The organism is Pseudomonas sp. SGAir0191 (genome assembly GCF_002812565.2).
GTDB lineage: Bacteria > Pseudomonadota > Gammaproteobacteria > Pseudomonadales > Pseudomonadaceae > Aquipseudomonas > Aquipseudomonas parafulva_B.
On the sequence record NZ_CP025035.2, the window covers coordinates 3,973,991 to 4,087,085 of the forward strand.

Below are 113,095 nucleotides of genomic sequence, written 5' to 3' on the forward strand. Positions count from 1 at the left end.
AGAAAGTCACTTTCGAAGCCGTACAAGGCCAGAAAGGTATGCAGGCTGACAAGGTTCAGGTTGCTGAATAAGCCTTGTTACCCCCCAAAAAGCCCCTGCTCAGTGCAGGGGCTTTTTTTTGCCCGTAGAATGGCGGCTTTGCGTGATGGAGCTGTTCTGCATGTCCAAGCCTGTACTGCTTCCCCAAGGTGATTTCCCTCCGGTCGGCCTCGGCAGGCGCCTGGCGGCGGTGTTCTATGATTTTTTGCTGTGCACGGCCCTGCTGATCGTCACCGCAGGCCTCTACAAGATGATCCAGATGGCGATCATCGGCCAGCAGCGTATGCGCGAACTCACCGAAGCAGGCGCGCTCGACGGCGACCCTTTGCTGTCCACGGTGCTGCTGTTCGTGCTATTCGGTTTCTTCGCCAAGTTCTGGACCCATGGCGGGCAGACACTGGGCATGCAGGTCTGGGGCGTGCGTGTGCAGAACGCCGATGGCTCGCCCATCACGCTCTGGCAGGCGCTGTTGCGGTTTGTCGTTTCCATCGCCTCGTGGCTATGCCTGGGGCTGGGTTTCTTCTGGGCCCTGGTCGACAAGCGCAAACGCAGCTGGCACGACATCTACTCCGAGAGCCAACTGGTTCGAGTCCCCAAGCCGAAGAAATGAGCGTTCTACTCAAGCGGCAGCGGCCCTGAAACACAAGGGGCCGCTATAGCGGCCCCTAGGGTCAAGCACGCAGCCATGCGGCTGCGCAGCAGGTTTATCCAGCGCGGCGCAACAACCACAAGCCTGCCACGGCGCAGATGCCGGCTGGCAGCACCACCGCAAGCAACGGCGGGAAGCCGAACACCTGGCTGGAGGGGCCCAGCAGGTCCTGGGCGATACGGAACACGAAGCCCACCAGCACACCGGTGAAGACACGCTGGCCAAGCGTCACCGATCGCAGCGGTCCGAAAATGAACGAAATGGCCATGAGTACCAGGGCTGCCGTAATGGCCGGTTGCAGGACCTTGGTCCAGAAGGCCAGCCAGTAGCGGGCGTTGTTCAGCCCTTGGTCGGACAGGTAGTGGATGTAGTCCCACAGGCCGGTGATCGACAGCGATTCAGGCGCCAGCACCACCGTGTTGAGCAACTGCGGCGTGACCGACACATCCCACTGTTCTTCAGGGTTTTGCACGACTTCGGTACGGTCGCCATGGAACAGGGTGGTGCGCACATCGGTCAGCAGCCAGTGGTCGTTTTCGTAACGCGCCCGGCGCGCGAAGCTGGAGCTGATGATATTGCGCTGGTCGTCGAACCGGTAGCGGGTCACACCCAGCAGAAGGCCGTTGGGCTGCACGGAGTTGATGTGCACGAACTCCTCGCCCTGCCGGTGCCACATGCCACGCTTGGAGCTTTGCGCTTCACCGCCACCCTGGGCCAGGGAGCGATCGGCCTGGGCTTTGTTTTCGGTGACCGGTGCCACGTATTCGCCGATCAGCAGGCCAACCAGCATCAGCACCAGCATCGGTTTCATCACCGCCCAGACGATGCGACCGATCGACACCCCAGCGGCGCGCATGATGGTCAGCTCACTGCTGCTAGCCAGCGTACCCAGGCCGATCAGGCAGCCGATCAGCGCCGCCATCGGCAGCATGTCGTACAGCCGCCGCGGCGCGGTAAGTAGCACATACTTGCCTGCTTCGAGCACCGTGTAGGTATCGCTCAGGTCGCCCATTTCGTCGATGAAGGCAAACAGCGAGGCCAGCCCCAGGATGATGCCCAGGACAGCCAGGATAGCCACCAGCACGCTCTGGCCGATATAACGATCGAGCTTAGCCACGGGCCACCTCCGCACGACGGGCTGCGCGCTTGAGGCGAAGGGGTTCCCAGTACATCAGGCCCAAGCCGATGAGCAGGAACAGCCCATGCACCCACCACATGCCAAGGGCGATGGGCAACTTGCCCTTCTCGAGTGCACCGCGCACGGAAATCAGCATTGTCAGGTACGCCATGTACAGGAGGATGGCCGGCAGCAGCTTGAGGAACCGCCCCTGCCGGGGGTTGGCCCGCGACAGCGGCACGGCAAGCAGGGTCACGATGAACACCAGGATCGGCAGGGACAGGCGCCATTGAAGTTCGGCGCGCTCTCGCAAATCCTGGGCACCGAACAGGTCGGTGGTGGGGATCGCCTCGCGCTCGGTGACCTCCTCGCTGACTTCAGGCTTGGGCAACAACACGCCATAGGTGTCGTACTTGATGGCGCGGTAGTCGGCCTGGCCTGGGTTGCCGTCGTAGCGGTAGCCGTTTTCGAGCACCAGGTAACGGTTGCCGTCAGCCTGGATTTCCTGGTGTCCGCGCTCGGCCACCAGCACCGACGGGGCGCGGTCCTTGGTCTTGTCCTGGTTGAAGCGTTTTTCCGAGATGAACACGCCGCCCAGGTTTACCCGGTCATCGGAAAGCTGCTCGGTGTAGGTCACCCGCGAACCATCGCGCAGGGTCTGGAAGCGGCCCGGCACCAAAGTGTCGAATTCGGTCAGGGCATCCTGCTGGCTGATGATCTTCTGTACCTGGGCCACGCCCAGGGGTGCCAGGCTCAGGCTCAGCCAGGCCACCAGCAGCGCCACCAGTGCCGCAGGCGCCATGGTCATGGCGAGCAGGCGCTGCTGGCTCATGCCGGTGGCCGACAGCACGGTCATTTCGCTTTCCAGGTACAGCCGGCCATAGGCCAGCAGAATACCCAGAAACAACCCCAGCGGCAGGATCAGTTGCAGGAAGCCCGGCAGGCGGAACCCCATGATCAGGAACAGGACGCCAGGGTCGAGCACCCCCTGTGCAGCCTGGGCCAGGTATTTGATGAAGCGCCCGCTCATGATGATCACCAGCAGCACGGCGCTGACGGCGCTCAAGGTCACCAGGACCTCGCGGGATAGATAACGAAAGACGATCAAACCAGACACTCCTGGGTTGTCAGCACGGACTGCCAATCGATGGCACCAGACGATGACTTAGTACATCCAAGGCCAATGCTGGTTCGCCCAAGGCGAACCTCCATATAAAGTGCGCGCATTATCCTGTGATTGACCGCGCCTGTCACTTGGCCGCGCATCGCACAGCACGCCGGGGTTGTCAGCACGCCGGCCGCAGGCTCAAACTGGCAGCTTTTCCACTGGCCTGCCACCGCGCAGCCAGTCGCGTTCCAAGCGCCGGCCAGCACGGCGCCACACGTATCGATCATTCGGGGACCCTGAGATGGAACTGGTTGTAAAAAGCGTAGCCGCTGCATCGGTCAAGACCGCAACGCTGGTCATCCCAGTCGGTGAAAAACGTGCCTTGGGCACCGTGGCCCAGGCCGTGGACCTGGCAAGCGAGGGCGCCATCAGCGCTGCGCTCAAGCGTGGCGACCTGGTCGGCAAGCCTGGCCAGACGCTGCTGCTGCACGCTGTTGCGGGCCTGAAGGCCGAGCGTGTGCTGCTGGTGGGTAGTGGCAAGGACGAGGCGCTGGGTGATCGCACCTGGCGCAAGCTGGTGGCCAGCGTTGCCGGTGTGCTCAAGGGCCTCAACGGCGCCGACGCCGTTCTGGCACTCGATGACATTGCGCTGAGCAACCGCGATACAGGCTACGGCAAATATCGCCTGCTGGGCGAAACCCTACTCGATGGCGAGTACGTATTCGATCGTTTCAAAAGCCAGAAGGCCGAGCCTCGGGCGCTGAAGAAAGTCACCCTGCTCACCACCAAACTCAACCAGACCGACGTGGAGCGCGCCGTGCGCCACGCCAGTGCCATTGCCACCGGCATGGCCTATACCCGTGACCTGGGCAACCTGCCTCCCAACCTGTGCCATCCAAGCTACCTGGCCGAGCAGGCCAAGGAGCTGGGCAAGGCGCACAAGGGCCTGAAAGTCGATGTGCTGGACGAGAAGAAGATCAAGGACCTGGGCATGGGCGCGTTCTACGCCGTCGGCCAGGGCAGCGATCAACCTCCGCGTCTGATCGTGCTCAACTACCAAGGCGGCAAGAAAGGCGACAAGCCCTTCGTGCTGGTAGGCAAGGGCATCACCTTCGACACCGGCGGCATCAGCCTCAAGCCCGGTGCCGGCATGGACGAGATGAAATACGACATGTGCGGCGCAGCCAGCGTGTTCGGTACCCTGCGTGCGGTGCTGGAACTGCAACTGCCCATCAACCTGGTGTGCCTGCTCGCCTGTGCCGAGAACATGCCCAGCGGCGGCGCCACTCGCCCTGGTGATATTGTCACCACCATGAGCGGCCAGACCGTGGAGATTCTCAACACCGACGCCGAAGGTCGCCTGGTGCTGTGCGATACCCTCACCTACGCCGAGCGTTTCAAGCCCCAGGCGGTGATCGATATCGCCACGCTCACCGGCGCCTGCATCGTCGCCCTGGGCAGCCACACCAGCGGCCTGATGGGCAACAACGACGAGCTGGTCAGCCAACTGCTCGAGGCAGGCAAGCGCGCCGATGACCGCGCCTGGCAATTGCCGCTGTTCGATGAGTACCAGGAACAACTGGACAGCCCGTTCGCCGACATGGGCAACATTGGCGGGCCGAAAGCCGGCACCATCACCGCCGGTTGCTTCCTGTCGCGGTTCGCCAAGGCCTATGACTGGGCGCACCTGGATATTGCCGGTACCGCCTGGATCAGCGGCGGCAAGGACAAGGGTGCCTCCGGTCGCCCGGTGCCCCTGTTGACCCAGTACCTGCTGGACCGTGCCGGCGCCTGACGGCGAGCGCCGGCAGTGCCTCGGGCACTGCCGGCCAACGGAACCCACATGAGCAAAGTCGACTTCTACATACTGCCCACCGATTCGCTGGAGGCGCGCCTGGATTTCGCCTGCAAGCTGTGCGACAAAGCCTGGCGGCTGGGCCATCGCGTCTACCTGCATTGCCAGGATGACGATCAGCGTGCCGCCTTGGATAAGCGTTTGTGGGCATTCAGGGGCGAAGCCTTCGTGCCCCATGACCTGGCCGAAGACCACGCCGATGCGCGCGTGGCGCTTGGTGTCGGGGATCATGCACAGGGGCACCAGGACTTGTTGATCAACCTGGGCGCCAATGTTCCCGGTTTTGTCAGCCAGTTCGAGCGGGTTGCCGAGATCGTGGTTGAAGAGGCCGCCATCCGCCAATCGGCGCGTGAGCGATTCCGTTTCTACCGTGAACAAGGCTATGCTCTGCAAGACCACCGCTTACAGCGATTTTGATAACGATGGACAAGCACGCTCCCCTGCCCGGCTCCACCCACCTGCTCGACGACCTCGAGTCGATTCGCCAACTGCTTGGCGATGCCGACCTGCAACCGCCTTTGCTCACCGACACGGTGGAACAGGCGCCTGCGCCCGTTGACAGCGCTGCCGACCCGGCTGCCAGCGACAACCCCCTTGATGACCCGCAAGCACGTCGCCAGGACACCCTGCTGCACCTTGAAAGCGAACTGCGCGCTGCAGCGCAGATGATCATGCAGGATGTGATCAACGACTTTACCCCGCACATCGAAAACGAGATCAAGCGTCGCCTCGATGCGCGCATCGAGCGGTTGATCAAGCGTTCGGAGTGAAGGGGCTGCTGAGCACCTGGCCTTTAAACCCCTGCAAGCTACGCCCCTCTGGTAGGAGCGGCCTCGTGCCGCGATGGGCCGCGCAGCGGCCCCATTTTATATGTTGTGATTCAAATACTGGGGCCGCTTCGCGGCCCATCGCGGCACGAGGCCGCTCTTACGCGCCAATCGCTAACGCCAACTGCGATGAAGACCGCTTGCCCACCCAGCAGCCGCTTGTCGCCTGCGCCCTTCGGCTTGGTTATACTTCCCGGCTTTCCCGAATAAATGCACAGGGTCCCGCCGCGCATGGATAAGACCTACCAGCCGCACGCCATCGAAACTTCCTGGTACAACACCTGGGAAGCCGAGAACTATTTCGCCCCACAAGGTGCAGGCGAGTCCTACACCATCATGATCCCGCCACCGAACGTGACCGGCAGCCTGCACATGGGTCATGGCTTCAACAACGCGATCATGGACGCCCTGATCCGCTTCCGTCGCATGCAGGGTCGCGACACCCTCTGGCAGCCGGGTACCGACCACGCGGGCATCGCCACGCAGATGCTGGTCGAGCGTCAGCTCGAAGCCAAGGGCCTGAACCGTCATGACCTGGGCCGCGAACAGTTCCTGGAAAAAATCTGGGAGTGGAAGGACCAGTCGGGCGGCAACATCAGCCGGCAGATTCGTCGCCTTGGCTCCTCCGTGGACTGGAGCCGCGAGCGCTTCACCATGGACGATGGCCTGTCCGAAGCGGTCAAGGAAGCGTTCGTGCGCCTGCACGAAGACGGCCTGATCTACCGGGGCAAGCGCCTGGTCAACTGGGACACCAAGCTGCACACCGCCATTTCCGACCTGGAAGTGGAAAGCCACGACGAGAAAGGCCACCTGTGGAACCTGCGCTACCCGCTGGCCGACGGTGCCACCACCGCCGAGGGGCTGGATTACCTGGTGGTCGCCACCACGCGTCCGGAAACCTTGCTGGGTGACGCTGCCGTCGCGGTTAACCCCACCGACGAACGCTACCAGGCCCTGATCGGCAAGTTCGTCGAGTTGCCGCTGGTTGGCCGTCGCATCCCCATCGTCGCCGATGACTACTGCGACCCTGAGTTCGGCACCGGTTGCGTCAAGATCACCCCGGCCCACGACTTCAACGACTATGAAGTCGGCAAGCGTCACAACCTGCCGCTGCTGAACATTTTCGACAAGAATGCCGTGGTGCTGCCAGCGGTCCAGGCGTTCAACCTCGATGGTTCGCTCAATGACCAGGTAGACACCGCCCTGCCGTCCCAGTACGCCGGCCTGGATCGCTTCGTTGCACGCAAGCAGATCGTTGCCGACCTGGAAGCCCAGGGCCTGCTGGTCGGCATCGACGACCATGCCTTGAAAGTGCCCAAGGGTGACCGCTCGGGCACCATCATCGAACCGTGGCTGACCGACCAGTGGTACGTTTCCACCAAGCCATTGGCCGAGCCTGCCATCGCTGCGGTCGAAGATGGTCGTATCCAGTTCGTGCCCAAACAGTACGAGAACATGTACTTCTCCTGGATGCGCGACATCCAGGACTGGTGCATCAGCCGTCAGCTTTGGTGGGGCCATCGCATCCCGGCCTGGTACGACGAGGCGGGCCGGGTCTACGTCGGGCGCAACGAAGAGGAAGTGCGCAGCAAGCACGGCCTCGGCGCGGACGTGAACCTGCGCCAGGATGACGACGTACTCGATACCTGGTTCAGCTCGGGCCTGTGGACCTTCTCGACCCTGGGCTGGCCGGAGCAAACCGAGTTCCTCAAGAAATTCCACTCCACCGATGTACTGGTGACCGGGTTCGACATCATCTTCTTCTGGGTTGCGCGCATGATCATGTTGACCATGCACCTGATCAAGAACGAGGACGGCACGCCCCAGGTTCCGTTCAAGACCGTGTACGTGCACGGCCTGGTGCGTGACGGCCAGGGCCAGAAGATGTCCAAGTCCAAGGGCAACGTGCTGGACCCGCTGGACATCGTCGACGGCATCACCCTCGATGCCCTGCTGGAAAAACGCACCAGCGGCATGATGCAGCCCAAGCTGGCCGAGAAGATCGCCAAGCAGACCAAGGCCGAGTTCCCCGAGGGCATTGCCAGCTACGGCACCGACGCCCTGCGCTTCACGTTCTGCTCCTTGGCCTCGACCGGTCGCGACATCAAGTTCGACATGGGCCGCGTCGAAGGCTACCGCAACTTCTGCAACAAGATCTGGAACGCCGCCCGCTACGTGCTGGACAAGGGTGAGGACTGCGGCCAGAACGGCGAAGCCTACGAGCTGTCGCTGGCCGACCGCTGGATCATCTCGCAGCTGCAGCGCACCGAAGCCGAAGTGACCCGTCAGCTTGAGCAGTTCCGCTTCGACCTGGCCAGCCAGGCGCTGTACGAATTCATCTGGAACCAGTACTGCGACTGGTACCTGGAGCTTTCCAAGCCGGTGTTGTGGGACGAGCAGGCCCCTGTGGAGCGCGCCCGTGGCACGCGCCGTACCTTGGTTCGCGTGCTGGAAGTGGCATTGCGCCTGGCCCACCCGTTCATGCCGTTCATCACTGAAGAGATCTGGCAGCGCATCGCGCCCCTGGCGGGCGTCGAAGGCAAGACCATCATGCTGCAGCCCTGGCCCCAGGCCAATGATGCACGCATCGACGTGGCTGCCGAAGGCGACATCGAGTGGCTCAAGGAGCTGATGGTCGGCTTGCGCAACATTCGCGCCGAAATGAACATCGGCCCTGGCAAGCCACTGCCGCTGTTCCTGAAGAACGCCAGCGCCGACGACCAGCGTCGCCTGCAGGAAAACGAAGCCTTGCTCAAGAAATTGGCCAAGGTCGAATCGTTTACCGTGCTGGGCGACAACGACGAGGCGCCATTGTCCGCCACGGCGTTGGTGGGCGACCTGCAGGTGCTGGTACCGATGGCCGGGCTGATCGACAAAAATGCCGAACTGGCCCGCCTGAACAAGGAAATCCAGCGCCTGCAAGGCGAAGTGGCGCGCGTGGGCGGCAAGCTGTCCAACGCCGCATTCGTCGACAAGGCACCGCCTGCCGTCATCGAGAAGGAACGTGCCAAGCTGGCCGAGTCCGAGCAGGCGTTGGCGAACTTCACCGAGCAGCATGCGCGGATTGCAGCGCTGTAACCTGACAATGCTGACCTGACCAGCGAGGGCTTCGCCCTCGTTTCGCGGCACAAGGCCGCTCCCACAGGAACGGCGCTGCCTTCAAGGAGCCCCACTATCCTGTGGGAGCGGCCTTGTGCCGCGAATGGGCCGCACAGCGGCCCCCTGGCCAGCACATGCAGCACCGGACCCGAGCATGACTCAAAATAAACCCACCCTGCACCCGCGCAACCGCCACCAGGGCCGCTACGACTTCCCGAGCCTGATCAAGGCCCACCCTGACCTGGCGCGCTTCACCATCACCAACCCTCACGGCAAACCCAGCATCGATTTCGCCAACCCCGAAGCCGTGCGAGTGTTCAACCGTGCCCTGCTCAAAGCCCAGTACGGGATCCAGCACTGGGACATCCCGGCCAACTACCTGTGCCCGCCGATCCCCGGTCGCGCCGACTACATTCATGTGGCCGCCGACCTGCTGGCTGCCGACAACGCAGGCCAGCCCCCCAAAGGCGCCCAGGTGCGCGTGCTCGACATCGGCGTAGGTGCCAACTGCATCTACCCGCTGCTGGGCCATAGCGATTACCGCTGGCGCTTTCTGGGCTCGGACATCGATCCCGTAGCATTGGCGTCGGCCAGGACGATCATTCAGGCCAATGGCCTGGACAAGGTCATCAACCTGCGCCAGCAGAGCAACCCTGCGCATATCCTCAGCGGCCTGCTCAAGGACGATGAGCGCTTCGATCTGACCCTGTGCAACCCGCCCTTCCATGCCTCACGCGAGGAAGCCACCCGTGGCAGCCAGCGCAAATGGAAGAACCTGGGCAAGCAGGACCCCAGGCGCAAACTGCCCGTGCTGAACTTCGGTGGCCAGAACAACGAACTGTGGTGCGAAGGCGGTGAGATCCGCTTCGTTACCCAACTGATCAACGAGAGCGTGCCCTACGCCAGCCAGACATTGTGGTTCACCAGCCTGGTATCGAAGGCCAGTAACCTGCCGGCGCTGGAGGCCGTCTTGAAAAAGACCGGCGCCGCGGCGGTGCGCGTTGTCGAAATGGGCCAAGGGCAGAAACAAAGCCGCATGCTCGCCTGGAGCTTCCATGACGATGCTGCACGCAAGGCATGGCGCGCCAAGCACATTTCACAGGCATGAAAAAACCGCGCTCGGGCAACCCGAGTGCGGTTAGGTCACCGCATCGACAATTACTTGTTGATGGCGTCGGTCAGCACTTTGGCCGGTACGAACTTGACGACTTTCTTGGCAGCGATTTCGATGGCGGCGCCAGTCGAAGGGTTGCGGCCGGTACGGGCAGGACGCTCGGAGACTTTCAGCTTGCCGATGCCTGGCAGGGTGATTTCAGCGCCGTTTTCCAGTTGGTCGGCAACGATCTGGCCCAGTTGCTCCAGAGCGTTCTTGGCGGTGGCTTTAGGCGCTGCGATCGATTCGGCGATGTCGGCAATCAGTTGGTCTTTGGTCAATGCCATGGTGGTGTTCCTTCCCTATCAAATTCGATGGTTATGCAGCGAACGACGACGTTATCGGGCCAGCCCCGACGAGATTGGAGGGCCGCGCCAATTGGGTATGTAGATACGCAAATCAGCGTTTGGTTCGACACGCCGAGCGCGTACTGCAGCAATGCGCCACAACAGGGGCGCAAGACCGCGCAAAACTACCACAGCAGCGGATAAATATCCGCTTCCGCCCCTGATTTAATGCAGGTTTTCAGGCCCTACTGATGAAAACACCGCGAATTTGAGCAAAAAACCGCCAACCTTCATTTCTGCTACGATCCGGCCACTGAATCACCGAGCGTCTGAGGTAAACTTCAGCGCTTTTGCAGCTGGCCGAGAACCCCATGCCAATCCGACATTGCATCGTTCACCTGATCGACAAAAAGCCCGATGGCAGCCCTGCCGTGCTGCACGCACGCGACGCCGAGCTGGCAGCGTCCGACGCCATCGAAAACCTGCTCGCTGACCTCAATGACAGCTACAACGCCAAGCAGGGCAAGGCCTGGGGGTTCTTTCACAGCGAGTCCGGTGCCTACCCGCTCAGTGGCTGGTTGAAGCAGTACCTGGACCAGGAGCAGGATTTCACCGCCTTCAGCCGGCTGGCCGTGGAGCACCTGCAAAAGCTGATGGAAGAATCCAATCTGTCCACCGGCGGGCACGTGCTCTTTGCGCACTACCAGCAAGGCATGACCGAGTACCTGGCCATCGCACTGCTGCACCACAGCGAAGGCGTTGCCGTGAACGCCGAACTCGATGTCATGCCCTCGCGGCACCTGGACCTGGGTCAGTTGCACTTGGCGGCGCGCATCAACCTTTCGGAATGGAAGAACAACCAGAACTCCAAGCAGTACATCTCGTTCATCAAGGGCAAGAATGGCAAGAAAGTCTCGGATTACTTCCGTGACTTCATCGGGTGTCAGGAAGGTGTAGACGGGCCGGGCGAGACGCGCACGTTGCTCAAGGCGTTCAGTGACTTCGTGGAAAGCGAGGACCTGCCCGAGGCCTCTGCCCGTGAAAAAACCCAGACGCTGGTGGACTACGCCACCACGCAGACCAAGCTGGGCGAGCCTGTGACGCTCGAAGAACTGTCCAGCCTCATCGATGAAGATCGGCCCAAGGCGTTTTACGACCATATCCGCAACAAGGACTATGGGCTGTCACCGGAGATTCCTGCCGATAAGCGCACCCTCAACCAATTCCGCCGCTTCACCGGCCGTGCCGAAGGGCTGTCGATCAGTTTCGAGGCCCATTTGCTGGGCGACAAGGTGGAGTACGACGAAGCGGCTGGCACCTTGATCATCAAGGGTCTGCCCACAACGCTCGTGGATCAGCTCAAGCGTCGCAAGGACTGACTGCACCGCATGCAGGTTCGGCGTTGTAGGAGGACACCAGTGCCTCTTTCGCCGACTTGCGCAGGCGCTTGACCAGCCTTTCCTGGCGCAAGGCTTCGCCTTTGTCCGGCCACCGCTCCACGTAGACCAGGGCCTGGGCAGGGCTGGTCTTGAAAAAGCGTGCACCCTGGCCTTTGCAGTGCGCCTCGAAGCGCCGCCGCGGGTCATCGCTGATGCCACAGTAAAGCGCGCCATTGGCCGCCCTGACCAGGTACACATACCAAGGTTTCATTACCTGATCCGGCACGTTTTCACTCACCACAACGGCTGTATCCATCATTAACTTCATGAGCCCACTCGACGAGGGCTCATCATGCTCCATTTACAGATTCGTTCACTGCTGGCCACTGCGGTACTCGCTGCAACCGCCAGCGCACAGGCTTCGACTGGCGCCCAGACCGCCGCCCGCATGCAGGAAAACTATAACGCCATCCCCACCCAGTGCGAGGGCAATGCCGTGCCGGCCCATGCCTGCTCTGGCGTCTTGCTGAGGTCCACGCGTCCATCCCCGCACTATCACACCTGGCATCATAGCCAGAACAGCAAGGACAAAGGTGGTGTTTCGTTTTCCTACCTGCGCAGTGACTTGCCGACCACTGGCCTGGCCGCCGATGGTCGCAGTGGCTTCACCTTGTATCCGCTGTTGCAGCGACCCGCCGGCTCCCTGCGCTATGAAATGCTCTGCGCATGGCCCACCGATGGCGACACATGGGAACGAGACAACCGGGGATGCGGCGACAATCGACAGACACCCGAACGTGAAGCGGCCTGCCATGAACAAGGCGTGCATACGGCCGAAGACTGGATCGCACGCTTCAGGCTGACCGGCGACTATAAGCGCCAATGCGCCTTCGACATACGCCGGGCGCGCGTACCGGAACGTGCACAAGCCTTCCACCAGACCCTGCGCGCGCAACGACTGTTTGCTGACGAGCTGCCCTTTGTCTGGAACGAGATAGTGATCGGCGCTTGGGATGAAGCCCGCGCGAGCGAGCTGCCCATCCAGTCATTCTTCTACATCGACGGGGAGTACGGTGCCCTGGAGCAAGCTCAAGCTGATCAAAAAGACTGGCACCGCACCCATGGCGGCTTCATACCCGTGATCAAGATACGGCTACCCTGGCAGGCCGGCGAGCGTGCCACGTTCACCTATCACGAGCCTGATCAGGCGGTCGCCGCCCCTTGAGCGTGCTGGTACGCCCGCAAGCCCTTGAATGCCTGGTGGCGTACTTTCGCTTGCAGCCAGGGTGTCCAGCCCAGCAGCAGCCCTGGCGCACCCAAGGCCTGGCGGGACCAGGCCCACAGGTCGAAGTTGTCTTCATGCCGGTGTATCAGCCCATCGCGGATTTCAAAACGTGCCTGGATGGTATTGACCACGCCTCGTCCGGTCTGGGCGAAGACGTAAGTGGCAATCCATTGCGCCGAACCACCGCGCTCATCGGCACGCACGTTTTCGTAGCGCAGGGAGAAATCCTTGGCGCGCTGGGTCAGCATCCGCCACATGTCGCCGGCGTCCTTGCCACGCAGCGTGCCGAAGACCGGATCACTGAACACCACGTCATCGCTGTAACAGGCGACCATGGCCTGGGCATCAAGCCGTTGGAAAGCCTGGTAGAAACGGGTGATCAACTCGCGGTTGGCATCGCTCATCAAATGGGCTTCCTGAGGGTGAAAACCGCACGATAATCTGCCTCGCCGGGTTCCGCCAGTACCACGGCGAAGCTATCAGACCTTCTCGCTGGTAACCTGCACATGCAACGCGCGCCCGGCCCCCAGGCCGAACACGATGGCCCCTGCACCGAGCACGGCAAACACCCAACCCAAAGCATTCCAGCCTCCGGTCAGGTCATGCACCAGGCCCACGGCGAACGGGCCCATCGACGCCAGCGTGTAGCCAACGCCCTGAGCCATGCTGGAGAGGTTCGCCGCCACATGCGCATCCCTTGAGCGCAGCACGATCAAGGTCAGTGCCAGGGCAAACGTGCCGCCTTGGCCCAGGCCCAGCAGCACTGCCCAGCCCCACAGCCCCGACAAGGGTGCGTAAAGGCAGCCGAACAGCCCGCACAGGGTCACCAGCATGACCACCACGATCGCCAGGCGCTGATCACGCCCACGGGTGGCCAGCCAAGGTGCTGCAAGCGAGCTGACCAGTTGCATGATCACCGACCCCGACAGCACCAGGCCCGCCTGGGTTGGGCTAAGGCCGCGGCCAATCAGAATCGAGGGCAGCCAGCCGAAGACAATGTAGGCGAGCGAGGACTGCAGCCCCATGTACAGGGTGACCTGCCATGCCAGCGGGTCACGCCAAAGGCCACGCACGCGATAGGCGACCTTGTGCACGCCATGACCGTTGCGCGCCTGAGGCAGCCATACCAGCATGGCCAGCACGGCCGGTAGCATCCAGAACCCCAGTGCCGGGGCCCAGTTGTCGCCCAACGCGTGCGCCAACGGCACGGTCGCCCCCGCCGCCATCGCCGCCCCCAGGCACAGCGCCATGGTATAGACGCCGGTCAGCGTGCCGGCATGCTGTGGAAAGTCGCGCTTGACGATACCCGGCAGCAGTACACCGATGATGCCGATACTGGCACCGGCCACCAGGCTGCCCAGAAACAGACCTGTCGTGCCCAGGACACTGCGCAGTACGATGCCCAGCGCCAAGGTCGCCAGAATGCCCAGCACCACCCGTTCGCTGCCCAGACGGCGCGCCAGCATGGGCGCGAGCGGCGCGAACAAGCCCAGGCACAGCACCGGCAATGTCGTCAGCAGGCCTGCCTGCGCTGCGCTGAGCCCCAGCCCGTCGGAAACCTGCCCCAGCACCGGCGCCATGCTCGACAACGCAGGGCGCAGGTTCAAGGCCACCAGTACCAGGCCGAGCAACAGCAGCCAGGGCTTGTGCCTGACCGGCGGCTGGCGCTGTACCTGCTCGTCGTCCGCCTCGGCGTCGATGAGCAACGGGTCGCGGTCAGGATCCACTGCGGGGGTTTTGGGCGTTCTAGGTTCAGGCATTGGTAACTCGTGTCAGAAGGCGAGCAAGATCAGGTGCGTCGCCTGGTCCGCACTCGTGGTTCGATAACCTTGAAAAAGACATTCGCCATGACCCTTGCGGGACATGGCGAACGCAACGGCGTCAGACCAGGGCGTCGAGCAACGCCTGATTCATTTCAGAAGTGCCAATGGTGATGCGCAGGAACTGATCGATCCGCGCCTGCTTGAAGTGACGCACGATCACCCCTTGCTCGCGTAGCCGGGCCGCGAGGGCGGCGGCATCGTGTTGGGGATGGCGGGCGAAGACGAAGTTGGCTGCCGATGGCAGCACCTCGAAGCCACGCGCTTGCAACTCGCCCACCAGCGCTTCGCGACTGTCGATCACTTTCTGGCAGGTCTGCTGGAAATAAGCGCGATCGGCGAATGCCGCTGCCGCACCGACGATGGCGGCGCGGTCCAGCGGGTAGGAGTTGAAACTGTTCTTGATCCGCTCCAGCGCCTCGATCAGGTCCGGATGACCTACCGCCAGGCCCACCCGCAGGCCGGCCAGGGAGCGCGATTTCGACAGGGTCTGGGTGACCAGCAAATTGTCGTAACGGCCTACCAGGCTGATCGCCGTCTGACCGCCGAAATCGATATAGGCCTCATCGACGACCACCACCGAATCCGGGTTCTGCTGCAACAGTTGCTCGATGGCCTGCAACGGCATCAGGCAGCCAGTCGGCGCATTGGGATTGGGGAAAATGATGCCGGCATTGGGCTTGCGGTAATCCTCGACGCGAATCTGGAACTGCTCGTCCAGAGGCACCTGCTCGTAGGCAATACCGTACAGCCCGCAATACACAGGATAGAAGCTGTAGCTGATGTCTGGGAACAGCAGAGGTGCATCGTGCTGGAACAGGCCATGGAAGATGTGCGCCAGCACCTCGTCCGAGCCGTTGCCGACAAACACCTGGGCAGCGGTGATGCCGTAGTAGTCCGCTACCGCCTGCTTCAGGTGATCGCCATTGGGATCAGGGTAAAGGCGCAGGCTGTCGTTGATTTCACCGCGCATGGCTTCGAGCGCCTTGGGCGACGGGCCATAGGGGTTCTCGTTGGTGTTCAGCTTGACCAGGCGGGCAAGCTTGGGTTGCTCACCAGGGACATAGGGCACCAGCGCCTTGACGAAAGGGCTCCAGAATCGACTCATGTTCAGTTCCCCTTCTCGGTAGTCAGAATGCGGTATTCGGCGCTGCGCGCGTGGGCGGTCAGCGACTCGCCGCGGGCCAGCACGGAGGCCGTGCGCCCCAGTTCGGAAGCGCCCTGCTCCGAACAGAAGATGATCGATGAACGTTTCTGGAAGTCATAGACCCCCAGCGGCGACGAGAAGCGTGCAGTCCCGGAGGTGGGCAATACATGGTTCGGGCCCGCGCAGTAGTCACCCAGCGCCTCGCTGGTGTGACGCCCCATGAAGATGGCGCCGGCATGACGGATGTGCGGCAGCCACGCCTGTGGATCTGCCACTGACAACTCGAGGTGCTCAGGCGCGATACGGTTGGCCACCTCGATGGCCTGCTGCATGTCGCGCACCTGGATCAATGCACCCCGCCCATTGACCGACTTCTCGATGATGTCGGCCCGCTCCATGGTCGGCAGCAGCTTGTCGATGCTCGCCGCGACGCGGTCGAGGAAAGCGGCGTCCGGGCTTACCAGGATGGCCTGGGCGTCCTCGTCGTGCTCGGCCTGGGAGAACAGGTCCATGGCGATCCAGTCAGGATCGGTCTGGCCGTCACACACTACCAGGATCTCGGAGGGGCCGGCGATCATGTCGATCCCGACCTGCCCGAACACATGACGCTTGGCCGTGGCGACATAGATGTTGCCCGGGCCGACGATCTTGTCGACCTTGGGTACGTTGGCAGTGCCATAGGCCAGGGCAGCCACCGCCTGGGCGCCACCGACGGTGAACACGCGATCGACACCGGCGATACAGGCCGCGGCCAGCACCAGTTCGTTGACCTCGCCACGCGGTGTGGGCACCACCATGACCACCTCGCCCACACCCGCCACCTTGGCTGGAATGGCGTTCATCAGCACGGATGAGGGGTAGGACGCCTTGCCGCCAGGTACGTACAACCCGGCGCGATCCAGCGGGGTAACCTTCTGGCCCAGCACCGTTCCATCGGCTTCGGTGTACTGCCAGGAGTCCTGTTTTTGCCGCTCGTGGTAAAGACGCACGCGCTGGGCGGCTTTTTCAAGGGCCGCACGCTGGGTGTCGGTGATGCGGGTCAGTGCGAGCTCAAGCCGCTGACGATCGAGGATCAAGTCCTGGATGGAGTCGGCTTGCAGGCCATCGAAGCGCTGGGTGAACTCTACCAGGGCGGCGTCGCCGCGCTCGCGCACAGCCTTGATGATGTCGAGCACGCGCTGGTTGACCGCCTCATCGGACACACTCTCCCAGCTCAGCAGGTGATCCAGATGTCGGGCGAAGTCCGGGTCAGCAGCGTTGAGACGGGCAATTGCAGTGGACACGGTCATGGCGAGGGCCTCGGTTGATAGCGAATGCTCAGGCGCCCTAGGCTACCAGTCCATCCGCGCGGGCACCTGAGAAAAGTGGCTATGACGCGGATAGACGGGCGCGACAGCGAAGGTCGCGCGCAGAAGTCAGCCGCGGTGTCGCGATTCGACCGCTTTGCGCAGGGTGTCGATCAGGCTTTGGATGCGGGCGTGCTGCATTTTCATGGAGGCCTTGTTGACCACCAGGCGGGAACTGATGTCGGCGATCATCTCCTGGGGTTCCAGGCCGTTGGCGCGCAAGGTGTTACCGGTATCGACCACGTCGATGATCTTGTCGGCCAGGTTGATCAGCGGCGCCAGCTCCATGGAACCGTACAGCTTGATGATGTCGACTTGGCGGCCTTGCTCGGCATAGTAACGTTTGGCCACGTTGACGAACTTGGTGGCCACCCGCAGACGCCCCTTGGGCTCTGGCGCACCGACCACCCCGGCCGTCATCAGCTTGCAGCGGGCAATCTGCAGGTCCAGCGGTTCGTAGAGACCTTGGCCGCCGTACTCCATCAGCACGTCCTTGCCAGCCACGCCCAGGTCGGCGGCGCCATGCTCGACATAGGTCGGCACGTCGGTGGCACGCACGATCAGCAAGCGCACGTCGTCCTGCGTGGTGGGAATGATCAGCTTGCGGCTCTTGTCCGGGTTCTCGGTGGGTGCGATACCGGCTTCGGCCAGCAACGGCAGGGTATCGTCGAGAATTCGGCCTTTGGAAAGCGCGATGGTCAGCATTGGAACGTCAGTCCTTAAGCGGCTACTGCTGGCAGGTCAACGACCTGGCGGCATTCAATTCATGAGGCGCAGGCAGGGCAAGCGAGGCTGCAAGCCTTCCTACACTGCGCCAACGGGCTCCTAGCCCGGAACGCGACGGATCTTCGCGCCCAGCATCTGCAGTTTTTCCTCGATGCACTCGTAACCACGGTCGATGTGGTAGATGCGATCGATCAGGGTGTCGCCCTCGGCAACCAGGGCCGACAGTACCAGACTGGCCGATGCGCGCAAGTCGGTGGCCATGACCGGGGCGCCCTTGAGCGCATTGACGCCAGTGACGATGGCCGTGTTGCCCTCGACCTGGATCTGCGCGCCCATACGGTGCATTTCATACACGTGCATGAAGCGGTTTTCGAAGATCGTCTCGATGACAGCGCCAGTGCCTTCGGCGATGGCGTTGAGCGAGATGAACTGCGCCTGCATGTCGGTCGGGAACGCAGGATAGGGCGCGGTGCGCAGGTTGACAGCCTTGGGCCGCTTGCCGTGCATGTCCAGCTCGATCCAGTCCGCGCCGGTGTTGATATCGGCACCGGCTTCCTTGAGTTTTTCCAGTACGGCTTCAAGGATGGTTGGATCGGTGTCCTTGACCTTGACGCGGCCACCGGTCACGGCAGCGGCGACCAGGTAGGTACCGGTCTCGATACGGTCGGGCATGACCCTGTAGTTGGCCGAACCCAAACGCTCCACGCCATCGATGGTGATGGTGTCGGTGCCCGCGCCCTGCACGTTACCGCCCATGGCATTGATGAAGTTGGCCAAGTCGACCACTTCAGGCTCGCGCGCCGCGTTCTGCAACACGCTGCGGCCTTTGGCCAGGGCTGCGGCCATCATGATGTTCTCGGTACCGGTCACGCTGACGGTATCGAAGAAGAAGTGCGCGCCGCGCAGCCCGCCTTCAGGCGCCTTGGCCTTGATGTAGCCGGCCTCGACTTCGATGGTTGCGCCCATGGCTTCCAGGCCGCGGATGTGCAGGTCGACCGGGCGTGAGCCAATGGCGCAACCGCCGGGCAAGGCCACTTCGGCTTCACCGAAGCGGGCGACCATGGGGCCGAGCACCAGGATCGAGGCACGCATGGTCTTGACCAGTTCATACGGCGCGACCAGGGTCTTGATGCTGCGCGGGTCGATTTCCACAGCCAGCTTTTCGTCGATCACAGGCTCGATGCCCATGCGCCCGAACAGCTCGATCATGGTAGTGATGTCGTGCAGGTGCGGCAGGTTGCCTACGGTGACCGGGCCATCGGCCAGCAAGGTGGCGGCCAGGATCGGCAGGGCGGCGTTTTTCGCACCCGAAATGCGGATCTCGCCGTCAAGACGAGCGCCACCAGTGATAATCAGTTTGTCCATTTGGAATCTCGCCGCCTTGTGGCTCAGGTGCGCTCAGCCCAAGCTGCGCTGCTGAAAAATTTCATGGTTACCGCATGAATGCTGCCATTGGCGATCCATGGATTGAGGTGGGCGTAGATCGCCTGCTGACGCTTGACCGGGCTAAGGCCAGCCAGCTCGTCGCTGATCACGTTCAACTGGAAGTTGCAGCCTTCGCCTTCAACTTCGACCCGGGAACCCGGCAATTTTTCTTCAAGGAAGCTTTTAACTTCTAGGGCCTGCATGCTCAACCTCAATCGGCGCCCGATGCGCACGGGTCGGCCATCATACAAAAAAGCCCCTCGCCTGCGAAGCCCAACGAAGGGGTTCACTGACCGAGGGGCGATTCTACCGCTAGCGCTTCAGCTCGCCAGCACCTCGTCGAGGTCATAAACCTGGGCGATGTCGCGCATGTCATCAGGCATGCCACGCACCTGGCAACGCTTGCCAGCGGCCTGGGCGTCGCGCAGGAAAGCCAGCAACAGCGACAGGCCCACGCTCGTGGAGTGCTCGACAGCCGTGCAATCGATGATCAGCTGCGCGTCACCGCTGGCCTTGATCAGCGCCTGGCCCTGCTTGCGCAGTGCAGGGCCACTGCGGTAGTCCAGCACGCCGGCCAGGCGCAGTACGCCAGGCTCGGCCATGCTTGCGGTGGCGGCCTGGCTCATTTGACAGCCTTTTCCGGCGAGCTGTCGGCGCTCTGCTTGGCCTTGGCCACTTCGCCGGCCCAGCCGTCGATGGTCTTGTCCAGGTCGTTGCCGTTGCGCTGCATGGCATCGGCGAACTGGTCACGGAACAGCTTGCCGATGTTGATGCCGTTGACAATCACATTGCGGACCTTCCACTCGCCAGCGATGTTCTGCAACGTGTACTGCACCGGGTATACCGCGCCGTTGTTGCCGGTGACCTTCATGCCAACGCTGGCACGCTTGCCATCATCGGCCTTGGCCGGGTCGACCACGATTCCTTCGTTGTTGTATTCGAGCAGGGCATTGCCGTAGAACTGCAGCAGGCTGCGCTTGAAGTTTTCCTGGAAACGCTGCATCTGCTCAGGCGTGGCCTTGCGCGAATACTTGACGGTCATGATGCTCCTGGAGATACCGTCGGCATCGACCACCGGACCGAGAATCCGATTGAGCGACTCGTAGAACGCATTGGGGTTGGCCTTGTACTGCTGCTTGTTGGCCTTCAGATCACTCAACAGCTCGTTGGTGGTGCTCTGGATTACATCGTGGGGCGATTGTGCCGCCACGGCCAGCAAGGGGAAAGCCGCCAGCAGAACCAGCAGGCCACGTCGCAGAATCGATATCATGGAAACTCCTCAGTTGTCCGGTTGCGCGTCTCTGGGTTCCTTGCCAACGGAGTTGAGCAGGAACTTGCCAATCAGGTCTTCGAGTACCAGCGACGACTGGGTGTCGTGAATGGTCGCACCCTCCTTGAGTACGTCTTCCTCACCGCCCACGCTGATACCGATGTATTTCTCGCCAAGCAGCCCGGCCGTCAGGATCGACGCCGTGGAGTCGGTCGGCAGGTTATCCACCGACTTGTCCAGTTGCAGCGTCACCCGACCGGTGTACGAATCACGGTCCAGGTCGATGGCGGTGACCTTGCCGATGGTAACCCCGGCCATGGTCACCTTGGCTCTGACAGTCAAACCGGCGATATTGTCGAAGTAGGCATAAACTTTGTACGTATCGGTGGCCGGGCTGGCCGATAGGCCACTGACACGCAGGGCCAGCATCAGCAACGCCAGAATGCCGGCCAGGAGGAACAGGCCGACACCGATTTCCAGGGTGCGGTTTTGCATCAGAAATCTCCAAACATCAAAGCGGTCAGAATAAAGTCCAGACCCAGTACAGCCAGCGAGGCATAGACCACGGTCTTGGTAGTGGCACGGCTGATCCCTTCGGACGTGGGCTCGCAGTCGTACCCTTGGAACACGGCAATCCAGGTGGTAACGAAGGCGAACACCAGGCTCTTGATCAGCCCGTTGAGCACATCGTCGGTGAAGGAGACACTGTTCTGCATGTTGGCCCAGAAAGACCCCTCGTAGACGCCCAGCCAGTCGACCGCCACCCACGAGCCACCCCAGATACCGACCACGCTGAAGATCAGCGCCAGCAACGGCAGCGAGATGAACCCTGCCCATAGGCGCGGCGCAACAATGTATTTGAGGGGGTCGACGCCGATCATCTCGAGGCTGGAAAGCTGCTCGGTTGACTTCATGTTGCCGATCTCGGCCGTCAGGGCAGAACCGGCCCGGCCTGCGAACAGCAAGGCGGTGACGACCGGGCCCAGTTCGCGCAGCAGGGTCAGGGCGACCATCTGCCCTACCGCCTGCTCGGAGCCGTACTTGGTAAGGATGCTGTAGCCCTGCAGGGCCAGCACCATGCCGATGAACATGCCCGAGACCACCACGATGGCCAAGGACAGCACACCCACCGAATACAGTTGGCGAGTGAGCAACTGAAAGCCGCCGCCGATGCCGCCGCGCCCGACCAGCGCATGGAACAGAAACAGGCAGGACCGCCCCAGCACCGCCAGCACGTCAATGGCCGAGCGCCCCAGCAGGCGCACACGTTCAAGAATGGATTTCTGACGCATCAGCGCGCCCCCAGCAGGTCGGCGCGGTAATCGGGCGCAGGGAAATGGAACGGCACGGGGCCATCGGGATCGCCTTTCATGAACTGGCGAATGCGCGGGTTATCCGAACCCATCAATTCGTCCGGGGTACCTTGCCCCAGCACCTGGCCATCGCCCACTACATAGATGTAGTCGGCGATGCTGGCAGTTTCTGCCAGGTCATGGGACACCACGATGCTGGTAATGCCCAGAGCATCGTTGAGCAGGCGGATCAGGCGCACCAGCACGCCCATGGCGATCGGGTCCTGGCCCACGAAGGGCTCGTCGTACATGAGGATCTGCGGGTCCAGTGCGATGGCCCGGGCCAGGGCCACGCGCCGCTTCATGCCGCCGGACAGTTCGTCCGGCATCAGGTCGATGGCGCCGCGCAAGCCCACTGCCTGCAGTTTCATCAGCACGATGTCGCGAATCATCTCGTCTGGCAGTTGGGTGTGCACGCGCAGGGGGAACGCCACGTTCTCGAAGACATCGAGGTCGGTGAACAGGGCGCCGCTCTGGAACAGCACGCCCATCTGCTTGCGTGCATCGAACAGGTCACTGCGTGAAAGCGCCGGCAGGTTCTGCCCGGCCACCCACACTTCCCCGCTTGCAGGGCGCAGTTGCGCACCCATCAGACGAAGCAACGTGGTCTTGCCGCAACCCGATGGCCCCATGATGCCGGTGACCTTGCCGCGTGGGATACGGATGTCGACATTGTTGAAAATGCTGCGTGAACCGCGTTTGAAGGTAACCCCCTTCAACTCGACCGCGCAGGCGCTATCCACACTCATCTAGACTCCTTGCTAGTGCAGCCCTGTCCTAGTGGACGTCAGCCTTCATCGGGAAGGCACACGCCCCGGGCCAGGCCGAATAGCCGCGAACTATAACACCGCTCTGAACGCCGCCCCAAGGCCGTACCGCCCGCTGTTCAGCTAGTCGACAGCGTTTGGGGATATTGCCTACGACAATCGAAAGCGTGAGGGTTTCAATCATTACCGCTATAATCGCCGCCTTTTTATCAGACACTGCTTTTTCGACATGAGCCAATCCAGCGAGCTGATCCAATCCGCCCAGCGTACCCTGCGCCTGGAACTCGAGGCCGTCACGGCCCTGATCGAGCGTATCGGCGACGACTTCGTCAAGGCCTGCGAGCTGATCCTGGCCAGCAAGGGCCGGGTCGTGGTGGTCGGCATGGGCAAGTCCGGGCATATCGGCAACAAGATCGCCGCCACCCTGGCCAGCACCGGCACGCCAGCCTTCTTCGTGCACCCGGCCGAAGCCAGCCACGGCGACATGGGCATGATCACCCGCGACGACGTGATTCTCGCGCTGTCGAACTCCGGCAGCACTGCCGAAATCATCACCTTGCTACCACTGATCAAGCGCCTGGGTATCAAGCTGGTGAGCCTGACCGGCAACCCGTCCTCATCCCTGGCCCAGGCTGCCGACGTCAACCTTGACGCCAGCGTCGCCCAGGAAGCCTGCCCACTGAACCTGGCACCCACATCCTCCACCACCGCCTCGCTGGTTTTGGGGGATGCCCTTGCCATCGCCCTGCTCGAAGCACGCGGGTTCACGGCCGAAGACTTTGCGTTCTCGCACCCCGGCGGTGCGCTGGGACGCAGGCTGCTGCTAAAGGTCGAGAACGTGATGCATGCCGGCGACGACCTGCCCAGGGTCACGCGCGGCACGCTGCTCAAGGACGCCCTGCTTGAAATGTCCCGCAAAGGCCTGGGCATGACCGTGATCATCGAAAACGATGGCACCCTGGCCGGCGTCTTTACCGACGGCGACCTGCGCCGCAGCCTGGACCGCAACATCGACGTGCGCACCGCCTTGATCGAGGAGGTGATGACGGTACACGGCAAGACTGCGCGGGCTGAAATGCTGGCTGCCGAGGCACTGAAAATCATGGAAGACAACAAAATTGGCGCATTGGTGGTGGTGGACGCCCACGACCGCCCCACCGGCGCCCTGAACATGCACGATCTGCTGCGCGCTGGCGTACTGTGAGGAGCTCCACGATGAATCAGGATCTGATGCAACGCGCCAAGGCCATCAAGCTGGCGGTCTTCGACGTCGATGGCGTGCTCACCGACGGGCGCCTCTATTTTCTTGAGGACGGCAGCGAGTTCAAGACCTTCAATACCCTCGACGGGCATGGCATCAAGATGCTGATGGCGTCAGGCGTCACGACCGCGATCATCAGCGGACGCAAGACACCGGTCGTCGAGCGCAGGGCGAAGAACCTGGGTATCGCGCATCTGTATCAGGGGCGCGAGGATAAACTCGTGGTGCTCGACGGCCTGCTCGCCGAGCTGGGCCTGAGCTATGATCAGGTGGCCTACCTTGGCGACGACCTGCCGGACTTGCCAGTCATTCGTCGGGTAGCACTGGGCATGGCCGTGGCCAATGCGGCGCCGTTCGTGCGCGAACACGCCCACGGTGTGACCCAGGCCCGCGGGGGCGAAGGTGCCGCGCGCGAATTCTGCGAACTCATCATGCAGGCCCAGGGCACCCTGGATGCTGCCAACGCCAATTACCTGTAGGTTGCCCATGTTCAGCAAGAAAGCCAGAAACATCGTGCTGCTCGGGGCCATTGCGGCCCTGCTGGTGGCCGTCGGCTACTGGAACGTCAGCCCGGAGAGTTTCCTGGAGAAGCCAGTCGCCCAGGTCGACGAAAGCGCCATCGACTACTACGCCATTAACGCCCACAGCGTTCAGTTTCTGCCCGATGGCAGGCTCCAGTACGAAATGACCGCCGACAAAGTCGAACATCTCAAGGCCAGCGAGGTCACGATGTTGACCACGCCGGACTTGCACCTGTACCGCGGCACGGCGTTCCCGTGGCATGTACAAAGCACCCGCGCCGAGGTCAACCCCGACGGCAGCGAGGTCGAGTTGATCGACAATGTGCGGGTTGCCCGCACTGACGAACAGAAGCGTGAGACCATCATCACCAGCTCGCGCATGACCGTGTTCCCGCAGAAGCAATATGCGCAGACCGAGCAAGCCGTTAGAATCGACGGCGCCGGTGGGACGACCACGGGCAAAGGAATGAAAGCGTACCTGAAAGAAGGCAGGATGGACCTGCTCTCTAACGTAAGAGGACAGTATGAGGCTCGTTAAAACCCTCCCCCTTTTGCTCAGCCTGAGCGCAGCACTGGGAAGCGCGAGCGCCCTCGCCCTGCCGAATGACCGTGACCAGCCGATTCGCATCCAGGCCGACAATGCGCACCTGGACGACAAGAAAGGCGTGGCCACCTACACCGGTGACGTGATCATCACCCAGGGCTCGATGATGATCAAAGGCAACACCGTGACCATCACTCGCACGAACGGTGGCGATATCGACGTGGTCACCTCGGTGGGCAACCTGGCCTATTTCGAGCAGCAACAAAGCGCGTCCAAGGCGGACAAGATGAAAGGCTGGGGCGTTACCATCCAGTACCAGGCCCAGAAAGACCTGGTGGTACTTACCGACCGAGCCAAGGTGGAGAACGAAGGCAATACCACCGAAGGCGAGAAAATCGTCTACAACACCCAGACACAAGTGGCCACTGCCGGTCGGGGTGGCAACGTAACCACGCCGCGTCAGCGCATCGACATGGTGATCCAGCCCAAGAAGAAGGCCGAGTAAATGGCAACCCTCAAAGCCCAGCACCTGGCCAAGAGCTACAAGGGTCGCCAGGTTGTGCGAGACGTCAGCCTGTCGATCGACAGCGGTCAGATCGTCGGCCTGCTCGGCCCCAACGGCGCCGGCAAGACCACGTGCTTCTACATGATCGTCGGCCTGGTTCAGGCCGATCAGGGACGCGTGCTGATCGACAGCCTCGATGTCAGCCACCAGCCCATGCACGGTCGCGCCCAGGCCGGTATCGGCTATCTTCCGCAGGAAGCGTCGATCTTTCGCAAGCTGACTGTGGCCGACAACATCAAGGCGATCCTGGAAACCCGCAAGGACCTCGACCGCGAGGGCCAGCGCCAGGCGCTCGAAAGTCTGCTACAGGAATTCCACATCACCCACATTCGCGACAACCTGGGCATGAGCCTGTCCGGTGGTGAGCGCCGACGGGTCGAGATTGCGCGGGCATTGGCAACCGCGCCAAAATTCATTCTGCTCGACGAGCCCTTCGCAGGCGTAGACCCGATTTCGGTCGGCGATATCAAGCAGATCATTCATCACCTCAAGGCCAAGGGCATCGGTGTGCTGATCACGGATCACAACGTGCGTGAAACGCTCGATATCTGTGAAACGGCCTACATCGTCAACGACGGTCGCCTGATCGCCGAGGGCGATGCCCAGACCATCCTGGCCAATGACCTGGTGAAAGAAGTTTACCTGGGGCACGAGTTCAGGCTTTGATCAAGACGCGCGCCTTGGGCACGGACAAAGACGCCCACAAGTTGGGCCAAGTTGTTACAGTGCTCTAGGCAAACGCTACAATTTAAGGCATAAATCTTGCTTGAAATGGCGCCCCGGCGCCCTCGTGTAGTGGAAGGCGCATGTGCGCCGGCGAACAAGGTACAAAGCATCTGCCATGAAACCATCGCTCGTCCTAAAAATGGGCCAGCAACTGACGATGACACCGCAGTTGCAACAGGCCATCCGCCTGCTCCAGCTTTCCACCCTGGACCTTCAGCAGGAAATCCAGGAAGCCCTGGAGTCCAATCCGATGCTCGAGCGCCAGGAAGACGGCGACGACTTCGACAACACCGACCCCATGGCGGATAACGCCGAGAACAAACCCACCATCGACGTTCAGGACAACAGCTTCCAGGAAACCACTGCCAGCGCCGAGAACCTCGAAGACGGCGAGTGGAACGAACGCATTCCCAACGAGCTTCCCGTCGACACCGCCTGGGAAGACATCTACCAGACAAGCGCCAGCAGCCTGCCGAGCAATGACGACGACGAGTGGGATTTCACTACCCGCACGTCGGCTGGGGAGAGCTTGCAAAGCCACCTGCTGTGGCAGTTGAACCTGGCCCCGATGTCCGACACCGACCGGCTCATTGCAGTCACCTTGATCGACAGCATCAACAACCAGGGCTACCTGGAAGACAGCCTGGACGAGATTTGTGCAGGGTTTGACCCCGAGCTCGACATCGAGCTGGACGAAGTCGAGGCAGTGCTGCACCGTATTCAGCAATTCGAACCTGCCGGTGTGGGCGCCCGTACGCTGGGCGAATGCCTGTTGCTGCAACTGCGCCAGCTGCCGGCCAGCACCCCGTGGATGACCGAGGCCATGCGCCTGGTCAGCGACTTCATCGATCTGCTGGGAAGCCGCGACTACAGCCAGCTCATGCGCCGCATGAAACTCAAGGAAGACGAGCTGCGCCAGGTCATCGAACTGGTGCAGAGCCTCAACCCTCGCCCAGGGTCGCAAATCGAGTCCAGCGAACCCGAGTATGTTGTCCCTGATGTGATCGTGCGCAAGGACAGCGAGCGGTGGCTGGTGGAACTGAACCAGGAGGCGGTGCCACGCCTGCGTGTGAACGCGCAATACGCCGGATTCGTACGCCGCGCCGACACCAGTGCCGACAATACCTTCATGCGTAACCAGCTGCAGGAAGCCCGCTGGTTCATCAAGAGCCTGCAAAGTCGCAACGAAACCTTGATGAAGGTGGCTACGCAGATCGTCGAGCACCAGCGCGGCTTCCTGGACCACGGCGACGAGGCGATGAAGCCGCTGGTGCTGCACGACATCGCAGAAGCCGTTGGCATGCATGAATCGACCATTTCCCGGGTCACCACCCAGAAGTACATGCACACCCCCCGTGGCATCTACGAGCTGAAATACTTTTTCTCGAGCCACGTCAGCACCTCCGAGGGCGGTGAATGCTCGTCCACGGCGATCCGCGCGATCATCAAGAAACTGGTTGCGGCGGAAAATCAGAAAAAGCCATTGAGTGACAGCAAGATCGCTGGTTTACTGGAGGCACAAGGCATCCAGGTCGCCCGTCGCACCGTCGCCAAGTACCGCGAGTCCCTGGGTATCGCACCCTCGAGCGAGCGCAAGCGATTGATGTAGCCCCTGAGATGTGCCACCGCGTTTGTGTGGCAGGTGCAACACCTGCCTCTTTGATGCACGGGCAACAAAAGGAGAAGCTGTATGCAAGTCAATATCAGTGGACAGCATGTAGAAGTCACCCAGCCAATGCGCGATTACGTGCTCGAAAAGCTCGCCCGCGTGGAGAGTCACTTCGACAAGATCACTAACGTGCAGGTCATCATGAAAGTCGAGAAGCTGCAGCAGAAGGTCGAAGCGACCTTGCAGATTCCTGGCGGTGAAGTGGTAGCCAACGCCGAACACGAAGACATGTATGCAGCGATCGACGCCTTGGCCGACAAGCTCGACCGCCAACTGAAAAAACACAAGGAAAAACAGCAAAGCCTGCTGCAAGGTGCAGCAGCCCGCTGATCCCCCTCATCCATGATCCGACTTGAAACCATCCTGACCCCCGGCCGTTCCCTCGTGAACGTGCCGGGCGGCAGCAAGAAGCGCGCCCTTGAAAAGGTCGCCACCCTGATTGCCGATCAAGTGCCTGAACTTGAAATGCAAGACGTCTTCGAAAAACTGGTGGCCCGCGAAAAGCTGGGCTCTACCGGTTTCGGTAATGGCATCGCCATTCCCCATTGCCGCCTTGAAGGGTGCTCCTCACCGGTCAGCGCCCTTCTGCACCTCGACGCGCCTATTGATTATGACGCGATCGATGGCGCGCCCGTGGACCTGCTTTTCGTTCTGCTGGTTCCGGTTGCGGCCACCGACGCCCATCTTGAACTGCTGCGCCAGATAGCCAGCATGCTCGATCGCAAGGACGTTCGTGATCGCTTGCGTGCAGCCCAGAGCAGCGAGGCCTTGTTCCAGGTCGTCCTGGACGTGCAGAACGAGCATTGAACATGCGCTTGATCATCGTCAGTGGCCGGTCCGGCTCCGGTAAGAGCACGGCCCTCGATGTCCTTGAAGACAACGGGTTCTACTGCATCGACAACCTGCCCGCCGGGCTGCTGCCGCAGTTGGCGGAAAGCGCGCTGCTCAACACCGAGTTGCCGCAGCCCAAGGTTGCCGTATCGATTGACGCGCGTAACCTGCCAAGCCACTTGTCGCGTTTTCCCGAACTGCTCGAACAGGCGCGTGCCCGTCACATCCAGTGCGATGTGCTGTACCTCGATGCCGACGAAGACACGTTGCTCAAGCGCTTCTCCGAAACCCGCCGGCGCCACCCGTTGACCAATGCCGATCGCTCACTGGCCGAGGCGATTCGCGTCGAACGGGATTTGCTGGGGCCGATCGCCGATCTGGCCGACCTCAAGATCGATACCACCCGCCTGAATCTCTATCAGTTGCGCGACTCGATCAAGCTACGCCTGTTGGACAAGCCAGAGCCGGGTACGGCGTTTCTGGTGGAATCATTCGGCTTCAAGCGGGGTATGCCGGTCGATGCCGACCTGGTGTTCGACGTGCGTTGCCTGCCCAACCCCTACTGGAAGCCAGAGCTGCGCGAGCACTCCGGCCTTGAACAGCCCGTGATTGATTACCTCGCCGCCCAGCCGGACGTCGAAGAGATGTTCACCGACATTTCCAGCTACCTGCTCAAGTGGCTGCCGCGGTTCGCCGCCAGCAACCGTGCCTATGTCACCATCGCCATCGGATGCACTGGCGGCCATCATCGCTCGGTGTACCTCACCGAACGGCTGGGCCAGTTGCTCCAGCAATCTTTGAAAAACGTCCAGGTTCGCCACCGCGACCTCTAGCCCAAGGATCCGCCAGCTCATGCCCGCCCGCGAAATCACCATCATCAACAAACTGGGTCTGCATGCCCGGGCGGCAGCCAAATTCGTCGGGGTTGCCGGTCGCTTTCCCTGCCAGGTCAGGGTGGGTCGTGCACCGGACAAGCTGGTCGATGGCAAGAGCATCATGGGGGTCATGATGCTGGCGGCGGGCAAAGGCACTCAGGTCTACCTGCATACCGAAGGCGAGCAGGACAGTGAAGCCATGGAGGCACTGGTCGAGTTGATCAACAACTATTTCGACGAGGGGGAGTGAACCCTCGGCACGGCCAGCAAGCGTTTCCATCGGCCGTCGCCAAGTGCGCCACCCTCCTCCTTGCGCCCGCAGTCTCACGGGCGCTTCAGGAAAGCGCGGTATCCATCACCATCATCAGGCAGAAACCGAGGCACAGCCCCAGGCTGGCCAGGCGATGGTTACCGTGGCTGCGTGATTCGGGGATGATTTCCTGGGTCACGACCAGCAGCATCGCCCCTGCAGCGCAGGCGAGGCCCAGCGGCAAGAGCAGTTGCGCCACATTCACAAGCCAGGCGCAGATAACGGCCGCCACTGGCTCCACCAGACCGGAGGCGGCGCCGATGAGAAAGGCCTTGAAGCGTGACATGCCTGCGCCGGCAAGTACCAGCGCAATGACCAGCCCCTCCGGTACATCCTGCAAGGCGATGCCCATTGCCAGGCTATCGGCGTCTGCCATGCCCCCGCCCGCTGATACGCCTATGGCCATGCCCTCTGGAATGTTGTGGGCGATGATGGCGAACACGAACAGCCACACGCGCGAGGCGATGACCGGTTCGCCAGAGGTCAGCCCTGAGGGTGAGCCTGCCGAGAGTTTCAAGTCCACCAGATAAAGGCACAGCGCGCCTGTCAGCAGGCCTGCGCTGATGAGGGCGCCGGCTCCCCATGCACCAAAGCCGATTGCCTGAGCGGCCTCCAGCCCAGGCACCAGCAGCGAGAAGGCCGTGGCCGCCAGCATCACGCCAGCACCAAAGCCCAACAGGGTGTCCGCCAGCGCCACGGGCATAGTGCGAATTACCAGTACGGGGACCGCACCCAGGGCCGTCCCCAATGCGCATAGCGCGCCGCCCTCCAACGCCCGCAACATACGTGGGTCCAGGTCGAGCCAGGCAAGTGCGCGCGCCACCAGCAACGCGGTGCCGGCCAGCAGCAACAGGGTGCCAAGCGCCAGCCTGAACAAGCGCACGCTGTTGACGGACATCACTTCGGCGCGCATACCTGCCTGGCTCATTTCATGGCATCGAGGTAGCGGCGGTTCACTTGCGCCCAGTCGATGACGTTGTAGAAAGCGCCAATGTACTCAGGCCGACGGTTCTGATACTTCAGGTAGTACGCGTGCTCCCAGACGTCCAGGCCGAGAATCGGCGTATGGCCGTGCATCAACGGGCTGTCCTGGTTGCCGCTGCTCTCGACCACAAGGGTCTGCTGCGGTGTAACGCTGAGCCAGGCCCAGCCACTGCCGAAGCGGGTCAGAGCGGCCTTGGTGAAGGCTTCCTTGAATGCCTCGAAGCCACCCAATTGTGTCTCGATGGCACGGGCTACCTCGCCCTGGGGTTCACCTCCACCACGGGGGGACATCACCGTCCAGAACAGACTGTGGTTGGCATGTCCGCCGCCATGGTTGATCACGGCGCCTTGCATCTTTTCAGGTAACTGCTCGACCGCCGCCACCAGTTTTTCCACAGGCCAGTCGGCCCATTCGCTGTTCTCGACCGCTGCGTTGAGGCCATTGACGTACGTCTGGTGATGCTTGGTGTGATGGATTTCCATGGTCTGCGCGTCGATGTGCGGTTCCAGCGCATCGTAGGCATAGGGCAGTGCAGGCAATGCATGGGGCATGTCAATGGACTCCGTGGGCAGGTTGAAGTGAACAGGCGCTGTGCCGATTGAGCAGGTGCTCGGTGCGCGGGTACTGGCCATGTTCGGCGATGAAACTCAACAACTCGGTATAGGTGCGGGCGCTGTGGCGCAGTGCTGCATCACGCAGCGCCCGTGGCAGGCACACGTCCTGACTGGCCTGTAATAGCCGTTGGTGCACGGCGCACAGGTAATCGGCGCTTTCATGGGGCTGCTGCAGGCGCAGGTGCAAGTCGGCCAGGTTGTGATGCGCAATCACCAATGAGGCCACGGCTTCATCGGCATCCTGCCAGCGCGTGAACAGCACCTGGGCCAATGCCAGGGCCTGGAGGTAGTGTTCGCGAGCGTCCACCAGCTCACCTTGCGAGAACAGGTGATTGGCGATTTGCGTGATGCGTTTCCAGTGCTGCATGACGAGCCTCCAGGGCCATTTCACCCATCAGATACCACCGGCGGTCAGCTTTTCCGGGTTCAGCAAGGCCTGCAACCGATCACGGGAAAGGTCGGTGTGTTCGAGCGCCACATCAATGATGGGGCGCCCTTGCGCGTAAGCGGCCTTGGCGATTTCGGCTGCCTTGAGGTAACCAATGATCGGGTTCAGCGCCGTGACCAGGATCGGGTTGCGCGCCAGCGCCTCGTTGAGTTTGTGTTCATTGACCTTGAATGTGGCAATGGCCTTGTCTGCCAGTAACCGGCTGGCATTGGCCATCAGTTCGATGCTTTCGAGCAGGTTACGGGCAATGACCGGCAACATGACGTTGAGCTCGAAGTTGCCGGACTGCCCCGCTACCGCGATCGTTGCGTCATTGCCGATAACCTGGGCGGCGACCATGGCGGTGGCTTCAGGAATCACCGGGTTGACCTTTCCAGGCATGATCGAAGAGCCGGGTTGCAAGCCCTGCAGCTCGATTTCACCCAGGCCCGCCAATGGCCCTGAGTTCATCCAGCGCAGGTCGTTGGCGATCTTCATCAGCGCCACCGCCGTGGTCTTGAGCTGGCCGGACAGTGCAACGGCCGTGTCCTGGGAGCCGATTACCGCAAACAGGTTCTGGGCAGGGCGAAACGCTAAGCCAGTCAGCGCGCTGAGGTGACGGGCGAAGCCGGCGGCGAAATCAGGGTGGGCATTGATGCCGGTGCCTACGGCCGTGCCCCCTTGGGCCAAGGCCTGCAGGCTGGGCAAGGTGGCCTCGATATGCGCCTTGGCCCCGGTGACCTGCGCCGCCCAACCATCGAGCACTTGGCTCATGCGCACAGGCATGGCGTCCATCAAGTGCGTGCGGCCTGTCTTGATATACGGACGAACCTGGACCGACTTGGCTTCGATCACCTGCACGAGGTGGCTTAGCGCTGGCAGCAGTTGCTCGTGAAGCGCCAGGGCGGCGCTGACATGAATGGTGGTCGGAATGATGTCATTGCTGCTCTGCCCGCAATTGACGTGATCATTGGGATTGATCGCCTCGCTTGAGCCCCGGCTGGCCAGCGTTGCGATCACTTCGTTGGCGTTCATGTTGGAACTGGTCCCGGAACCGGTCTGGAACACATCGACCGGGAAATGCACGCTGAAGTCTTCTGCCAGCAGTTGCTGTACCGCCGTGACGATCGCCTGGCCTTGCTGCGCGGACAACTGCTCCAGTTCGACGTTGGCGTTGGCCGCCGCTGCCTTGGCCAGCAGCAGCGCGCGTATGAACTGGGCAGGCATGCGCTGGCCACTGATGGGGAAGTTGTCGACCGCACGCTGGGTCTGCGCGCCGTACAGCGCGTCTGCCGGCACGTGCAACTCGCCCATGCTGTCACGCTCGATACGGGTATTGGTCATCATCGGATCCTTGCATCAATTCATCGGGGGAAATCGAGGGCAGCAAACGGCAATTGGCCAGTTGCAGGGCATAGGGCTGCCAGCGTTGGTTCTGCTCCTGCCGGTCGAGGTTGCGCAGGATCAACAGTGGCCGCCAGGCTTGATCCAGGCACTGGCAGCGCCAATGCCAAGGCAGCATGCGGTCGCAGGCGGTATCGAGCAGCAGGCGAAAGGACGTCAATGCCACGGTCCAGGGGGACGTTTGGGTGCAGCACACCAGGTAACGCCTTCCGCCAGGTAATGTTCGATCAGGCGCGGCTCATCGGGCTCGAGGGCACAGCGGATCCGGCGACTGAGCCAGCGCCAGTTTTCGAGATAGGGCAGTTCGCGGAGGGCGGTAGTCATGAACATCATCATCGTGTAGCTGTGAAATGATATTCATTATTAATTGATAAATAGAATCAGTTCAACCGGTAGATGGTATTGAGTATCTGCTGATTGATTTTTTGCCGTTAATAGATAGGACCGCCGCGATGGGCCGCACAGCGGCCCCACGGTCTCAAATGAAAAGGATCAACTGCCAGCAACCATCATCCGCTCGATCAGCACCGAGCCTGTGTGAATGTTGCTACGAGTCTCCAAGTCGCTGCCAATGGCCACGATCTGCTGGAACATGTCCTTCATGTTGCCCGCGATGGTGACTTCCTGGACAGCGTGCTGAATCTCCCCATTCTCGATCCAGAAACCAGCCGCGCCCCGGGAATAGTCCCCTGTCACCATGTTCAGGCCATGCCCCATCAATTCGGTAACCAGCAGGCCGCGCCCCATGCGCCGGATCAATGCCGCCTGGTCGTCGCTGCCATGGGTGACGAACAGGTTGTGCACGCCGCCTGAGTTGGCGGTGCTGGGCAGGCCCAGTTTGCGGCCTGAATAGGTACCGAGCAGGTAGGACACTAATTGGCCCTTGTCCACGAACGGTTTGGCATAGGTCGCCAGGCCATCACCATCGAAGGCTGCGCTGCCCAATGCGCGCGGGATGTGAGGGCGCTCGTCCAAGGTCAGCCAGGCTGGAAACAACTGTTGGCCGAGGGCGCCCTCCAGGAAGGAGGACTTGCGGTACAGGTTCCCACCGGAAACCGCCGACAGGAAGCTGCCGAACAGCCCGCCTGCCAATTCGGCCGAGAACAGTACCGGCACCTCACAGGTCGGCACCGGCCGTGCGCCCAGGCGACTGGCAGCGCGTTGGGCGGCACGGATGCCGATTCTGCGCGGGTCAGCCAGCAGGTGGCCTTGGCGATTGACGTCGTACCAGTAGTCACGCTGCATCTGCCCATCGCCCTCGGCGATCATCACGCAGCTCAGGCTGTGACGCGTGGAGGCGTAGCCACCGACAAAGCCGTTGCTGTTGCCATACACCCTGCACCCCTGGTGGGTGTTGAGCGAGGTGCCATCGGCATTGAGAATCCGAGGATCAGCGTCGAAGGCCGCAGCTTCGCATGCCAAGGCCATTTCAATGGCCTTCTCCGGCTCCAGGTTCCAGTCGTGATAAAGGTCGAGGTCCGGGATATCGCGGGCCATCAGGGCGGCGTCGGCAAGCCCGGCGCATTCGTCCTCGGAGGTGTGCTTGGCAATGGCCAGCGCGGCTGCAACGGTTTCGCGAATGGCATCCGGACCACTGGCCGAGGTGCTGGCCGAGCCTTTGCGCTGCCCCACGTACAGGGTGATGCCAAAGCCCTGGTCACGGTTGAATTCTACCGTCTCGACCTCGCGCTGGCGAACCGTGGTGGACAGGCCCTGCTCCAGCGACACCGCCACCTCGCAGGCGCTGGCGCCCTGGCGGCGGGCCTCGGCAATGATCGCTTCGACCTGCTCTTGCAAGGCTGGCAGATCGTTCGGGCCGATACTCTGGACTGCACTCATGGTTTTCTCCACTCAGAATTCTGCGTTCGGCAAGGGCCATTCAACGGCCGGGCCGGACAAGCGGCCCCCGACTGGTTATCATGGCGGCGATCTTTAGCGGACTGCCACCATGGTTGATTCAAACGACGACGCCTTCGACGGCGAAAAAAGCAAAACCCAGATCAAGCGCGAACTGCATGCGCTGGTCGAACTCGGCGAGCGGCTCACCACCCTCAAGGCCGATACCCTGGCGCGCCTGCCCTTGACCGATGAACTGCGCAAGGCATTGGCCGAAGCCAGCAAGCACACCGCACATGGGGCTCGCAAACGCCACATGTCGTTCGTCGGCAAGCTGATGCGTGTCCAGGACCTGGACGCCATTCATGCTCTGCTGGAACAGATGGACAGCTCCACTCGCCAGTACAACGAGCGTTTCCACGGTCTTGAACGCTGGCGTGATCGGTTGATCGACGGCAACGACGAGGACCTCGAACGGTTCGTCAACGAATACCCGGAGACCGACCGCCAGCAGTTGCGCTCGCTGGTGCGCCATGCCCAGCACGAGAAGGCCAGGAACAAACCCCCTGCCGCTTCGCGCAAGGTGTTCAAGTACATTCGCGATCTGGACGAGCTGCAGCGCGGGCTGCGCTGATCGCGGCGGGGCCGCCATGCGGCCCCAGCCGACCCTCACGCCCCGGTACCGCCCACCGTGATCGCATCGAGTTTCAAGGTCGGTTGGCCTACTCCGACCGGCACGGACTGCCCGTCCTTGCCACATGTGCCTACCCCACTGTCGAGCGACAGGTCGTTGCCGACCATCGACACACGGCTCATCGCCTCCGGGCCATTGCCAATCAAGGTCGCGCCTTTGACCGGTGCGGTGATCTTGCCATCCTCGATCAGGTAGGCCTCGCTGGTCGAGAACACGAACTTGCCGCTGGTGATGTCCACCTGCCCGCCACCTAAATTCGCGCAGTAGATGCCCTTCTTCACCGAAGCGATGATTTCCTGTGGGTCACTCTCACCGGCTCGCATGTAGGTGTTGGTCATGCGCGGCATCGGCAAGTGGGCATAGGATTCCCGCCGACCGTTGCCCGTCACCGCCATGCCCATCAGGCGCGCGTTGAGCTTGTCCTGCATGTACCCCTTGAGCACGCCGTTTTCGATCAGGGTGGTGCACTCGGTCGGCGTCCCCTCGTCGTCCACGCTCAAGGACCCACGGCGCCCTTCCAGGGTGCCATCATCGACGATGGTGCAGAGGCTGGACGCGACCTTCTGGCCTATCCGGCCGCTGAATGCCGAACTGCCCTTGCGGTTGAAATCGCCTTCCAGGCCATGGCCGACCGCCTCGTGCAGCAGCACGCCGGACCAGCCAGGCCCCAACACCACGGGCAAGGTGCCGGCAGGCGCGGCAACGGCTTCCAGGTTCACCAACGCCTGGCGCAGTGCTTCGCGGGCATAGCCCATTACTCGCTCCTCAGTGAAGAAGCGATAGTCGGTGCGCCCGCCGCCGCCCTGCCCGCCGCGTTCGCGACGGCCGTTCTGCTCGACGATGACACTGACGTTGAAGCGCACCAGGGGCCGCACGTCGGCCGCCAGGCTGCCGTCGGCGGCCGCGACCAGAATTCGCTCCCAGACGCCCGCCATGCTGACGCTGACCTGCTGGATACGCGGGTCCAGCGCGCGGGTGGCGGCATCGACACGCTTGAGCAGCTCGACCTTCTCGGCACGGCTGAGCACGTCCAATGGGTTATCCGCCGGGTAGAGCGTGGTCACGTCCTGGGCACGAAACGCCTGGACCGTGCCGTTCTGCCCGGCACGGGAAATCGACCGCGCGGCGCGCGCGGCAGAGGTCAAGGCTTCGAGGTTGATGGCATTGCTGTAGGCGAAACCGGTTTTTTCGCCGGCCTGGGCACGAACACCGACCCCCTGGTCGAGGTTGAAGCTGCCCTCTTTGACAATCCCATCCTCCAGCGCCCAGGTTTCCGAAATCTGGCCCTGGAAATACAGGTCGGCGGCGTCGATGCCAGGGCCGGCCAATTCACCCAGCACACTTTGCAGGCTGTCCAGGGTCAAGCCGCCTGGGGTCAGGAGCTGCTCGCTGACGGTGGATAACATCTGGCTCATAGTCACTCCGAGGTGTGCGCAGGCCGCAATGCGCCCTGCGAGAAGAAGCGCCGGTGATCGATCACCGGCATGCGCGCCCGAATGGACGCCTGTTCGTCACTGTCGCGCTCGGCAAGCAGTACCGCTTCGCCTTGCGCCTGTTGCGCCACGATGCGCCCCCATGGGTCGACGATCGCCGCGTGGCCGTGGGTCTGGCGCTGGCCGGGGTGTAGCCCGCCTTGGGCTGCGGCCAGCATGTAGCATTGTGTCTCGATGGCGCGTGCGCGGATCAGCACGTCCCAATGCGCCGCCCCAGTCACCGCCGTGAAGGCCGACGGTGCACTGATCAGCTCCGCCCCGGCTGCCCTCAGCTGGCTGTACAACTCGGGAAAGCGCAGGTCGTAGCACACGCTCAGGCCCAACCGCCCGACCGGCGTATCGGCAACCACCACTTGCGCACCTGGGGCATAGTCATCGGATTCACGATAACGGCCACGATTGTCGGCAACATCCACATCGAACAGGTGCAACTTGTCGTACCGCGCCACCTGCTGCCCATGCTCGTCGATCAGCAACGAGCAGGCATGTGGCTTGCCCCGGGGCTGACCATCCGGTGGCAGGGCAATGGTGCCTGCGACAATCCATAACCTGAGGTCGCAGGCCACGCGTTTCAACCAGGGCAGGATCGGGCCTTCGCCAAGGGCCTCGGCGCGGCCGATGGCCGCAGCGTCTGCACGCCCCATGGCAGCGAAGTTCTCTGGCAGCACAGCCAGCCTGGCGCCACCTGAAGCCGCCTGCTCCAGAAGCCTGCTCGCCTGACGCAGGTTACCCTGCACATCATCCTGGCTGACCATCTGGATTACCGCAGCCTTCATCGACCCTCCTGACGCTATTTCTGGAATGGTTTCACAAAGGTAATCTTAGGCTCTTTCCACGGCCCAACTACCCGGTAATGCACGCTGGCAAAGCGCGACACCCGGTCGCCGATCAGGCGGTCGACCAGGAACAGTGCGCCGCCCACGGCCGGAGCGCCGACGATCAACGCTGCCAGGGGAAGGTTGTTGGTGACCGGCAGGCTGACCTGCAGGTTGGCAGCGACCCGCTCACGCACCATGTCCAGCGTACCATCGAGTTCGAAATCGCTCGACGGGCCGGTGACCTTGATCGGCGTGCGGGTTACGTAGACCCCTTCACTGGCCACCAGCAGCCCCTTGAGCCGGTCGTAGGCCAGGCCCTTTTCGAACAGGTCGGAGAAGTCCAGGCGCAAGCGCCGGCCGATGGCGTTGAAGTTCAACAAGCCAAATACCCGCAACGCTTGCGCCCCACCATCTACCTCGACGAACTGCCCGCTGTGCAGCACCGCATCGAGGCTGCCGGAGAAGCGTTTCAGGCTGATCGCCGCCGGGGATCCCGGCCACCGCCCGTCCACGTCCATGCGAAAGTCCCGGCTGGTTACCGTCGGGGCAAAGCCCCAGGCAGTGAGCACATCGCCCAGTTGCTTGCCCTGCACGCGGCCTTTGTACCAGCTCGTGCCGCCAGCGCCATCCCAACCACCGCTGCCGTCGATACGCAGCCCCTTGAGGTTCAGATCGATGTCGCTGGCATTCACCCCGGTACGGGTCGGGCGCAGCTTGATCGCAGCGCTGCCGTACAGATCGTCACCGCGGTAGAACCTATCGATGCGTACGTCCAGCGGCGGCACCTTGCGCGGGTCGAAGGACGCCAGCGGATCGGCGCCGTCTTCGTCCTGCGCCTGGTCGGCATTGCCTGCAGGCAGGCGCAAGGTTTGCAGCCGCACGACGATAGGGGCGCCTTCGGCGTCTGGCACGCGCGCGTCACCGACCACCTGCCGACTGTCCAGGCGCACGTCCCAGGCCGCCGACCCACGTGCCAGGCGCACCCTCGACTGGTTCAGTTCCGTACCGTAAGCCTTCAGGGTTCCTATGCTCAGGTCCACGCTCTGCAAAGTCTGCCGCGCACTGCCGCCGGGATCGTCGCCTCCGAGCTTTTGCGCCTGAGCCTGCCAAGGCTCAAGGTCCAGGGTATCGAGGTACCCACGAACGCGCAGGCCGCGCCCGCCAGGAGGCTGCGCTTGCCCAGCGCCAAGCAGCAACTCGCCAGCACCCTGGTCCAGGTGCTCGGCGGGTGCTACATAGGCCAGCCGGGCGAGATCGGTGTAGGCGGCGTCGATGCGCCGTTGCGCGCCTTGCAGGTTCATGCTGAAACGGCTGGCCCGGCTGTCGGCGGGCGCTTTGCCAAAGGGTGCCGGCAGGTCGATCGACAGGCCTTTGAGGTCCGAATCGACGCTCAACAGGTTTTCACGTGCGCCAATGCTCAACTGCAGCTGGTACGGCAGCTCGCCCGAGGCTGGCAGTGACTGGTCGAAATGCAGCCATTGGGTCAGCGCCTGCAGCGAAACCCGACCGTTGGCACTGATTCGTGTCTGCATCTGCCCCGGTTCGCCTTCAGCCGCGATCTGCGCAGTGACCGGCTTGCCGAATGCCTGCAGGGAAATGCCCTTGCCACTGAGGCCCTTGTCATAGTCGAAGCTGAAGTCGCCCTTCAAGCGCGTGAGCTCAAGCTCAGGCGAAGCGATCTTGAGCCGCGCATCGCGCGTGGCGAAATCCACCTTTACCTTGGGCTGCTGCCCATGGGCCAGCGGTATGTCCAGCTTGACCTTGCCTTTGAGGGGGCCCTCGCCTTCCCATCCGGCGAAGATCTCATGGGTGCCGATGGGCGCTTGCTTGAGTATCTTGAGCCCGTCCACCAGGCCGCCGTCGAAATTGCCGTCCAAGTGCAAGTGGCTGTCACCGTTGCCTTCCACATGTGGAATGTCGACGTTCACGTCGCTGACCTTGGTATCGAGCAGCACGCCGCGTTGTGCCTTGATGCGCACACCGCTGTCCTCGATGAACACGTCCCCGTCCACATGCTGTACCTGTGGCCAGCCGGGCTGGAAGTCCAAGGTGGCATCATGAACCTTGAAGAACAGGCTGATGCTGCGGGCTTCGGGCCTGGCGCCGTGATTGAGCGAGCCTTGGTACTGGAAATAACCCTGGTCGACGCTGCCTTTGACGATTGCGCTGCGCAGCCATTGGTCCAGGGCCGGGCTCAATACCTCAGGCAGGTACTTGGCGGTGTAGCGGCCATCGCCATCGGTCAGACCGACACGCAGGTCCATGTAGTCTTCACGGCCTTGCTCGAACAACAGGCGGATGAGGAAGTCGCCTGCTATGTTGCCCTCCTCGCCCACGACCTTCAGATAAGGGGCAATCAGGGTGAAACCTGCCTTGTCCAGCGTCCAGGTCAGGCGCGCATTGGCTTTCTGGTAGTGCCAGGGTTTGGCGAAGATCGGATCCAGGTGCAGCATGAACGCGTCGGTATCCAGACGCAGCTCGCCGTGCCCAAGGTCGCCGCTGATGCTGCCATTCACGTTACCGGCAGCCGGGGCACCGTGATACGCATCGAAACCCACGCGCTCCAGGTTGCCTTCGAACGCCAACCGGCGATCACCGTCGGCATGGGGCCGGGCCGTCAGTTGCACGTTGCGCAAGGCACCTGTGACATTGAGGCCATCGACCACCGCCAGCGCCTGCTGGCCCATGGGCGCCAAGGCGTGGATCAACGGCGTGAGGGGGGTCAGCTCCAGACGATCGGCCTGCACCTGCCAGCTTTCATCAGCCGGCGCAGCACCGTTGCGCTGCCTCAACCGCAGCCGCGACGCCCAATGCGTGTCGCCAAGGTCCATCGCCAGCGAGTCGACAACGACGTCGAAGCCCTCATCCTGACGCTCGAACCAGGCATTGAGGGCCAGATTGTCTACCTTGGCCGGTTTGCGCGTGTCATAGGCCCCTTCGAGGTGCGGCGCATTCAGGCGTACGGCGCCCTGGTGCAACTGGCGGTCGCGCCAGTCGAACCAGGCCTCGCCGCCAGCCTGAAGCACCTGGGCATGCCACTGCCCCAACAGCCGAGGCGGCAACCAGCGCGCCCAGTCACTGTGCGGCAGGTTGAGGTAGCCGTCTACCTGCGCGTCACGCCAAGCCTCGGCCGAAGCCCGGCTGCGCGCGCTCAGCGTCAGGGGTTGGCCATCTGGCAAGGTTGCCCGTAGGTCCAGCGATTGCCGCGAAGGCCCTGCCAGCAAGCCTGCGCTGACATAGGTCAGCGTCAGCGGATCACGCTGCCAGGCGTGCAGGGTGACCTGACTGTCGAACACATCGACCCGCCCAAGCCGGCGCAGGTCCTTGAGCAATTGTTCGGGTTGCAGCGGTGCGTCGTCCTGCTTGGGCAGGCCCTCGAGCTTCCACTTGCCGGTTTCATCCTCGCGGGCGATCAGTTGCAGGCCGGCCAGCTGGATGCGCGCCAGGCGCACTTGACGTGCGACCAGGCTGCCCCAGACATCCGGCACCACGATGACGTCATCGAGCCGCAAGGCCGTGGCGCCTTCACCGATTTGCAGGTCATGTACGGTCAGCACCGGTGACAGCCTGCTCCAGCGGCCCTGGAGCGCGCCGATGTGCACGGGCACACCCAGTGCCTCGGCGACCCTGGCCTGCACCGTGCTGCGGTACTCGGCCACCAGCGGCACCAAGGCCCGGCCGAGGCTTGCGTACAGCGCCACTGCGATAAGCAGCAAGGCGCAAGCCCCCAGCCCCCAACGGGTCAGGACACTCAGAACGCGGCTTAGACGTCCCATGGCCATGGCCCTCCAGGTCGTATATGCATAATGGCCCGTGGTACCGTTTTCGCCACGCCGACCGAAGCGCGTCGGGGTTCAGCAGGCCTCAGAGCAGCACCACGTCATACTGCTCTTGCGAATACATCGACTCGACCTGGAAGCGAATGGTTCGCCCGATGAAGGCCTCGAGTTCAGCCACGTTGCCAGACTCTTCGTCCAACAGGCGATCGACCACCTTCTGATTGGCCAGCACGCGATAGCCTTCAGCCTGGTAGGCGCGGGCTTCACGCAGGATTTCGCGAAAAATCTCGTAACAGATGGTTTCGGGGGTTTTGAGCTTGCCTCGTCCCTGGCAGGCCTGGCACGGTTCGCACAGCACCTGCTCAAGGCTCTCCCGGGTGCGCTTGCGGGTCATCTGTACCAGGCCCAACTCGGTGATGCCGATGATGTTGGTTTTGGCGTGGTCGCGCTCCAGCTGTTTTTCCAGCGTTCGCAGCACCTGGCGCTGGTGATCCTCGTCCTCCATGTCGATGAAGTCGATGATGATGATGCCGCCGATGTTGCGCAGCCGCAGTTGCCGGGCAATGGCGGTGGCGGCCTCCAGGTTGGTCTTGAAGATGGTTTCTTCCAGGTTGCGGTGGCCCACGAAAGCGCCGGTGTTGACGTCGATGGTGGTCATCGCCTCGGCCGGATCGACCACCAGGTAGCCACCCGACTTCAGTGGCACCTTGCGATCCAGGGCGCGCTGGATTTCGTCTTCGACACCATACAGGTCGAAGATGGGCCTTTCGCCTGGGTAGTGTTCGAGCCGGTCGGCGATTTCAGGCATCAGCTCTTGCACGAACTGCGTGGTGCGCTGGAAGGTTTCCCGGGAGTCGATGCGGATTTTTTCGATCTTCGGGTTGACCAGATCGCGCAGGGTACGCAGCGCCAGGCCCAGGTCCTCGTAGATGACCAGGGGTGCGCCACAGGTCTTGATCTGCGCCCCGATCTGCTCCCATAACCGTCGCAGGTAGCGGATGTCCTGCAGGATTTCCTCAGCCCGCGCGCCCTCGGCGGCGGTGCGCAGGATGAAGCCGCCGGCCCCTTGTATGTTCTCGCTGTCCACGCAGTCGCTGACCACGCGTTTAAGGCGTTCACGCTCGGCCTCGTCCTCGATCTTGAGCGAAATGCCCACGTGGCTGCTGCGGGGCATGTAGACCAGGTAGCGCGACGGGATCGACAACTGGGTGGTCAGCCGCGCGCCCTTGCTGCCGATGGGGTCCTTGGTGACCTGCACCACCAGCGCCTGGCCTTCATGGACCAGGGCGGTGATGTTTTCCACCGCCGAGCCTTCGCGCTGCGAAATTTCCGAGGCATGGATGAATGCGGCCCGTTCCAGCCCGATGTCCACGAACGCCGCCTGCATGCCGGGCAGCACCCTGACCACCTTGCCCTTGTAGATATTGCCGACGATGCCGCGACGCTGGGTGCGCTCGACGTGCACTTCCTGCAGTACCCCGTTTTCCACCACCGCCACGCGTGACTCCATCGGGGTGATGTTGATCAGGATCTCTTCGCTCATGGCAGGTTCTCGTCCAGGGTCTTGTTCTAATGATGGATGGCGCAAACGGTGCTGGCTACTGCGGGCGTGTCACCTCAGGTGTCGAGGCCGCCGGTTGCCAGCAAGCGATGCCGAAGCGCTCGAGCAACTGTGCCGTTTCACTCAATGGCAGACCGACCACGGCCGAATAGCTGCCCACCAGCCCGGTGACGAATACCGCGCCCAGCCCTTGAATGGCATAGCCGCCCGCTTTGTCCGCCGGCTCGCCGCTGGCCCAGTAGCGCTGGGCCTCCTGCTGGTCGATGAGGCGAAAGCGGATAGTGCTGCTGACACACAGGCTCTCCACACGCTTGCCGTCATCGAGCGCCACTGCCGTCAACACCTGGTGTTCGCGGCCAGACAACCGGGCCAGCATGCCAAGCGCGTCGTCACGGTGCTCGGGCTTGCCGAGAATACGGCCGTCAAGCACCACGGCCGTGTCAGCGCCCAGCACCACAGCGCCTGCGTTCGCCATCTTGGCAGGTTCGAGACTGGCGCGACCGGCTGCAGCCTTGGCTTTGGCCAGGCGCTGCACATACGCCTTTGCGCTTTCGCCAGGCAGCGGGGTTTCATCGATGGGCGCGCTGGCCACCCTGAAGGGCACACCGATCTGCGTCAGCAGCTCACGCCGCCGTGGAGAGCCGGAAGCCAGGTATAGCGGGGTCATTCGGACATCTCCCTGTCAGCGGCCACCAAGCCGTCAATTGATGTGCAAGCGTCGGCGAAGATCGCGCAAGGCAAAGCTGATCCATGGCCAGAGCAGCGCGCTGATCACGGCCGACCAGACCAGCGCCAGGGTTGGCAGGCGGTTGCCGGTCAGGGCGCTGAGCCACAGCTGAAGCAACTGCGCAATGCCGAAGACCACCAGAATGATCAGGCTTTGCTGCCACATGGGGAACATGCGCAGGCGCTGTTGCAGGGACAGCACGAGGAATGTGATCAGGGTGAGGATCAACGCGTTCTGCCCCAACAGGGTGCCGTACAGCACGTCCTCGGCCAGGCCAAGCATGAACGCTGTGGCCATGCCGACCTTGTGCGGCACGTTCAAGGTCCAGAACGACACCAGCAACGCCAGCCACATGGGGCGAAAGACTTCCATGAACTGCGGCATGGGCGAGACGCTGAGCAGCAGGCCGACGACAAACGTCAGCCAGATGACCCAACCATTGTTGCGGCGCGATGCGGCCATCACTGCCTCCGGGGTTGAGTGGGCACAGCGGGTGCTGCGGCCGGGCTTGCAGGCTGTGCAGCGGGCGCTGTGGCGGGCGTACCGGGCTGGGTGGCAGGCGCAGGGGTCGCGGCAGGGGCGGTGTTTGCGGGCATGCCGTTCACAGGCTTGCCTTGACCGGTCGTACCAGTACCCTGAGCAGGAACCGTCCCCCCCTTGCGGTCCGCTTCTTCCTGGGCAATCGCGGCATCGGTGGCGCGCTGCTCGGGCGTGCGCCGGTCGCTGAACACCAGCAGCATGTAACGGCTACGGTTGAGCGCCGCGGTGGGGATGGCGCGCACGATGGCGAATGGCTGGCCGGAATCGTGGATCACCTCGTTGACGGTGGCCACGGGATAACCGGCGGGGAAACGTTGGCCCATGCCGGAGCTGACCAGCAGGTCGCCTTCCTTGATGTCCGCCGTATCGGCCACATGGCGCAGCTCGAGGCGCTCAGGGTTACCGGTACCGCTGGCAATGGCGCGCAAACCGTTGCGGTTGACTTGCACGGGAATGCTATGGGTGGTGTCGGTGAGCAGCAAGACCCGCGAGGTATAGGGCATCAGTTCGACCACCTGCCCCATCAAGCCGCGGGCGTCGAGCACCGGTTGACCGAGAAACACGCCATCGCGCTCACCCTTGTTGATCAGGATGCGGTGGGTGAAGGGGTTGGGGTCGACACCGATCAACTCGGCAACTTCGACCTTTTCGTCGACCAGCGCCGAGGAATTGAGCAGCTCCCGCAGGCGCACGTTCTGCTCGGTCAACGCCGCCAGCTTCTGCAGGCGGCCTTGCAGCAGCAGGGCCTCGGTCTTGAGTTTCTCGTTTTCGGCAATCAGCTCGTTGCGGCTGCCGAACTGGCCCGCCACCCCTTGCCAGGCGCGTTGCGGCAAGTCGGTGATCCAGTAGGATTCCATGAGCACCAGGCCCATCTGGCTGCGAACAGGCTTGAGCAGGTCGAAGCGCGCGTCGACGACCATCAACGCGACCGACACCACCACCAGGACGAGCAGGCGAACGCCCAGCGAGGGGCCCTTGGAGAAAAGCGGTTTAATGGGCCGTTCCTCGTGGACGACTCAGGAAGTCATTGGACATGGGACAAGGCACCAGCCTGGTTGCGAATTGATGGATGAGGCACCCGAACGGGCACCGGCCAGCACATACAGGTAGCACTGTGCGTGCTACCTGTAAACCGGGGCTCACGAGCAGCGAGTAAGCATCACTCGCTCGAGAGCAGGTCCATTGCGTGCTTATCCATCATTTCCAGGGCTCGACCGCCCCCGCGTGCGACACAGGTCAGCGGGTCTTCGGCGACGATGACCGGCAGCCCGGTTTCCTGGGCCAGTAGCTTGTCCAGGTCACGCAGCAGTGCGCCGCCGCCGGTCAACACCAGGCCACGTTCGGCGATGTCGGAAGCTAGTTCAGGTGGCGATTGCTCCAGGGCACTCTTGACCGCCTGGACGATGGTCGCCAGCGACTCCTGCAGCGCTTCGAGCACTTCGTTGGAGTTCAGGGTGAACGCACGCGGTACGCCTTCGGCCAGGTTACGGCCGCGGACATCAACTTCACGCACTTCACCGCCCGGGTAGGCAGTGCCGATTTCCTGCTTGATGCGCTCGGCGGTGGATTCGCCGATCAGGCTGCCGTAGTTACGGCGCACGTAGGTCACGATGGCTTCGTCGAAGCGGTCGCCACCCACACGCACCGATTCGGCATACACCACGCCGTTGAGCGAGATCAGCGCGATTTCGGTGGTACCGCCGCCGATGTCGACGACCATGGAGCCACGGGCCTCTTCGACCGGCAGGCCGGCACCGATGGCAGCGGCCATGGGTTCTTCGATCAGGAACACTTCGCGGGCACCTGCACCCAGGGCCGACTCGCGAATGGCGCGGCGCTCAACCTGGGTGGACTTGCACGGCACGCAGATCAGCACGCGGGGGCTGGGCTGCAGGAAGCTGTTCTCATGAACCTTGTTGATAAAGTATTGCAACATTTTTTCGCACACGCTGAAGTCGGCGATCACGCCGTCCTTCATCGGACGAATGGCTGCGATGTTGCCAGGCGTACGGCCCAGCATGCGTTTGGCTTCGGTACCGACGGCGACGACGCTTTTCTGATTGCCATGGGTACGGATGGCAACAACCGAGGGCTCATTCAGGACGATACCGCGCTCACGCACGTAAATTAGGGTGTTGGCAGTACCCAGGTCGATGGACAGATCGCTGGAAAACATGCCACGCAGTTTCTTGAACATGGGAAAGTGACCCTGGGGAAAGCGTGGGTAAAAAAGTGCGGCAAACTCTAACAATGGCAGGGATTTTGGGCAAGGAGCCAATATGTTAAATTGGCTGTTTTTCCGAGCATGCCAGCCGATGATCGCGGCCATTGGACCGCCAAAAAGCTGACATGTTCCTCATTGCGGACACTGAATCCGTTCTTTCTATCCTTCTGGAGATCCCCATGGCGCTTGAACGCTGCGACGTGGAAAAGATCGCCCATCTGGCCCGACTGGGCCTAAATGATGGCGAACTGCCACGCATTACCGACGCCTTGAACAGCATCCTCGGGTTGGTCGACCAGATGCAAGCGGTGGACACCGCCGGCATCGAACCCCTGGCTCACCCCCTGGAGGCCAGCCAGCGCCTGCGCCCCGACCAGGTCACCGAGCACAACCAGCGCGACGCTTATCAGGCCGTCGCCCCGCAGACCGAGAACGGTCTGTACCTGGTTCCGAAAGTCATCGAGTAAGGGATAGAGCCTGCCATGCATCAATTGACCCTGGCCGAGATCGCCCGCGGACTCGCCGACAAGTCGTTTTCCTCCGAAGAGCTGACCGGCGCCCTGCTGGACCGTATCAAGCAGCTCGACCCACAGCTCAACAGCTTCATCACCGTGACCGACGAGCTGGCCCTGGGCCAGGCACGTGCCGCCGATGCCCGCCGTGCCGCTGGCGAAGGTGGGGCGTTGCTGGGCGCGCCCATTGCCCACAAGGACCTGTTCTGCACACAGGGCGTGCGCACCAGCTGCGCCTCGAAGATGCTCGACACCTTCAAGGCGCCCTATGACGCCACTGTGGTGGCCAAGCTCGCCGAAGCCGGCATGGTGACGTTGGGCAAGACCAACATGGACGAGTTCGCCATGGGTTCGGCCAACGAATCGAGCCACTACGGCGCGGTGAAGAACCCCTGGAACCTCGAGCACGTACCCGGTGGCTCGTCCGGCGGCTCGGCCGCTGCCGTAGCCGCGCGCCTGTTGCCGGTGACCACCGGCACCGACACCGGCGGCTCGATCCGTCAGCCGGCCGCGCTGACCAACCTCACCGGCCTCAAGCCCACTTACGGGCGCGTCTCGCGCTGGGGCATGATCGCCTATGCCTCAAGCCTGGATCAGGGCGGCCCCCTGGCCCGCACGGCCGAAGACTGCGCGCTGCTGCTGCAAGGCATGGCCGGCTTCGACGCCAAGGACTCGACCAGCATCGAGGAGCCGGTTCCCGACTACAGCGCCACCCTGGGTGATTCGCTGCAAGGGCTGCGCATCGGTCTGCCGAAGGAGTACTTCGGTTCTGGCCTGGACCCGCGCATTGCCGACCTCGTACAGGCCAGCGTCAAGGAACTGGAAAAGCTCGGCGCGGTGGTCAAGGAAATCAGCCTGCCGAACATGCAGCACGCCATCCCGGCGTACTATGTGATCGCCCCGGCAGAAGCGTCCTCGAACCTGTCGCGTTTCGACGGTGTTCGCTTCGGTCATCGCTGCGAGGCGCCCAAGGACCTGACCGACCTGTACAAGCGTTCCCGTGGCGAAGGCTTCGGCGCCGAAGTGCAGCGCCGGATCATGGTCGGCACCTACGCCCTGTCGGCGGGCTACTATGACGCTTACTACGTGAAGGCCCAGCAAATTCGCCGCCTGATCAAGAACGACTTCATGGCTGCCTTCAAGGACGTCGACCTGATTCTCGGCCCGACCACGCCCAACCCGGCCTGGAAACTGGGCGCCAAGAGCAGCGATCCGGTTGCCGCCTACCTCGAGGACGTCTACACCATCACGGCCAACCTCGCGGGCCTGCCAGGCCTCTCGATGCCAGCCGGCTTCGTCGATGGCCTGCCGGTGGGCGTGCAGTTGCTGGCGCCCTATTTCCAGGAAGGCCGCCTGCTCAACGTAGCCCATCGCTACCAGCAGGTGACCGATTGGCACACCCGCGCCCCTAACGGCTTCTGAGGAACAGACACATGCAATGGGAAGTTGTGATCGGGCTGGAAATCCACACTCAGCTCGCCACCCAGTCGAAAATCTTTTCCGGTAGTGCCACCACGTTTGGCTCGCAACCCAATACGCAGGCGAGCCTGGTCGACCTGGGCATGCCAGGTGTACTGCCGGTCCTGAACCAGGAAGCGGTACGCATGGCGTGCATGTTCGGCCTGGCCATCGATGCCGAAATCGGCAAGCGCAACGTGTTCGCGCGCAAGAACTACTTCTACCCTGACCTGCCCAAGGGCTACCAGATCAGCCAGATGGACCTGCCCATTGTGGGCAAGGGCCACCTGGACATCGCCCTGGAAGACGGCACCATCAAGCGCATTGGCGTGACCCGCGCCCACCTGGAAGAAGATGCGGGCAAGAGCCTGCACGAAGATTTCAGCGGCTCCACCGGCATCGACCTGAACCGTGCCGGCACCCCGCTGCTGGAAATCGTGTCCGAGCCCGACATGCGCAGCGCCAAGGAAGCGGTGGCCTACGTCAAGGCCATCCATGCGCTGGTGCGCTACCTGGGCATCTGCGACGGCAACATGGCCGAAGGGTCGCTGCGCTGCGACTGCAACGTGTCGATCCGGCCCAAGGGCCAGATCGAGTTTGGCACTCGCTGCGAGATCAAGAACGTCAACTCGTTCCGCTTCATCGAGCGCGCGATCAACAGCGAAATCCAACGCCAGATCGACTTGATCGAGGACGGCGGCAAGGTGGTTCAGGAAACGCGCCTGTACGATCCGAACAAGGACGAAACCCGCTCCATGCGCAGCAAGGAGGAAGCCAACGACTACCGTTACTTCCCCGACCCGGACCTGCTGCCGGTGGTCATCGAGGACAGCTTCCTGGAAACCGTGCGCGCCGGCTTGCCGGAACTGCCCACCCAGAAAGTCGAGCGCTTCCAGAGCCAGTACGGGCTGTCGGCGTACGATGCCAACGTACTGGCCTCGAGCCGTGAACAGGCGGACTACTTCGAGGAAGTGGTCAAGCTCGGGGGCGACGCCAAAATGGCCGCCAACTGGGTCATGGTCGAGCTGGGCAGCCTGCTCAACAAGCTCGGCATCGAGATCGACCAGGCCCCGGTCACCGCCGCACAGTTGGGCGGCATGCTGGTGCGCATCCGCGACAACACCATCAGCGGCAAGATCGCCAAGACCGTGTTCGAGGCCATGGCCGCAGGTGAAGGCGATGCCGACACCATCATCGAAAGCCGCGGCCTCAAGCAGGTCACCGACAGTGGCGCTATCGAATCGATGCTCGACGAGGTGCTGGCGGCCAACGCCGAACAGGTCGAACAGTACCGCGCCGCCGACGAGGCCAAGCGCGGCAAGATGTTCGGCTTCTTCGTCGGCCAAGCCATGAAGGCATCCAAGGGCAAGGCCAACCCTGGGCAGGTGAATCAGCTGCTCAAGACCAAGCTCGAAGGTTGACCGTACCCTCCAGCGGGGGCTCGCCCTCGCTGACAGACCAGCCGAGGCTGACCAGCGCACCCTGGTCAACCTTGGTTTGTCCCGCGCCCGGTCACAAGCTGGGGCGCACTGGAGTACCTGCATGTTGAAACGTTCTCTGGCCAGTTTGGCCCTCTTTTCCTGTCTGGCAGGCTGCGCCAGCCATGACATCGACCCGCGAGGATATGACCGCACGGGTACTGCCTCCTACTACGGTGCCCGCCATCACGGCAAACGCACCGCCAGCGGCGAGGCGTTCAATCAGCATGGCCTGACGGCGGCTCATCGCAACCTGCCGTTCGGCAGCCGGGTGCTGGTGACCAACCTGGCCAATCGACGCAGCGTCGTGGTCCGTATCAATGACCGCGGCCCGCACGCCCGCAGTCGACTGATCGACCTGTCTCGGGCTGCCGCTGAAAAAATTGGCATGGTGCGTAGCGGAACGGCGCGCGTGCGAGTACAAGGTCTTAGTGACTGACGCCCAGGAGCCCTACCATTTTCGATCTGGCCACCCTCCCCACGTTCAGCCTGCTGCAGCTGGGCATCGCCTTGCTGCTGTTGGTCGCCGGCGCCGAACTGCTGGTACGGGCTGCACTGCGCCTGGCGCAACGCCTTCATGTCCGACCGCTGATCATCGGGCTGAGCCTGGTGGCATTCGGCAGCACCGCACCCCAGTTGACCCTCAGCCTGCAGGCCGCCTACCAAGGCGCACCGGACGTTGCCGTGGGCAGCGTCATCGGCAGCAACATCTTCAATGTGCTGGCCATTCTTGGCCTGGCAGCCCTGGTCATTCCGCTTCGCGTCTCTCGCCAGCTGGTACGCCTGGATATCCCGTTGATGATCCTGGCCAGTGCCTTGGTCTACGGGTTGGCTGCCAATGGCTATCTGGGCCGCGTTGAAGGCGTGTTGCTGCTGCTGGGGCTGGTGGGTTATCTGGCCATGCTCTGGCACCAGTCCCGTCACTACGCACGCACCTACCCTGCCCCGCCATCGGTGCCACAAAGCCCGGCGCGCTTCTGGTGCGCTGCGCTGCTGTTGGTGATGGCAGGCCTGGGGCTGCTGAGCCTGGCCGGTCATCTGCTGCTCGACGCGGCCGTGGAGGTGGCCACCGACCTGGGCCTGTCCGAGCGCGTCATCGGCCTTACGGTGGTGGCCATCTGTACGTCGTTGCCGGAACTGGCGGCAGCCCTGATCGCTGCCTTGCGCGGTGAACGCGAGATCGCCGTGGGCACCGTGATCGGCAGCAACCTGTTCAACCTGCTGGGCGTGTTGGGCCTGACCGCCGTGGTGACCCCCGAGCCCTTGTCGATTTCGCCCAATGCGCTGGATTTCGACCTGCCCGTCATGCTGGGCGTGGCCGCGTTGAGCTTGCCGGTGTTTTATTCGGGCTATCGCATCACCCGGGCAGAAGGGCTGGTGTTCCTGTGCCTGTACCTGGCCTACGGCCTGCACATCGCCGCTTTCACCATGGGCATGCCCCTGGCCGAGCGCCTGGAGCGCCTGATGCTGCTCTATGTATTGCCCGTGCTGGCGGTGGTGTTGGTGTACACCACGGTGCGCGCCTGGCGCCGCCAGCATTGAGTACCGAGCGTCGGATCAGCGGCTGGCCTGGCGAGCCTTCTTCAACTTGAAGGCTACCCACAGCAGCAGGATCCAGCCTGGGATCAACATCACGGAGATGCGAATAGGTGGCGTCAGGTACATCACCACCAAAATCAGCACGATGAAGGCCAGGCACAGGTAGTTGGTGAACGGATGACCCAAGCTCTGGTAGAAGGGCTGTACCCCTGCCGCGCGCTTGGCCTTGCGGAACTTGAGGTGGGTGATGCTGATGCTGGCCCAGTTGATCACCAATGCCGACACCGCCAGTGCCATCAGCAGGCCAAAGGCTTGGCCGGGCATCAGGTAATTGATCACCACGCACAGGCCCGTGGCCAGGGCAGAAATGCCTAAAGCTGCCAGGGGTACACCGCTGCGGCTGACCTTGAGCAACTGACGCGGGGCATCGCCTTGGCTGGCCAGGCCGAACAGCATGCGGCTGTTGGCGTACACGCAACTGTTGTAAACCGACAACGCCGCTGTCAGGACCACGATGTTGAGGATGGTCGCGACCAGGTCGCTGTCCAGTTCATGGAAGATCATCACGAACGGGCTACCGCCTTGTACCACTTTCTGCCAGGGGTACAGCGAAAGCAGCACCGCAAGCGCGCCGATGTAGAAGATCAGGATCCGGTAGACCACCTGGTTGGTGGCCTTGGGAATGCTCTGGCGCGGATTGTCGGCCTCGGCGGCCGTGATGCCTACCAGTTCCAGGCCACCGAACGAAAACATGATCACGGCCAGGGCCATGACCAGGCCGGTCACGCCGTTGGGGAAGAACCCGCCGTATTGCCACAGGTTGGCCACACTGGCATCCGGGCCGCCGCTGCCGGTGCTGAGCAACCAGGCGCCGAAGCCTATCATGCTGACGATGGCCACGATTTTTACCAAGGCGAACCAGAACTCCATCTCACCATAAACCTTCACCTGGGTGAGGTTGATCAGGTTGATCACCACGAAGAAGATCGCGGCCGTGGCCCAGGTTGGAAACTCAGGCCACCAGTACTGGACGTAGATACCCACCGCCGTCAGCTCGGCCATGCCGACCAACACGTAGACTACCCAGTAGTTCCAGCCAGACACGAAGCCTGCGAACTCGCTCCAGTACTGGTGGGCAAAATGGCTGAAGCTACCGGCGACCGGCTCTTCGACGACCATTTCCCCAAGCTGGCGCATGATCAGGAAAGCCATCAGGCCAGCAATGGCATAGCCCAGCAAGACCGAGGGGCCGGCCAGCTGAATGGTCTGGGCGATGCCCAGGAACAACCCCGTGCCGATGGCGCCGCCGAGCGCGATCAGCTGGATGTGACGATTCTTCAGCCCGCGCTGTAACCGCTCGGGCGTGCTCTGGTCTTGCATGAAGTGTCCTTTCGCTCAGTGAGGCAATGCTGTTGCTGTTGTTTGCAGTCAAGGATCTAGATCCATCCGCCCCACTGCAAGATGAAAATACCAATGTTGGTGGTGATCGCGGCCATCAGCGTGGTGATCACGATGATCGAAGCGGCCAGTTCATGGTTGCCGTTGGCCGCCCGCGCCATCACGTAGCTGGCCGCTGCGGTAGGGCTGCCGATGTAGAGGAACAGGATGCCCAGTTCGGCCCCGCGAAAACCACAAAGCCAGGCACCAAGGGTACCGATCAGCGGCAACCAGGCCATTTTTACCAGGCTGGCGTCCACGGCCAGCCGACCGCTGTCGCGCAGAGCCGTCAGCGACAGGGTGCCGCCAATGCAGATCAGGGCCAGGGGCAGCGTCATCTGCGCCAGGTAATCACCGGAGGTAAGCAGCCAATTTGGCAACGGGACTTGGCCGTAGGCCATGGGAATGGCGACCAGCACGCTGAGGATCAGGGGGTTTTTCAGGATGCTTTTGAGGATGCTCCACGGGTCGGACTTCAGATCGGGGCTGTAGACCGCCAGCACGATGGCAGACAACGAGTTGTACAGCAGGATCACCAACCCGGCCAACACTGCACCCAATGAGATGCCATAGTCGCCGTACAAGCTGGCGGCCAATGCCAGGCCAATCACGCCGTTGTTGCCGCGAAAGGCCCCCTGGGTGTAAATGCCTCGGTCGGCCCACGGGCTGCGCCAGACGGCCATGCCCCAGGCGATGGCAAATCCGGCCAGGGTGGCCACCGTGAAATAGAGCATGATCCCGGGCCGGACCGCAGCCGCCAGGTCGGCATGATAGATGCCCAGAAACAGCAAGGCCGGCATGCAGACGTTGAACACCAGTTGCGAGGCGACCTTGTTGAAGTTGTCGTCGATCAGGTGGATACGGCGAAGCAACACGCCCAGAAACAACATGGCGAAAACGGGCGCCGTGATGTTCAGCGTCTGGATGAGAAGGGCAAGCATGGGCGCACAATCCTGAAAGGGGGGTTGCCGTTAGGGGGCTAATGATACGCCAACGGCCAGGATTTGCGGGCATTGTGCCGTGATGGCCTTGCAAGCGGCCCTGCTGGAGTACTGAACCGGACGCGATGGGCCGCGCAGCGGCCGCAGGATTTCAAACTCGCAGCCCCAGTACATCTGGGCTCATCGCGGCCGGTCCGGCATCCGCCAAGATCGCGCCTGCAGCAGCATTCAACGCCGCACTGGCCGCTTCTGCAATTTGCGCTGCAATGTCCGGCGGTGCATGCCCAGCGCGCGCGCGGTCGCCGAGATGTTGCCCTCGTGCTCGTTCAACACGCGCTGGATGTGTTCCCACTGCAGACGGTCCACGGACATGGGGTTTTCCGGCACCAGGGTGTCTAGGTCGGTGTGCTCGGACAACAAGGCCGCCAGCACATCGTCAGCGTCGGCCGGTTTGCACAGGTAGTTGCAGGCGCCGCGCTTAACCGCTTCCACTGCCGTGGCGATGCTCGAGTACCCGGTCAGGATGACGACCCGCATTTCCGGGTCCAGCTCCAGCAGCTTGGGCAGCAGCACCAGGCCCGAATCCCCGTCCATTTTCAGGTCGAGCGTGGCGTAGTCCGGCAGGTCTTGCTGGGCCAGGATCAAACCTTCTTCGGCCGAGCTGGCGGTGCTCACCCGAAAGCCCCTGCGGCTCATGGCCCGGGCCATCACCCGGGTGAAGGTGGCATCGTCGTCCACCAGCAGCAGGTGCGGCAGCTCTTCGGTTTCAACCTGGTTTTCTTCACTCATCATGCTTCTCCTCGCGTGCCGTAGGGCAGGCGCAATTCGGTCAGGGTGCCACCTTGTTCATGACTATAGAGTTTCACTGAGCCACCCGCACGGGTGACGCTGGCCTTGCTCAGGAACAGGCCCAGGCCGAAGCCCTTGCCCTTGGTGGTAATGAAAGGTTTGCCAATGGCTTCGGCGATGGCTGGCGGTACGCCAGGGCCATGGTCGCGGATGCTGATGACGATGTCCTGGTGATCCCAATCCAGGCGCACCTCCAGATCATCGGGACAGGCATCGGCGGCGTTGTTCAACAGGTTGAGCAGCGCCTGGGTCAGATCAGGCGGCGGCGTCAGCCGGGGGACAAGACCATCACGCAGGCGCTGGAAGCGGTAACTGGCTTCCGGGCGCATCAGGTGCCAGCGGTTGAGGGCCTCGTCGAGCCAGACGGTGACGTCCTGCTCGACGATGGCCAGCCGGCGATTGGCCTCGGCTGCGCGAACCAGCTGTTGCAGGGTTTCCTTGCACAGCTTGACCTGGTCCTGAAGTATCTGCAGGTCTTCCTGCAGCAGCGGATCAGTGTGATCCTGGCGCATCTCGTTGAGCAACACGCTCATCGTCGCCAGCGGCGTACCCAGCTCGTGGGCTGCGCCCGCAGCCTGGGTGGCCACGGCCAGCAACTGCTCATCGCGCAGGCTTTCTTCGCGGCGCTCCGAGCGCAGGTGCTCCTGGCGCCGAAGTTCCTCGGCCATGCGCGCGGCAAAGAACGTGATCACCGCGGCGGCCAGCGCAATGCTCAGCCACATGCCGTAGACCTGCATCTTGTCCCGTGCCAGTGGCAGGCCTTCGAGCGGGTAGAACTGCACCAGCAGCAGGCTGTAGGCCGTCAGCGCGATGCCCGACAGAATCAGCGAATACAGCCAGGGCAGCGTAACCGCCGCGATCGCCAGCGGCACCAGGTAGTAGGACACGAAGGGGTTGGTCGAGCCGCCGGAGTAGTACAGCAGGGCGCTGTGTATCAACAGGTCGCACGCCAGTTGCAGGGCATATTCGAGTTCGGTGACCGGCAGCGACAAGCGCAGGCGCAGCGCCGTGAACGCGCACAGCAGCGAGGACAAGGCCAGGGTGCCGGCCAGCGACAGCCAGGGCAGTGGCAACAGCTCGGTCCAGTAGGCCACGCCCACCGAGCCGGCCTGGGCGGCCAACACAAGAACGCGAATGACGGTCAGTCGCCAGAGGTTCTGGCGTGTAGCGGACAGCGGTTGTACGGCGGCGAGCATGAGCTCTCCTGATGAGTGCTCCAGAAAATCGGCTGGAGTATACCGAAGCGGGGCATGCTGCTGCAGTGATGCGGCAAACCGCCACACTTTGTCACAGCTTCATGGGGCCAGCGCTGAACCCACTATACTGTTCCCGGTCTGATGGGCCATGCGTGGAATGGATGGCCACACCCCACGCTTTCATCTGCCAAGGAGCACCTTATGCTAATCCAACGTCGCGGCGCTGCCCTTCTCTTGTCCTGCGGTCTGCTGGCCAGCCTGCCAGCGCTGGCCGCCGATGAACCGCGCTTCAACCAGGTGTCGCTGCGCGCCGAAGTGAGCAAGGAAGTGGCACGCGACCTGATGGTTGTGACCCTCTACAGCGAAGCGCAGAACACCGACCCGAGCAAGCTTGCCAAGCAGATCACCGAGACCATGAACAAGGCCGTGCAGCAGTCGCGCCAGGTCAAGGACGTCAAGATCAGCCAGGGCAGCCGCAACAGCTACCCGGTGTACGACACCAAGGGCCAGAAAATCACCGGCTGGCGCGAGCGTGCCGAGCTGCGGCTCGAAAGCGCGGACTTCCCGGCGCTTTCACAGCTCACCGCCGAGCTGCTGCAAGACCTGAAAATGGGCGGCATGGACTTCTCCATCGCACCGGCTACCCGCAAGTCCAGCGAAGACGCGCTGCTCAAGGAGGCCGTCGACGCGTTCAAGGCGCGCGCCCAGTTGGCCACCGAAGCCCTGGGCGGCAGCGGTTACAAGGTGGTCAGCCTCAACTTGAACAGCAGCGGCTACCCACGTCCTTACCTGCGCAGTGCGCCGATGGCGATGAAAGCCATGGCAGCAGACGAGGCTGCGCCCGCGCCGGACATCGAGGCGGGCACCAGCGAAGTGAGCATGAACGCCGATGGCTTGATCGAAGTTCAGATGCCCTGACCGCAAGGTGGCAGGGGTAGGTCCAAGGCCAGCCCCTGACCAGCAGCAGATGCCCTGGCGCCTTCACTGGCCCGCCAGGGCTTTTCTTCTTCCCCTAACGGGTAGCCCGCATTTTAAGAGATTTCCTACACCCTCTTAAGCCTTTCCCGACATCTTCCTTTAATCAGCAATATTCTGCAAAAAGCCACCATTCTGCCCTCGCAAACGTTTAACTCCGTCAAAAGTTACAGCGATGCGACATTCATGTACTGCCGTGCCACATTTCAAGTCCCGACTAACCTTGTGCATATTGCATTGGGCCCACCCCTGCATAAGTATCCGCAGGTCGGCTCACGAGGCCGCCTCTTCTGAACAATGACAACAATGAGGCCAACATGCTCAAACATGCAGTCATTCCGTTCCTGCTAGGCGCAGGTTTGCTCACCGGCGCCCCGTCGGCCTTCGCCGCTTCCAACCTGGTGTTCTGTTCAGAAGGCAGCCCGGCCGGTTTCGACCCGGGGCAATACACCACTGGTACCGATTTCGACGCCTCTGCCGAAACGGTTTTCAACCGGTTGACTCAGTTCGAGCGAGGCGGCACCGCGGTCATTCCTGGGCTGGCAACGCGCTGGGAGGTGGCGGAGGATGGCAAGACCTACACCTTCCACCTGCGCGAAGGCGTGAAGTTCCACACCACCGATTACTTCAAGCCCACCCGCCCGTTCAATGCAGACGACGTGCTGTTCACGTTCAACCGCATGCTCGACAAGGACCATCCGTTCCGCAAGGCCTACCCCACCGAGTTCCCATACTTCACCGACATGGGCATGGACAAGAACATCGCCGGCGTCGAGAAACTGGACGACCATACGGTCAAGTTCACTCTCAACGACGTCGACGCCGCTTTCATCCAGAACCTGGCCATGAGCTTTGCGTCCATCCAGTCCGCCGAGTACGCCGACCAGTTGCTCAAGAATGGCAAGGCCGCCGACATCAACCAGAAGCCGATCGGCACCGGCCCGTTCGTGTTCAGCAAGTACCAGAAAGACGCGCAGATCCGCTTCAAGGGTAACAAGGACTACTGGAAACCCGAGGACGTGAAGATCGACAACCTGATCTTCGCCATCACCACCGATGCTTCGGTGCGCATGCAGAAACTCAAGAAGAACGAGTGCCAGGTCACGCTGTTCCCGCGCCCGGCCGATATCGCCCCGCTCAAGCAGGACCCCAAGCTGCAGATGCCCCAGCAGGCGGGCTTCAACCTGGGCTACATCGCCTACAACGTGATGGACCAGGTCAAGGGCAGCACCCAGCCCAACCCCATGGCCCAGCTCAAGGTGCGCCAGGCGCTGGACATGGCCGTGGACAAGCAGAAAATCATCGAGTCGGTGTACCAGGGGGCAGGCCAGCTGGCGGTCAATGCCATGCCGCCGACCCAGTGGTCGTATGACAGCAGCATCAAGGACGCTCCCTACGACCCCGACAAGGCCCGCCAATTGCTCAAGGAAGCCGGCATCAAGGACGGCACCGAAATCACTCTTTGGGCCATGCCGGTCCAGCGCCCGTACAACCCCAACGCCAAGCTGATGGCCGAGATGCTCCAGGCAGACTGGGCCAAGGTCGGTATCAAGGCCAAGATCGTCAGCTATGAATGGGGTGAGTACATCAAGCGCTCCAAGGCGGGCGAACAGGGCGCCATGCTCATTGGCTGGAGCGGGGACAATGGCGACCCTGACAACTGGCTGGGCACCTTGTATGGCTGCGACGCCATCGACGGCAACAACTTCTCCAAGTGGTGCTACAAGCCCTACGATGACTTGATCAAGCAGGCCAAGGCCACCTCCGACCAGGCCAAGCGTACCGAGCTTTATCAGAAAGCCCAGCACATCCTCAAGGAACAGGTGCCGATCACCCCGATCGCCCACTCCACCGTCTACCAGCCCATGAGTGCCAAGGTGAAGGACTTCAAGATCAGTCCATTTGCCCTGAACGCGTTCTACGGCGTCAGCGTGGACAAATAGCCTGAGGGCTGCGCCCGCCTGACGGGCGCCTGACCCACCCAATCCATACCCAGTCGTCCCGCTGCCAAGCGTGCGGGACAGGCGAACTGTTGCCGCGATTCGTGCCCGGAGCCGGCCCCGCACCCAAAAGGACTTAGCATGCGCCACCTGACCCGACTTTCTACACTGCTCGCCCTGACCCTCCTCGGCCAGACGCCAGCGGTGATGGCCAACAACCTGGTGTTCTGCTCCGAAGGCAGCCCGGCCGGTTTCGATACGGCCCAATACACCACCGCCACCGACAATGACGCCGCCCAGCCGATCTACAACCGCCTGGTGGAGTTTGAACGCGGCGGCACGGCGGTGCACCCTGCCCTGGCCACCCGCTGGGAAGTCAGCGAGAACGGCCTGCGCTACACCTTTCACCTGCGCGAAGGCGTGAGCTTTCACAGCAACAAGGCCTTCACCCCCAGCCGGCCCTTCAACGCAGATGACGTGCTGTTCACCTTCAACCGCATGCTCGACAGGCAGCACCCGTTTCGCAAGGCCTACCCCACCGAGTTCCCCTACTTCGTCAGCATGGGCCTGGACAAGAACATCGCAGGCGTCGAAAAAACCGACCCATACACCGTGGTGTTCACGCTGCACACGGTAGATGCCGCGTTCATCCAGAACCTGGCCATGAGCGTTGCATCGATCCTGTCCGCCGAATACGCCGAGCAACTGCTCAAGACCGGGCGGCCCAGCGACATCAACCAGCAACCGATAGGCACCGGCCCGTTCGTGTTCCAGCGTTACCAGAAGGACTCGCAGATCCGCTACAAGGCCAACCGTGCCTACTGGGCGCCCGAGCAGGTAAAGCTCGACAACCTGGTGTTCTCGATCAATGTCGACCCGTCGGTGCGCATCCAGAAACTGCGCCGCAACGAGTGCCAGGTCACCCTGCATCCGCGGCCGGCCGACCTGCCAGGGCTCAAGCAGGACCCCAAAGTGCAGGTCTTGCAGCAAGCAGGGTTCAACCTGGGCTATATCGCCTACAACACCCAGCACCCGCCATTCGACCGGCTTGAGGTGCGCCAGGCCATGGACATGGCGGTCAACAAGCAAGCCATCCTGCAGGCGGTGTACCAGCAAGCCGGGCAACGGGCGGTCAACGCGATGCCGCCCACACAATGGTCCTACGACACCAGCATCACCGATGCACCCCATGACCCAGACAAAGCCCGCCAGCTGCTCGAGCAGGCCGGGGTCAAGCCTGGCACCGAAATCACCCTGTGGGCCATGCCGGTGCAACGCCCCTACAACCCTAACGCCAAGCTGATGGCCGAAATGCTCCAAGCCGATTGGAGCAAGCTGGGCTTTAAAGTGCGCATCGTCAGCTACGAATGGGGCGAATACATCAAGCGCCTCAAGAGCGGTGAGCACGATGTGGCGCTGATCGGTTGGACCGGTGACAACGGCGACCCCGACAACTGGCTGGGCACGCTGTACAGCTGCGATGCCATTGGCAGCAACAACTACTCGCAATGGTGCGACCCGCAGTACGACAGCCTCGTCAAGCAGGCCAAGCAGGTCACCGACCAGGCCCAGCGCACCACGCTCTATCAGCAAGCCCAGCAGCGGCTCAAGCAGCAGGTGCCGATCACGCCAGTGGCCCACTCAACTGTCAATCAGCCCCTGAGCACCCAAGTGTCCGGGTTCAAGGTCAGCCCGTTCGGACGCAACGATTTTTCCGGCGTCAGCGTCGATTAGCACCGCCGGGCAGGCGTGGCGCGCAGGTGGGGAGACCCGCGCGCCATGCATGACCACCGTCCGCTTCAGCCTCGGTGATCCCGGGGCGCTCCAGGCAACACGGCAACACCCACCCGGCCCACAAGGCCGGCAATAACTAGAAATGAAAAGGAGCTTCTATCGTGAGACTGTTCAATTCGAGCGCGCTGGCGTTAGCCATAGGCGCGGCAACCTCCACCGCCCACGCCGACCCACAGAGCCAAGCCTACTTGCCGCTCACCGTCGCAGCCCAAAGCGCCCAGGCGCAGGCCAAGGGTTTCGTCGATGGCCAGAGCTTGAGCGGGACGACGCGCAACTGGTACGCCCGTGAACGCGCCACCCGCGCACCGCTATGGCGCTACTACAAGAGCGACGGTACCCGTCACCCCACCCACACGCGTGAAAACTGGGTGCAGGGCACCATCCTCAATTACACCTCGGGCTTTACCCAGGGCACGGTGGGCTTTGCCGTGGAGGCAGCCGGCTACAATGCCATCGCCCTGCAGCAGGATCGCGAAGCGATTGCAGGGCCCAACAACCGTACCCTGACCCACAGCGACGGCGATGCCATCGGCCAGTGGAGCAAACTGGGGTTGGGCAACGTCAAGGCGCGTATGTCCAATACCACCCTGACCCTCGGTCGTCAGGCCGTCGATACCCCGATGATCGCTTTCATCGGCAACCGCGCCCTGCCCTCCAGTTTCCAGGGCGCATTCCTGCACAGCGCTGAATTCGACAACCTGACGTTCGACCTGGGTACCTTCGACCGGGTCTCGCCACGTACCGAGCAGAGCCTGAGCAAGTTCCGCAGCGAATACGGGGCGGCCGGGGTGGAAACCGACCGCGCCAGCACGGTCGGTATCAACTACCAGCCCCTCAAGAGCCTGACCACCAGCCTGTACGCCACCAAGGTCGACGATTTCTGGAACCAGTACTATTTCGGCGCCAATCACATGTTCGGCGACAGCGCCGTGCTCAGCCTGTCCACGGGCCTTAACTACTACAAGACGGTGGACGCCGGCAGCCGCAAGATGGGCGACATCGACAACGACACCTACAGCCTGTCGCTGGGCCTGACCCATCAGGCGCACACCCTTACCGCCGCCTGGCAGCAGGTCAATGGCAACGAGTATTTCGACTACCTCCACGAAACCAACGGCATCTACCTGGCCAACTCGCTGCTGTCGGACTTCAACGGCCCGAACGAGAAATCGCTGCAGCTATCCTATGTGCTCAACATGGCCTACTACGGCGTGCCAGGGCTGAAATTCAACCTGTACAACGCGCGTGGCTGGGGCATCGACGGCACCCATTACCGAGGCAGCGCCTACGACGTCCAAGGCCTCGATGGCGAGACCCATTACGAGTGGGGCATCGGCACCAGCTACGCGGTACAGAGCGGACCGCTCAAGGACACCAGCATCCGCGCTACCTACACCACGCACCGCGCAAGCAAGGCACAGGGCGATGGCAGCCTGAACGAATTCAGGCTCGTGACCACCATTCCGTTCAACATCCTCTGACCGGCCGCCCGGCCCGCTTGCCAGCGGGTCGGGCGTCAGGCTGGAGCACAACGCAGGGAGAATTGATCCATGCAAGCTGTGACCAAGAAGACATCGGCACTGCGGCTGTTGCTGGCAACGCTGATCCTGGGCAGCACGTCTCAGCTGGCCGCCAAGCCGCTGGTGGTGTGCACCGAGGCCAGCCCCGAAGGGTTCGACGTGGTGCAATACACCACGGCGGTGACGTTCGACGCTGCAGCTGAAACCCTCTTCAACCGCCTGGTGGACTTCAAGCCCGGCACCACGGATGTACAACCAGCCCTGGCCGAGCGCTGGGACATTTCTGCCGACGGCCTGACCTATACCTTCCACCTTCGCCGTGGGGTCAAGTTCCACACCACCGACTATTTCAAGCCCAGCCGCGATCTGAACGCCGACGATGTGCTTTGGAGCTTGCGCCGCCAGCTTGACCCGAACCACCCCTGGCACGACAAGACCAGCATCGGCTACCCCTACTTCGAGAGCATGGCCTTCAAATCGTTGCTCAAGTCGGTGGACAAGACCGACGACTACACCGTGGTGATCACCCTGACCCGGCCCGAGGCGCCTTTCCTGCGCGACATGGCCATGGGCTTCACGTCCATCTATTCCGCCGAGTACGGCGATCAGTTGTTGGCAGCCGGCAAAACGGCAGAGCTCAACAGCAAGCCAATCGGCACCGGGCCGTTCATTTTCCAACGCTACAACAAAGATGCCCAGGTGCGCTTCAAGCCCAACCCGGACTACTTCCGTGGCAAGCCGCCCGCCGATGCCCTGGTTTTCGCCATCGCCACCGACAGTAACGTCCGCCTGCAGAAGTTGCGCGCCAACGAGTGCCAGGTTGCGCTGTATCCCAAACCGGACGATGTACCGTCGATCATGGCGGATCCGCGCCTGAAGGTCGCGCAGACCGAAGCGCTGGTGACCGGCTACATTGCCATGAACACCCAGCATCCGTACCTGAGTGATGTACGCGTGCGCAAGGCGATCAACATGGCCTTCGACCGCCAGACCCACGTCGACCAGCTGTTCGGCAAAGGCAATGCGCTGGTCGGCGTCAACCCGTATCCCCCTTCGATGATCGGCTATAACACCGCCAACCAGAACCCGCCACGCGATCTCGACCAGGCGCGTGCGCTGCTAAAACAAGCCGGTGTGCCCCAGGGCACGGTCATCACCCTGTTCACCCGCAATGGCGGCGGCCCGACCAACCCAAACCCGCGACTGTCCGCCGAGATGCTTCAGGCCGACCTGGCGCAGATCGGCCTTAAGCTGGATATCCGTGTCATGGAATGGGCCGAAATGCTGCGCCGTGCCAAGAAAGGCGAGGCGGACCTGGTGTCCAGTGGCTGGGCCGGCGACAACGGCGACCCGGACAACTTCCTCACCCCCTTGCTTAGCTGCGAGGCGGCCAGCAATGGCGAGAACTATGCACGCTGGTGCAACTCGAAATTCCAGGCACTGATCACCCGCGCCCGCGAGGTGAGCGACAACGACGAGCGTGCCAGGCTCTATAGCGAGGCATTGACGGTGTACGATGAGGACCAGCCCTGGATCAGCATGGCCCACCCCAAGGTGTTCACGGCCATGCGTGACAACGTGGAGGGCTACGTGATCAGCCCCCTGACCAGCAACAACTTCGCTACCACCCGAGTGAAGTAGAACAACAACGACCGCCGTTGCCCTGTGGGCAATGGCGGCTCTGCCGTGGCAGGTACCTGCCATGCGGCCTGATGAGGTAACTGCGACCATGTTGAGTTTTATTGCCCGGCGCCTCGGCCTGTTGATCCCGACCTTTTTCGGCATCACCTTGCTGACCTTCGCGCTGATACGCCTGATCCCCGGTGACCCGGTGGAAGTGATGATGGGCGAACGCAGGGTCGACCCGCAAATGCACGCCCAGGCCATGGAACGGCTGGGCCTGAACAAACCGTTGCCAGCCCAGTACCTGGACTACATCGGCAAGCTGGCCCAGGGCGACCTGGGCGAGTCGCTGCGCACGCGCGAGAGCGTATGGAGCGAGTTCACCACCTTGTTCCCGGCCACCCTGGAACTGGCCATGGCCGCCTTGCTGTTCGCCGGCGTGGTCGGCTTGCTGGCCGGGGTGATCGCCGCGCTCAAGCGCGGCTCGCTGTTCGACCATGGGGTGATGGGGATTTCGCTGGCCGGCTACTCGATGCCGATCTTCTGGTGGGGCCTGATCCTGATCATGTTCTTCTCGGTGAGCCTGGGCTGGACTCCGGTATCCGGGCGCATCGACCTGCTCTATGACATCGAACCCAAGACCGGCTTCATGCTCATCGACACCCTGCTCAGCGATGAAGAAGGTTCGTTCAAGGATGCGGTGATGCACCTGATTCTGCCGGCCATCGTCCTTGGTACCATCCCGCTGGCCGTGATCGCACGCATGACGCGCTCCTCCATGCTCGAAGTGCTGCGCGAGGACTACATCCGCACGGCACGCGCCAAAGGGCTTTCCCCGGCCCGGGTCGTGTTCATGCACGGCTTGCGCAACGCCCTGATTCCCGTCTTGACCGTGTTCGGCCTGCAGGTCGGCACCTTGCTGGCCGGTGCAGTGTTGACCGAAACCATCTTCTCCTGGCCGGGCATCGGCAAATGGCTGATCGAAGCCATCGGTGCCCGTGACTACCCCGTGGTCCAGAACGGCATTTTGTTGATTGCCTGCCTGGTGATTCTGGTCAACTTCGTCGTGGACATTCTCTACGGCCTGGCCAACCCACGCATCCGTCATCAGCGCTGAGGCCCCGTCATGACCAACCCGACTGCAAAAAACCTGTCCCCGGCCAGCCCGGTGGACCAGAGCCTTCTCTACCCCTCGCCCTACAAGGAATTCTGGCAGGCCTTCGCGCGCAACAAGGGCGCGGTGATGGGCCTGGCGTTCATGTGCGTGGTGGTGTTCTGCGCGCTGTTTGCGCCCTGGGTCGCCCCCCACGACCCCAGCGAGCAGTACCGCGATTTTCTGCTCACCCCTCCGGTGTGGCTGGAGGGCGGCACCTGGCAGTTCATCCTGGGCACCGATGAGCTTGGCCGCGACCTGCTCTCGCGCTTGATCCAGGGGGCGCGCCTGTCCTTGCTGATCGGCTTGTCATCGGTGGTGATATCGCTGATCCCCGGCATTCTGCTCGGCTTGCTGGCAGGCTTCTTCCCGCACTTCGTCGGCCCTTCGATCATGCGCCTGATGGACGTGATGCTGGCCCTGCCCTCGCTGCTACTGGCCGTCGCCATCGTCGCCATCCTCGGCCCTGGCCTGATCAACACCGTGATCGCCATTGCCATCGTCTCGCTGCCCTCGTACGTGCGCCTGACCCGCGCCGCCGTGATGGGCGAGCTTAACCGCGACTACGTCACCGCCGCCCGGCTGGCAGGTGCTGGGCTGTGGCGCCTGATGTTCGTGACCGTGCTGCCCAACTGCATGGCGCCGCTGATCGTGCAGGCCACCTTGAGCTTTTCCTCGGCCATTCTCGATGCCGCCGCCCTGGGTTTCCTGGGCCTTGGCGTGCAACCCCCGACGCCGGAGTGGGGCACCATGCTGGCCTCGGCCAGGGATTACATCGAGCGCGCCTGGTGGGTGGTGAGCCTGCCGGGCCTGACCATTCTGCTCAGCGTACTGGCGATCAACCTGATGGGTGATGGCCTGCGCGATGCGCTCGACCCCAAACTCAAGAACGCCGCCTGAGGAGCACACCCATGTCTTTGTTGCAGATCAACAACCTCAACGTGCGTTTTGGCGACGCGGACGCCGTGCCGGTGGTGGACGGGCTGGACTTGCAGGTTCAAGCCGGCGAAATCCTGGCCATCGTCGGCGAGTCCGGTTCGGGCAAATCGGTGACCATGATGGCCCTGATGGGCCTGGTCGAGGCCCCGGGCCGGATCACCGCCGATGCCATGACCTTCGACGGTACCGACATGCTCACCCTCAGCGGCCGGCAACGGCGCAAGGTGGTGGGCAAGGATATCGCCATGGTCTTCCAGGACCCGATGACGGCCCTGAACCCCAGCTACACCGTGGGTTATCAGATCGAAGAAGTGCTGCGTCAACACTTGGGCCTCAAGGGCAAGGCGGCGCGGCAACGGGCCCTGGAATTGCTGCAGAAGGTCGAGATCCCGGCCGCCGAGAGTCGCCTGGACGCCTATCCGCATCAACTGTCCGGCGGCATGAGCCAACGGGTGGCCATCGCCATGGCCATTGCCGGCGAGCCCAAGCTGCTGATCGCCGACGAGCCGACCACGGCGCTGGACGTGACCATCCAGGCGCAGATCATGGAGCTGCTGGTCAACCTGCAGCAGGAGCGCAACATGGCCCTGATCCTGATCACCCATGACCTGGCGGTCGTGGCCGAGACCGCGCGCCGGGTGTGCGTGATGTATGCAGGCCAGGCTGTGGAGGTGGGCCAGGTGCCTGAGCTGTTCGACATCCCTGCCCACCCCTATACCGAAGCCCTCCTGGCGGCGATTCCCGAGCACAGCCTGGGTGCCGAGCGATTGGCCACCCTGCCCGGCATCGTTCCGGGCCGCTATGACCGCCCCACGGGTTGCCTGCTGTCGCCACGTTGCCCGTATGTGCAGGACAACTGTCGAGACCAGCGCCCGGCCCTGGACCCCAAAGCCCAGAGCCTGGCCCGCTGTTTCTACCCACTGAACCAGGAGGTGGCGTGATGGCCGTCGTTCTATCGGCCCGGGACCTGACCCGGCATTACGAAGTCTCCCGCGGGTTGTTCAAGGGCCATGCGCTGGTACGCGCGCTCAATGGCGTTTCGTTCGAGCTGGAGGCGGGCAAGACGTTGGCGGTGGTCGGTGAGTCCGGTTGCGGCAAGTCGACCCTGGCCCGCGCCCTGACCCTGATCGAGCAGCCCACCTCAGGCTCGCTGCAGATCGCAGGTACCGAGGTAACCGGTGCCAGCAAGGTCGAGCGCAAGCAACTGCGCCGGGACGTACAAATGGTCTTCCAAAGCCCTTACGCCTCGCTCAACCCGCGGCAGAAGATCGGTGACCAACTGGCCGAGCCGTTGCTGATCAACACCACGCTGAGCAAGGCGCAGCGGCGTGACAGGGTGCAGAAGATGATGGAGCAGGTGGGGCTGCGCCCGGAGCATTACCAGCGCTATCCGCACATGTTCTCGGGTGGACAACGCCAGCGTATCGCGCTGGCACGGGCCATGATGTTGCAGCCCAAGGTGTTGGTGGCCGACGAACCGACGTCTGCGCTGGATGTGTCGATCCAGGCCCAGGTGCTGAATTTGTTCATGGACATGCAACAGCAGTACGGTACCGGTTACGTGTTCATCTCCCACAACCTGGCGGTAGTACGGCACGTGGCCGACGATGTACTGGTCATGTACCTGGGCAGACCGGCGGAGATGGGGCCTAAAGCCGATATCTATGAAAAGCCGCTGCATCCGTATACCCAGGCCCTGCTGTCTGCCACACCCGCTATTCATCCAGATCCGTCCAAACCGCGTATCCGCATTGCCGGCGAGCTGCCCAACCCGCTCAACCCGCCGGATGGCTGCGCTTTTCACAAACGCTGCCCCTACGCGACCGATCGCTGCGCCAATGAAGTACCGGCGTTTAGGCAGGTGGAGACCCGGCAGGTGGCTTGTCACTATGCGGAGCAGTTTCTCTAAGGAAGGTATGGATCGGCCGGTCCGGCGGGCCGGCAAGACCGCTGCCAATTCACTGGCTTTCAGAACCGGTGCAAGACGACAGATCGACAAGTAAGACATAAACGAAAAGGGCCGCTAAGCGGCCCTTTTCGTCAGTGCATGAACAGTGCAATCAGAATGATGATTGGAATCGGTACACCCAGCATCCATAGCAAAATCGAGCGCATGTTCGTTCTCCTTACTTAGCGTTGAATAGTGCGGTGAGCGACGTAGTCGCCTTCAAGCCACTGGACCTGGTCGCGACGACGACCACCGTACAGCGCGGCGAGGCTGGCGAAGAAGGCGCCGCACAGCAGGGCCACGAAGGTCCACAGGGCAGTCCAGGCAGCCACTTTGGCGGCGGTGTCTGCAGCCTGCTTGGCATCGGTCTTCAGTTGTTGAACTTGAGCCATGACCTGGTCGACGCGCGCTTCAGCTTCCGGCTGGGACAGGCGGGTGCGCTGGGCAACCAGCTGCGCCAGGTAGGCACGGTCTTCAGGTGCCAGGGCGCCGTCACCGGCAAAGCCTTTGGCCAGGATGCGAGCGGCAACGCCATTGGCCGCATCATCGCTGACAGGCGCTGGGCCCTCGCCACGGAACAGGCCGTCGACGAAGTAGTCCAGGGACTCGTCCGAGGCATTGGAGGCGGCAGCACCACCGGCAGCAGCGGTCATGCCGGCCGCTTGAGTCGCTGCACTGGCACCTGCACCGACGATGTTGCCGGCGGTACCCAGTACCAGCATGGCCGTCACCAAGGTAGCCACGGCCCACGACAGGAAGCCGTGTGCAGTGTCGCGGAAATACACTTCGTCACCGTGCAGATTGGCCCATTTCACCCGCAGACGGCCGGCAATGTAGCCGCCCATGCCCGAAGCGATGATCTGAGTCAGCAGCAACCAGACAATGGTGGAAATACCCAGGGCTTTGGCACTGGCCCCTTCATCTGCCCACGGCGAAGTCGCGGCAAAGCCGAGCCCTGCACCGAGCACTACCAGAAGGAGAGAGATGGCAGCAGCACCGGCTGCGCCAGCGAAGATCGCTGCCCAGGAAACACCTGAGCGGCTTTGTGTATCGACAACGGGATAGTCGGCAGATGAGATCATGATGTGGTCGCCTGTGTTGTTAGCGAGAAGTCCATTCGCGCATTAAACGTTGCAGCCGCTGTGCCAGTTGCCATAAAAAATCCCCCCCTTTTAAATCAAGGAGTTACAAAAACAGGTTAATTATCGACCGTGCAAAATGCGCGAATCGGCCTCCAGCATCAGGTGTTCTGCAATTCTTGTCGCCACGCCAGGGAACAGGCATGATCCTGCCATGACCCTGCCCGATGGCCCGTCCCAGACGCCGATCACCGCCGACACCGTGATGCGCTACCACCTGTGCTGGAAGCATCGCGATCTCGATGGCGTGATGGCGCTGTACCACCCCGACATTCAATACCACGACTTCTTCCAGAATCGCGTGCTGAGCCATGCCGAGCTGCGTGCGTACGTGAGTGCCTGCCTGCCCCATGCCGCCGGCGAGGACATCGTGCACAGCGACCGTATCCGCGTCGATGGCTGTACGGCGTACATTCAGTACCAGGTCACCGTGCAGGGCGGAGACGGCCTGGTGGCGTTCCAGTCCAGCGAGGCGATCACGGTAAAGGACGGCCTGATCTGGCAGGTCAATGAGTACGCCACACTCGTGCGTCAGCAAAGTGCCGGCAGCACCCGTCGTACTTCTCGGCCCGCCACCAGCCGGCTAGGGCTGTCCCCGCGTCAGTTGTCGACCATGGCGCAAGACCTTGAACACTACTTCCAGCGACAACGCCCATACCTGGACCCTGAGTTGAGCCTGCAACAGGTCGCTCAGGCCAGCGGTTACAGCCGCAATCAGATCTCCTACTTGCTGAACCAGGTGCTGGGTCAGAGCTTTTATCGCTACGTCAACCAGGCGCGCCTGCAGCACCTGATGACGATCCTGGCAACTGACAACGGTCAGGCGTCCATCGATGACCTGGCGTTCAACGCCGGTTTCAACTCGCTGTCTGCGTTCTATAAATGCTTCCGCGAGCATACCGGGCTGACGCCCAAGGCCTACCTCAAACAGATTTCCTCGCGTGCACGCACGTAAGACAACCGCTGCCGTTGCCCACTAGCATCGCTCCATCACCTGACCGCTTGTGGAGCCCGGCCCATGCAGCCCCTGCGTACCCTCAGCTTGTGGATGGACCAGCTGCAAGAGCCGCTGTGCGCGCGCCCTGCCCTGCGTGAAAACGTCGAGGCCGACGTCTGCATCATCGGCGCTGGCTATACAGGCCTGTGGACCGCTTACTACCTCAAGCGCCAGGCGCCGCACCTCAACATCGTGGTGATCGAGGCCAACATCGCCGGGTTCGGTGCCTCGGGGCGCAACGGCGGATGGCTGATGGGCAATTTGCTGGGTGAAGATCGCCTGCTGGCCAGCCTGTCGCCGCTGCAGCGCCGCGCCAGCATCGACCTGCTGCATGACATTCCGGACGAAGTACAGCGCGTCTTGCACCGCGAACAGCTCGATTGCGACTACCGCAAGGGCGGCGTGTTGTACTGCGCGGCGCGGTATCCCGAGCAGGAGCGAAGCCTGCGTGCTTACCTGGACCACTTGTACAACCTGGGCATGACCGAGGACGATTACCGCTGGCTGCGCCCAGCACAACTGCAGGGCCAGTTGCGCGTGAGCAACACCTATGGCGCCATCTACAGTCCGCACACGGCCACGATACAGCCGGCCAAGCTCGTCCGTGGCCTGGCCAGCGTGGTCGAGGCCATGGGGGTGCCAATTTACGAGAACACACCCGCGCTGGACTGGCAGCCTGGCGAAGTGACCACCCCGTTGGCACGTCTGCGGTGCAACTGGATCGTCCCGGCGGTGGAAGGCTATGCCGCCAGCTTGCCGCCGTTGGGCAAACACCAATTGCCGGTTCAGAGCCTGATGGTGGCCACCGAACCCTTGCCGCAAGCCACGTGGGCGCAGATCGGCCTCGACCAGGGGCAAGCCTTCAGCGAGGGCAGCCGGCAAGTGACCTATGGTCAGCGCACCGCCGACGATCGCCTGGTGTTCGGTGCCCGAGGTGGCTACCGCTTCGGTGGCAGGTTACGCGAGGACTTCAACCTCCAGGCCCATGAGATCGAGCTGCGTCGCTACCTGTTCAGCGAGCTGTTTCCACAACTGCGCCATGTGCGCATCACCCATTCGTGGGGCGGCAACCTGGGCATGGCGCGGCGCTTCCGGCCGCACATGCTGTGCGACCGCCAGCGGGGTATCGCGTTGGCCGGTGGTTATGGCGGCGAAGGCGTAGGCGCGACCAACCTGGGCGGTCGCACCCTGGCCGCACTTATCCTGAATCAGCAGAACGCGCTTACCGGACAGCCCTGGGTACACGACAACAGGCCGCTATCGAGCTTGGCCAGCTGGCCTGCGGAGCCCAGCCGCTGGCTGGGGTACAACGCCATCATCCAGAGCTTCGTCCACGAGGATCGCACCCTGGCCAACCCCGCGACTCCGCCATGGAGACGGCAACTGGCCACCAAGCTGGCAGATTTCATGGAAGGCTTCATGCACTGATTCTTCACCCAAACAGGATCGACCTGTCATGAGCATCACTCAGTTCAAACGGGCAGACAGCGCCGTTTTACAGTCCAGCAGCCCTGTTGCCGTACCCCTCGGCCAGCCCGTGGCGGTGACATCGATCACGTGCGTGCAACGCAGCGATGGCGTGGAAACGGGCATCTGGGAATGCACCCCAGGACGCTGGCGACGGCAAATCACGCAACAGGAGTTCTGCCATTTCATCAAGGGCCGCTGCACCTTCACCCCTGACGATGGCGAACCCTTGGTCATAGAAGCCGGAGACGCATTGATGCTACCGGCCAACAGCACCGGCACCTGGGATATCCAGGAAACCGTGCGCAAGACCTACGTACTCATCTTCTGATCCGCTGATCGCCTGCCTTCGATAACAACACACAAAGCAAGGTAACCCGACATGCGCACGCTAATCATCGCCCCCTTGATGCTGGCCGCCAGCGTGGCCAGCGCGGCAGAAACCGTCAAGATCTACAACTGGTCCAGTTATATAGCGCCCGACACTTTGAAGCAGTTCCAGCAAGCCACCGGCATCGTGCCCACCTACGACGTCTACGACAGCAACGAGACCCTCGATGGCAAGTTGATGACCGGCAATTCCGGCTACGACGTGGTGTTTCCCTCCAACCATTTCATGGCCCGGCAAATCCAGGGCAAAGCCCTCAAGCGGCTGGACAAGTCGCAGTTGCCCAACTGGAAGAACCTCAACCCGGTGCTACTCAAGGCACTGGAAGGCAATGATCCGGGCAACCAGTACGGGTTCCCGTACCTCTGGGGCAGCACGGGCATCGGCTACAACATCGACAAGGTCAAAGCCGTATTGGGCGACGACGCGCCGGTCGATTCCTGGGACCTGATCTTCAAGCCGCAGTACATGAGCAAGCTCAAAGGGTGTGGCGTGGCGGTACTGGACAATGGCCCCGAGTTGCTGCCCATCGCCCTGCACTACCTGGGTCTGCCCCACCACAGCCAGAACCCGGCCGACTACGACAAGGCCAAGGCGCTGCTGATGCAGGTGCGGCCGTACATCAGCTATTTCCACTCATCCAAGTACACGGCGGACCTGGCCAATGGCGACGTCTGCGTCGTGGTCGGGTTCTCGGGGGATGTGCTCCAGGCAAAAAATCGCGCCGAGGAGGCCCACAACGGGGTCAAGGTCGGCTACTCGATACCCAAGGAGGGGGCGCCGATGTGGTTCGACATGGTGGCCATGCCCGCCGATGCGCCGGACGAAAAGGCCGGGTATGCCTACATGAACTACCTGCTGGAGCCGCAGGTGATGGCCGCCATCAGCAACCACGTGCAGTACGCCAACGCCAACCTGCAAGCCGATGCGCTGGTTGATTCGGCGCTCAAGGCCAACACCATGATCTATCCAAGCGAAGCGGTGATGGGCAAGTTGTACGCGCTTGAAGCGATGCCGGCCAAGATTGACCGTATCAGGACACGTATCTGGACCAGTGTGAAGGCGGGCAACTGATACCTGCCCTTGCGAACGGTTGAGACGAGCGAGACGGGCGTCGAGCCGCCCTCTTCGCCCAACGGCCTGGCCACCGAAGTGGCCGGGCCCTTTACGCTCAGTGGTGCTCGCGCGTGGCGCGGAACTTGACGTCAGGCCAGCGCTCTTCCATCAGCGACAGGTTGACCCGGGTAGGTGCCAGGTAAGTCAGGTGCCCGCCACCATCGATGGCCAGGTTCTCCATGGCCTTGTTCTGGAATTCCTCCAACTTCTTCTTGTCATCGCAGGCGATCCAGCGCGCCGACCATACGGTGATGGGCTCATAGGCGCACTCGACCTTGTACTCTTCCTTCAGGCGGCTGGCCACCACGTCGAACTGCAGCACACCGACCGCACCGAGGATGATGTCGTTGCTGCGCTCGGGGAAGAACACCTGGGTAGCACCTTCTTCGGCCAGCTGCTGCAGGCCCTGACGCAACTGCTTGGATTTCAGCGGGTCTTTCAGGCGCACGCGGCGGAACAGTTCCGGGGCGAAGTGCGGGATACCGGTGAAGCCCAGCGCCTCGCCTTCGGTGAAGGTGTCACCGATCTGGATGGTGCCGTGGTTGTGCAGGCCGATGATGTCGCCGGCAAAGGCCTCTTCCAGTTGCTCACGCTCGGAAGAGAAGAAGGTCAGCGCATCACCGATGCGCAGGTCCTTGTTCAGCCGCACGTGGCGCATTTTCATGCCCTTTTCGTACTTGCCCGAGCAGATACGCATGAAGGCGATACGGTCGCGGTGTTTCGGGTCCATGTTCGCCTGGATCTTGAACACGAAGCCGGTGAATTTCTCTTCCACGGGCTCGACGGTACGCTCGTGGGCGACACGGCCCAGCGGACGCGGCGCCCAGTCGACGACGGCATCGAGCACGTGGTCGACACCGAAGTTACCCAGTGCGGTACCGAAGAACACAGGGGTCAGTTGACCGTTGATGAATTCGTCCTGGTCGAACGCGTGGCAGGCGCCCTGCACCAGCTCCAGCTGCTCGACGAACGCGTCGTACTGGTCGCCCAGGTGAGCGCGGGCTTCGTCCGAGTCCAGCTTGCGAATGATCCTGGCTTCGGTACGCTCGTGGCCATGGCCCGGCGTGTAGACGATGATGTAGTCACCGGTCAGGTGGTACACACCCTTGAAGTCACGGTAGCAGCCGATAGGCCAGGTAATCGGCGCGGCCTTGATCTTCAGAACGGCCTCGATTTCGTCGAGCAGTTCGATCGGGTCGCGGATGTCACGGTCGAGTTTGTTGATGAAGCTGACGATGGGCGTATCGCGCAGGCGGCACACGTCCATCAGGGCGATGGTACGCGGCTCTACACCTTTACCGCCGTCTAGCACCATCAGCGCCGAGTCCACGGCCGTCAAGGTGCGATAGGTGTCTTCGGAGAAGTCTTCGTGGCCGGGGGTGTCGAGCAGGTTGATCATGTGCTCGCGGTACGGGAACTGCATCACCGAGGTGGTGATGGAGATGCCGCGCTGCTTTTCCATTTCCATCCAGTCGGAGGTGGCGTGGCGGTCGGACTTGCGCGACTTCACGGTACCGGCGACGGAGATGGCCTTGCCCATCAGCAACAGCTTCTCGGTGATGGTGGTCTTGCCGGCGTCGGGGTGGGAAATGATTGCGAAAGTGCGGCGCTTCGCGACTTCGGCGGCCTGGTTGGTCATGGGAAATCGCCTGACTGGGGGATTTGAAAGGGGCGATATCATACCTGAACTCTGGCGTCAGGCCAAAACCTGCCGCCAGGCGCTGGGCTGCTTCAATGATCGTCCATAAGCTCCTGGCCGACATGCAGAACGTCCAGTTCCAGATCCATGGGCTGCCCACCCTCAGTGACCACATAGGCATACCAGTGACCTGCCACCGTTTCCTTGTGATAGGCCTGAAGCGGCAGGTTAGAGCGGGTATGTATCCGGCCACGAATCGTCTGCCCTGGCTCGACGATGGATGTCATGCTCCGCCACTGGCCCTCCTCGTCCATCTGCATGAACTTCCACAATGATTGCTCGGCGGGAGGTGCAGCATAGAGGCCGGCATAGCCATTGTGGCTGCAGTCGAGGTGGCAATTGGCAGACTGAAAATCCCGCCCCGTCTTTCGGCTCCAAGACTGGATGTCGTAGTACGGACGGCCAATCGCGGCGTCGAACAGGCAACGGAACATGAACATGTGTGGCGCCCTTGTCACCAGGGAGGTGACGATCATCCAGTCATCGGCGGCGCGGGCAGCCTGCTGGTCGCGCTCGACCAATTTGGCGCAGTCGAGATACCCCGGCGCGTCCAGGGATAGACAACGTACCTGGGCGATGAACGATCGGTCATAACTGTAATTCAACATGGCACGGCACCTCTGCAAGATTAAGAAAAACGACTTTTTTCCAGTTCGCCACAGCCCAGTATTGAAGAGGCCTACGAGGGTAATGGGCACCTGGAAACAATGACTTGCGAGCTGCACAGGGCTGGCCAAATGCCTCCCCAAATGGGAACCTTAGTGCCCAAGGAGACGTCCATTGCCCTGAATTCCACCGCAACTTAGGGCTGGATTCATCAGCATCTTCGATGCCCGACGGGGCTCGACTCACTGCATGAACGCTCAGCTTCAACGGCATCATGCTGCTACTCGCGAACACACCACCGCCGCCTTCGAGGGTTGGCCAAGAAGAAGTGTGCTCGCCGACGACAAGAAGGAGTCCACCTGTGGCGACACGCTACGGAAAAGGGCTGTTGGGATGGGCCGCCGTGCTCGTCATCCTGGCCCTGCTGGTCCATTGGATCGGCCTCGACACAATCGCGCGCTACCGCGATGATCTGACGTTCTACCTGCAAGCGCACCTGGTTCTGGTGCTGGCTTCGATGGCGGCGGCATTGGCCGTGGGCATCCCCGCCGGCATTGCCTTGAGTCGACCGCACAGGGTCGACAAAGCCGAGCGGTTCATGCAGTTCTTCAACATTGGCAACACCATCCCTCCCCTGGCCGTACTGGCCATCGCCCTGAGCGTGCTAGGCATCGGCGCCGGGCCTGCCATTTTCGCCCTGTTTCTCGCCTCCCTCCTGCCCATCGTGCGCAACACCTACGAAGGGCTTAAAAACGTTCCCGCCTCGCTCAAGGAAGCCGCTACCGGTATCGGCATGACGCCGCGCCAGCAGTTGTGGCAGGTCGAGCTGCCCAATGCCGTGCCCATCATCGTCGGTGGCGTGCGTGTGGCGCTGGCGCTGAACGTAGGCACCGCCCCGCTCGCCTTCCTGATCGGTGCCAATAGCCTGGGCAGCCTGATCTTCCCCGGCATCGCCCTGAACAACCAGCCTCAGCTCTTGCTGGGCGCCGCTTGCACGGCACTGCTGGCATTGCTGCTGGACGCACTGGTGACGTTCGCCAGCAAGCGCTGGCTGGAACGTGGCCTGGCCCAATAACCCGAGGAAAACCATGAAGAACGCAATCGCCTTGCTCCTGGGCGCGGTCCTGCTGTCGGCGGGTTTTGCCCAGGCGGCAGACAAACCGTTGATCCGTATCGGCGCCCGGGTGTTCACCGAACAGACCGTGCTGGCCGAAATCACTGCTCAATACCTGCGCGCCAATGGCTTCGAGGTGCGCGTCACTGGCGGCCTTGGCAGCAGCCTGGCCCGTCAGGCGCAGGAAACCGGGCAGCTTGACCTGATGTGGGAATACACCGGGGTCTCGCTGGTGTCCTACAACCATGTGGAAGAACGCATGCCCAGCGCGGCGGCCACCTATGCCAGGGTCAAGGCTCTGGACGCCGAAAAGGGACTGGTCTGGCTCAAGCCTTCCAAGTTCAGCAACACCTATGCATTGGCATTGCCCAGCGAAGTGGCCAAGGCCTACCCACAGGTCAACACCATCAGCCAGTTGAACCAGGTGTTGGTGGACGAGCAGGCGCGCAAGCATGTGGTTGCGCTGGACACCGAGTTCGCCAACCGGCCCGACGGCCTGGATGGCCTGCAGGCGCGATATGGCATGCACCTGGGGCGCGCCAACATCCGTCAGATGGACGCAGGCCTGGTCTACACCGCGCTGCGCAATGCCCAGGTGTTCGCAGGCCTGGTGTACACCACCGATGGCCGACTCAACGCGTTCAAGCTCAAGCTGCTTGAAGACGACAAGCACTACTTCCCGGATTACACGGCAGGCCCAGTGGTGCGCAAGGCCGTGCTCGACGCTCACCCGCAGTTGGCCAGCCTGCTCGCCCCCCTTGCCGAACAATTGGACGACGAGACCATGCGCCAACTCAACGCCAAGGTCGATGTGCAGCACCAAAGCCCCTCCTCGGTCGCGGCCGCCTTCCTGCGAGAACATCCCCTGAAGGAGGTGACGCCATGACATTGTTCGATACCTTCGCGCACCTGGACTGGGCCCTGGTGTTACAGCTGACCTGGCAGCACATCATGTTGGTGGGCGTGGCCGTAGGCCTGGCCATCCTGATCGGCGTGCCGCTGGGCATCGTCATGACCCGCTTCCCCTTCCTGGCCGGGCCCGTGCAGGCCAGCGCCACGGTACTGCTGACCATCCCGTCGATCGCCCTGTTCGGGCTGCTGTTGCCGTTCTACTCCACCTTCGGCCAGGGCCTGGGCCCGCTGCCTGCCATCACGGCGGTGTTCCTCTATTCCTTGCTACCAATCTTGCGTAACACCTACCTGGCGCTGACCAACGTCGAGCCCGGTATTCGCGAGGCTGCCCGGGGCATCGGCATGACCTTCGGCCAACGCCTGCGCATGGTCGAGTTGCCCATCGCAGTGCCGGTGATCCTCGCCGGCGTGCGTACTGCCGTGGTGATGAACATCGGCGTTATGACCATCGCCGCCACCATTGGGGCCGGTGGCCTAGGCGTACTCATCCTCACCTCCATCAGCCGCAGCGACATGTCGATGCTGCTGGTCGGCGCAGTACTGGTCAGCCTGCTGGCGATCATCGCCGACCTGCTCCTGCAAACCCTGCAACGTGCCCTGACTCCAGAAGGAATGCGCTCATGATCGAACTGAATAACCTCAGCAAGACCTTCAACGTCAACGGCAAGGACGTCAAGGCCGTGGACGCGGTCAGCCTCACGGTCAACGAAGGCGAAATCTGCGTGTTCCTGGGCCCGTCAGGGTGCGGCAAGAGCACCACCCTGAAGATGATCAACCGCCTGATTACCCCCACCTCGGGGCAGGTGTTCATCAATGGCGAAGACACAAGCAGCCTGGACGAAGTCAGCCTGCGTCGTCACATCGGCTATGTGATCCAGCAGATCGGCCTGTTTCCGAACATGACCATCGAGGAGAACATTACCGTCGTGCCGCGCCTGCTCGGGTGGGACAAGCAGCGCTGCGCCGAGCGCGCCCGCGAGCTGATGCACATGATCAAGCTCGAGCCCAAGCAGTACCTGCAGCGCTACCCCCGCGAACTCTCCGGTGGCCAGCAGCAGCGGATCGGGGTGATCCGCGCCCTGGCAGCCGACGCCCCGGTGCTGTTGATGGACGAGCCGTTCGGCGCCGTGGACCCCATCAACCGGGAGATGATCCAGAACGAATTCTTCGAGATGCAGCGGGCCTTGAACAAGACCGTGATCATGGTCAGCCATGACATCGACGAGGCTATAAAGCTGGGCGACAAGATTGCCATCTTCCGGGCGGGCAAGCTGTTGCAGCTGGATCACCCAGACACCTTGCTGGCGCACCCGGCCGATGACTTCGTGAGCAACTTCGTCGGCCAGGACAGCACCCTCAAGCGGCTACTGCTGGTCCGTGCCGAAGATGCGGCTGACAATGCACCGGCGGTGAGCCCGCAGACCCCAGTGGCTGATGCGCTGGAACTGCTGGACGAACATGATCGCCGCTACGTGGTGGTGACCGACGCCGCGAACAAGGCGCTCGGCTATGTGCGTCGACGCGACATGCACCGTCAACAAGGCACGTGCGCCGACTTCCTGCGGCCGTTCAACGCCACGGCGGCACACGATGAAAACCTGCGTATCCTATTGTCGCGCATGTACGAGTTCAACCGCGCCTGGCTGCCGGTACTGGACGCCGAGCAGGTGTTCCTGGGCGAGGTCACCCAGGAGTCGATTGCGGCCTACCTGAGCTCGGGCCGCTCACGCGGGGCGAAATCCACCATTGTCTCGCCCGCCGAGATGGTGACGTCCTAAAAGCCTTTCATCGTAAAAAAAGCGTGACGAGGGCGGACGGAATAAAAAATTCATGGACCGTTTTCTGAACGCCAGTACCAGGGTCGGGTGGCCATAAATATGAACACCCGAGCCTACCCGCCGCACCGCTGGATAATCTAGTAAAGCGCGTCGTGCCCATGCAGAGGGGCTTGGGTTTACGCCCCCTGCCCAGGGCTATTCCACAATTCTTTACGTCTGACGCGCACTGGGGAACATCAGCCGTTCACATGGGTCGTTTATCCCAGGCGTGGCCACTCGAACATCGCCGATTCGCCAGGGATTGCCTGTTGATTCTGCCGAGTTCACGCCCTAAAGTGCGCGCCGAACGTCCATGCTGGAAACGATCCATCCGGCTCAAGTACTGAGTAGGCGAACCAAAGTGGGGATACGGAGGGCGTTCAGTTTGCAGCCACTTAAATTTTCAGTTTGCCCATGGAGTCCCTGAGCATGTCGATCCAGGTCGAAGACTATTTCGCACGCGACACCTTCCAAAAGATGAAGGCGTTTGCCGACAAGCAGGAAACGCCGTTCGTACTCATCGATACCCAGATGATCAGCAAGGCTTATGACGACCTGCGCGCCGGGTTCGAATTTGCCAAGGTGTACTACGCCGTCAAGGCCAACCCAGCCGTCGAGATCATCGACTTGCTCAAGGACAAGGGCTCGAACTTCGACATCGCCTCCATCTACGAGCTGGACAAGGTGATGAACCAGGGCGTCAGTGCCGATCGCATCAGCTACGGCAACACCATCAAGAAATCCAAGGACATCCGTTACTTCTACGAGAAGGGTGTGCGCCTCTACGCCACCGACTCCGAGGCCGACCTGCGCAACATCGCCAAGGCCGCGCCGGGTTCGAAGGTGTATGTGCGTATCCTGACCGAAGGCTCCACCACTGCCGACTGGCCGCTGTCGCGCAAGTTCGGTTGCCAGACCGACATGGCCATGGACCTGTTGATCCTCGCCCGTGACCTGGGCCTGGTGCCCTATGGCATCTCCTTCCATGTGGGCTCGCAACAGCGCGACATCAGCGTGTGGGACGCCGCCATCGCCAAGGTGAAGGTGATCTTCGAGCGGCTCAAGGAAGAAGACGGCATCGAACTGAAGCTGATCAACATGGGCGGCGGCTTCCCGGCCAACTACATCACCCGCACCAATAGCCTGGAAACCTATGCCGAGGAGATCATTCGCTTCCTCAAAGAAGACTTCGGCGACGACTTGCCGGAAATCATCCTGGAGCCGGGCCGTTCGCTGATTGCCAACGCCGGCATTCTGGTCAGCGAAGTGGTGCTGGTCGCACGCAAGTCGCGCACGGCAGTCGAGCGCTGGATCTACACCGACGTCGGCAAATTCTCGGGCCTGATCGAAACCATGGACGAGTCCATCAAGTTCCCGATCTGGACCGAGAAAAAGGGCGAAACCGAGGAAGTGGTCATCGCCGGCCCTACCTGTGACAGCGCCGACATCATGTACGAGCACTACAAGTATGGCCTGCCGCTGAACCTGGCAATCGGCGATCGCCTGTACTGGCTGTCGACCGGTGCCTACACCACCAGCTACAGCGCGGTGGAGTTCAATGGGTTCCCACCGCTCAAAGCCTTCTATCTGTAATCCATGACGGGGCCCAAAGGCCCCGTTTTCATGTCTGCGCACAAAGCCGACCGCACCTCGATCATCAACGCTACGCCAGCAGCTACTCACCTTGTGAATGTGAACGAATCTCAATTGCCGCGTGCTGGAGCTTCCATTAACATCCGCCAGCGCGACGCAGGGTGCGGCGGCGACACAGGGTGATAGAAGGTGTTGAAGAAGACGCTGTTCCAGCTGCATTGGTTATTCGGCATCACGGCCGGGCTGGTACTTACAGTCATGGGTATCACTGGGGCGCTCTATTCGTTTCAGGACGAACTGCTGAGCGCGTTCAATGCCGATGTACTAAGCGTGAAGGTCCGTCCTGAGGGTGTGCTGCCGCCCGCTGAACTGGTGCGGCGCGTTGAGGCCCAGCAACACGACAAGGTCGCCATGCTGTGGGTCGACGTTCGTGAAGGCGAAGCCGCGAGGATCTTTTTCACCCCTGCACCGGGCGAGCGGCGCGGTCCGTTGCGCTACGCAGACCCGTATACGGGCCAGCTGCTGGGCGAGGTGTCGGGGCAAGGCTTCTTCACCCTCATGCTTACGCTTCACCGCTTTCTGGCCATGGGCGGCACGGGCAGGCAGATCACCGGTGCCTCGACGCTGCTGCTGGTGTTCTTTTGCCTGTCGGGCCTGTACCTGCGGTGGCCGCGCCATGCCACAAACTGGCGAACTTGGCTGACGCTGGATTGGGCCAAAAAAGGCCGTGCGTTCAACTGGGACCTGCACGCCTTAGCAGGCACCTGGTGCCTGCTCTTCTACCTGTTGTTCGCCCTGACGGGTCTGTTCTGGTCCTACGAATGGTACCGGGAGGGTCTGAACCGGCTAATGGCCGATCCGCCGGTCGCCGGGCAGCCGCAGCCGCAACTGAAAAAAGACCGGCGCTCCGGAGCTGCGTCTATCGACCCAAAGGCACCGGCGCTGAACGTCGACTACGACGCCATCTGGGCCAGCCTGCGCAACGCCGCAGGTCCACGCCTTGCCAGCTACAACCTGCGCCTGCCCCCAGTCGGCGGTCAACCTGCCAATCTGTTCTATCTGCTGGATAACGCCGACCATCCCAGGGCCTTCGACACCTTGGTCCTGGACCCTGCCAGTGGCAAGGTCAGCCTTCACGAACGCTACAGTGACAAGTCATTCAAGGCCCAATTGCTCCAGAGCGTGTACGCACTGCATGTCGGGGAATACTTCGGCCTGGTTGGGCGCATCGTCCTGACCTTGGCCAGCCTGGCCATGCCGGTCTTCTTCGTCACAGGCTGGCTGCTCTACCTGGATCGACGGCGCAAGAAACGTCAGGTTAGGGCTGCCCGCCGCCGCGTGACCCCCGATGAAGTCAACAGCGAGAGCTGGCTGATCGGCTACGCCAGCCAGAGTGGTATGGCCGAGCAGCTGGCCTGGCAAAGCGCCGGGCAACTACAGGCGGCGGGCTTGCCGGTGCAGGTCAGGGCGTTGGGTACGTTGTGTGAAGAAGATCTGCGTGCGGCACGCCGTGCGCTGTTTGTCGTCAGCACCTTCGGGGATGCAGAAGCCCCTGACAACGCGCGAGGCTTTGAGCGCAACGTGCTGGGTCAGCCTTTGCCCTTGCAGACACTCAGCTATGCCCTGCTGGCGCTGGGTGATCGTCAATACCCACAGTTCTGCGGGTTCGCCCGTCGGCTTCAGACGTGGTTGACCGAGCGTGGTGCTCGCTGTGCATTTGACCCCGTGGAGGTCGACAACGCCGATCAGGCAGCCCTTCAGCAGTGGCATCAGGCGCTGGCGCTTCTGACCGGCACCGCGCCGGTATCCGCTTGGCAAGCCCCCCGTTTCGGCAACTGGTCGCTGATCCGCCGTGAACTGCTCAACCCTGGCAGCCAAGGCCAGCCGGTGTATCTGCTCGGCCTGCAGGCGCAGCAGCCTGCCGTGTGGGAAGCCGGCGACCTGGTGGAGATTATGCCGCTCAACGGTCGGCCGAGGGTCGATGCCTTCGTCAGAGACCTGGGGCTGGACGCCGACACGCACGTGCAGGTCGAGGGGGTGGTAGTCAGGCTTGCTCAGGCACTCGCAGGCCGTCAGTTACCTGCCGTCGGTGGGCATCTGGTCGGGCTGCATGCCCAGGCGGTAGTGGACGCACTGGTGCCGCTCGGCAGCCGCGACTATTCCATCGCCTCGATTGCCAGTGACGGGGTGCTGGAGCTGATCGTGCGCCAGGAGCGACACCCAAGTGGCGACTTGGGCGTAGGCTCTGGTTGGCTGACAAAATACCTGCCGCTCGACGGCACACTGAGCCTGAGGCTAAGGCGCAACAGTGGCTTCCATACGCCCCAGGGCAATGTACCGATGATCCTGATCGGCAACGGCACTGGCTTGGCGGGCCTGCGCAGTCTGCTACGGGCCCGGGTCGCCGCGGGCGAGCGGCGTAACTGGCTGCTGTACGGCGAACGCAACCGCACCCATGACTTTCTGTGTGGCGAGGAGCTGCAAGGCTTGCTCGCTACTGGCGACCTGGCACGGCTAGACCTGGCGTTCTCTCGGGACCAGGCCGAAAAAATCTACGTGCAGGATGTGTTGTTGCAGCAGGCGGATCTGTTCAAACGCTGGATAAGTGAAGGTGCCTGCGTATACGTCTGCGGCAGCCTGCAGGGCATGGCCGCTGGCGTCGATGCGGCACTCGCAGGCCTGCTTGGAGATGCTGCCGTGCAACGGCTGATCGAAGAGGGGCGATACCGGCGGGATGTGTACTGATCGGCAACAGGCAAAGCCCGCGTCCTGGCAGTAAACCTCCAGGATGCCGGCGCTGCGATCAGTGCAGCTCGAAGGTATCGGCATCCAGGTTGGCCGGAAACTTGGCTCTGTAGGCAGCCAGTTCCGAGGCACTCAATACCACAGTGAACACGCCATCGGCCTCTCCAGCACTGAGCAAGCTCTCGCCCTGAAAATCCAGCACCTGGCTGTCACCGCTGTACGCGAAGCTCTTGCCGTCAATGCCCACCCGGTTCACCGCGGCCACATAGCACAGGTTTTCGATCCCTCGCGCCGGCAACAGGCGGTTCCAGTGCAGGCGCCGCGCCGCCGGCCAGTTGGCTGTGTACAACAGCAGGTCGGTGTCGGTGGCATCCCGGCTCCAGACCGGGAAGCGCAGGTCGTAGCAGATGAGCGGGCGAATGCGCCAGCCCTTGAGCTCGAACTGCACCTGCCGCTCGCCCGGCGTGTAGTGCTCGTGCTCACCGGCCATGCGGAACAGGTGACGCTTGTCGTAGTGCAGGATCTCGCCATCAGGCCGTGCCCAGAGCAGGCGGTTCCGGTGGCTGCCATCGGCTGCCTGAATGATCACGCTGCCCGTGACCACGGCGTTGCACTTCTGCGCCTGAGCCTTGAGCCACTTGTACGTGGGGCCATTCTCCGGCTCGGCGAGGCTTTCGGACTGCATGGAAAACCCGGTGGTGAACATTTCCGGCAAGATCACCAGGTCCACCTCCCCCACCTGCTCAAGCAGCACGTCGAAATGGGCGAAGTTGGCTTCCCGGTCGTGCCAGGCCAGGGTGGTCTGCACCAGAGCCAGCCTGAGGTCTGGCAGCGTACTTAGATCGCGCATAGTTTCTCCGCTGCCTGACGCAGCGTCTCCTCTCGTTTGGCAAAGCACAGGCGCAGCAGGCGTTGCTCAGGGAAGGGCTGCTGGTAGAACGTCGAGATCGGGATGGTTGCTACACCATGCTGATGGGTCAACCACAATGCCATGTCGACATCGCTCAGGTCTGGGCGGATTTGCGAATAATCCACCAGTTGGAAATAAGTCCCCGTAGTGCAGGTAAAGGTGAAACGCGAGTCTGCCAGCAGACCGCAGAACAGGTCGCGCTTGGCCTGATAGAAGGCCGGCAGCTCATCGATATGCTCGGGGTGTTCGGCCATGTAGTGCGCAAGCGCGCATTGCAACGGAGTCACCCCACAGAAATTCACATATTGATGCACCTTGCGCAACTCGGCACTCAGCATCGGCGGGGCGATCACGTAACCGGTCTTCCAACCGGTGACGTGATAGGTCTTGCCGAACGAGCTGACAACGAACGCCCGCGCATACAGCTGCGCATGGGCCAGTATGCTGGCGTGGCATGCGCCATCGTAGACCAGGTGCTCATAGACCTCGTCGCTGAGCACATAGATATCTCGGTCAGCAATCAGCCTGGCCAGCTGGTCGAGGTCTTGGCGGGTGATCAGCGCACCGCTGGGGTTGTGCGGCGAGTTGAGGATCACCATGCGCGTACGCGGACTCAGCGCATCGAGAAACCTCTGCCAGTCGATACTGAAGTCGTCTGCACCGAGTTGGACATGCACACAGCGGCCACCGGCAAGCACGACGGACGGCTCGTAGCTGTCATAGCAAGGGTCGAAAACGATCACCTCGTCCCCGGCCTGCACTACCGCGTGGATGGCGCAGAAAATCGCTTCGGTGGCACCGTGGGTAATTGTCACTTCCCGATCACTATCCACCTGGGCCCCATACAGACGCTCAACCTTGGCTGCCACCTGCTGGCGCAGCGCGGGTAAGCCGGTCATGGGTGAATACTGGTTATGCCCGGCGGCCACATACCGACCAACGGCATCGAGCAGGGCCGGCGGGCCATTGAAGTCGGGAAAACCTTGCGACAGGTTTAGCGCGCCGGTTTGCACGGCGAGCTCGGACATGGTGGTGAAGATGGTCGTGCCGACGTTCGGCAGTTTACTGCGGATCATGAAGCCCTCTTTCCTGGGGTGTATCCGGCACGGGGTGAGGTCCGAGCATAGCGGATCAAACTATCAGGAAAAAGGTTTAGGCGTTCAGGAGCGCGTGAGTACGACTTGGGAATCCTGCCAGGGGGGTTGCCGTGATTACGGTACGACAACCCCTATTCCTCGCGCGCTGATCAAGACTCTATTTACGCAACAAACTCGAGTATGAAAGTCGCTGGTGGCGCCACCTGCGCAGTATAATAGCGCAACCTATCGCTTGGCTGGCTCTCCCAGACGGGCACCTTTTCCATCGCGTTGGGCGTGAGCCCGGTCCAGGTAAAGGGTACTCGACGCTTTTCGTAGCGAGTTATCACTCGGTGATGAGCTGACACATAGCGGCTGTCCAGGGTCTGTAATTGAACCTCATTAAGCCTCGGATTACCGTCGACGTCTCCTGCCAAATGCTTGATCTGCATGGCCGGTCCTGGTGTGCCCAAATCGTCATGCGAGCCATGCAGTACGCGCCCACCACGTCCCGTGACTTGCTTGCCAGAGGACGTACGAAATTCGAAAGCTATATCTCCATCGAGCGAGGGATGAGCGAGCATCCCTATGTCGAAGCATTCAGGCTCATCCAGTATGCCCCCCACTTGCAGCTCGTCTTGATTGACGATGATCGCGTAGCGATCGCCATCTTCAAGTAAGTACAGCTTACCTTTGGCTTTTTGTAAGTAGATTTCGCTCATGAGACTCTCCCTTGATTGATCCAGCACCGTGCTCACAGGTAGGTGAGCCGCCGATACGCCATCAGCGGGAAACACGGGTTGTGCTCCCATCTGAATGGCAGAAAAAAACTACTGGCGGTTAATGGAGACTGGCAGGGATCATCATTTCCTCCCGGCCTGACAGCAAAGCCACACACGGGAGGAAACAGGTGCAAGGGCGCGGCGCTTGAGAGGCGCGGCAAGGCTGGCGACAGAATGAACTGGCACCGTAACGGTGCTCAGTTGGCTCGCTATCGCTTATCGCGGCGTTTCTTCTCGGCCTTCTTATGGTGCGACATCAAGCGACGCTTCTTGTTGACCTGGCGATCGGTGAGGGTGTTCTTCTTGCCCTCGTACGGGTTCTCACCGCCCTTGTACTCGATGCGAATCGGCGTGCCGACCAGCTTGAGCACGCGACGGTAAGTGTTTTCCAGGTAACGCGAGTACGACTTGGGAATGCTGTCGGTCTGGTTGCCGTGGATCACGATCAGCGGCGGGTTGGCCCCACCCAAGTGCGCATAACGCAGCTTGATGCGACGGCCATTGACCAGCGGCGGCTGGTGCTCGCTGACGGCGTCTTCGAGAATCTGCGTCAGACGGCTGGTCGGCCAGCGGGTCACAGCTGAGGTGAATGCGGCCTGCACCGACTTGTACAGGTTGCCCACGCCGGTGCCGTGCAGGGCCGAAATGAAGTGGATATCGGCGAAGTCAACGAAGAACAGCCGGCGCTCCAGTTCGGTCTTCACATAGGCACGCTCACCCGGCTCCATGCCATCCCACTTGTTCAGGGCGATGACGATGGCGCGGCCAGCTTCCAGGGCAAAGCCCAGCAGGTTCAGGTCATGATCGACCACACCTTCGCGAGCATCCATGACGAAGATCACCACGTTGGCGTCCTTGATCGCCTGCAGCGTCTTGACCACCGAGAACTTTTCGACTTCCTCGTGGATCTTGCCGCGCCTGCGCACACCGGCGGTGTCGATGAAGGTGTACTTGTCACCATCACGCTCGAACGGGATGTAGATACTGTCGCGGGTGGTACCCGGCTCGTCGTAGACCACCACACGCTCTTCACCGAGCATGCGGTTGACAAGCGTCGACTTGCCGACGTTGGGGCGACCAATGATGGCAATCTTGATGCCATCCTTTTCGCTTGGGCCAGGGATGCGCACGGCCTCTTCGCCTTCGGCGACATCCTGGTCCAGGGCTTCTTCTTCGGCATCGCGCGGCAAGTGGCCGAGTACGGCCTCCATCAACGCATTGATACCTCGACCCTGGGAGCCTGCTACCGGAATGGCATTGCCCATGCCCATCGGCGAGAACTCGGCGCGGGCGACGTCAGCGTCGATATTGTCGATCTTGTTGGCGACCAGGATCGCCGCCTTGTTGCGCTTGCGCAGGTGCTCGGCAATCATTTGATCTGCTGCCGTCATGCCCGCCCGGGCATCGACCAGGAACAGCACATAGTCGGCTTCTTCGATGGCCATGAGCGACTGCTCGGCCATTTTTTCGTCCATGCCCACTTCATCACCGGTGATGCCACCGGTGTCGATGAGGATGAAGGAGCGACCCTGCCAGCTGGCATCACCGTACTGGCGATCACGGGTCAGGCCCGACAGGTCACCCACGATGGCATCGCGGGTCTTGGTCAGGCGGTTGAACATGGTGGATTTGCCGACGTTCGGGCGGCCCACCAGGGCGATTACGGGAACCATTCGGCTCTCCACTCTTGAATTCTTGAAAATACAAAGGCCGCTGCAAGGCAGCGGCCGGAGTTCGGGCGGCGTGTCCTACGCCGCAGCCTGAAGCCGCACGGCTTCAAGCATAGCTTCAGCGGATGGTCAGTGCCTCGAGCTTGCCGCTGTTGCCGAAGACATAGATGGTATCCCCAACCACCAGTGGCCGTGCGCGCAGGCCACTGCTGTCGACACGCTCACGGCCAACGAAGCGACCGTCGACCTGGCTGAGCAGGTGCAGGTAACCTTCGAAGTCGCCTACTGCCACGTAGCTGCTGTACACCTCGGGGGCGGTCAGCTGGCGACGGGCCATGGCATCGTTGGACCACAAGGCGCTAGAGGAACGCTCATCGACGCTTTCCACGGTACCCGAAGCTTCGCTCACGTAGACGTTGCCAAAGCCCTGGGCGACCCCTACGTAGCTGGAGGCATCGCGCTGCCAAAGCACACGGCCACTTTCAAGGTCCAGGCCCGCAACGCGCCCCTGGTACGTGCTGACGTACAGGGTACCACCCGAAAGCAGCAGGCCGCCGTCGATGTCGACGACTCGCTCAAGCTCCGAACGGCCCTGCGGGATCGCCACACGGCTTTCCCATACAGGTACGCCATTGTTGATGTCGACTGCCACGACCTTGCCGGTGGACAGGCCCGCGACCGCCAAGCGGTTGGTCACGATCGGCGCGCCGGTGCCGCGAAGGGTCAGTACCGCCGGGGTGCTTTCATAGATCCAGCGACGGCCACCGGTGGCGGCATCCAGCCCGATCAGGCGATCGTCCTGGGTCTGCACCACCACCACATCACCGTTGTTGGCCGGAGGCGCCAGCACTTCGCTGGTCACGCGGGCGCGCCAGCGCTCCTCGCCGGTGCTCGAGTCCAGGGCGATCACTTCACCTTTGAGGGTGCCGAGCATCACCAGGCCGTAGCCTACGCCAACCGCACCGGAAACCGGCAGGTCAAGGTCCTTGTTCCACACCACGTTGCCCGTGACGCGGTCCAGGGCATAGACATCCCCAGTGACGTCAGAGGCATAGATCCGGTCATTTTCGATGGCCGGCACGAGGGTGTTGTAGGTCTCACCCTGGCCATCACCGATGGAGCGGCTCCACTGCTTCTTGAGCACCACTTCCTCAGTGAACTTGGTCAGCTCGGCAGGAGGCAGTTCCTTCTTGCTGTTGCTGCTGCACCCTGCGGCCAATACCGCCAAAGTCAGCACTGCTGCTTGTTTCCAACCGATCACTTACGCGTCCCCTCTGGCCAGATCATCGAGCTTCAACTGCAAGCCACCCACTGCCGCCTCGTCGGACAACGCAGCCTTGGCCTTTTCGTAGGCACCGTGCGCGTCAGCAGCGCGGCCCAGCTGTACCAGCAGGTCCCCTTTCAACTCCTCGCGACTGGCGAGGAAGGCTTTCTCGGCATCCCCGTCCAGCAACTTGAGGGCATCCTCGGCCTTGTTCTGGGCAGCCAGCACACGGGCCAAGCGCTGGCGTGCGATCTCGCCAAGGGTGGCGTCTGCTGGTTTGTCCACAATAGCCTTGAGCTCGCCAGCGGCATCGTCGAGCTTGCCGCTCTCGACCGCTACCTTGGCCACGAACAGGCTGCCGTACTGGGCATAGGCCGTGCCGCCGAACTCGCTCTTGAGCTTGCCGGCCAGTTCCGCAACCCGGGTGGCGTCCGGCTGACCCGTAGGCGTGAGGCTGGTTTCCAGCAGCGCCTGATACACCTGCGAGGCACCTTGCGACTGGTTGTTCTGGTACTTGTGCCAGGTGTTCCACCCCAGCACCACCACGCCGGCGAGCAGCGCGCCGGTCAGCAGCGGCTTGCCGTTACGGTTCCACCAGTCCTTGACCCCTGCCAGGTCATCATCATCGGTACTCGACACCCCAATACTCCTTTTCGCCTATTCGCTCGTTGAACCGCGTTACGCGTGTGCGATCGCGGTTTCCAGGTGCCCTGCAAGGGCATCCCAGGCAATGTTCTGTTGTTCGCCCTGACCACGCAGGGGTTTGAAGCCGACTTCCTGTTTGGCCAACTCGTCATCGCCAAGAATCAAGGCGAACAATGCGCCGCTCTTATCGGCTTTCTTGAACTGGCTCTTGAAACTGCCCCCGCCCGCATTCACGGCCAGACGCAGGCCGGGCAGACGGTCACGCACCGCTTCGGACAGTCGCAGGCCCGCCAACTCGGCCTGCTCGCCAAACGCGCAGAGGTAGACATCGACCTGACGGCTGATGGAGTCCGGTACCTTGCCCAGGGTTTCGAGCAGCAGAATCAGACGCTCGATACCCATGGCAAAGCCAACGCCAGGGGTGGGCTTGCCGCCCATTTGCTCTACTAGCCCATCGTAGCGGCCGCCGGCACACACAGTGCCTTGGGCGCCAAGCTTGTCGGTGACCCACTCGAAGACGGTCTTGCTGTAGTAATCCAGCCCCCGCACCAGCTTGGTGTTGAGCACGAATGGAATGCCGGCAGCGTCCAGGCGGGCCTTCAGGCCTGCGAAGTGCGCACGGGATTCTTCGTCCAGGTAATCTTCGAGCTTAGGCGCATCGACCAGCACCGCCTGAGTATTGGTGTCCTTGCTGTCGAGGATGCGCAGCGGATTGCTCTTGAGGCGGCGCTGGCTGTCTTCGTCCAGTTGCTCCAGGCGCGCGGACAGGAACTCTACCAACGCGTCGCGGTAGCGGGCGCGCGCTTGGCTGGTGCCAAGGCTGTTGAGTTCGAGCTTGACCGCATCCTGAATACCCAGCAAGCCCCATAGGCGCCAGGTCAGCATGATCAACTCGGCATCGATGTCCGGGCCATCGAGGTTGAACACCTCCACACCGATCTGGTGGAACTGCCGGTAGCGGCCCTTCTGGGGGCGCTCGTGGCGGAACATTTGCCCGATGTACCACAGCTTCTGCACCTGGCCATTACCGGTGATGCCATGCTCCAGCACCGCCCGGACGCAGGCCGCAGTCCCTTCCGGACGCAACGTGAGCGAGTCGCCGTTGCGGTCCTCGAAGGTGTACATCTCCTTTTCGACAATATCGGTCACTTCACCGATCGAGCGCTTGAACAGCTCGGTGAATTCCACGATGGGCGTGCGGATCTGGCTGTACCCGTAGGTGTCCAGCAGGCCGGCAACGGTACCTTCGAAATAGCGCCACAACGGCGACTGCTCAGGCAGGATGTCGTTCATGCCACGGATGGCTTGCAGCGATTTGCTCACGAATGATCCTTACGAATTCTGTGTATCAGCCACGGGCGATCAGTGCCGCGTCGGCTTCGACCTTCTCGGCCGCTTTCTGTCGGATGAGCCTTTCGAGATCATCGACCAGGTTGTCGTTGGTCAGTTTCTGCGCAGGTTTACCGTCGATGTAGACCAGGTTGGGCGTACCACCGGTGAGGCCGACATGCGCTTCCTTGGCCTCCCCCGGGCCATTGACCACACAGCCGATGACGGCCACGTCCAACGGTACCAGCAGATCCTCGAGGCGCCCTTCGAGCTCGTTCATGGTTTTTACCACATCGAAATTCTGCCGCGAGCAGCTCGGGCAGGCGATGAAGTTGATGCCTCGTGAACGCAAATGCAGGGACTTGAGGATGTCATAGCCTACCTTGACCTCCTCCACCGGGTCTGCCGCCAGCGAAATGCGGATGGTATCGCCAATGCCTTCGGCCAGCAGCATACCTAGGCCAACGGCAGATTTCACCGTACCCGAACGCAGGCCACCGGCTTCGGTGATCCCCAGGTGCAGGGGTTGCACGATTTGCCGCGCCAGCAGGCGATAGGCTTCGACGGCCATGAACACGTCCGACGCCTTGACGCTCACCTTGAAATCCTGGAAGTCGAGGCGATCAAGGTGCTCCACATGACGCAGCGCCGATTCGACCAGGGCAGCGGGCGTAGGCTCGCCGTACTTTTTCTGCAGGTCCTTTTCCAGTGAGCCTGCGTTGACCCCGATACGAATCGGGATACCGCGGTCGCGAGCGGCGTCCACGACGGCCCTGACCCGGTCTTCACGACCGATGTTGCCGGGGTTGATGCGCAGGCAGTCCACACCCAGCTCGGCCACGCGCAAAGCGATCTTGTAGTCGAAGTGAATGTCGGCGACCAGCGGCACGCTGACCTGCTGCTTGATGCGGCCGAAGGCTTCGGCGGCGTCCATGTCAGGTACCGAGACGCGAACGATGTCCACACCGGCATCGACCAGACGCTGGATCTGCCCCACCGTGGCGGCGACATCATTGGTATCGGTGTTGGTCATGCTCTGCACTGCAATGGGCGCATCACCACCCACCGGCACATTGCCGACCCATATCTTGCGGGATTCGCGACGTTTGATCGGGGATTGGCCGTGCATGAATTACTGTCCCAACTTCAGGCGAGCGGTTTCGCCACTGGTGAACGGGGCAACGTCGACGGACTGGCCGTTGTAGCTGACCTTGGCGCCACGGGCAAAGCCCAGGCGTAGCGCAAAGGGCGCCTTGCCAGTCAGCTCGAGGTTGTCCCCCTTGCGCTTGATGCCGCTGAACAGCACCTTGCCGTTGCCATCGGAAACCTGGGTCCAGCAGTCGGCGACGAACTCAATCGCGACCTTGCCGCTGCCCGCTGGCGCGGTTGCGGCCTCGGCTGCGTCTGCACTTGTCGCAGGGGTGGCTGCCGTCGGCGCGCTGACAACAGGGGTAGCAGTGGCCGGCACCGGAGCCGGCTGAGGCGTTGCGGTGCCAGTTACCGGAGCCGACCCAGCGGCTGGCGTGTCGGCCGCCGGTGCCTGACTGGTACTTGCAGCCTGCTGCTCGTCGGTGCTCTGGGCCAGCGGCAGGGGGGCGCTTTCAGGTTGCTGGGCGGCAGAGACGGCTTGGTCTTCGGGTTCGTCAAGCGGGTGAATCTGGGTGGTGCCGTCGGCGCTTTCGACCTCAACGTGCTCGAGGGCAACGCTAGACAGGTCCTTGCCGCGCATGCTGCCCTGGTCCTGCCACCAGACGAAACCGCCACCCACCACAGCCAGCAGCAACAACAGGCTGACCCCGCGCAGGATATTGTGGGACAACCGTGAAGGCTCTTCGATACGCCCCAGCGAATGGACGTCGCTGCCTTTGGCGTGAGTCCCGGTGTAGCGATCGAAGGCTTCGACCAGGGCGGCCTGGTCCAGCTCCATCAACTTGGCATAGGCGCGAATATAGCCTCGGGCGAAGGTATGCCCGGGCAGCTTGTCGAAGGCGCCGGTTTCCACATGGTTGAGCGAGCTGACAGTAAGATTGAGCTTGCGGGCCACCTCGGCTTGGGACCAGTCCCGTTTCTCACGGGCCAGGCGCAACAGCTCACCAGGGTTCTGGCCAGGCGCTACAGCTACTTCGGGATGCGCGGCGTTCATCGTTGCTCCGACAGGTATTGCTGATATTCCGGCGTACCGGGATAAAGTCGTTGTAATTGCTGCCCCAACTCGGCCACCGTGCCTTGCTCGTCGAACACCTTGGCAAGGCGGCTACCCAGCAGCAGGCTCCGGGCATCGTGGCCACTTAACCGGCTGAAACGATCGTAGTAATCCCGGGCCGGCACATAATGCCTGTTTTCGTAGGACAACTCAGCCATTTCCAGCAACGCTTGTGGTTGTCGCTGGTTAAGCTGCAATGCTTTTTGCAAATAGGCGTGAGCCTGATCGCGCTGGCCGAGCCTCAAGGCTGTCAGGCCAAGGTTTTCATAAACCCGTGAACGCTCAGGATACAGGGTATCGGCGCTGGCAACGCGAAACATCTGCTGCGCTTCGGCAAACCGGCCTTGAGCATAAAGGAAACTGCCGTAATTGTTGCGAATTCGCGTGGTGCTGGCACCAGCCCCGAGCGCCTGCTTGAAGTGACGCTCGGCCAACGCAGGCTCGCCTTCGGCCTGATAGACCAACGCCAAGGCTGCATGCGCGTCGGCATCGTTGCCATCCAGCGCCAATGCCTTTGCCAAGGGCGCCTTGGCCTGGCCCAGCATCCCCTGTTGTAGATAGCCTAGCCCCAGTTGCACATAAGCGCGCCCGGCCTCGACCCTGCGCTGTTCAGCCACCTGTGCATCGCTGCCCCCACCCGACATGCAGCCGGCGAGCAGCGAAAGCGCAAGGATCGGCAGCGCAGCGCGCAGGTTCATAGGCCAGTTCCGGTCAGTGGGCGGCCGGGCTGTCCGGCCGCTCGGCGTCAGCCGACAGTTGCCGGACGGCGATGTAACGTTCGCTGCGCCGTGTGCGGTCGTTGACCTGCCCCACCAGCTGGCCGCAGGCTGCATCGATGTCATCACCGCGGGTGGTGCGCGTCGTCACGTTGTAGCCGCCGTGGTGCAGCAGGTCCTGGAAACGACGAATGGCGTTGTTGCTGGGGCGCTCGTAACCGGAGTGCGGGAACGGGTTGAATGGAATCAGGTTGATCTTGCACGGTACGTCGCGCAGCAGTTCGATCATCTGCGCCGCATGCTCGGGCTGGTCGTTGACGTCCTTGAGCAGGGTGTACTCGATGGTGAGCACACGCTTGCCACCCAGGGTCGCCATGTAACCCATGCACGAGTCGAGCAGCATCTTGAGCGGATACTTCTTGTTGATCGGTACCAGCTTGTTGCGCAGCTCGTCATTGGGTGCATGCAACGACAAGGCCAGGGACACATCGATGTGCTTGGCCAGCTCATCGATCATCGGCACAACACCCGAGGTGGACAGGGTGACGCGACGCTTGGAGATGCCATAGCCCAGATCTTCCATCATGATCTTCATGGCGGCGATGACATTGTCGAAATTGAGCAGGGGTTCGCCCATGCCCATCATGACCACGTTGGTGATGGCGCGGTCGATCTTGGCAGGCACGGTCCCGAAGGATTTGTTCGCAAGCCACACCTGGCCGATCACTTCGGCGGCGGTGAGGTTGCTGTTGAAGCCTTGTTTACCGGTGGAGCAGAAACTGCAGTCCAGGGCACAACCGGCTTGCGACGACACGCACAGGGTGCCGCGATCGTCGGTGGGAATGTAGACGGTTTCGACGCAGCTGCCAGAGGCAACGCGGATCACCCATTTGCGGGTGCCGTCTGCGGAAATGTCTTCGCTGACCACTTCCGGCGGGCGAATTTCGGCAACGGCCTCGAGCTTTTCACGCAAGACCTTGCCGACGTTCGTCATGGCGGCGAAATCATCGACGCCAAAGTGGTGAATCCATTTCATCACCTGACCGGCGCGGAAGCGCTTCTCTCCGATGGAATCGAAGAATTGTTCCATTTCCTGCAGGGTCAAGCCCAGCAGGTTGATTTTGTCAGTCGATGTCGTCATGGATTCACCCTCACCCGTAAGCTTTCGCTTAGCGAGTGGTTACCTCGGTAGCAGCGAAGAAGTAAGCGATTTCGCGAGCGGCAGCAGCTTCGGAGTCCGAACCGTGAACGGCGTTGGCATCGATGGACTCGGCGAAGTCGGCGCGGATGGTGCCGGCAGCGGCTTCTTTAGGGTTGGTAGCGCCCATCAGCTCACGGTTCTTGGCAATGGCGTTCTCGCCTTCCAGCACCTGAACGACAACCGGACCGGAAGTCATGAAGGCAACCAGGTCACCGAAGAAGCCGCGCTCGCTGTGCTCGGCGTAGAAGCCTTCGGCCTCGGCCTTGGACAGTTGCTTGATTTTCGAGGCAACGATTTTCAGGCCGGCTTCTTCGAAGCGGGTGGTGATCTTGCCGATGACGTTCTTGGCAACGGCGTCAGGCTTGATGATGGAGAAAGTACGTTGAACAGCCATGGAAAACTCCAGAATATGAGTGTTACGAAAAATTAAACCCGCGAATTATACGCGGGTTCCAGGGGATTGCCTAACCTGCGGTACGTGTTCAGTAGGTTTCGTCGATCCAGGCCGCCTGGATGGCCTCGAGCACCTTCTCGCCGGCGCGCGACGGATCGTCGCTGAAACCAGGCAATGCCACCACCCAATGGTGCAAATCGACGAAATTCACATAGCGAGGATCGACGTCCGGCTTGCTTTCTGCAAGCTCGATGGCGATATCAAGTACATCAATCCATTTCAGACTCATGTCCAGGACCTCAGTGCGGCGCTTCGGCAGCGTGGTTGAGCGAATACTTGGGGATTTCGATGGTGAGGTCCTGATCGGCTACCACCACCTGGCAGCCCAGGCGTGACTGCGCTTCCAGGCCCCACGCCTTGTCCAGCATGTCTTCTTCGAGCTCGTCGGCTTCTTCGAGGGAATCGAAGCCCTTGCGCACGATGCAGTGGCACGTAGTGCAAGCCTTCACCCCGCCGCAGGCGCTCTCCATCTCGATGTGATGGTCGTGGGCCAGCTCCAGGATGTTGGTGCCGGCAGGCACGTCCACGGTCAGCCCGTCCGGGCAGAACTTCTCATGCGGCAGGAATGTCACCAGCGGCATCGGTTACTCCTCGATCTCATTCAGGTTGCGCCCGGCCAGTGCGGCTTTGACCGTCGAATCAAGGCGTCGGGCGGCAAATGCGTCGGTCACCTGCGACAGACGCTTGGTCTGTTGCTCGATGGCAGCGCCATCGGTGCCCGCCAGCAAATCACGTAGTTCTTGCATCTGGAATTCAATGGCATGGCGCTCTTCTTCGCTGAGCAAGCGCTGACCGTCGGCGTCCAGGGCGCCCTGCACCGCTTCGAGCAGCCGCTCGGCGTCCACCTGGTGCTCACGCAACTGGCGGGCCTGCTTGTCGATACCGGCATGCTCGAAGGAGTCCTTGAGCATGCGCGCGATTTCGCCATCGGTCAGGCCGTAGGACGGCTTGACCTGAATGCTGGCTTCCACGCCCGATGCCAGTTCGCGGGCAGCGACGCTGAGCAGGCCATCGGCATCGACCTGGAAGGTGACGCGAATTTTCGCCGCCCCTGCCACCATGGCCGGGATGCCGCGCAGTTCAAAGCGCGCCAGTGACCGGCAATCGCTGATCAGTTCGCGCTCGCCCTGCAGCACATGGATCATCATGGCCGACTGGCCGTCTTTGTAGGTGGTGAATTCCTGAGCGCGCGCCACCGGGATGGTGGTGTTGCGCGGGATCACTTTCTCCATGAGCCCACCCATGGTCTCAAGGCCCAGCGACAGTGGAATCACATCGAGCAGCAACAGCTCGCCGCCTTCGCGACGATTGCCGGCCAGGGTATCGGCCTGGATCGCGGCACCGATGGCCACGACCTGATCGGGGTCGATGGAGGTCAACGGGCTACGACCGAACAGGCCACCGACGGCCTCGCGAACACGAGGCACGCGCGTGGAGCCACCTACCATGACCACGGCGCTCACTTCCTCGAGCTCGACACCGCTGTCACGCACGGCACGGCGGCAGGCCTTGAGGCTGCGCGCCACCAGCGGCTCGATCATCGCATCGAAACCGGCACGGGTGAGCTCACCCTGCCAGGCGCCATGGGTGACGCTCACCACCTCGGCATCGGTCAACGCTTCCTTGGCGGCGCAAGCGGTCTGCAGCAGCGCACGCTGGGTAGCCGGATCGAGGTCGGAGGACAGGCCCGCCTGCTCGATGATCCAGCCTGCAATGGCGTGGTCGAAGTCATCGCCACCCAGGGCGGTATCGCCGCCGGTGGCCAGCACCTCGAACACCCCCGCCGTCAGGCGCAGGATGGAGATATCGAAGGTACCGCCACCCAGGTCGTAGATGGCGACCACGCCCTCGGCGTTCTGGTCAAGGCCATAGGCCACGGCGGCGGCAGTGGGCTCGTTGAGCAGACGCAGTACGTTCAGGCCAGCCAGGCGTGCCGCATCTTTGGTGGCTTGGCGCTGGGCGTCGTCGAAATAGGCGGGAACGGTGATCACCGCACCTACCAGTTCACCTCCCAACGTCGCTTCGGCGCGCTCGCGCAGCACCTTGAGGATGTCTGCCGACACCTGCACCGGGCTCTTGGGGCCCTGTACCGTGTCGATGAAGGGCATGTGCGATTCGCCACCGACGAAGCGGTAGGGCAACTGCTCACCCAACTGCTTGACGTCGGCCAGACCGCGACCCATCAGGCGCTTGACCGACAGCACGGTGTTCAGCGGATCGCTGGAGGCAGCGTCACGCGCTGCCTGCCCGACGTCGCTGCCGCCAGCTTCGAGGTAACGCACCGCCGAAGGCAGAATCACATTACCTTGCGCATCGGGCAGGGGCTCGCTGACGCCACTGCGCAATGCAGCAACCAGCGAGTTGGTGGTGCCCAGGTCAATCCCTACCGCCAGGCGGCGCTCATGGGGCTGGGGCGTTTGACCGGGTTCGGCAATCTGCAATAGGGCCATGCTTATCTGAATACCTTAGGTGCCATCACGGGCAGCACCGGGTTAATCGTCGAGGCGCTCTTCCAGTTGGCGCACTTCTTGGGCGAGCTTGTCGAGGAATTGCATGCGGCGCATCAGGCGTTCGGCCTGCTCACGCGCGTCGGCAACATCCCAGCAGGCGGCGAAATCCTCGTTGAGCGTGTCCTGAGCAGCCTTCAGGCGCTTCTTGAACACGGCCACGCCATCGAGGTCGGCTTCGTCCTGGAGGTCTTCGAGCTCTTCACGCCACTGCATCTGTTGCAACAGGAAATCCGGATCATGGACCGTGACCTCCTGCGGCACTTCGTGGCCACCGATCGCCAACAGGTAGCGCGCACGGCGTGGCGCACTGCGCAGCGTCTGGTAGGCGTCGTTGAGGGCAGCGGATTTCTCCAGCGCGGAGCGTTGCTCGCGCTCGGAGGCGTCGGCAAACCGATCAGGATGGACTTCGCGGGCCAGCTCGCGGTAGCGAGTGGCCAGCATCTCCAGGTCCAGTCGAAAACTCGGCTGCAGGTCGAACAGTGCAAAATGACAAGGAGTACCCACGGTCGGCCTCAGACGTTGAAGCTTTCGCCGCAGCCACACTCACCGCGCACGTTGGGGTTGTTGAACTTGAACCCTTCGTTCAACCCTTCCTTGACGAAGTCCAGCTCGGTGCCGTCAAGATAGACCAGGCTCTTGGGATCGATGATCACCTTGACGCCATGGTTCTCGAACACCTGGTCCTCGCCAGCGAGCTCGTCGACGAACTCCAGCACGTAGGCCAGGCCCGAGCAACCGGTGGTGCGTACGCCAAGGCGAATGCCTTCACCCTTGCCACGCCCTTCCAGGGAACGCCGCACGTGGTTGGCGGCGGCTTCTGTCATGCTGATAGCCATGAGAACTCCTTACCTTGCAACGGGCGACGTTAGATCAAGCCTTTCTTCTGCTTGTAATCGCGAACAGCAGCCTTGATGGCATCTTCGGCGAGTACCGAGCAGTGGATCTTGACCGGCGGCAACGCCAGTTCTTCAGCCAGCTGCGTGTTCTTGATGGTCTCAGCTTCGTCCAGAGTCTTGCCCTTCATCCACTCGGTGGCCAGGGAGCTGGAAGCGATGGCCGAACCGCAGCCGTAGGTCTTGAACTTGGCGTCTTCGATCACGCCCTGCTCGTTGACCTTGATCTGCAGGCGCATCACGTCGCCACACGCCGGTGCGCCGACCATGCCGGTGCCAACATCCGGGTCCTCGGCATTCATCTTGCCGACGTTGCGCGGGTTTTCGTAGTGGTCGATGACCTTTTCACTGTATGCCATGGTGCAATTCCTTCCTCATCAGGGAGCCGCTCTTGCCGGCGACTGCTTAGTGGGCGGCCCACTCGATCTTGGAGATGTCGACGCCGTCTTTGTACATGTCCCAGAGTGGGGACAGTTCACGCAGCTTGTTCACGGCCTCGCAGACTTTCTGCGCGGCGTAGTCAACTTCTTCTTCGGTGGTGAAGCGGCCGAAGGAGAAGCGGATGGAGCTGTGTGCCAGCTCGTCGTTACGGCCCAGTGCACGCAGCACGTAGGACGGCTCGAGCGAGGCGGAGGTGCACGCCGAGCCAGACGAGACGGCGATGTCCTTGAGCGACATCAGCAGCGATTCGCCCTCGACATAGTTGAAGCTCAGGTTCAGGTTGTGCGGCACGCGAGCAGTCAGGCTGCCGTTGACGTACAGCTCTTCTAGGCTGGAGACCTGCTTGAAGAAGCGGTCGCTCAAGGCCTTGATGCGTGCGTTTTCAGCCGCCATGCCCTGCTTGGCAATGGCGAATGCTTCGCCCATGCCGACAATCTGGTGAGTCGGCAGCGTACCCGAACGCATGCCGCGCTCATGACCACCGCCGTGCATGGCTGCCTCAAGGCGTACCCGCGGCTTGCGGCTGACATAGAGCGCGCCGATCCCCTTGGGGCCGTAGACCTTGTGCGCGGAGAACGACATCAGGTCGACCTTGAGCTTCTGCAGGTCGATTTCGACCTTGCCGGCAGACTGAGCGGCATCGACATGGAACAGCACGCCGCGCGAACGGGTCAGTTCACCGATGGCGGCGATGTCGTTGATCGAGCCGACTTCGTTGTTCACGTGCATCAGCGACACCAGGATAGTGTCGTCACGCAGGACCGCCTCGACCATGGCCGGGGTGACGATGCCATCTTCGCCCGGTTCCAGGTAGGTGACCTCGAACCCCTCACGCTCGAGCTGGCGAGCGGTATCGAGTACCGCCTTGTGCTCGATCTTGGAGGTGATGATGTGCTTGCCCTTGGTCTGATAGAAGTGCGCAACACCCTTCAGGGCCAGGTTGTCGGACTCGGTGGCACCGCTGGTCCAGACGATTTCGCGCGGATCGGCATTGATCAGCTCGGCGACCTGGCGGCGACCGTTCTCCACCGCTTCCTCGGCCTTCCAGCCAAACACATGGGAACGCGAAGCCGGGTTACCGAAGTTACCATCGGCCGTCAGGCACTCGGCCATCTTCTGGGCTACGCGTGGATCGACCGGGGTGGTCGCGGAGTAATCGAGGTAGATCGGCAACTTCATTTTTCTCTCCTATCAGGCGGTGGCGTCGCTCGTCGTCCCGAAGGATCAATCGACGGCGGACGTCTCAATCTTGTCCAGCGGGGCAGACAGACCGGCGACGCGACGCAGGTCCTGGCGCTGGGCGACTTCCTGCACCTCGCGGCGCATGACGAGGTCGGCCAGACTGATGCCACTGAGGAACTCGTGGATCTGCTGACTGAGGTCGCACCACAGGTGGTGGGTCAGGCAGGTATCACCGGCATGGCAGTCCCCGAGCCCTTGGCAGCGGGTGGCATCGACCGATTCGTTGACCGCGTCGATGACCTGGGCGACCTGGATGGTTTCCATGCCGCGCGACAGCTGATAGCCGCCACCGGGGCCGCGAACACTGGAAACCAGGCTGCTGCGGCGCAGCTTGGCGAACAGCTGTTCCAGATAGGAAAGGGATATGCCCTGGCGCTCGGAGATGTCGGCCAAAGACACCGGCCCATGCTGCGCGTGCAACGCCAGGTCGAGCATGGCAGTCACGGCGTATCGGCCTTTGGTAGTCAGTCGCATGGCTATTGGGTACCACGGGAGTTACGGGATGTGTGCAAGTATGCGATTCCCGAGCATTTAAGTCAACTATTAGACCTAGTGCCTTAGTCGGGTTTGCATGAGGGGAGGCGGCCGCGATTGTAGCAGACACGGGGGCGATAACACACGCCCCTGTGCCAGACACCGCGCCTGGCGCGGCGGTATCAATGCGGCTGGATGTCGCGCTTGGCCAACTGCGCCTGTTCGGTGAAGTCATCTTCTGGCAGCGCAGGAAGCTCCTTGGCACAGTAATCGCTGCCCATTCGCGTGAGCGCCCCGCACATACCCTCCAGGCGCTCATCGACGGCCTGCAGGTGATCGAGCATCTGGCCAATGGCGCGGGCGACCGGGTCAGGCATATCGCCACTGACCCCATAGGCATCGAAACCGATCTTCTCGGCCATGGCCTTGCGCCGTGCCTCGACATCGCCCTGCTCGTCCTTGACGATGATGCGCCCAGGGATGCCGACAGCCGTCGCACCGGCGGGCACGGCCTTGGTCACGACCGCGTTGGAACCGATCTTGGCCCCCGCACCCACGGTGAAGGGCCCCAGCACCTTCGCCCCTGCCCCGACCACCACGCCATCTTCGAGCGTTGGGTGGCGCTTGCCTTTATTCCAGCTGGTGCCGCCCAGCGTTACGCCTTGGTAGAGCGTGACGTCGTCACCAATCTCGGCGGTTTCGCCAATGACGATGCCCATGCCGTGGTCGATGAAGAACCGCCGACCGATGGTGGCGCCCGGGTGAATCTCGATACCGGTCAACCAGCGACCGAAGTTGGACACCAACCGTGCCAGCCACTTGAAATCCCGCCGCCACAGGGCATTGCCCAACCGGTGCAGCCAGATGGCATGCATGCCGGGGTAGCAGGTCAGCACCTCGAAAGCGTTGCGCGCCGCCGGGTCACGGTGGAATACACTTTGAATATCTTCACGCAGACGTTCCAGCATCTGTCAGTCCTTCCGTTTATGCGGCTCACCCCGGACCACTTTCTGGGTCTCGGTAAGAATGCCGCGCAAAATGCTCATTTCCGTGCGCTCCACTGCCACCCGACCGTATAGCCGGCGAAGACGCGGCATCAGGTGCTTGGGCTTGTCGGGGTCAAGGAAACCAATGCCAACCAGGGTTTTCTCCAGGTGGTCGTAGAACAGCTCCATCTCATCCATGGTCGCCAAGGCGTCGGCATCGGGCTTCTCGACCTGGGCCGGCGAGCGGTCGGTCGCAAGGCTGGCCATGCGCACTTCATAGGCAAGCACCTGAACGGCTGCAGCCAGGTTCAGCGAACTGAAGTCCGGATTGGACGGAATATGCACATGGAAGTGACATCGCTGCAGCTCTTCGTTGGTCAGCCCGGCATGTTCGCGCCCGAAGACCAGGGCGATCTGCTCGCCCCCGGCGGCGTGCTGCACTGCCTTGTCGCCGCACTCCCGAGGGCCGATGAGCGGCCATGGGATGCTGCGCTCGCGTGCGCTGGTGCCCATCACCAGGTTGCAGCCGACCAACGCCTGCTCCAGGCTGTCGACAACGACGGCGTCATTGAGCACATCGTCCGCGCCGGAGGCGCGAGCACTGGCCTCTTCGGCAGGAAACTGCCTGGGCTGCACCAGCACCAGACGCGACAAGCCCATGTTCTTCATGGCGCGCGCAGCGCCGCCGATATTGCCGGGGTGGCTGGTATTGACCAGCACGACACGAATATTCTGCAGCAAGGTCTCGTGCTCACAGTGGCGGAAATCAGGGCCTGGAATCTTACAGAACCGACAGGCGTAACGCCACGCACGCGAATGCGCACTTCTGCCGCCCTATTTTTCTGATAGAATGTTCGGCTTTCTTCTTTAACATCTCCAGGTGACCCGCCCATGCAGCCTATGCTGAATATCGCCCTGCGCGCCGCTCGCAGCGCCAGTGAACTGATCTTCCGCTCCATCGAACGCCTGGATAGCATCAAGGTCGATGAGAAAGAGGCCAAGGACTACGTTTCCGAAGTCGATCGCGCCGCCGAGCAGAGCATCGTCAATGCTCTGCGCAAGGCCTACCCGAACCACTCCATCCTGGGCGAGGAAACCGGCCTGCACGCCGGCTCCGGCGAAGAAGGCAAGGACTACCTGTGGGTCATCGACCCGCTGGACGGCACCACCAACTTCTTGCGCGGCATTCCGCACTTCGCCGTCAGCATCGCCTGCAAGTACCGTGGCCGCCTCGAACACGCCGTGATCGTCGACCCGGTTCGCCAGGAAGAATTCACCGCCAGCCGTGGCCGTGGCGCCCAGCTCAATGGTCGCCGCCTGCGCGTCAGCTCGCGTACCAGCCTGGACGGCGCCCTGCTGGGCACCGGCTTCCCGTTCCGGGACAACCAGATGGCCGACCTGGACAACTACCTGGGCATGTTCCGTAGCCTGATCGGCCAGACCGCTGGCATCCGCCGCGCTGGCTCGGCGAGCCTGGACCTGGCCTATGTTGCCGCAGGCCGTTTCGATGCATTCTGGGAGTCGGGCCTTTCCGAATGGGACATGGCCGCAGGCGTGCTCCTGATTCAGGAAGCGGGCGGCCTGGTGAGCGACTTCAATGGCGGCCATGACTTCCTCGACAAAGGTCACATCGTCGCCGGCAACATCAAGTGCTTCAAGGCAGTACTGACTGCCATCCAACCGCACCTGCCAGAAAGCATGAAGCGTTGAACATTTGACGCAGGAAAACAAAAGCACCCCTCGGGGTGCTTTTTTTATGCCTGCCAGCCATGCATCAGTGGCGCCGGCACCGGGCCAACGCCGGCAGCAAGATCACTGACCCGCGTCGCTGAGAATCAACTTGCCGTTCTTGTCCACCGGAATGGTGGGCCCTGGCTCACGATTCATTTTCACCTGGCCGACCTGATCGCCGATGGTGTACTTGACGTTGTAGCCCACCACTTTTTCACTGACGTCATTGACCGTGTTGCAGCGGGTCTGGGTCGTGGTATAGGTGTCACGCTGCTGCATGCCCTCCTGCACCTTGTTGCCCGCATAACCACCACCCACCGCACCGGCCACGGTCGCGATTTTCTTGCCAGTGCCGCCGCCGATCTGGTTGCCCAACAGGCCACCGGCCAGCGCGCCGACCACGGTGCCGGCGATTTGATGCTGATCCTTGACTGGCGCCTGGCGAGTAACGGTCACGTCCTTGCACACTTCGCGCGGGGTCTTGACCTGCTGCTTGATCGGCTGCACGTCGGTGACCTGAGCATACTCAGGCCCTTTGTTCACCAAGCTGTAGGTCGCCACAGCACCTCCGGCAGTGACACCGACAGCACCTAGCACCGCACCCACCAGCATTGATTTATTCACGTGAACCTCCTGATCGTACATACGGGACTTGGCCCGCTTTCTCCTTGCCTTGGAGCAAAAAAAAGGGCGCGAGTTCAACACTCGCGCCCTTTCGTCCGCCAAGCGGAGCGTCAGTGGGTCATGGACGGTCGTCCACACCCTCGGTCTTGGCCGGCGGAATCAGGTCTTCACTGTTCAGGTTGAGCCAGATCAGCACCACGTTGGCGATATAGATCGACGAGTAGGTACCGGCCATGACGCCGATGAACAGTGCCAGCGAGAAGCCAAACAGGTTGTCACCGCCGAAGAACAGCAAGGCAGCAATGGCCAGCAAGGTGGACACCGAAGTCGCCACGGTACGCAGCAACGTCTGGGTGGTGGAGACGTTGATGTTTTCGATCAGAGACGCCTTGCGCATGACCCGGAAGTTCTCGCGCACCCGGTCGAACACGACGATGGTGTCGTTGAGCGAGTAGCCGATAATGGCCAGCACCGCCGCCAGCACCGTCAGGTCGAAGGTGATCTGGAAGAACGACAGAATGCCCAGGGTCACGATCACGTCGTGGATCAGCGAGATGATGGCCCCCACAGCGAATTTCCACTGGAAGCGGAACGCCAGGTAGATAAGGATGCCACCCAGCGCCAGGAGCATGCCCATACCGCCCTGGTCACGCAGCTCTTCACCCACCTGCGGGCCGACGAACTCGACACGCTTGACGGTAGCAGGGTTGTCACCGCCAACCTTCTGCAGGGCCGCGGCTACCTTGTTGCCCAGCTGCGGGTCGTCACCCGGCATGCGCACGAGCAGGTCGGTAGTGGCACCGAAGCTCTGCACCACCGCCTCGTGGAAACCCGACTCGACCAGCTCGGCCCGCACCGCCTTGAGATCGGCCGGGCGCTCGTAGGTCAGCTCGATCAACGTGCCGCCGGTGAAGTCCAGGCCAAAGTTCAGGCCCTTTTGCCACCAGCTGAACAGGGCCAGCACGGTGAGCAGTACGGTGACGCCGAAGGCGACATTGCGTACGCCCATGAAATTGATGGTTTTCATCGCAGCTCCCTCAAACCCACAGCTTCTTGATGTCACGCCCGCCACAGGTCAGGTTGACCATTGCGCGGGTCACCATGACGGCGGTGAACATCGAGGTGAAAATCCCGAGGGACATGGTGACCGCAAAGCCCTTGACCGGGCCGGTACCCATGGCGAACAGGATACCGCCGACCAGCAGGCTGGTCAGGTTGGCGTCGATGATCGCGGTATAGGCGCGGTTGAAACCTTCATGGATGGCGCGCTGCACCGACATGCCGGCTTTGAGCTCTTCGCGGATACGCGAGAAGATCAGTACGTTGGCGTCCACCGCCATACCCATGGTCAGCACGATACCGGCAATACCCGGCAGGGTAAGGGTGGCGCCAAGCAACGACATCAGGGCCAGCAGCAGCACCATGTTACCCGCCAGGGCGATGGTGGCTATGACACCGAAGCCGCGGTAGATGGCAATGATGAACAACGAGACGAACAGCATACCCCACAGCGAGGCGTCGATGCCCTTGGTGATGTTGTCGGCACCCAGGCTTGGGCCGATGGTACGCTCCTCGGCGAAGTACATCGGTGCAGCCAGGCCGCCGGCACGCAGCAGCAGGGCCAGCTCCGACGATTCGCCCTGGCCGTTCAGCCCCGTGATACGGAACTGGCTACCCAGCGGCGACTGGATGGTCGCCAGGCTGATGATCTTCTTCTCTTCCTGGAAGCTCTGGACCGCAACGTCCTTCTCGACACCGTCGACCGTCTGCTTCACGTAGCGCGTGACAGGCTTCTGCTCGATGAAGATCACCGCCATGCTGCGACCGACGTTGCTGCGGGTAGCGCGGCTCATCAGTTCGCCGCCATGCCCGTCCAGACGAATGTTCACTTGCGGGCGGCCATGCTCATCGAAGCTGGCCTGGGCGTCGGTCACCTGGTCACCGGTGATGATCAGGCCACGCTCGACGGGCGCCGAACGCCCCCCTTCACGGAACTCGAACACTTCGGTGGTGGCTTTGGACGCGCCCGGCTCGGCACCGAAACGGAACTCCAGGTTCGCCGTCTTGCCCAGGATACGCTTGGCTTCGGCAGTGTCCTGCACACCTGGCAGCTCGACCACGATGCGGTTGGCGCCCTGGCGCTGCACCAGCGGCTCGGCGACGCCCAGCTCGTTGACACGGTTGCGCACGGTGGTGAGGTTCTGCTTGATCGAGTATTCGCGAATCTCGGCCACTTTCGCCTGAGACAGCGCCAGACGCAGCACGGCGAGATCGTTGCGCTCGGTGGTGGTCAGGTCGAAATCGTTGAAATTCTTGCGGATCAGGGCGCGTGCCTGTTCGCGTGTAGCGTTGTCAGCAAAGCCGAGCATGATGCCGCCATCCTGCTGCGGCAGGCTGCGGTAGCGGACTCGCTCCTTGCGCAGCAAGGTCTTGACCTCGCCTTCGTAGACTTTCATGCGGGCGCTCATGGCCTTGTCCATGTCCACTTCCAGCAGGAAGTGCACGCCACCGGACAGGTCCAGGCCCAGCTTCATGGGGCTGGCACCCAGGTTGCGCAACCACTGCGGGGTGGTTTGTGCCAGGTTCAGCGCCACGACATAGTCATCGCCCAGCGCCTTGCGCACCACATCCTTGGCGGGCAGCTGGTCTTCCTGATTGGTCAGACGAATCAGGCCACTGCCCTTCTCACCCAGGCTCACGCCTTTGACTGCGATGTTCGCATCGACCAGCGCCTTGCTGACGCGATCGAGATCGGCCTGGTTGACCTGCAGCGCCGAGCTGGCACCGCTGATCTGCACGGCCGGGTCATCCGGGTAGAGGTTGGGAGCGGAATAAATGAAACCGATCGCCAGTACCAGCAGGATCAGTGCGTATTTCCACAGAGGGTATTTGTTCAGCATCACGCCGCCCGTTCAAGACGCGGGGCGCGTTGCGCGCCCCGACTGGAAAAATGAAACCGGTAACTCAGATAGCCTTGAGCGTACCTTTTGGCAGGGTCGCGGCAATGGCGCCCTTCTGGAACTTCAGCTCGACAGTGTCGGACACTTCCAGCACCACGAAATCATCGGCCACTTTGACGATCTTGCCGGCGATACCGCCGTTGGTGACAACTTCGTCACCTTTTTGCAAGTTGCCCAGCAGGTTCTTCTGCTCTTTGGCGCGCTTGGCCTGTGGACGCCAGATCATCAGGTAGAAGATGACCAGGAAACCAACCAGGAAAATCCACTCGAAACCAGTACCGGCGGGGCCGGCGGCAGGGGCTGCAGCGTCCGCGTATGCGGCGGGGATCAAGAAGCTCATGGGTGCACTCCTAATGCAAATATTTTAATAATGGATGCAGACAGTCAGTCCAAGGGCGGTACAACAAGCCCGCGCTTGGCGTAGAAGGCGTCGACGAAGGCGGCCAATTTACCTTGTTGAATAGCCTCGCGTAAACCGGCCATCAAGCGCTGGTAATGGCGCAAGTTATGGATGGTATTCAACATGCTGCTGAGCATTTCGCCGCACTTGTCCAGGTGATGCAGATAGGCGCGGGAGAAGTTGCTGCAGGTGTAGCAGTCACAGGTCGGATCCAGTGGCGATTCATCATGGCGATGGAACGCGTTGCGGATCTTGATCACCCCCGTGTCGACGAACAGGTGGCCGTTGCGCGCATTGCGCGTAGGCATCACGCAGTCGAACATGTCGACGCCGCGGCGCACACCCTCAACGAGATCCTCCGGTTTGCCTACCCCCATAAGGTAACGAGGTTTGTCAGCCGGCATTTGCCCTGGCAAGTAGTCCAGCACCTTGATCATCTCGTGCTTGGGCTCACCCACCGACAGGCCGCCAATGGCCAGGCCGTCGAAGCCGATGTTCTCGAGCCCCTCCAGCGAGCGCATGCGCAGGTCCTGGTACATGCCGCCCTGAACGATGCCGAACAGCGCGGCGGTGTTGTCGGCATGGGCGTTCTTCGAGCGCTGGGCCCAGCGCAGCGACAGCTCCATGGAGGTACGAGCGATGTCGTGCTCGGCAGGGTACGGGGTGCACTCGTCGAAGATCATCACCACGTCCGAGCCCAGGTCGCGTTGCACCTGCATGGATTCCTCCGGGCCCATGAACACCTTGGAGCCGTCCACGGGAGAGGCGAAGGTCACGCCTTCTTCCTTGATCTTGCGCATGGCGCCCAGGCTGAAGACCTGGAAGCCACCGGAATCGGTAAGAATCGGGCCTTTCCACTGCATGAAATCGTGCAGGCCGTTGTGCTTCTTGATTACCTCGGTGCCCGGGCGCAGCCACAGGTGGAAGGTATTGCCCAGGATCATCTCGGCGCCAATGGCCTCGATGTCACGGGGCAGCATGCCCTTGACCGTGCCATAGGTGCCCACCGGCATGAACGCCGGGGTTTCGACCGTGCCACGGGGGAAGGTGATGCGGCCACGACGGGCCTTGCCGTCGGTGGCCAGCAGTTCGAAGGACATTCGGCAGGTGCGACTCATGCTTGCTCCTCGGGGCCGCGAGGCGCCGGATTGCGGGTGATGAACATGGCATCACCGTAACTGAAGAAGCGGTACCCCTGCTCGACCGCCGCCGCGTAGGCAGCCATGGTCTCGGGGTAACCGGCGAAGGCCGAGACCAGCATCAGCAGCGTGGACTCGGGCAGGTGGAAGTTGGTGACCAGCGCATCGACCACGTGGAACGGGCGACCGGGGTAGATGAAGATATCGGTGTCACCGCTGAAGGGCTTGAGCTGGCCATCACGGGCGGCGCTTTCGAGCGACCGCACACTGGTGGTGCCCACGGCGATCACACGCCCGCCACGGGCGCGGCAGGCCTTGATGGCGTCGACCACAGCCTGGCTCACTTCGAGCCATTCCTTATGCATGTGGTGGTCTTCAATCTTGTCGACCCGCACTGGCTGGAATGTGCCGGCCCCCACGTGGAGGGTAACGAACGCCTGCTCTACCCCCTTGGCGGCGATCTGCTCGAGCAGCGCTTCGTCGAAATGCAGGCCCGCCGTGGGGGCGGCGACAGCACCTGCCTTTTCGGCGTAGACCGTCTGGTAGCGCTCCCGGTCGGCGCCTTCGTCAGGGCGATCGATGTAGGGCGGCAGCGGCATGTGACCAACCCGGTCGAGCAGCGGCAACACCTCTTCGGTGAAACGCAGCTCGAACAAGGTGTCATGGCGCGCGACCATTTCAGCTTCACCACCGCCGTCCACCAGAATGACCGCGCCCACCTTGGGCGCCTTGCTCGCCCGCACGTGAGCCAGCACGCGATGGCTGTCGAGCACGCGCTCGACCAGCATTTCAAGCTTGCCCCCGGACGCCTTCTGGCCGAACAGCCGTGCCGGAATGACCCGGGTGTTGTTGAACACCATCAGGTCGCCAGGGCGCAGGTAGCCGAGCAGATCGGGGAATTGTCGGTGCTCGAGTGCACCGCTTGGCCCATCGAGCACCAGCAGGCGGCTGCCATGGCGCTCGGCCAATGGATGGCGGGCGATCAGGGTATCGGGAAGTTCGAAGGAGAAATCGGCAACGCGCATGATGATGTTCGGTTCGGCAGGGCCGGGAAGTTTAGCCCAAGGAATGAAAATTGACCATGAAAGACGATTGACCGACCGACGGCACCTCTCTATACTGCGCGCCACGCCCTGATGGCGGAATTGGTAGACGCGGCGGATTCAAAATCCGTTTTCGAAAGGAGTGGGAGTTCGAGTCTCCCTCGGGGCACCAAATCCGAAAAGCCGACCTTAAATGGTCGGCTTTTTTTTTGCGCCGTGAAAACCGCTCAGTGCATCACATTTGCCTGGCGTCAGCCCATTGATTCGCTGGTGACTGACCATGCAGCAATGCTATTGGCCAGTGGCCATACCCGCCGCCTACCCTCACTTCGTCGGATAAAAGCCGAACGCATTGCCTAACTGATGGCATTTAGCCATAGTGCGGCTCCCCTCAACCCCCTTCCCTTGTGTGATCAATGAAAACAACCGCGCCCTGTATGGCGGCAATGATGCTGCTGAGTGGGTGCAATGGAGTGCCAACGTCCTACGTTTCAGACCCGGTCTACAGTCAAGCTTTCGTGGTGACGTCCGGAGCGCCGCTGCCCATGCTGCTGATGGCAAGCGCCATCCAGTGGAATGCGGATTATGCAGTCACCGCCAAACACACCCCTTTCCTGCGCAACGTGGTCCATGAAGGCCTGGGCGATGTGGTGTTCTTCAAGCACAAGGCCAGTGAAATACCGCGTTGGCGTCAATATGTGCCTGGAGAAGCGGTTACGGCGGTGGGCTACAACAGCTTGATGATGCCCGTGCAGGGCAAGGGCCACGCGCTCTCGTCACTGGTCCGGCTCGATGGCACCCCTGGCAGCGTGTTCTATTCGGTGCACGACGGGCCGATCACCAAGGGGATGTCTGGCGGCCCGGTATTCGCCGATGACGGTAACGTGGTAGGCATCAACATCGCCATCATCCCCACCAGCGGCATTGATGCCCTCAGGCGACCGGACCTGGTGGGCAAGGACCGGGTCAGCGTGTTCATGTCCTTCAGCGAGATCGACAAGGAGTGGCGGCGCTACCAGTACATGCTGGCGCGCAAGTCCAAGCCTCAGGCCCCAACGTCGGTCAAAGGCTTTGTGGCTGTGGCTGCAAAACCCTGATCAGGCGGGTTCAGAGGCCTGGGGCGCCAGGACGATGCAATTTCGCCCGGCGCGCTTGGCGGCATACAACGCCATATCGGCGGCATGCAGCCAGGCTTGGGCATCGGTAATGCCTGCATGGTAAGGGGCGATACCGATGCTCAGGCTCAGGTTAAGGTGCGGCAGCGCTGGGTCGCGGAACGCCTCCACGGCCAGGCGCAGCCGCTCAAGCACTTCCCTTGCCTGCCCTGGCGTCGTGTCAGGCAGCATCACGCAGAATTCGTCCCCGCCATAGCGCGCCGCAGGGTCATGCTTGCGCAAGTGCAAGGAAAGCGTGGCACTGATCACCCGCAGGATATTGTCACCCACCTGATGGCCATGACGGTCATTGATCTGCTTGAAGTGGTCGACGTCGATCAGGGCAAGGCAACTGCTCCCTGTGCTGGCTCGGCAACGTATAAATTCGCGCAGCAGCAGTTCCTGCCACGCCCCGTGATTGCGCAAGCCCGTGAGGCTGTCGGTCTGGCTCAGGCGGGCCAGTGCACGTTTATGCTGGCCCAACTGGACGGTCACCTGATAGCAGATCATGCCGATGGCCATGGGGTAGATCAGCAGGATCGGCAGGCACGCCAGCATCTGCGCCTGCGTGGTGGCCGGAAAAAGCGGCGGCGCGAACAGCCATAGGCCCAGGGCGATGCCGATACCCTGGGCAAGTACCGTTTTCATGAATAGGGGCCAGCCGCCTGCCGCGATCTTGTCCATGGCGATCATCGACAGGATGATCACGCTGGGCAGTGGGTTGAGCCCCATGACACCCGCCCAGCAACCCCCGGCGAATCCATCGACCACCAAGTTGCGCTGTTCGGTCTTGTAGGGCTGGGCGGATACCCGAGCAATCTGAAACGCCAGGTGCGGCCAGACAAAACCGTGTGCCAGTAACAGCGCCCACACCCATCCCCCTGGCTGCAATGGCGCGATTCCGATCATCACACAAAAGAAGCCTAGGCCAGTTCCGATGGCGCGTGGGGCATACATGCGTTTGGCGAAGGAAAGGCCTGTGCCGGTGCGCTCGTTCATGGCGGGGTACCGAGAAGATAAGGCTGAAGGTGCAGGGCACAACTGCGGAGCATGTGCATGCTGAGGCAAGGCATTGTGCCACCATCCAAATCAGGCCGGCAAATGCGTCTGGATGAAATGCACACAGCCTGCGGATGTTACGCCAGCATCTGTCAGCCCACATGCGTTGCAACAACACCGTCCAGAACCTTCGGCGCTACCCGACGTCCGATCCAAGGTCCTGAACCCGTAAAGGTGCGCCATTTGAAAGACGTCATCCTCCGCAAATACCGCTTGGTCGTGAAAACCTTCGGCTACAT

Annotated in this window: 112 protein-coding genes, 1 tRNA gene and 1 pseudogene (2 of these 114 cut by a window edge); 48 read left to right on the top strand and 66 right to left on the bottom strand. The window is 62.1% G+C overall.

The genetic code is table 11. The features are described from left to right. Both CWR53_RS17785 and CWR53_RS17790 read left to right on the top strand, forming a co-directional pair. A protein-coding gene (locus CWR53_RS17785; RefSeq protein ID WP_023533319.1) for a cold-shock protein crosses the window boundary here: on the top strand, positions 1–71 show its 3' portion. Its footprint begins 142 nt before the window's first position; 71 of the gene's 213 nt are visible here — the last part of the coding sequence; its start codon lies off the left edge, out of view; it ends in the stop codon at positions 69–71. Positions 72–160: 89 nt separating this feature from the next. Continuing rightward, on the top strand, positions 161–649 hold the full coding sequence (locus CWR53_RS17790; RefSeq protein WP_058604503.1) for an RDD family protein: 489 nt from the start codon (positions 161–163) through the stop codon (positions 647–649). A gap of 94 nt (positions 650–743) precedes the next feature. On the opposite strand, the gene lptG is transcribed toward CWR53_RS17790, so the two are convergent. Both lptG and lptF read right to left on the bottom strand, forming a co-directional pair. After that, complete coding sequence (lptG, locus tag CWR53_RS17795) at positions 744–1,805, bottom strand: LPS export ABC transporter permease LptG (RefSeq protein WP_058604429.1); 1,062 nt, start codon at positions 1,803–1,805, stop codon at positions 744–746. After that, complete coding sequence (gene lptF, locus CWR53_RS17800; RefSeq protein WP_058604428.1) at positions 1,798–2,913, bottom strand: LPS export ABC transporter permease LptF; 1,116 nt, start codon at positions 2,911–2,913, stop codon at positions 1,798–1,800. The genes lptG and lptF overlap by 8 nt, the downstream gene beginning before the upstream one ends. A 301-nt stretch (positions 2,914–3,214) precedes the next feature. On the opposite strand from lptF, the gene CWR53_RS17810 reads away from it, so the two are divergent. From CWR53_RS17810 to rlmF, 5 genes are all read left to right on the top strand, one after another. Then, positions 3,215–4,708, top strand: a complete 1,494-nt coding sequence (locus tag CWR53_RS17810) for a leucyl aminopeptidase (RefSeq protein WP_058604427.1) — start codon at positions 3,215–3,217, stop codon at positions 4,706–4,708. 48 nt (positions 4,709–4,756) lie between these two features. After that, positions 4,757–5,185, top strand: a complete 429-nt coding sequence (locus CWR53_RS17815) for a DNA polymerase III subunit chi (RefSeq protein WP_058604426.1) — start codon at positions 4,757–4,759, stop codon at positions 5,183–5,185. Positions 5,186–5,190: 5 nt separating this feature from the next. Beyond that, positions 5,191–5,538 (top strand): hypothetical protein, encoded by a 348-nt coding sequence (locus CWR53_RS17820; RefSeq protein WP_058604425.1) that lies wholly within the window; start codon positions 5,191–5,193, stop codon positions 5,536–5,538. Between the two features lie 288 nt (positions 5,539–5,826). Beyond that, positions 5,827–8,673: a valine--tRNA ligase gene (locus tag CWR53_RS17825; RefSeq protein WP_100852166.1), complete on the top strand. Its 2,847-nt coding sequence runs from the start codon at positions 5,827–5,829 to the stop codon at positions 8,671–8,673. A gap of 175 nt (positions 8,674–8,848) precedes the next feature. Further along, on the top strand, positions 8,849–9,802 hold the full coding sequence (gene rlmF / locus CWR53_RS17830) for a 23S rRNA (adenine(1618)-N(6))-methyltransferase RlmF (protein ID WP_100852167.1): 954 nt from the start codon (positions 8,849–8,851) through the stop codon (positions 9,800–9,802). Positions 9,803–9,852: 50 nt separating this feature from the next. On the opposite strand, the gene CWR53_RS17835 is transcribed toward rlmF, so the two are convergent. Next, positions 9,853–10,134 carry an HU family DNA-binding protein gene (locus CWR53_RS17835; RefSeq protein ID WP_003255106.1) on the bottom strand — a complete coding sequence of 94 codons (282 nt, stop codon included), beginning with the start codon at positions 10,132–10,134 and terminating at the stop codon, positions 9,853–9,855. A gap of 371 nt (positions 10,135–10,505) precedes the next feature. On the opposite strand from CWR53_RS17835, the gene yejK reads away from it, so the two are divergent. Next, positions 10,506–11,513 carry a nucleoid-associated protein YejK gene (gene yejK / locus CWR53_RS17840; RefSeq protein ID WP_023533422.1) on the top strand — a complete coding sequence of 336 codons (1,008 nt, stop codon included), beginning with the start codon at positions 10,506–10,508 and terminating at the stop codon, positions 11,511–11,513. On the opposite strand, the gene CWR53_RS17845 is transcribed toward yejK, so the two are convergent. Then, on the bottom strand, positions 11,494–11,784 hold the full coding sequence (locus tag CWR53_RS17845) for a GIY-YIG nuclease family protein (protein ID WP_375335471.1): 291 nt from the start codon (positions 11,782–11,784) through the stop codon (positions 11,494–11,496). The genes yejK and CWR53_RS17845 overlap by 20 nt on opposite strands. Before the next feature lie 81 nt (positions 11,785–11,865). Between CWR53_RS17845 and CWR53_RS17850 the strand changes: the two genes are divergently transcribed. After that, positions 11,866–12,738: a hypothetical protein gene (locus CWR53_RS17850; protein ID WP_100852168.1), complete on the top strand. Its 873-nt coding sequence runs from the start codon at positions 11,866–11,868 to the stop codon at positions 12,736–12,738. On the opposite strand, the gene CWR53_RS17855 is transcribed toward CWR53_RS17850, so the two are convergent. The 12 genes from CWR53_RS17855 to CWR53_RS17910 form a co-directional block, all read right to left on the bottom strand. Continuing rightward, entirely contained in the window at positions 12,717–13,202 is a 486-nt protein-coding gene (locus CWR53_RS17855) for a nuclear transport factor 2 family protein (RefSeq protein WP_058604422.1), read from the bottom strand. The genes CWR53_RS17850 and CWR53_RS17855 overlap by 22 nt on opposite strands. Positions 13,203–13,277: 75 nt before the next feature. Further along, positions 13,278–14,558 carry an MFS transporter gene (locus CWR53_RS17860; protein ID WP_058604421.1) on the bottom strand — a complete coding sequence of 427 codons (1,281 nt, stop codon included), beginning with the start codon at positions 14,556–14,558 and terminating at the stop codon, positions 13,278–13,280. Between the two features lie 121 nt (positions 14,559–14,679). Then, complete coding sequence (gene hisC / locus CWR53_RS17865) at positions 14,680–15,726, bottom strand: histidinol-phosphate transaminase (RefSeq protein ID WP_100852169.1); 1,047 nt, start codon at positions 15,724–15,726, stop codon at positions 14,680–14,682. A gap of 2 nt (positions 15,727–15,728) precedes the next feature. After that, positions 15,729–17,054 (bottom strand): histidinol dehydrogenase, encoded by a 1,326-nt coding sequence (gene hisD / locus CWR53_RS17870; RefSeq protein ID WP_100852170.1) that lies wholly within the window; start codon positions 17,052–17,054, stop codon positions 15,729–15,731. 126 nt (positions 17,055–17,180) lie between these two features. Then, positions 17,181–17,816: an ATP phosphoribosyltransferase gene (gene hisG / locus CWR53_RS17875; protein WP_058604418.1), complete on the bottom strand. Its 636-nt coding sequence runs from the start codon at positions 17,814–17,816 to the stop codon at positions 17,181–17,183. Between the two features lie 120 nt (positions 17,817–17,936). Continuing rightward, on the bottom strand, positions 17,937–19,202 hold the full coding sequence (murA, locus tag CWR53_RS17880) for a UDP-N-acetylglucosamine 1-carboxyvinyltransferase (RefSeq protein WP_058604417.1): 1,266 nt from the start codon (positions 19,200–19,202) through the stop codon (positions 17,937–17,939). A gap of 23 nt (positions 19,203–19,225) precedes the next feature. Continuing rightward, positions 19,226–19,465, bottom strand: coding sequence for a BolA family protein (locus CWR53_RS17885; RefSeq protein ID WP_019471361.1), 240 nt, complete (start codon positions 19,463–19,465; stop codon positions 19,226–19,228). Between the two features lie 117 nt (positions 19,466–19,582). Continuing rightward, positions 19,583–19,888, bottom strand: a complete 306-nt coding sequence (locus tag CWR53_RS17890; protein ID WP_100852171.1) for a lipid asymmetry maintenance protein MlaB — start codon at positions 19,886–19,888, stop codon at positions 19,583–19,585. After that, positions 19,885–20,532, bottom strand: a complete 648-nt coding sequence (locus tag CWR53_RS17895; RefSeq protein ID WP_023533395.1) for a phospholipid-binding protein MlaC — start codon at positions 20,530–20,532, stop codon at positions 19,885–19,887. Before CWR53_RS17895 ends, CWR53_RS17890 begins: the two co-directional genes overlap by 4 nt. 9 nt (positions 20,533–20,541) lie before the next feature. After that, entirely contained in the window at positions 20,542–21,027 is a 486-nt protein-coding gene (gene mlaD / locus CWR53_RS17900) for an outer membrane lipid asymmetry maintenance protein MlaD (protein WP_023533426.1), read from the bottom strand. After that, a complete protein-coding gene (gene mlaE, locus CWR53_RS17905) occupies positions 21,027–21,824 on the bottom strand; it encodes a lipid asymmetry maintenance ABC transporter permease subunit MlaE (RefSeq protein WP_058604415.1) in 798 nt (265 codons plus the stop codon). The genes mlaD and mlaE overlap by 1 nt, the downstream gene beginning before the upstream one ends. Next, positions 21,824–22,633 (bottom strand): ATP-binding cassette domain-containing protein, encoded by an 810-nt coding sequence (locus CWR53_RS17910; RefSeq protein WP_023533446.1) that lies wholly within the window; start codon positions 22,631–22,633, stop codon positions 21,824–21,826. Before CWR53_RS17910 ends, mlaE begins: the two co-directional genes overlap by 1 nt. 247 nt (positions 22,634–22,880) lie before the next feature. On the opposite strand from CWR53_RS17910, the gene CWR53_RS17915 reads away from it, so the two are divergent. The 10 genes from CWR53_RS17915 to CWR53_RS17960 all read left to right on the top strand — a co-directional run bounded on the left by CWR53_RS17915 (position 22,881) and on the right by CWR53_RS17960 (position 29,893). Beyond that, complete coding sequence (locus CWR53_RS17915) at positions 22,881–23,855, top strand: KpsF/GutQ family sugar-phosphate isomerase (protein WP_058604414.1); 975 nt, start codon at positions 22,881–22,883, stop codon at positions 23,853–23,855. Between the two features lie 11 nt (positions 23,856–23,866). Then, positions 23,867–24,391, top strand: a complete 525-nt coding sequence (locus CWR53_RS17920; protein WP_027913745.1) for an HAD family hydrolase — start codon at positions 23,867–23,869, stop codon at positions 24,389–24,391. 7 nt (positions 24,392–24,398) lie between these two features. Next, a complete protein-coding gene (gene lptC, locus CWR53_RS17925) occupies positions 24,399–24,971 on the top strand; it encodes an LPS export ABC transporter periplasmic protein LptC (RefSeq protein ID WP_028687057.1) in 573 nt (190 codons plus the stop codon). Further along, positions 24,958–25,482 (top strand): lipopolysaccharide transport periplasmic protein LptA, encoded by a 525-nt coding sequence (lptA, locus tag CWR53_RS17930; protein ID WP_023533341.1) that lies wholly within the window; start codon positions 24,958–24,960, stop codon positions 25,480–25,482. Before lptC ends, lptA begins: the two co-directional genes overlap by 14 nt. Next, entirely contained in the window at positions 25,483–26,208 is a 726-nt protein-coding gene (gene lptB, locus CWR53_RS17935) for an LPS export ABC transporter ATP-binding protein (RefSeq protein ID WP_058604413.1), read from the top strand. A gap of 175 nt (positions 26,209–26,383) precedes the next feature. Beyond that, a complete protein-coding gene (locus tag CWR53_RS17940; RefSeq protein ID WP_058604412.1) occupies positions 26,384–27,877 on the top strand; it encodes an RNA polymerase factor sigma-54 in 1,494 nt (497 codons plus the stop codon). An 81-nt stretch (positions 27,878–27,958) separates the two neighbouring features. Next, a complete protein-coding gene (hpf, locus tag CWR53_RS17945) occupies positions 27,959–28,267 on the top strand; it encodes a ribosome hibernation-promoting factor, HPF/YfiA family (RefSeq protein WP_058604411.1) in 309 nt (102 codons plus the stop codon). Positions 28,268–28,279: 12 nt separating this feature from the next. Continuing rightward, a complete protein-coding gene (ptsN, locus tag CWR53_RS17950) occupies positions 28,280–28,744 on the top strand; it encodes a PTS IIA-like nitrogen regulatory protein PtsN (protein WP_027913742.1) in 465 nt (154 codons plus the stop codon). Between the two features lie 2 nt (positions 28,745–28,746). Then, positions 28,747–29,601, top strand: a complete 855-nt coding sequence (gene rapZ / locus CWR53_RS17955) for an RNase adapter RapZ (protein WP_023533444.1) — start codon at positions 28,747–28,749, stop codon at positions 29,599–29,601. A gap of 19 nt (positions 29,602–29,620) precedes the next feature. Beyond that, positions 29,621–29,893 (top strand): HPr family phosphocarrier protein, encoded by a 273-nt coding sequence (locus CWR53_RS17960; protein ID WP_058637501.1) that lies wholly within the window; start codon positions 29,621–29,623, stop codon positions 29,891–29,893. Between the two features lie 85 nt (positions 29,894–29,978). On the opposite strand, the gene CWR53_RS17965 is transcribed toward CWR53_RS17960, so the two are convergent. From CWR53_RS17965 to pmbA, 6 genes and pseudogenes are all read right to left on the bottom strand, one after another. Next, entirely contained in the window at positions 29,979–30,866 is an 888-nt protein-coding gene (locus CWR53_RS17965; RefSeq protein ID WP_100852172.1) for a ZIP family metal transporter, read from the bottom strand. A gap of 11 nt (positions 30,867–30,877) precedes the next feature. Then, positions 30,878–31,489, bottom strand: coding sequence for a superoxide dismutase (locus CWR53_RS17970; protein WP_100852173.1), 612 nt, complete (start codon positions 31,487–31,489; stop codon positions 30,878–30,880). A gap of 1 nt (position 31,490) precedes the next feature. After that, positions 31,491–31,919, bottom strand: a complete 429-nt coding sequence (locus CWR53_RS17975; protein WP_100852174.1) for a hypothetical protein — start codon at positions 31,917–31,919, stop codon at positions 31,491–31,493. 27 nt (positions 31,920–31,946) lie between these two features. Next, on the bottom strand, positions 31,947–33,323 hold the full coding sequence (locus tag CWR53_RS17980) for a lyase family protein (RefSeq protein WP_058604407.1): 1,377 nt from the start codon (positions 33,321–33,323) through the stop codon (positions 31,947–31,949). Further along, positions 33,298–33,716: pseudogene (locus CWR53_RS17985) on the bottom strand (FagA protein). The gene CWR53_RS17980 and the pseudogene CWR53_RS17985 overlap by 26 nt, the downstream one beginning before the upstream one ends. 159 nt (positions 33,717–33,875) lie before the next feature. Next, positions 33,876–35,222: a metalloprotease PmbA gene (gene pmbA / locus CWR53_RS17990; protein ID WP_058604406.1), complete on the bottom strand. Its 1,347-nt coding sequence runs from the start codon at positions 35,220–35,222 to the stop codon at positions 33,876–33,878. 109 nt (positions 35,223–35,331) lie between these two features. Here pmbA and yjgA point away from each other — a divergent pair, with 109 nt between their 5' ends. Next, a complete protein-coding gene (gene yjgA / locus CWR53_RS17995; RefSeq protein WP_023533376.1) occupies positions 35,332–35,853 on the top strand; it encodes a ribosome biogenesis factor YjgA in 522 nt (173 codons plus the stop codon). Positions 35,854–35,888: 35 nt separating this feature from the next. Here the strand turns inward: yjgA and tldD are convergent, their stop codons facing one another. The 8 genes from tldD to mreB all read right to left on the bottom strand — a co-directional run bounded on the left by tldD (position 35,889) and on the right by mreB (position 47,028). After that, positions 35,889–37,328, bottom strand: a complete 1,440-nt coding sequence (gene tldD / locus CWR53_RS18000) for a metalloprotease TldD (RefSeq protein WP_058604405.1) — start codon at positions 37,326–37,328, stop codon at positions 35,889–35,891. A 2-nt stretch (positions 37,329–37,330) separates the two neighbouring features. Further along, positions 37,331–38,182 carry a carbon-nitrogen hydrolase family protein gene (locus CWR53_RS18005; RefSeq protein WP_058604404.1) on the bottom strand — a complete coding sequence of 284 codons (852 nt, stop codon included), beginning with the start codon at positions 38,180–38,182 and terminating at the stop codon, positions 37,331–37,333. Positions 38,183–38,196: 14 nt separating this feature from the next. Continuing rightward, positions 38,197–42,006 carry a YhdP family protein gene (locus tag CWR53_RS18010; RefSeq protein ID WP_100852175.1) on the bottom strand — a complete coding sequence of 1,270 codons (3,810 nt, stop codon included), beginning with the start codon at positions 42,004–42,006 and terminating at the stop codon, positions 38,197–38,199. An 82-nt stretch (positions 42,007–42,088) separates the two neighbouring features. Then, positions 42,089–43,546 (bottom strand): ribonuclease G, encoded by a 1,458-nt coding sequence (gene rng, locus CWR53_RS18015; protein ID WP_058604402.1) that lies wholly within the window; start codon positions 43,544–43,546, stop codon positions 42,089–42,091. Between the two features lie 55 nt (positions 43,547–43,601). Further along, positions 43,602–44,231 (bottom strand): nucleoside triphosphate pyrophosphatase, encoded by a 630-nt coding sequence (locus CWR53_RS18020; protein ID WP_100852176.1) that lies wholly within the window; start codon positions 44,229–44,231, stop codon positions 43,602–43,604. A gap of 33 nt (positions 44,232–44,264) precedes the next feature. Beyond that, on the bottom strand, positions 44,265–44,753 hold the full coding sequence (gene mreD, locus CWR53_RS18025) for a rod shape-determining protein MreD (RefSeq protein ID WP_058637491.1): 489 nt from the start codon (positions 44,751–44,753) through the stop codon (positions 44,265–44,267). Then, a complete protein-coding gene (gene mreC / locus CWR53_RS18030; protein ID WP_375335503.1) occupies positions 44,753–45,784 on the bottom strand; it encodes a rod shape-determining protein MreC in 1,032 nt (343 codons plus the stop codon). Before mreC ends, mreD begins: the two co-directional genes overlap by 1 nt. 206 nt (positions 45,785–45,990) lie before the next feature. Further along, a complete protein-coding gene (gene mreB, locus CWR53_RS18035; RefSeq protein ID WP_003255163.1) occupies positions 45,991–47,028 on the bottom strand; it encodes a rod shape-determining protein MreB in 1,038 nt (345 codons plus the stop codon). Between the two features lie 206 nt (positions 47,029–47,234). Between mreB and gatC the strand changes: the two genes are divergently transcribed. The 5 genes from gatC to CWR53_RS18060 all read left to right on the top strand — a co-directional run bounded on the left by gatC (position 47,235) and on the right by CWR53_RS18060 (position 52,045). Next, on the top strand, positions 47,235–47,522 hold the full coding sequence (gene gatC, locus CWR53_RS18040) for an Asp-tRNA(Asn)/Glu-tRNA(Gln) amidotransferase subunit GatC (protein WP_023533299.1): 288 nt from the start codon (positions 47,235–47,237) through the stop codon (positions 47,520–47,522). 15 nt (positions 47,523–47,537) lie between these two features. After that, positions 47,538–48,989, top strand: a complete 1,452-nt coding sequence (gene gatA / locus CWR53_RS18045; RefSeq protein WP_100852177.1) for an Asp-tRNA(Asn)/Glu-tRNA(Gln) amidotransferase subunit GatA — start codon at positions 47,538–47,540, stop codon at positions 48,987–48,989. An 11-nt stretch (positions 48,990–49,000) separates the two neighbouring features. Next, on the top strand, positions 49,001–50,446 hold the full coding sequence (gene gatB / locus CWR53_RS18050) for an Asp-tRNA(Asn)/Glu-tRNA(Gln) amidotransferase subunit GatB (protein WP_100852178.1): 1,446 nt from the start codon (positions 49,001–49,003) through the stop codon (positions 50,444–50,446). A gap of 121 nt (positions 50,447–50,567) precedes the next feature. Then, complete coding sequence (locus CWR53_RS18055; RefSeq protein ID WP_078479061.1) at positions 50,568–50,942, top strand: septal ring lytic transglycosylase RlpA family protein; 375 nt, start codon at positions 50,568–50,570, stop codon at positions 50,940–50,942. Between the two features lie 59 nt (positions 50,943–51,001). Beyond that, positions 51,002–52,045: a calcium/sodium antiporter gene (locus tag CWR53_RS18060; RefSeq protein WP_058604398.1), complete on the top strand. Its 1,044-nt coding sequence runs from the start codon at positions 51,002–51,004 to the stop codon at positions 52,043–52,045. A gap of 15 nt (positions 52,046–52,060) precedes the next feature. On the opposite strand, the gene CWR53_RS18065 is transcribed toward CWR53_RS18060, so the two are convergent. From CWR53_RS18065 to CWR53_RS18080, 4 genes are all read right to left on the bottom strand, one after another. Next, positions 52,061–53,422, bottom strand: coding sequence for an amino acid permease (locus CWR53_RS18065; protein WP_058604397.1), 1,362 nt, complete (start codon positions 53,420–53,422; stop codon positions 52,061–52,063). 56 nt (positions 53,423–53,478) lie between these two features. After that, positions 53,479–54,420, bottom strand: coding sequence for an AEC family transporter (locus CWR53_RS18070; protein ID WP_078479064.1), 942 nt, complete (start codon positions 54,418–54,420; stop codon positions 53,479–53,481). Between the two features lie 228 nt (positions 54,421–54,648). After that, positions 54,649–55,209: a response regulator transcription factor gene (locus tag CWR53_RS18075; RefSeq protein WP_058637486.1), complete on the bottom strand. Its 561-nt coding sequence runs from the start codon at positions 55,207–55,209 to the stop codon at positions 54,649–54,651. Then, entirely contained in the window at positions 55,209–56,465 is a 1,257-nt protein-coding gene (locus tag CWR53_RS18080; RefSeq protein WP_058604394.1) for an ATP-binding protein, read from the bottom strand. Before CWR53_RS18080 ends, CWR53_RS18075 begins: the two co-directional genes overlap by 1 nt. Positions 56,466–56,666: 201 nt before the next feature. Here CWR53_RS18080 and CWR53_RS18085 point away from each other — a divergent pair, with 201 nt between their 5' ends. The 9 genes from CWR53_RS18085 (at position 56,667) to CWR53_RS18125 (ending at position 68,318) form a co-directional block, all read left to right on the top strand. Then, positions 56,667–57,383, top strand: coding sequence for an SIMPL domain-containing protein (locus tag CWR53_RS18085; RefSeq protein WP_058604393.1), 717 nt, complete (start codon positions 56,667–56,669; stop codon positions 57,381–57,383). A 374-nt stretch (positions 57,384–57,757) separates the two neighbouring features. Further along, positions 57,758–59,383 carry an ABC transporter substrate-binding protein gene (locus CWR53_RS18090; RefSeq protein WP_100852179.1) on the top strand — a complete coding sequence of 542 codons (1,626 nt, stop codon included), beginning with the start codon at positions 57,758–57,760 and terminating at the stop codon, positions 59,381–59,383. A 138-nt stretch (positions 59,384–59,521) separates the two neighbouring features. Next, a complete protein-coding gene (locus CWR53_RS18095) occupies positions 59,522–61,114 on the top strand; it encodes an ABC transporter substrate-binding protein (protein ID WP_100852180.1) in 1,593 nt (530 codons plus the stop codon). Positions 61,115–61,275: 161 nt separating this feature from the next. After that, entirely contained in the window at positions 61,276–62,655 is a 1,380-nt protein-coding gene (locus CWR53_RS18100; protein WP_058604390.1) for an OprD family porin, read from the top strand. Positions 62,656–62,724: 69 nt separating this feature from the next. Next, entirely contained in the window at positions 62,725–64,335 is a 1,611-nt protein-coding gene (locus CWR53_RS18105) for an ABC transporter substrate-binding protein (RefSeq protein WP_100852181.1), read from the top strand. Between the two features lie 88 nt (positions 64,336–64,423). Further along, positions 64,424–65,434: an ABC transporter permease subunit gene (locus CWR53_RS18110; RefSeq protein ID WP_058604498.1), complete on the top strand. Its 1,011-nt coding sequence runs from the start codon at positions 64,424–64,426 to the stop codon at positions 65,432–65,434. Between the two features lie 9 nt (positions 65,435–65,443). Beyond that, positions 65,444–66,370 (top strand): ABC transporter permease subunit, encoded by a 927-nt coding sequence (locus tag CWR53_RS18115; RefSeq protein ID WP_100852182.1) that lies wholly within the window; start codon positions 65,444–65,446, stop codon positions 66,368–66,370. An 11-nt stretch (positions 66,371–66,381) separates the two neighbouring features. Beyond that, positions 66,382–67,350 carry an ABC transporter ATP-binding protein gene (locus CWR53_RS18120; protein ID WP_058604387.1) on the top strand — a complete coding sequence of 323 codons (969 nt, stop codon included), beginning with the start codon at positions 66,382–66,384 and terminating at the stop codon, positions 67,348–67,350. Then, entirely contained in the window at positions 67,350–68,318 is a 969-nt protein-coding gene (locus CWR53_RS18125) for a peptide ABC transporter ATP-binding protein (RefSeq protein ID WP_058604386.1), read from the top strand. Before CWR53_RS18120 ends, CWR53_RS18125 begins: the two co-directional genes overlap by 1 nt. A gap of 221 nt (positions 68,319–68,539) precedes the next feature. Here the strand turns inward: CWR53_RS18125 and CWR53_RS18130 are convergent, their stop codons facing one another. Continuing rightward, positions 68,540–69,439, bottom strand: a complete 900-nt coding sequence (locus CWR53_RS18130) for a hypothetical protein (RefSeq protein WP_027913710.1) — start codon at positions 69,437–69,439, stop codon at positions 68,540–68,542. 211 nt (positions 69,440–69,650) lie between these two features. Between CWR53_RS18130 and CWR53_RS18135 the strand changes: the two genes are divergently transcribed. The 4 genes from CWR53_RS18135 (at position 69,651) to CWR53_RS18150 (ending at position 73,422) form a co-directional block, all read left to right on the top strand. Next, positions 69,651–70,451, top strand: a complete 801-nt coding sequence (locus CWR53_RS18135; RefSeq protein WP_058604384.1) for an AraC family transcriptional regulator — start codon at positions 69,651–69,653, stop codon at positions 70,449–70,451. 63 nt (positions 70,452–70,514) lie between these two features. Continuing rightward, positions 70,515–71,921, top strand: a complete 1,407-nt coding sequence (locus CWR53_RS18140; protein ID WP_100852183.1) for an FAD-binding oxidoreductase — start codon at positions 70,515–70,517, stop codon at positions 71,919–71,921. A gap of 28 nt (positions 71,922–71,949) precedes the next feature. After that, positions 71,950–72,291, top strand: a complete 342-nt coding sequence (locus tag CWR53_RS18145; protein WP_058604382.1) for a cupin domain-containing protein — start codon at positions 71,950–71,952, stop codon at positions 72,289–72,291. Positions 72,292–72,342: 51 nt separating this feature from the next. Then, the gene (locus CWR53_RS18150) at positions 72,343–73,422 is read left to right on the top strand and encodes a polyamine ABC transporter substrate-binding protein (protein WP_058604381.1); all 1,080 of its coding nucleotides are present in this window, start codon (positions 72,343–72,345) and stop codon (positions 73,420–73,422) included. Between the two features lie 97 nt (positions 73,423–73,519). Here the strand turns inward: CWR53_RS18150 and CWR53_RS18155 are convergent, their stop codons facing one another. Then, positions 73,520–75,103 (bottom strand): peptide chain release factor 3, encoded by a 1,584-nt coding sequence (locus tag CWR53_RS18155; protein ID WP_058604380.1) that lies wholly within the window; start codon positions 75,101–75,103, stop codon positions 73,520–73,522. A 92-nt stretch (positions 75,104–75,195) separates the two neighbouring features. After that, positions 75,196–75,771 carry a hypothetical protein gene (locus CWR53_RS18160; RefSeq protein WP_058604379.1) on the bottom strand — a complete coding sequence of 192 codons (576 nt, stop codon included), beginning with the start codon at positions 75,769–75,771 and terminating at the stop codon, positions 75,196–75,198. Positions 75,772–76,130: 359 nt separating this feature from the next. On the opposite strand from CWR53_RS18160, the gene CWR53_RS18165 reads away from it, so the two are divergent. The 6 genes from CWR53_RS18165 to CWR53_RS18190 all read left to right on the top strand — a co-directional run bounded on the left by CWR53_RS18165 (position 76,131) and on the right by CWR53_RS18190 (position 83,950). Beyond that, on the top strand, positions 76,131–76,844 hold the full coding sequence (locus CWR53_RS18165; RefSeq protein WP_027913703.1) for an ABC transporter permease: 714 nt from the start codon (positions 76,131–76,133) through the stop codon (positions 76,842–76,844). A gap of 13 nt (positions 76,845–76,857) precedes the next feature. Next, on the top strand, positions 76,858–77,769 hold the full coding sequence (locus CWR53_RS18170) for a glycine betaine ABC transporter substrate-binding protein (RefSeq protein ID WP_058604377.1): 912 nt from the start codon (positions 76,858–76,860) through the stop codon (positions 77,767–77,769). Beyond that, entirely contained in the window at positions 77,766–78,419 is a 654-nt protein-coding gene (locus tag CWR53_RS18175) for an ABC transporter permease (RefSeq protein WP_023533317.1), read from the top strand. Before CWR53_RS18170 ends, CWR53_RS18175 begins: the two co-directional genes overlap by 4 nt. Next, on the top strand, positions 78,416–79,573 hold the full coding sequence (locus CWR53_RS18180) for a betaine/proline/choline family ABC transporter ATP-binding protein (protein WP_100852184.1): 1,158 nt from the start codon (positions 78,416–78,418) through the stop codon (positions 79,571–79,573). Before CWR53_RS18175 ends, CWR53_RS18180 begins: the two co-directional genes overlap by 4 nt. A gap of 468 nt (positions 79,574–80,041) precedes the next feature. Beyond that, the gene (locus CWR53_RS18185) at positions 80,042–81,205 is read left to right on the top strand and encodes a type III PLP-dependent enzyme (protein WP_023533340.1); all 1,164 of its coding nucleotides are present in this window, start codon (positions 80,042–80,044) and stop codon (positions 81,203–81,205) included. A 189-nt stretch (positions 81,206–81,394) separates the two neighbouring features. After that, complete coding sequence (locus CWR53_RS18190; protein ID WP_100852185.1) at positions 81,395–83,950, top strand: sulfite reductase flavoprotein subunit alpha; 2,556 nt, start codon at positions 81,395–81,397, stop codon at positions 83,948–83,950. Positions 83,951–84,008: 58 nt separating this feature from the next. On the opposite strand, the gene CWR53_RS18195 is transcribed toward CWR53_RS18190, so the two are convergent. The 22 genes from CWR53_RS18195 to trmJ form a co-directional block, all read right to left on the bottom strand. Continuing rightward, entirely contained in the window at positions 84,009–84,800 is a 792-nt protein-coding gene (locus tag CWR53_RS18195) for an amidohydrolase (RefSeq protein ID WP_058604374.1), read from the bottom strand. After that, on the bottom strand, positions 84,788–85,936 hold the full coding sequence (locus CWR53_RS18200) for a pyridoxal phosphate-dependent aminotransferase (protein ID WP_100852186.1): 1,149 nt from the start codon (positions 85,934–85,936) through the stop codon (positions 84,788–84,790). The genes CWR53_RS18195 and CWR53_RS18200 overlap by 13 nt, the downstream gene beginning before the upstream one ends. Before the next feature lie 182 nt (positions 85,937–86,118). Next, positions 86,119–86,658: a hypothetical protein gene (locus tag CWR53_RS18205; RefSeq protein WP_100852187.1), complete on the bottom strand. Its 540-nt coding sequence runs from the start codon at positions 86,656–86,658 to the stop codon at positions 86,119–86,121. A gap of 269 nt (positions 86,659–86,927) precedes the next feature. Beyond that, on the bottom strand, positions 86,928–88,391 hold the full coding sequence (gene der / locus CWR53_RS18210; protein ID WP_100852188.1) for a ribosome biogenesis GTPase Der: 1,464 nt from the start codon (positions 88,389–88,391) through the stop codon (positions 86,928–86,930). A gap of 115 nt (positions 88,392–88,506) precedes the next feature. After that, complete coding sequence (gene bamB, locus CWR53_RS18215) at positions 88,507–89,649, bottom strand: outer membrane protein assembly factor BamB (protein ID WP_100852189.1); 1,143 nt, start codon at positions 89,647–89,649, stop codon at positions 88,507–88,509. Next, the gene (locus CWR53_RS18220; protein WP_100852190.1) at positions 89,650–90,291 is read right to left on the bottom strand and encodes a tetratricopeptide repeat protein; all 642 of its coding nucleotides are present in this window, start codon (positions 90,289–90,291) and stop codon (positions 89,650–89,652) included. Positions 90,292–90,330: 39 nt separating this feature from the next. Further along, a complete protein-coding gene (gene hisS, locus CWR53_RS18225; protein WP_058604368.1) occupies positions 90,331–91,620 on the bottom strand; it encodes a histidine--tRNA ligase in 1,290 nt (429 codons plus the stop codon). A gap of 25 nt (positions 91,621–91,645) precedes the next feature. After that, positions 91,646–92,755 carry a flavodoxin-dependent (E)-4-hydroxy-3-methylbut-2-enyl-diphosphate synthase gene (gene ispG, locus CWR53_RS18230; RefSeq protein ID WP_023533296.1) on the bottom strand — a complete coding sequence of 370 codons (1,110 nt, stop codon included), beginning with the start codon at positions 92,753–92,755 and terminating at the stop codon, positions 91,646–91,648. Positions 92,756–92,758: 3 nt separating this feature from the next. Then, positions 92,759–93,769: a RodZ domain-containing protein gene (locus CWR53_RS18235; protein ID WP_058604367.1), complete on the bottom strand. Its 1,011-nt coding sequence runs from the start codon at positions 93,767–93,769 to the stop codon at positions 92,759–92,761. Continuing rightward, on the bottom strand, positions 93,766–94,527 hold the full coding sequence (gene pilW, locus CWR53_RS18240; RefSeq protein WP_058604366.1) for a type IV pilus biogenesis/stability protein PilW: 762 nt from the start codon (positions 94,525–94,527) through the stop codon (positions 93,766–93,768). Before pilW ends, CWR53_RS18235 begins: the two co-directional genes overlap by 4 nt. A gap of 13 nt (positions 94,528–94,540) precedes the next feature. Further along, positions 94,541–95,686 carry a 23S rRNA (adenine(2503)-C(2))-methyltransferase RlmN gene (gene rlmN, locus CWR53_RS18245; protein ID WP_023533387.1) on the bottom strand — a complete coding sequence of 382 codons (1,146 nt, stop codon included), beginning with the start codon at positions 95,684–95,686 and terminating at the stop codon, positions 94,541–94,543. Positions 95,687–95,714: 28 nt separating this feature from the next. Further along, positions 95,715–96,140, bottom strand: coding sequence for a nucleoside-diphosphate kinase (gene ndk, locus CWR53_RS18250; protein ID WP_023533373.1), 426 nt, complete (start codon positions 96,138–96,140; stop codon positions 95,715–95,717). A gap of 88 nt (positions 96,141–96,228) precedes the next feature. After that, positions 96,229–96,429: a Fe-S cluster assembly protein IscX gene (gene iscX / locus CWR53_RS18255; RefSeq protein WP_100852191.1), complete on the bottom strand. Its 201-nt coding sequence runs from the start codon at positions 96,427–96,429 to the stop codon at positions 96,229–96,231. A 10-nt stretch (positions 96,430–96,439) separates the two neighbouring features. Then, positions 96,440–96,781, bottom strand: a complete 342-nt coding sequence (gene fdx, locus CWR53_RS18260) for an ISC system 2Fe-2S type ferredoxin (protein WP_078479079.1) — start codon at positions 96,779–96,781, stop codon at positions 96,440–96,442. A 3-nt stretch (positions 96,782–96,784) separates the two neighbouring features. Next, complete coding sequence (gene hscA, locus CWR53_RS18265; RefSeq protein WP_100852192.1) at positions 96,785–98,650, bottom strand: Fe-S protein assembly chaperone HscA; 1,866 nt, start codon at positions 98,648–98,650, stop codon at positions 96,785–96,787. Positions 98,651–98,692: 42 nt separating this feature from the next. Beyond that, positions 98,693–99,214 (bottom strand): co-chaperone HscB, encoded by a 522-nt coding sequence (gene hscB, locus CWR53_RS18270; RefSeq protein ID WP_027913687.1) that lies wholly within the window; start codon positions 99,212–99,214, stop codon positions 98,693–98,695. A gap of 8 nt (positions 99,215–99,222) precedes the next feature. Beyond that, complete coding sequence (gene iscA / locus CWR53_RS18275; RefSeq protein WP_023533425.1) at positions 99,223–99,546, bottom strand: iron-sulfur cluster assembly protein IscA; 324 nt, start codon at positions 99,544–99,546, stop codon at positions 99,223–99,225. A gap of 29 nt (positions 99,547–99,575) precedes the next feature. Continuing rightward, complete coding sequence (gene iscU, locus CWR53_RS18280) at positions 99,576–99,962, bottom strand: Fe-S cluster assembly scaffold IscU (RefSeq protein ID WP_003248539.1); 387 nt, start codon at positions 99,960–99,962, stop codon at positions 99,576–99,578. A 46-nt stretch (positions 99,963–100,008) separates the two neighbouring features. Continuing rightward, positions 100,009–101,223 (bottom strand): IscS subfamily cysteine desulfurase, encoded by a 1,215-nt coding sequence (locus tag CWR53_RS18285; RefSeq protein ID WP_058604361.1) that lies wholly within the window; start codon positions 101,221–101,223, stop codon positions 100,009–100,011. A gap of 45 nt (positions 101,224–101,268) precedes the next feature. Beyond that, positions 101,269–101,760, bottom strand: coding sequence for a Fe-S cluster assembly transcriptional regulator IscR (gene iscR, locus CWR53_RS18290; protein WP_023533322.1), 492 nt, complete (start codon positions 101,758–101,760; stop codon positions 101,269–101,271). 182 nt (positions 101,761–101,942) lie between these two features. Next, complete coding sequence (gene cysE / locus CWR53_RS18295) at positions 101,943–102,728, bottom strand: serine O-acetyltransferase (RefSeq protein WP_023533458.1); 786 nt, start codon at positions 102,726–102,728, stop codon at positions 101,943–101,945. 3 nt (positions 102,729–102,731) lie between these two features. After that, complete coding sequence (gene trmJ / locus CWR53_RS18300; protein ID WP_058604359.1) at positions 102,732–103,487, bottom strand: tRNA (cytosine(32)/uridine(32)-2'-O)-methyltransferase TrmJ; 756 nt, start codon at positions 103,485–103,487, stop codon at positions 102,732–102,734. A 150-nt stretch (positions 103,488–103,637) separates the two neighbouring features. Here trmJ and suhB point away from each other — a divergent pair, with 150 nt between their 5' ends. Continuing rightward, complete coding sequence (suhB, locus tag CWR53_RS18305; protein WP_058604358.1) at positions 103,638–104,456, top strand: inositol-phosphate phosphatase; 819 nt, start codon at positions 103,638–103,640, stop codon at positions 104,454–104,456. 102 nt (positions 104,457–104,558) lie between these two features. Here the strand turns inward: suhB and CWR53_RS18310 are convergent, their stop codons facing one another. The 6 genes from CWR53_RS18310 to queA form a co-directional block, all read right to left on the bottom strand. After that, a complete protein-coding gene (locus CWR53_RS18310) occupies positions 104,559–105,101 on the bottom strand; it encodes a glycine zipper 2TM domain-containing protein (RefSeq protein ID WP_058604497.1) in 543 nt (180 codons plus the stop codon). 118 nt (positions 105,102–105,219) lie between these two features. After that, positions 105,220–106,128: a protein translocase subunit SecF gene (gene secF, locus CWR53_RS18315; protein ID WP_058604357.1), complete on the bottom strand. Its 909-nt coding sequence runs from the start codon at positions 106,126–106,128 to the stop codon at positions 105,220–105,222. A 10-nt stretch (positions 106,129–106,138) separates the two neighbouring features. Then, a complete protein-coding gene (gene secD / locus CWR53_RS18320) occupies positions 106,139–108,001 on the bottom strand; it encodes a protein translocase subunit SecD (protein ID WP_027913681.1) in 1,863 nt (620 codons plus the stop codon). Positions 108,002–108,065: 64 nt separating this feature from the next. Continuing rightward, a complete protein-coding gene (yajC, locus tag CWR53_RS18325; RefSeq protein ID WP_023533309.1) occupies positions 108,066–108,401 on the bottom strand; it encodes a preprotein translocase subunit YajC in 336 nt (111 codons plus the stop codon). A 44-nt stretch (positions 108,402–108,445) separates the two neighbouring features. Next, positions 108,446–109,561 carry a tRNA guanosine(34) transglycosylase Tgt gene (gene tgt, locus CWR53_RS18330; RefSeq protein ID WP_178091268.1) on the bottom strand — a complete coding sequence of 372 codons (1,116 nt, stop codon included), beginning with the start codon at positions 109,559–109,561 and terminating at the stop codon, positions 108,446–108,448. Between the two features lie 14 nt (positions 109,562–109,575). After that, entirely contained in the window at positions 109,576–110,625 is a 1,050-nt protein-coding gene (gene queA, locus CWR53_RS18335; protein ID WP_100852193.1) for a tRNA preQ1(34) S-adenosylmethionine ribosyltransferase-isomerase QueA, read from the bottom strand. A 105-nt stretch (positions 110,626–110,730) separates the two neighbouring features. Between queA and CWR53_RS18340 the strand changes: the two genes are divergently transcribed. Both CWR53_RS18340 and CWR53_RS18345 read left to right on the top strand, forming a co-directional pair. Further along, positions 110,731–110,815, top strand: a tRNA-Leu gene (locus CWR53_RS18340). Positions 110,816–111,092: 277 nt separating this feature from the next. Beyond that, positions 111,093–111,740, top strand: coding sequence for a trypsin-like peptidase domain-containing protein (locus CWR53_RS18345; RefSeq protein WP_100852674.1), 648 nt, complete (start codon positions 111,093–111,095; stop codon positions 111,738–111,740). Here the strand turns inward: CWR53_RS18345 and CWR53_RS18350 are convergent, their stop codons facing one another. Continuing rightward, positions 111,741–112,796 carry a diguanylate cyclase gene (locus CWR53_RS18350; RefSeq protein ID WP_100852194.1) on the bottom strand — a complete coding sequence of 352 codons (1,056 nt, stop codon included), beginning with the start codon at positions 112,794–112,796 and terminating at the stop codon, positions 111,741–111,743. Positions 112,797–113,039: 243 nt separating this feature from the next. Here CWR53_RS18350 and CWR53_RS18355 point away from each other — a divergent pair, with 243 nt between their 5' ends. Beyond that, positions 113,040–113,095: the beginning of a bestrophin family protein gene (locus CWR53_RS18355; RefSeq protein WP_058604352.1), read on the top strand. 838 nt of this gene lie beyond the right edge of the window; 56 of the gene's 894 nt are visible here — the first part of the coding sequence; its start codon is at positions 113,040–113,042; its stop codon lies off the right edge, out of view.

What these genes read in the sequence shown, in the direction of transcription:
- CWR53_RS17790 (WP_058604503.1), top strand. Translation starts at nt 161, where the DNA reads ATGTCCAAGCCTGTACTGCTTCCCCAAGGTGATTTCCCTCCGGTCGGC.
- CWR53_RS17810 (WP_058604427.1), top strand. Translation starts at nt 3,215, where the DNA reads ATGGAACTGGTTGTAAAAAGCGTAGCCGCTGCATCGGTCAAGACCGCA.
- CWR53_RS17815 (WP_058604426.1), top strand. Translation starts at nt 4,757, where the DNA reads ATGAGCAAAGTCGACTTCTACATACTGCCCACCGATTCGCTGGAGGCG.
- CWR53_RS17820 (WP_058604425.1), top strand. Translation starts at nt 5,191, where the DNA reads ATGGACAAGCACGCTCCCCTGCCCGGCTCCACCCACCTGCTCGACGAC.
- CWR53_RS17825 (WP_100852166.1), top strand. Translation starts at nt 5,827, where the DNA reads ATGGATAAGACCTACCAGCCGCACGCCATCGAAACTTCCTGGTACAAC.
- rlmF (WP_100852167.1), top strand. Translation starts at nt 8,849, where the DNA reads ATGACTCAAAATAAACCCACCCTGCACCCGCGCAACCGCCACCAGGGC.
- CWR53_RS17835 (WP_003255106.1), bottom strand. Translation starts at nt 10,134, where the DNA reads ATGGCATTGACCAAAGACCAACTGATTGCCGACATCGCCGAATCGATC.
- yejK (WP_023533422.1), top strand. Translation starts at nt 10,506, where the DNA reads ATGCCAATCCGACATTGCATCGTTCACCTGATCGACAAAAAGCCCGAT.
- CWR53_RS17845 (WP_375335471.1), bottom strand. Translation starts at nt 11,784, where the DNA reads ATGAAACCTTGGTATGTGTACCTGGTCAGGGCGGCCAATGGCGCGCTT.
- CWR53_RS17850 (WP_100852168.1), top strand. Translation starts at nt 11,866, where the DNA reads ATGCTCCATTTACAGATTCGTTCACTGCTGGCCACTGCGGTACTCGCT.
- CWR53_RS17855 (WP_058604422.1), bottom strand. Translation starts at nt 13,202, where the DNA reads ATGAGCGATGCCAACCGCGAGTTGATCACCCGTTTCTACCAGGCTTTC.
- CWR53_RS17860 (WP_058604421.1), bottom strand. Translation starts at nt 14,558, where the DNA reads ATGCCTGAACCTAGAACGCCCAAAACCCCCGCAGTGGATCCTGACCGC.
- hisC (WP_100852169.1), bottom strand. Translation starts at nt 15,726, where the DNA reads ATGAGTCGATTCTGGAGCCCTTTCGTCAAGGCGCTGGTGCCCTATGTC.
- hisD (WP_100852170.1), bottom strand. Translation starts at nt 17,054, where the DNA reads ATGACCGTGTCCACTGCAATTGCCCGTCTCAACGCTGCTGACCCGGAC.
- hisG (WP_058604418.1), bottom strand. Translation starts at nt 17,816, where the DNA reads ATGCTGACCATCGCGCTTTCCAAAGGCCGAATTCTCGACGATACCCTG.
- murA (WP_058604417.1), bottom strand. Translation starts at nt 19,202, where the DNA reads ATGGACAAACTGATTATCACTGGTGGCGCTCGTCTTGACGGCGAGATC.
- CWR53_RS17885 (WP_019471361.1), bottom strand. Translation starts at nt 19,465, where the DNA reads ATGCAGGCCCTAGAAGTTAAAAGCTTCCTTGAAGAAAAATTGCCGGGT.
- CWR53_RS17890 (WP_100852171.1), bottom strand. Translation starts at nt 19,888, where the DNA reads ATGAGCCAGGCCGCCACCGCAAGCATGGCCGAGCCTGGCGTACTGCGC.
- CWR53_RS17895 (WP_023533395.1), bottom strand. Translation starts at nt 20,532, where the DNA reads ATGATATCGATTCTGCGACGTGGCCTGCTGGTTCTGCTGGCGGCTTTC.
- mlaD (WP_023533426.1), bottom strand. Translation starts at nt 21,027, where the DNA reads ATGCAAAACCGCACCCTGGAAATCGGTGTCGGCCTGTTCCTCCTGGCC.
- mlaE (WP_058604415.1), bottom strand. Translation starts at nt 21,824, where the DNA reads ATGCGTCAGAAATCCATTCTTGAACGTGTGCGCCTGCTGGGGCGCTCG.
- CWR53_RS17910 (WP_023533446.1), bottom strand. Translation starts at nt 22,633, where the DNA reads ATGAGTGTGGATAGCGCCTGCGCGGTCGAGTTGAAGGGGGTTACCTTC.
- CWR53_RS17915 (WP_058604414.1), top strand. Translation starts at nt 22,881, where the DNA reads ATGAGCCAATCCAGCGAGCTGATCCAATCCGCCCAGCGTACCCTGCGC.
- CWR53_RS17920 (WP_027913745.1), top strand. Translation starts at nt 23,867, where the DNA reads ATGAATCAGGATCTGATGCAACGCGCCAAGGCCATCAAGCTGGCGGTC.
- lptC (WP_028687057.1), top strand. Translation starts at nt 24,399, where the DNA reads ATGTTCAGCAAGAAAGCCAGAAACATCGTGCTGCTCGGGGCCATTGCG.
- lptA (WP_023533341.1), top strand. Translation starts at nt 24,958, where the DNA reads ATGAGGCTCGTTAAAACCCTCCCCCTTTTGCTCAGCCTGAGCGCAGCA.
- lptB (WP_058604413.1), top strand. Translation starts at nt 25,483, where the DNA reads ATGGCAACCCTCAAAGCCCAGCACCTGGCCAAGAGCTACAAGGGTCGC.
- CWR53_RS17940 (WP_058604412.1), top strand. Translation starts at nt 26,384, where the DNA reads ATGAAACCATCGCTCGTCCTAAAAATGGGCCAGCAACTGACGATGACA.
- hpf (WP_058604411.1), top strand. Translation starts at nt 27,959, where the DNA reads ATGCAAGTCAATATCAGTGGACAGCATGTAGAAGTCACCCAGCCAATG.
- ptsN (WP_027913742.1), top strand. Translation starts at nt 28,280, where the DNA reads ATGATCCGACTTGAAACCATCCTGACCCCCGGCCGTTCCCTCGTGAAC.
- rapZ (WP_023533444.1), top strand. Translation starts at nt 28,747, where the DNA reads ATGCGCTTGATCATCGTCAGTGGCCGGTCCGGCTCCGGTAAGAGCACG.
- CWR53_RS17960 (WP_058637501.1), top strand. Translation starts at nt 29,621, where the DNA reads ATGCCCGCCCGCGAAATCACCATCATCAACAAACTGGGTCTGCATGCC.
- CWR53_RS17965 (WP_100852172.1), bottom strand. Translation starts at nt 30,866, where the DNA reads ATGCGCGCCGAAGTGATGTCCGTCAACAGCGTGCGCTTGTTCAGGCTG.
- CWR53_RS17970 (WP_100852173.1), bottom strand. Translation starts at nt 31,489, where the DNA reads ATGCCCCATGCATTGCCTGCACTGCCCTATGCCTACGATGCGCTGGAA.
- CWR53_RS17975 (WP_100852174.1), bottom strand. Translation starts at nt 31,919, where the DNA reads ATGCAGCACTGGAAACGCATCACGCAAATCGCCAATCACCTGTTCTCG.
- CWR53_RS17980 (WP_058604407.1), bottom strand. Translation starts at nt 33,323, where the DNA reads ATGACCAATACCCGTATCGAGCGTGACAGCATGGGCGAGTTGCACGTG.
- pmbA (WP_058604406.1), bottom strand. Translation starts at nt 35,222, where the DNA reads ATGAGTGCAGTCCAGAGTATCGGCCCGAACGATCTGCCAGCCTTGCAA.
- yjgA (WP_023533376.1), top strand. Translation starts at nt 35,332, where the DNA reads ATGGTTGATTCAAACGACGACGCCTTCGACGGCGAAAAAAGCAAAACC.
- tldD (WP_058604405.1), bottom strand. Translation starts at nt 37,328, where the DNA reads ATGAGCCAGATGTTATCCACCGTCAGCGAGCAGCTCCTGACCCCAGGC.
- CWR53_RS18005 (WP_058604404.1), bottom strand. Translation starts at nt 38,182, where the DNA reads ATGAAGGCTGCGGTAATCCAGATGGTCAGCCAGGATGATGTGCAGGGT.
- CWR53_RS18010 (WP_100852175.1), bottom strand. Translation starts at nt 42,006, where the DNA reads ATGGCCATGGGACGTCTAAGCCGCGTTCTGAGTGTCCTGACCCGTTGG.
- rng (WP_058604402.1), bottom strand. Translation starts at nt 43,546, where the DNA reads ATGAGCGAAGAGATCCTGATCAACATCACCCCGATGGAGTCACGCGTG.
- CWR53_RS18020 (WP_100852176.1), bottom strand. Translation starts at nt 44,231, where the DNA reads ATGACCCCGCTATACCTGGCTTCCGGCTCTCCACGGCGGCGTGAGCTG.
- mreD (WP_058637491.1), bottom strand. Translation starts at nt 44,753, where the DNA reads ATGGCCGCATCGCGCCGCAACAATGGTTGGGTCATCTGGCTGACGTTT.
- mreB (WP_003255163.1), bottom strand. Translation starts at nt 47,028, where the DNA reads ATGTTCAAGAAACTGCGTGGCATGTTTTCCAGCGATCTGTCCATCGAC.
- gatC (WP_023533299.1), top strand. Translation starts at nt 47,235, where the DNA reads ATGGCGCTTGAACGCTGCGACGTGGAAAAGATCGCCCATCTGGCCCGA.
- gatA (WP_100852177.1), top strand. Translation starts at nt 47,538, where the DNA reads ATGCATCAATTGACCCTGGCCGAGATCGCCCGCGGACTCGCCGACAAG.
- gatB (WP_100852178.1), top strand. Translation starts at nt 49,001, where the DNA reads ATGCAATGGGAAGTTGTGATCGGGCTGGAAATCCACACTCAGCTCGCC.
- CWR53_RS18055 (WP_078479061.1), top strand. Translation starts at nt 50,568, where the DNA reads ATGTTGAAACGTTCTCTGGCCAGTTTGGCCCTCTTTTCCTGTCTGGCA.
- CWR53_RS18065 (WP_058604397.1), bottom strand. Translation starts at nt 53,422, where the DNA reads ATGCAAGACCAGAGCACGCCCGAGCGGTTACAGCGCGGGCTGAAGAAT.
- CWR53_RS18070 (WP_078479064.1), bottom strand. Translation starts at nt 54,420, where the DNA reads ATGCTTGCCCTTCTCATCCAGACGCTGAACATCACGGCGCCCGTTTTC.
- CWR53_RS18075 (WP_058637486.1), bottom strand. Translation starts at nt 55,209, where the DNA reads ATGAGTGAAGAAAACCAGGTTGAAACCGAAGAGCTGCCGCACCTGCTG.
- CWR53_RS18080 (WP_058604394.1), bottom strand. Translation starts at nt 56,465, where the DNA reads ATGCTCGCCGCCGTACAACCGCTGTCCGCTACACGCCAGAACCTCTGG.
- CWR53_RS18085 (WP_058604393.1), top strand. Translation starts at nt 56,667, where the DNA reads ATGCTAATCCAACGTCGCGGCGCTGCCCTTCTCTTGTCCTGCGGTCTG.
- CWR53_RS18090 (WP_100852179.1), top strand. Translation starts at nt 57,758, where the DNA reads ATGCTCAAACATGCAGTCATTCCGTTCCTGCTAGGCGCAGGTTTGCTC.
- CWR53_RS18095 (WP_100852180.1), top strand. Translation starts at nt 59,522, where the DNA reads ATGCGCCACCTGACCCGACTTTCTACACTGCTCGCCCTGACCCTCCTC.
- CWR53_RS18105 (WP_100852181.1), top strand. Translation starts at nt 62,725, where the DNA reads ATGCAAGCTGTGACCAAGAAGACATCGGCACTGCGGCTGTTGCTGGCA.
- CWR53_RS18110 (WP_058604498.1), top strand. Translation starts at nt 64,424, where the DNA reads ATGTTGAGTTTTATTGCCCGGCGCCTCGGCCTGTTGATCCCGACCTTT.
- CWR53_RS18115 (WP_100852182.1), top strand. Translation starts at nt 65,444, where the DNA reads ATGACCAACCCGACTGCAAAAAACCTGTCCCCGGCCAGCCCGGTGGAC.
- CWR53_RS18120 (WP_058604387.1), top strand. Translation starts at nt 66,382, where the DNA reads ATGTCTTTGTTGCAGATCAACAACCTCAACGTGCGTTTTGGCGACGCG.
- CWR53_RS18125 (WP_058604386.1), top strand. Translation starts at nt 67,350, where the DNA reads ATGGCCGTCGTTCTATCGGCCCGGGACCTGACCCGGCATTACGAAGTC.
- CWR53_RS18130 (WP_027913710.1), bottom strand. Translation starts at nt 69,439, where the DNA reads ATGATCTCATCTGCCGACTATCCCGTTGTCGATACACAAAGCCGCTCA.
- CWR53_RS18135 (WP_058604384.1), top strand. Translation starts at nt 69,651, where the DNA reads ATGACCCTGCCCGATGGCCCGTCCCAGACGCCGATCACCGCCGACACC.
- CWR53_RS18140 (WP_100852183.1), top strand. Translation starts at nt 70,515, where the DNA reads ATGCAGCCCCTGCGTACCCTCAGCTTGTGGATGGACCAGCTGCAAGAG.
- CWR53_RS18145 (WP_058604382.1), top strand. Translation starts at nt 71,950, where the DNA reads ATGAGCATCACTCAGTTCAAACGGGCAGACAGCGCCGTTTTACAGTCC.
- CWR53_RS18150 (WP_058604381.1), top strand. Translation starts at nt 72,343, where the DNA reads ATGCGCACGCTAATCATCGCCCCCTTGATGCTGGCCGCCAGCGTGGCC.
- CWR53_RS18155 (WP_058604380.1), bottom strand. Translation starts at nt 75,103, where the DNA reads ATGACCAACCAGGCCGCCGAAGTCGCGAAGCGCCGCACTTTCGCAATC.
- CWR53_RS18160 (WP_058604379.1), bottom strand. Translation starts at nt 75,771, where the DNA reads ATGTTGAATTACAGTTATGACCGATCGTTCATCGCCCAGGTACGTTGT.
- CWR53_RS18170 (WP_058604377.1), top strand. Translation starts at nt 76,858, where the DNA reads ATGAAGAACGCAATCGCCTTGCTCCTGGGCGCGGTCCTGCTGTCGGCG.
- CWR53_RS18175 (WP_023533317.1), top strand. Translation starts at nt 77,766, where the DNA reads ATGACATTGTTCGATACCTTCGCGCACCTGGACTGGGCCCTGGTGTTA.
- CWR53_RS18180 (WP_100852184.1), top strand. Translation starts at nt 78,416, where the DNA reads ATGATCGAACTGAATAACCTCAGCAAGACCTTCAACGTCAACGGCAAG.
- CWR53_RS18185 (WP_023533340.1), top strand. Translation starts at nt 80,042, where the DNA reads ATGTCGATCCAGGTCGAAGACTATTTCGCACGCGACACCTTCCAAAAG.
- CWR53_RS18195 (WP_058604374.1), bottom strand. Translation starts at nt 84,800, where the DNA reads ATGCGCGATCTAAGTACGCTGCCAGACCTCAGGCTGGCTCTGGTGCAG.
- CWR53_RS18200 (WP_100852186.1), bottom strand. Translation starts at nt 85,936, where the DNA reads ATGATCCGCAGTAAACTGCCGAACGTCGGCACGACCATCTTCACCACC.
- CWR53_RS18205 (WP_100852187.1), bottom strand. Translation starts at nt 86,658, where the DNA reads ATGAGCGAAATCTACTTACAAAAAGCCAAAGGTAAGCTGTACTTACTT.
- der (WP_100852188.1), bottom strand. Translation starts at nt 88,391, where the DNA reads ATGGTTCCCGTAATCGCCCTGGTGGGCCGCCCGAACGTCGGCAAATCC.
- ispG (WP_023533296.1), bottom strand. Translation starts at nt 92,755, where the DNA reads ATGCACGGCCAATCCCCGATCAAACGTCGCGAATCCCGCAAGATATGG.
- CWR53_RS18235 (WP_058604367.1), bottom strand. Translation starts at nt 93,769, where the DNA reads ATGAACGCCGCGCATCCCGAAGTAGCTGTAGCGCCTGGCCAGAACCCT.
- pilW (WP_058604366.1), bottom strand. Translation starts at nt 94,527, where the DNA reads ATGAACCTGCGCGCTGCGCTGCCGATCCTTGCGCTTTCGCTGCTCGCC.
- rlmN (WP_023533387.1), bottom strand. Translation starts at nt 95,686, where the DNA reads ATGACGACATCGACTGACAAAATCAACCTGCTGGGCTTGACCCTGCAG.
- ndk (WP_023533373.1), bottom strand. Translation starts at nt 96,140, where the DNA reads ATGGCTGTTCAACGTACTTTCTCCATCATCAAGCCTGACGCCGTTGCC.
- iscX (WP_100852191.1), bottom strand. Translation starts at nt 96,429, where the DNA reads ATGAGTCTGAAATGGATTGATGTACTTGATATCGCCATCGAGCTTGCA.
- fdx (WP_078479079.1), bottom strand. Translation starts at nt 96,781, where the DNA reads ATGCCGCTGGTGACATTCCTGCCGCATGAGAAGTTCTGCCCGGACGGG.
- hscA (WP_100852192.1), bottom strand. Translation starts at nt 98,650, where the DNA reads ATGGCCCTATTGCAGATTGCCGAACCCGGTCAAACGCCCCAGCCCCAT.
- iscA (WP_023533425.1), bottom strand. Translation starts at nt 99,546, where the DNA reads ATGGCTATCAGCATGACAGAAGCCGCCGCCAACCACGTGCGGCGTTCC.
- iscU (WP_003248539.1), bottom strand. Translation starts at nt 99,962, where the DNA reads ATGGCATACAGTGAAAAGGTCATCGACCACTACGAAAACCCGCGCAAC.
- CWR53_RS18285 (WP_058604361.1), bottom strand. Translation starts at nt 101,223, where the DNA reads ATGAAGTTGCCGATCTACCTCGATTACTCCGCGACCACCCCGGTCGAT.
- iscR (WP_023533322.1), bottom strand. Translation starts at nt 101,760, where the DNA reads ATGCGACTGACTACCAAAGGCCGATACGCCGTGACTGCCATGCTCGAC.
- cysE (WP_023533458.1), bottom strand. Translation starts at nt 102,728, where the DNA reads ATGCTGGAACGTCTGCGTGAAGATATTCAAAGTGTATTCCACCGTGAC.
- suhB (WP_058604358.1), top strand. Translation starts at nt 103,638, where the DNA reads ATGCAGCCTATGCTGAATATCGCCCTGCGCGCCGCTCGCAGCGCCAGT.
- secF (WP_058604357.1), bottom strand. Translation starts at nt 106,128, where the DNA reads ATGAAAACCATCAATTTCATGGGCGTACGCAATGTCGCCTTCGGCGTC.
- secD (WP_027913681.1), bottom strand. Translation starts at nt 108,001, where the DNA reads ATGCTGAACAAATACCCTCTGTGGAAATACGCACTGATCCTGCTGGTA.
- yajC (WP_023533309.1), bottom strand. Translation starts at nt 108,401, where the DNA reads ATGAGCTTCTTGATCCCCGCCGCATACGCGGACGCTGCAGCCCCTGCC.
- tgt (WP_178091268.1), bottom strand. Translation starts at nt 109,561, where the DNA reads ATGTCCTTCGAACTGCTGGCCACCGACGGCAAGGCCCGTCGTGGCCGC.
- queA (WP_100852193.1), bottom strand. Translation starts at nt 110,625, where the DNA reads ATGCGCGTTGCCGATTTCTCCTTCGAACTTCCCGATACCCTGATCGCC.
- CWR53_RS18345 (WP_100852674.1), top strand. Translation starts at nt 111,093, where the DNA reads ATGCTGCTGAGTGGGTGCAATGGAGTGCCAACGTCCTACGTTTCAGAC.
- CWR53_RS18350 (WP_100852194.1), bottom strand. Translation starts at nt 112,796, where the DNA reads ATGAACGAGCGCACCGGCACAGGCCTTTCCTTCGCCAAACGCATGTAT.